The 115,343-nt window shown below is 51.3% G+C and carries 109 protein-coding genes and 1 riboswitch (2 of these 110 running past the window's edge); of the genes, 5 read left to right on the forward strand and 104 right to left on the reverse strand.

What is annotated here, in order from left to right; translation table 11 throughout:
* The 7 genes from ACR9FF_RS16515 to ACR9FF_RS16545 form a co-directional block, all read right to left on the reverse strand.
* Positions 1 to 477, reverse strand: partial view of a nucleotidyltransferase family protein gene (locus tag ACR9FF_RS16515; RefSeq protein ID WP_435163096.1) — the 5' portion only. The gene continues 126 nt to the left of window position 1, outside the view; only the first 477 of its 603 coding nucleotides appear in the window; it begins with the start codon at positions 475 to 477; its stop codon lies off the left edge, out of view.
* On the reverse strand, positions 398 to 1,483 hold the full coding sequence (locus tag ACR9FF_RS16520) for an XdhC family protein (RefSeq protein ID WP_435163098.1): 1,086 nt from the start codon (positions 1,481 to 1,483) through the stop codon (positions 398 to 400). Before ACR9FF_RS16520 ends, ACR9FF_RS16515 begins: the two co-directional genes overlap by 80 nt.
* A gap of 36 nt (positions 1,484 to 1,519) precedes the next feature.
* Positions 1,520 to 2,845, reverse strand: a complete 1,326-nt coding sequence (locus tag ACR9FF_RS16525) for a 5'-deoxyadenosine deaminase (RefSeq protein ID WP_435163100.1) — start codon at positions 2,843 to 2,845, stop codon at positions 1,520 to 1,522.
* Between the two features lie 45 nt (positions 2,846 to 2,890).
* Entirely contained in the window at positions 2,891 to 4,477 is a 1,587-nt protein-coding gene (locus ACR9FF_RS16530) for a PucR family transcriptional regulator (protein ID WP_435163102.1), read from the reverse strand.
* A gap of 256 nt (positions 4,478 to 4,733) precedes the next feature.
* Positions 4,734 to 6,695, reverse strand: coding sequence for a stalk domain-containing protein (locus ACR9FF_RS16535; protein WP_201008953.1), 1,962 nt, complete (start codon positions 6,693 to 6,695; stop codon positions 4,734 to 4,736).
* Positions 6,696 to 6,776: 81 nt separating this feature from the next.
* On the reverse strand, positions 6,777 to 7,751 hold the full coding sequence (locus ACR9FF_RS16540; protein ID WP_435163104.1) for a serine hydrolase domain-containing protein: 975 nt from the start codon (positions 7,749 to 7,751) through the stop codon (positions 6,777 to 6,779).
* A 23-nt stretch (positions 7,752 to 7,774) separates the two neighbouring features.
* The gene (locus ACR9FF_RS16545; RefSeq protein WP_435163106.1) at positions 7,775 to 9,190 is read right to left on the reverse strand and encodes an MDR family MFS transporter; all 1,416 of its coding nucleotides are present in this window, start codon (positions 9,188 to 9,190) and stop codon (positions 7,775 to 7,777) included.
* Between the two features lie 207 nt (positions 9,191 to 9,397).
* Here ACR9FF_RS16545 and ACR9FF_RS16550 point away from each other — a divergent pair, with 207 nt between their 5' ends.
* The gene (locus ACR9FF_RS16550) at positions 9,398 to 10,024 is read left to right on the forward strand and encodes a DedA family protein (protein ID WP_127495155.1); all 627 of its coding nucleotides are present in this window, start codon (positions 9,398 to 9,400) and stop codon (positions 10,022 to 10,024) included.
* Between the two features lie 323 nt (positions 10,025 to 10,347).
* Here the strand turns inward: ACR9FF_RS16550 and ACR9FF_RS16555 are convergent, their stop codons facing one another.
* Entirely contained in the window at positions 10,348 to 10,626 is a 279-nt protein-coding gene (locus ACR9FF_RS16555; RefSeq protein WP_127495156.1) for a hypothetical protein, read from the reverse strand.
* A gap of 218 nt (positions 10,627 to 10,844) precedes the next feature.
* Here ACR9FF_RS16555 and ACR9FF_RS16560 point away from each other — a divergent pair, with 218 nt between their 5' ends.
* Entirely contained in the window at positions 10,845 to 12,257 is a 1,413-nt protein-coding gene (locus ACR9FF_RS16560) for a hypothetical protein (RefSeq protein ID WP_127495157.1), read from the forward strand.
* 57 nt (positions 12,258 to 12,314) lie between these two features.
* On the opposite strand, the gene bacA is transcribed toward ACR9FF_RS16560, so the two are convergent.
* From bacA to corA, 12 genes are all read right to left on the reverse strand, one after another.
* Positions 12,315 to 13,103 (reverse strand): undecaprenyl-diphosphate phosphatase, encoded by a 789-nt coding sequence (bacA, locus tag ACR9FF_RS16565; protein WP_127495158.1) that lies wholly within the window; start codon positions 13,101 to 13,103, stop codon positions 12,315 to 12,317.
* 150 nt (positions 13,104 to 13,253) lie between these two features.
* Entirely contained in the window at positions 13,254 to 14,552 is a 1,299-nt protein-coding gene (locus tag ACR9FF_RS16570) for a hemolysin family protein (protein WP_127495159.1), read from the reverse strand.
* A 127-nt stretch (positions 14,553 to 14,679) separates the two neighbouring features.
* A complete protein-coding gene (locus ACR9FF_RS16575; RefSeq protein ID WP_127495160.1) occupies positions 14,680 to 15,039 on the reverse strand; it encodes a Lin0512 family protein in 360 nt (119 codons plus the stop codon).
* Between the two features lie 14 nt (positions 15,040 to 15,053).
* Positions 15,054 to 16,190 (reverse strand): DUF3900 domain-containing protein, encoded by a 1,137-nt coding sequence (locus ACR9FF_RS16580; RefSeq protein ID WP_236013162.1) that lies wholly within the window; start codon positions 16,188 to 16,190, stop codon positions 15,054 to 15,056.
* Between the two features lie 30 nt (positions 16,191 to 16,220).
* Positions 16,221 to 17,315: a nitric oxide synthase oxygenase gene (locus ACR9FF_RS16585; protein WP_435163111.1), complete on the reverse strand. Its 1,095-nt coding sequence runs from the start codon at positions 17,313 to 17,315 to the stop codon at positions 16,221 to 16,223.
* 242 nt (positions 17,316 to 17,557) lie between these two features.
* Positions 17,558 to 18,004, reverse strand: a complete 447-nt coding sequence (locus ACR9FF_RS16590; protein ID WP_127495163.1) for a disulfide oxidoreductase — start codon at positions 18,002 to 18,004, stop codon at positions 17,558 to 17,560.
* A 5-nt stretch (positions 18,005 to 18,009) separates the two neighbouring features.
* Positions 18,010 to 18,750, reverse strand: a complete 741-nt coding sequence (locus ACR9FF_RS16595) for a DsbA family protein (RefSeq protein ID WP_236013163.1) — start codon at positions 18,748 to 18,750, stop codon at positions 18,010 to 18,012.
* A gap of 176 nt (positions 18,751 to 18,926) precedes the next feature.
* Positions 18,927 to 21,008 (reverse strand): HelD family protein, encoded by a 2,082-nt coding sequence (locus ACR9FF_RS16600; protein WP_435163114.1) that lies wholly within the window; start codon positions 21,006 to 21,008, stop codon positions 18,927 to 18,929.
* Positions 21,009 to 21,148: 140 nt separating this feature from the next.
* On the reverse strand, positions 21,149 to 21,439 hold the full coding sequence (locus ACR9FF_RS16605) for a DUF1294 domain-containing protein (RefSeq protein WP_201000378.1): 291 nt from the start codon (positions 21,437 to 21,439) through the stop codon (positions 21,149 to 21,151).
* Between the two features lie 25 nt (positions 21,440 to 21,464).
* Positions 21,465 to 23,957: an ATP-dependent helicase HrpB gene (gene hrpB, locus ACR9FF_RS16610; RefSeq protein WP_435163116.1), complete on the reverse strand. Its 2,493-nt coding sequence runs from the start codon at positions 23,955 to 23,957 to the stop codon at positions 21,465 to 21,467.
* An 83-nt stretch (positions 23,958 to 24,040) separates the two neighbouring features.
* Positions 24,041 to 24,865: a hypothetical protein gene (locus ACR9FF_RS16615; protein WP_435163118.1), complete on the reverse strand. Its 825-nt coding sequence runs from the start codon at positions 24,863 to 24,865 to the stop codon at positions 24,041 to 24,043.
* 30 nt (positions 24,866 to 24,895) lie between these two features.
* A complete protein-coding gene (corA, locus tag ACR9FF_RS16620; protein ID WP_435163120.1) occupies positions 24,896 to 25,843 on the reverse strand; it encodes a magnesium/cobalt transporter CorA in 948 nt (315 codons plus the stop codon).
* 125 nt (positions 25,844 to 25,968) lie between these two features.
* On the opposite strand from corA, the gene gluQRS reads away from it, so the two are divergent.
* Positions 25,969 to 26,937, forward strand: coding sequence for a tRNA glutamyl-Q(34) synthetase GluQRS (gluQRS, locus tag ACR9FF_RS16625; RefSeq protein WP_435163122.1), 969 nt, complete (start codon positions 25,969 to 25,971; stop codon positions 26,935 to 26,937).
* A gap of 60 nt (positions 26,938 to 26,997) precedes the next feature.
* Here the strand turns inward: gluQRS and ACR9FF_RS16630 are convergent, their stop codons facing one another.
* The 16 genes from ACR9FF_RS16630 to lepB form a co-directional block, all read right to left on the reverse strand.
* A complete protein-coding gene (locus ACR9FF_RS16630; protein WP_435163124.1) occupies positions 26,998 to 27,708 on the reverse strand; it encodes an adenosylcobinamide amidohydrolase in 711 nt (236 codons plus the stop codon).
* Positions 27,705 to 28,796 (reverse strand): threonine-phosphate decarboxylase CobD, encoded by a 1,092-nt coding sequence (gene cobD / locus ACR9FF_RS16635; RefSeq protein ID WP_435163126.1) that lies wholly within the window; start codon positions 28,794 to 28,796, stop codon positions 27,705 to 27,707. The genes ACR9FF_RS16630 and cobD overlap by 4 nt, the downstream gene beginning before the upstream one ends.
* A gap of 22 nt (positions 28,797 to 28,818) precedes the next feature.
* Positions 28,819 to 29,631 (reverse strand): adenosylcobinamide-GDP ribazoletransferase, encoded by an 813-nt coding sequence (gene cobS / locus ACR9FF_RS16640; RefSeq protein ID WP_435163128.1) that lies wholly within the window; start codon positions 29,629 to 29,631, stop codon positions 28,819 to 28,821.
* Positions 29,613 to 30,593, reverse strand: a complete 981-nt coding sequence (gene cbiB, locus ACR9FF_RS16645) for an adenosylcobinamide-phosphate synthase CbiB (protein WP_435163130.1) — start codon at positions 30,591 to 30,593, stop codon at positions 29,613 to 29,615. The genes cobS and cbiB overlap by 19 nt, the downstream gene beginning before the upstream one ends.
* Positions 30,590 to 31,198 (reverse strand): bifunctional adenosylcobinamide kinase/adenosylcobinamide-phosphate guanylyltransferase, encoded by a 609-nt coding sequence (cobU, locus tag ACR9FF_RS16650; RefSeq protein ID WP_435163132.1) that lies wholly within the window; start codon positions 31,196 to 31,198, stop codon positions 30,590 to 30,592. The genes cbiB and cobU overlap by 4 nt, the downstream gene beginning before the upstream one ends.
* 11 nt (positions 31,199 to 31,209) lie before the next feature.
* Positions 31,210 to 32,277: a nicotinate-nucleotide--dimethylbenzimidazole phosphoribosyltransferase gene (gene cobT / locus ACR9FF_RS16655; protein WP_127495175.1), complete on the reverse strand. Its 1,068-nt coding sequence runs from the start codon at positions 32,275 to 32,277 to the stop codon at positions 31,210 to 31,212.
* Between the two features lie 26 nt (positions 32,278 to 32,303).
* Positions 32,304 to 33,110, reverse strand: coding sequence for a heme ABC transporter ATP-binding protein (locus tag ACR9FF_RS16660; RefSeq protein ID WP_127495176.1), 807 nt, complete (start codon positions 33,108 to 33,110; stop codon positions 32,304 to 32,306).
* Positions 33,110 to 34,144: a FecCD family ABC transporter permease gene (locus ACR9FF_RS16665; protein ID WP_435163134.1), complete on the reverse strand. Its 1,035-nt coding sequence runs from the start codon at positions 34,142 to 34,144 to the stop codon at positions 33,110 to 33,112. Before ACR9FF_RS16665 ends, ACR9FF_RS16660 begins: the two co-directional genes overlap by 1 nt.
* 1 nt (position 34,145) lies before the next feature.
* Positions 34,146 to 35,126, reverse strand: coding sequence for an ABC transporter substrate-binding protein (locus tag ACR9FF_RS16670; protein WP_435163136.1), 981 nt, complete (start codon positions 35,124 to 35,126; stop codon positions 34,146 to 34,148).
* A 172-nt stretch (positions 35,127 to 35,298) separates the two neighbouring features.
* Positions 35,299 to 35,513: riboswitch (cobalamin riboswitch) on the reverse strand.
* Positions 35,514 to 35,545: 32 nt separating this feature from the next.
* On the reverse strand, positions 35,546 to 37,780 hold the full coding sequence (locus tag ACR9FF_RS16675) for a heavy metal translocating P-type ATPase (RefSeq protein ID WP_435163138.1): 2,235 nt from the start codon (positions 37,778 to 37,780) through the stop codon (positions 35,546 to 35,548).
* Between the two features lie 145 nt (positions 37,781 to 37,925).
* Positions 37,926 to 38,234, reverse strand: coding sequence for a rhodanese-like domain-containing protein (locus tag ACR9FF_RS16680; RefSeq protein WP_201000397.1), 309 nt, complete (start codon positions 38,232 to 38,234; stop codon positions 37,926 to 37,928).
* Position 38,235: 1 nt separating this feature from the next.
* Positions 38,236 to 38,616 (reverse strand): DnaJ family domain-containing protein, encoded by a 381-nt coding sequence (locus ACR9FF_RS16685; RefSeq protein WP_127495181.1) that lies wholly within the window; start codon positions 38,614 to 38,616, stop codon positions 38,236 to 38,238.
* 106 nt (positions 38,617 to 38,722) lie between these two features.
* Positions 38,723 to 39,034, reverse strand: coding sequence for a YbjQ family protein (locus ACR9FF_RS16690; protein WP_015844937.1), 312 nt, complete (start codon positions 39,032 to 39,034; stop codon positions 38,723 to 38,725).
* A gap of 132 nt (positions 39,035 to 39,166) precedes the next feature.
* Positions 39,167 to 39,493 (reverse strand): YqzG/YhdC family protein, encoded by a 327-nt coding sequence (locus ACR9FF_RS16695; RefSeq protein ID WP_435163141.1) that lies wholly within the window; start codon positions 39,491 to 39,493, stop codon positions 39,167 to 39,169.
* Between the two features lie 81 nt (positions 39,494 to 39,574).
* Positions 39,575 to 40,381 carry a VanW family protein gene (locus tag ACR9FF_RS16700; protein ID WP_435172138.1) on the reverse strand — a complete coding sequence of 269 codons (807 nt, stop codon included), beginning with the start codon at positions 40,379 to 40,381 and terminating at the stop codon, positions 39,575 to 39,577.
* Positions 40,382 to 40,410: 29 nt separating this feature from the next.
* Positions 40,411 to 40,947 (reverse strand): signal peptidase I, encoded by a 537-nt coding sequence (gene lepB, locus ACR9FF_RS16705; RefSeq protein ID WP_201000409.1) that lies wholly within the window; start codon positions 40,945 to 40,947, stop codon positions 40,411 to 40,413.
* A 149-nt stretch (positions 40,948 to 41,096) separates the two neighbouring features.
* Between lepB and ACR9FF_RS16710 the strand changes: the two genes are divergently transcribed.
* On the forward strand, positions 41,097 to 42,284 hold the full coding sequence (locus ACR9FF_RS16710; RefSeq protein WP_435163143.1) for an MFS transporter: 1,188 nt from the start codon (positions 41,097 to 41,099) through the stop codon (positions 42,282 to 42,284).
* A gap of 5 nt (positions 42,285 to 42,289) precedes the next feature.
* Here ACR9FF_RS16710 and ACR9FF_RS16715 read toward each other — a convergent pair whose 3' ends face one another.
* Positions 42,290 to 44,293 (reverse strand): ATP-binding cassette domain-containing protein, encoded by a 2,004-nt coding sequence (locus ACR9FF_RS16715; protein WP_435163145.1) that lies wholly within the window; start codon positions 44,291 to 44,293, stop codon positions 42,290 to 42,292.
* A complete protein-coding gene (locus ACR9FF_RS16720; protein ID WP_435163147.1) occupies positions 44,290 to 45,135 on the reverse strand; it encodes an ATP-binding cassette domain-containing protein in 846 nt (281 codons plus the stop codon). Before ACR9FF_RS16720 ends, ACR9FF_RS16715 begins: the two co-directional genes overlap by 4 nt.
* A gap of 113 nt (positions 45,136 to 45,248) precedes the next feature.
* Between ACR9FF_RS16720 and ACR9FF_RS16725 the strand changes: the two genes are divergently transcribed.
* Positions 45,249 to 45,866, forward strand: a complete 618-nt coding sequence (locus ACR9FF_RS16725) for a biotin transporter BioY (RefSeq protein WP_201000420.1) — start codon at positions 45,249 to 45,251, stop codon at positions 45,864 to 45,866.
* Between the two features lie 78 nt (positions 45,867 to 45,944).
* Here ACR9FF_RS16725 and ACR9FF_RS16730 read toward each other — a convergent pair whose 3' ends face one another.
* The 66 genes from ACR9FF_RS16730 to ACR9FF_RS17055 form a co-directional block, all read right to left on the reverse strand.
* Positions 45,945 to 46,964 (reverse strand): S66 family peptidase, encoded by a 1,020-nt coding sequence (locus ACR9FF_RS16730; protein ID WP_435163149.1) that lies wholly within the window; start codon positions 46,962 to 46,964, stop codon positions 45,945 to 45,947.
* Positions 46,965 to 47,082: 118 nt separating this feature from the next.
* Positions 47,083 to 48,246, reverse strand: a complete 1,164-nt coding sequence (locus ACR9FF_RS16735) for an iron-containing alcohol dehydrogenase (protein WP_127495758.1) — start codon at positions 48,244 to 48,246, stop codon at positions 47,083 to 47,085.
* Between the two features lie 152 nt (positions 48,247 to 48,398).
* Complete coding sequence (locus ACR9FF_RS16740; protein WP_201000424.1) at positions 48,399 to 48,884, reverse strand: RicAFT regulatory complex protein RicA family protein; 486 nt, start codon at positions 48,882 to 48,884, stop codon at positions 48,399 to 48,401.
* A gap of 31 nt (positions 48,885 to 48,915) precedes the next feature.
* Positions 48,916 to 50,493: a tRNA (N6-isopentenyl adenosine(37)-C2)-methylthiotransferase MiaB gene (miaB, locus tag ACR9FF_RS16745; protein ID WP_127495760.1), complete on the reverse strand. Its 1,578-nt coding sequence runs from the start codon at positions 50,491 to 50,493 to the stop codon at positions 48,916 to 48,918.
* A gap of 242 nt (positions 50,494 to 50,735) precedes the next feature.
* A complete protein-coding gene (pduL, locus tag ACR9FF_RS16750) occupies positions 50,736 to 51,311 on the reverse strand; it encodes a phosphate propanoyltransferase (protein ID WP_132305516.1) in 576 nt (191 codons plus the stop codon).
* A gap of 82 nt (positions 51,312 to 51,393) precedes the next feature.
* Positions 51,394 to 52,260 carry a 2-oxoacid:ferredoxin oxidoreductase subunit beta gene (locus ACR9FF_RS16755; RefSeq protein WP_201000428.1) on the reverse strand — a complete coding sequence of 289 codons (867 nt, stop codon included), beginning with the start codon at positions 52,258 to 52,260 and terminating at the stop codon, positions 51,394 to 51,396.
* 2 nt (positions 52,261 to 52,262) lie between these two features.
* Positions 52,263 to 53,996 (reverse strand): 2-oxoacid:acceptor oxidoreductase subunit alpha, encoded by a 1,734-nt coding sequence (locus tag ACR9FF_RS16760; protein WP_127495762.1) that lies wholly within the window; start codon positions 53,994 to 53,996, stop codon positions 52,263 to 52,265.
* Positions 53,997 to 54,194: 198 nt separating this feature from the next.
* Positions 54,195 to 55,139 (reverse strand): dipeptidase, encoded by a 945-nt coding sequence (locus ACR9FF_RS16765; protein ID WP_435163153.1) that lies wholly within the window; start codon positions 55,137 to 55,139, stop codon positions 54,195 to 54,197.
* Between the two features lie 109 nt (positions 55,140 to 55,248).
* Positions 55,249 to 55,509, reverse strand: coding sequence for a stage V sporulation protein S (locus ACR9FF_RS16770; RefSeq protein WP_005550495.1), 261 nt, complete (start codon positions 55,507 to 55,509; stop codon positions 55,249 to 55,251).
* Between the two features lie 139 nt (positions 55,510 to 55,648).
* The gene (locus ACR9FF_RS16775; RefSeq protein WP_127495764.1) at positions 55,649 to 56,446 is read right to left on the reverse strand and encodes a TIGR00282 family metallophosphoesterase; all 798 of its coding nucleotides are present in this window, start codon (positions 56,444 to 56,446) and stop codon (positions 55,649 to 55,651) included.
* A gap of 73 nt (positions 56,447 to 56,519) precedes the next feature.
* On the reverse strand, positions 56,520 to 58,061 hold the full coding sequence (rny, locus tag ACR9FF_RS16780) for a ribonuclease Y (RefSeq protein WP_015844954.1): 1,542 nt from the start codon (positions 58,059 to 58,061) through the stop codon (positions 56,520 to 56,522).
* Positions 58,062 to 58,242: 181 nt separating this feature from the next.
* On the reverse strand, positions 58,243 to 58,923 hold the full coding sequence (locus ACR9FF_RS16785) for a RecX family transcriptional regulator (protein ID WP_435163157.1): 681 nt from the start codon (positions 58,921 to 58,923) through the stop codon (positions 58,243 to 58,245).
* Positions 58,924 to 59,001: 78 nt separating this feature from the next.
* Entirely contained in the window at positions 59,002 to 60,057 is a 1,056-nt protein-coding gene (gene recA, locus ACR9FF_RS16790) for a recombinase RecA (protein WP_127495766.1), read from the reverse strand.
* A 285-nt stretch (positions 60,058 to 60,342) separates the two neighbouring features.
* Positions 60,343 to 61,593 (reverse strand): competence/damage-inducible protein A, encoded by a 1,251-nt coding sequence (locus tag ACR9FF_RS16795; protein ID WP_435163159.1) that lies wholly within the window; start codon positions 61,591 to 61,593, stop codon positions 60,343 to 60,345.
* 92 nt (positions 61,594 to 61,685) lie between these two features.
* Positions 61,686 to 62,264, reverse strand: a complete 579-nt coding sequence (gene pgsA / locus ACR9FF_RS16800) for a CDP-diacylglycerol--glycerol-3-phosphate 3-phosphatidyltransferase (protein ID WP_127495768.1) — start codon at positions 62,262 to 62,264, stop codon at positions 61,686 to 61,688.
* 206 nt (positions 62,265 to 62,470) lie between these two features.
* The gene (locus ACR9FF_RS16805; RefSeq protein ID WP_127495769.1) at positions 62,471 to 62,962 is read right to left on the reverse strand and encodes a YajQ family cyclic di-GMP-binding protein; all 492 of its coding nucleotides are present in this window, start codon (positions 62,960 to 62,962) and stop codon (positions 62,471 to 62,473) included.
* Between the two features lie 36 nt (positions 62,963 to 62,998).
* Complete coding sequence (locus ACR9FF_RS16810) at positions 62,999 to 63,937, reverse strand: RodZ domain-containing protein (RefSeq protein ID WP_435163162.1); 939 nt, start codon at positions 63,935 to 63,937, stop codon at positions 62,999 to 63,001.
* Between the two features lie 18 nt (positions 63,938 to 63,955).
* Positions 63,956 to 64,729: a DUF3388 domain-containing protein gene (locus ACR9FF_RS16815; protein ID WP_127495771.1), complete on the reverse strand. Its 774-nt coding sequence runs from the start codon at positions 64,727 to 64,729 to the stop codon at positions 63,956 to 63,958.
* Between the two features lie 148 nt (positions 64,730 to 64,877).
* The gene (locus ACR9FF_RS16820) at positions 64,878 to 65,129 is read right to left on the reverse strand and encodes a DUF3243 domain-containing protein (RefSeq protein ID WP_127495772.1); all 252 of its coding nucleotides are present in this window, start codon (positions 65,127 to 65,129) and stop codon (positions 64,878 to 64,880) included.
* Positions 65,130 to 65,229: 100 nt separating this feature from the next.
* A complete protein-coding gene (ymfI, locus tag ACR9FF_RS16825; RefSeq protein WP_236013169.1) occupies positions 65,230 to 65,958 on the reverse strand; it encodes an elongation factor P 5-aminopentanone reductase in 729 nt (242 codons plus the stop codon).
* A gap of 17 nt (positions 65,959 to 65,975) precedes the next feature.
* On the reverse strand, positions 65,976 to 67,271 hold the full coding sequence (yfmH, locus tag ACR9FF_RS16830; protein WP_317981866.1) for an EF-P 5-aminopentanol modification-associated protein YfmH: 1,296 nt from the start codon (positions 67,269 to 67,271) through the stop codon (positions 65,976 to 65,978).
* A 5-nt stretch (positions 67,272 to 67,276) separates the two neighbouring features.
* Positions 67,277 to 68,599, reverse strand: a complete 1,323-nt coding sequence (yfmF, locus tag ACR9FF_RS16835) for an EF-P 5-aminopentanol modification-associated protein YfmF (protein ID WP_127495775.1) — start codon at positions 68,597 to 68,599, stop codon at positions 67,277 to 67,279.
* Between the two features lie 87 nt (positions 68,600 to 68,686).
* Positions 68,687 to 69,481 carry a spore cortex-lytic enzyme gene (sleB, locus tag ACR9FF_RS16840; protein WP_435163165.1) on the reverse strand — a complete coding sequence of 265 codons (795 nt, stop codon included), beginning with the start codon at positions 69,479 to 69,481 and terminating at the stop codon, positions 68,687 to 68,689.
* Positions 69,482 to 69,599: 118 nt separating this feature from the next.
* The gene (locus ACR9FF_RS16845) at positions 69,600 to 72,344 is read right to left on the reverse strand and encodes a DNA translocase FtsK 4TM domain-containing protein (protein ID WP_435163167.1); all 2,745 of its coding nucleotides are present in this window, start codon (positions 72,342 to 72,344) and stop codon (positions 69,600 to 69,602) included.
* A 79-nt stretch (positions 72,345 to 72,423) separates the two neighbouring features.
* Positions 72,424 to 72,651 (reverse strand): YlzJ-like family protein, encoded by a 228-nt coding sequence (locus tag ACR9FF_RS16850; protein ID WP_127495778.1) that lies wholly within the window; start codon positions 72,649 to 72,651, stop codon positions 72,424 to 72,426.
* A complete protein-coding gene (locus ACR9FF_RS16855; protein WP_435163169.1) occupies positions 72,651 to 73,397 on the reverse strand; it encodes a ClpP family protease in 747 nt (248 codons plus the stop codon). The genes ACR9FF_RS16850 and ACR9FF_RS16855 overlap by 1 nt, the downstream gene beginning before the upstream one ends.
* A 138-nt stretch (positions 73,398 to 73,535) precedes the next feature.
* Positions 73,536 to 75,215 (reverse strand): ribonuclease J, encoded by a 1,680-nt coding sequence (locus ACR9FF_RS16860; RefSeq protein ID WP_248756779.1) that lies wholly within the window; start codon positions 75,213 to 75,215, stop codon positions 73,536 to 73,538.
* A gap of 202 nt (positions 75,216 to 75,417) precedes the next feature.
* On the reverse strand, positions 75,418 to 76,290 hold the full coding sequence (gene dapA, locus ACR9FF_RS16865; protein WP_127495781.1) for a 4-hydroxy-tetrahydrodipicolinate synthase: 873 nt from the start codon (positions 76,288 to 76,290) through the stop codon (positions 75,418 to 75,420).
* 52 nt (positions 76,291 to 76,342) lie between these two features.
* Positions 76,343 to 77,545, reverse strand: coding sequence for an aspartate kinase (gene dapG, locus ACR9FF_RS16870; protein WP_127495782.1), 1,203 nt, complete (start codon positions 77,543 to 77,545; stop codon positions 76,343 to 76,345).
* 231 nt (positions 77,546 to 77,776) lie between these two features.
* Positions 77,777 to 78,370 carry a dipicolinate synthase subunit B gene (locus tag ACR9FF_RS16875; RefSeq protein ID WP_127495783.1) on the reverse strand — a complete coding sequence of 198 codons (594 nt, stop codon included), beginning with the start codon at positions 78,368 to 78,370 and terminating at the stop codon, positions 77,777 to 77,779.
* Positions 78,370 to 79,266, reverse strand: coding sequence for a dipicolinate synthase subunit DpsA (dpsA, locus tag ACR9FF_RS16880; protein ID WP_435163173.1), 897 nt, complete (start codon positions 79,264 to 79,266; stop codon positions 78,370 to 78,372). The genes ACR9FF_RS16875 and dpsA overlap by 1 nt, the downstream gene beginning before the upstream one ends.
* A gap of 155 nt (positions 79,267 to 79,421) precedes the next feature.
* Entirely contained in the window at positions 79,422 to 79,865 is a 444-nt protein-coding gene (gene dut / locus ACR9FF_RS16885) for a dUTP diphosphatase (RefSeq protein WP_127495785.1), read from the reverse strand.
* Positions 79,846 to 81,111: a M16 family metallopeptidase gene (locus ACR9FF_RS16890; RefSeq protein ID WP_127495786.1), complete on the reverse strand. Its 1,266-nt coding sequence runs from the start codon at positions 81,109 to 81,111 to the stop codon at positions 79,846 to 79,848. The genes dut and ACR9FF_RS16890 overlap by 20 nt, the downstream gene beginning before the upstream one ends.
* A gap of 220 nt (positions 81,112 to 81,331) precedes the next feature.
* Positions 81,332 to 82,330, reverse strand: coding sequence for a polysaccharide deacetylase family protein (locus ACR9FF_RS16895; protein WP_317981861.1), 999 nt, complete (start codon positions 82,328 to 82,330; stop codon positions 81,332 to 81,334).
* Positions 82,331 to 82,557: 227 nt separating this feature from the next.
* Positions 82,558 to 84,639 (reverse strand): polyribonucleotide nucleotidyltransferase, encoded by a 2,082-nt coding sequence (gene pnp, locus ACR9FF_RS16900; protein ID WP_127495847.1) that lies wholly within the window; start codon positions 84,637 to 84,639, stop codon positions 82,558 to 82,560.
* 232 nt (positions 84,640 to 84,871) lie between these two features.
* Positions 84,872 to 85,141, reverse strand: coding sequence for a 30S ribosomal protein S15 (rpsO, locus tag ACR9FF_RS16905; RefSeq protein ID WP_127495788.1), 270 nt, complete (start codon positions 85,139 to 85,141; stop codon positions 84,872 to 84,874).
* A 164-nt stretch (positions 85,142 to 85,305) separates the two neighbouring features.
* The gene (locus ACR9FF_RS16910) at positions 85,306 to 86,253 is read right to left on the reverse strand and encodes a bifunctional riboflavin kinase/FAD synthetase (RefSeq protein ID WP_127495789.1); all 948 of its coding nucleotides are present in this window, start codon (positions 86,251 to 86,253) and stop codon (positions 85,306 to 85,308) included.
* Positions 86,254 to 86,288: 35 nt separating this feature from the next.
* A complete protein-coding gene (truB, locus tag ACR9FF_RS16915; protein WP_201000462.1) occupies positions 86,289 to 87,191 on the reverse strand; it encodes a tRNA pseudouridine(55) synthase TruB in 903 nt (300 codons plus the stop codon).
* Positions 87,192 to 88,184, reverse strand: a complete 993-nt coding sequence (locus ACR9FF_RS16920) for a DHH family phosphoesterase (RefSeq protein ID WP_435163177.1) — start codon at positions 88,182 to 88,184, stop codon at positions 87,192 to 87,194.
* Positions 88,181 to 88,537: a 30S ribosome-binding factor RbfA gene (gene rbfA / locus ACR9FF_RS16925; protein ID WP_015844983.1), complete on the reverse strand. Its 357-nt coding sequence runs from the start codon at positions 88,535 to 88,537 to the stop codon at positions 88,181 to 88,183. The genes ACR9FF_RS16920 and rbfA overlap by 4 nt, the downstream gene beginning before the upstream one ends.
* A gap of 7 nt (positions 88,538 to 88,544) precedes the next feature.
* On the reverse strand, positions 88,545 to 91,382 hold the full coding sequence (gene infB / locus ACR9FF_RS16930) for a translation initiation factor IF-2 (protein WP_435163179.1): 2,838 nt from the start codon (positions 91,380 to 91,382) through the stop codon (positions 88,545 to 88,547).
* On the reverse strand, positions 91,348 to 91,698 hold the full coding sequence (locus ACR9FF_RS16935; RefSeq protein WP_091183487.1) for a L7Ae/L30e/S12e/Gadd45 family ribosomal protein: 351 nt from the start codon (positions 91,696 to 91,698) through the stop codon (positions 91,348 to 91,350). The genes infB and ACR9FF_RS16935 overlap by 35 nt, the downstream gene beginning before the upstream one ends.
* A complete protein-coding gene (rnpM, locus tag ACR9FF_RS16940; protein ID WP_091181683.1) occupies positions 91,691 to 92,005 on the reverse strand; it encodes an RNase P modulator RnpM in 315 nt (104 codons plus the stop codon). The genes ACR9FF_RS16935 and rnpM overlap by 8 nt, the downstream gene beginning before the upstream one ends.
* 49 nt (positions 92,006 to 92,054) lie before the next feature.
* Positions 92,055 to 93,152, reverse strand: coding sequence for a transcription termination factor NusA (nusA, locus tag ACR9FF_RS16945; protein WP_127495793.1), 1,098 nt, complete (start codon positions 93,150 to 93,152; stop codon positions 92,055 to 92,057).
* Between the two features lie 37 nt (positions 93,153 to 93,189).
* Entirely contained in the window at positions 93,190 to 93,651 is a 462-nt protein-coding gene (gene rimP / locus ACR9FF_RS16950) for a ribosome maturation factor RimP (RefSeq protein ID WP_127495794.1), read from the reverse strand.
* Positions 93,652 to 93,837: 186 nt separating this feature from the next.
* Positions 93,838 to 98,151, reverse strand: a complete 4,314-nt coding sequence (locus tag ACR9FF_RS16955; RefSeq protein ID WP_201000466.1) for a PolC-type DNA polymerase III — start codon at positions 98,149 to 98,151, stop codon at positions 93,838 to 93,840.
* A gap of 42 nt (positions 98,152 to 98,193) precedes the next feature.
* Positions 98,194 to 99,642 (reverse strand): proline--tRNA ligase, encoded by a 1,449-nt coding sequence (proS, locus tag ACR9FF_RS16960; protein ID WP_201000467.1) that lies wholly within the window; start codon positions 99,640 to 99,642, stop codon positions 98,194 to 98,196.
* 7 nt (positions 99,643 to 99,649) lie between these two features.
* Positions 99,650 to 100,915, reverse strand: coding sequence for an RIP metalloprotease RseP (gene rseP / locus ACR9FF_RS16965; RefSeq protein WP_127495797.1), 1,266 nt, complete (start codon positions 100,913 to 100,915; stop codon positions 99,650 to 99,652).
* Between the two features lie 86 nt (positions 100,916 to 101,001).
* On the reverse strand, positions 101,002 to 102,141 hold the full coding sequence (locus ACR9FF_RS16970) for a 1-deoxy-D-xylulose-5-phosphate reductoisomerase (protein ID WP_435163183.1): 1,140 nt from the start codon (positions 102,139 to 102,141) through the stop codon (positions 101,002 to 101,004).
* Positions 102,142 to 102,464: 323 nt separating this feature from the next.
* Positions 102,465 to 103,259 carry a phosphatidate cytidylyltransferase gene (locus tag ACR9FF_RS16975; RefSeq protein ID WP_435163185.1) on the reverse strand — a complete coding sequence of 265 codons (795 nt, stop codon included), beginning with the start codon at positions 103,257 to 103,259 and terminating at the stop codon, positions 102,465 to 102,467.
* Positions 103,260 to 103,285: 26 nt separating this feature from the next.
* Positions 103,286 to 104,050 (reverse strand): isoprenyl transferase, encoded by a 765-nt coding sequence (locus tag ACR9FF_RS16980; RefSeq protein WP_201000470.1) that lies wholly within the window; start codon positions 104,048 to 104,050, stop codon positions 103,286 to 103,288.
* A 65-nt stretch (positions 104,051 to 104,115) separates the two neighbouring features.
* Entirely contained in the window at positions 104,116 to 104,670 is a 555-nt protein-coding gene (frr, locus tag ACR9FF_RS16985) for a ribosome recycling factor (RefSeq protein ID WP_127495801.1), read from the reverse strand.
* A complete protein-coding gene (gene pyrH / locus ACR9FF_RS16990; RefSeq protein ID WP_127495802.1) occupies positions 104,670 to 105,398 on the reverse strand; it encodes a UMP kinase in 729 nt (242 codons plus the stop codon). The genes frr and pyrH overlap by 1 nt, the downstream gene beginning before the upstream one ends.
* 98 nt (positions 105,399 to 105,496) lie before the next feature.
* On the reverse strand, positions 105,497 to 106,147 hold the full coding sequence (gene tsf, locus ACR9FF_RS16995; protein ID WP_015844997.1) for a translation elongation factor Ts: 651 nt from the start codon (positions 106,145 to 106,147) through the stop codon (positions 105,497 to 105,499).
* A gap of 104 nt (positions 106,148 to 106,251) precedes the next feature.
* Positions 106,252 to 106,950, reverse strand: coding sequence for a 30S ribosomal protein S2 (gene rpsB, locus ACR9FF_RS17000; protein ID WP_015844998.1), 699 nt, complete (start codon positions 106,948 to 106,950; stop codon positions 106,252 to 106,254).
* Positions 106,951 to 107,137: 187 nt separating this feature from the next.
* On the reverse strand, positions 107,138 to 107,704 hold the full coding sequence (locus tag ACR9FF_RS17005; protein WP_435163189.1) for a hypothetical protein: 567 nt from the start codon (positions 107,702 to 107,704) through the stop codon (positions 107,138 to 107,140).
* Positions 107,697 to 108,251, reverse strand: coding sequence for a DUF6115 domain-containing protein (locus tag ACR9FF_RS17010; RefSeq protein WP_435163191.1), 555 nt, complete (start codon positions 108,249 to 108,251; stop codon positions 107,697 to 107,699). Before ACR9FF_RS17010 ends, ACR9FF_RS17005 begins: the two co-directional genes overlap by 8 nt.
* Positions 108,252 to 108,278: 27 nt before the next feature.
* Positions 108,279 to 108,602 carry a hypothetical protein gene (locus ACR9FF_RS17015; RefSeq protein WP_435163193.1) on the reverse strand — a complete coding sequence of 108 codons (324 nt, stop codon included), beginning with the start codon at positions 108,600 to 108,602 and terminating at the stop codon, positions 108,279 to 108,281.
* Positions 108,603 to 108,616: 14 nt separating this feature from the next.
* On the reverse strand, positions 108,617 to 110,020 hold the full coding sequence (locus ACR9FF_RS17020; protein WP_435163195.1) for a DUF342 domain-containing protein: 1,404 nt from the start codon (positions 110,018 to 110,020) through the stop codon (positions 108,617 to 108,619).
* 15 nt (positions 110,021 to 110,035) lie between these two features.
* Positions 110,036 to 110,806 carry a FliA/WhiG family RNA polymerase sigma factor gene (locus ACR9FF_RS17025; RefSeq protein WP_435163197.1) on the reverse strand — a complete coding sequence of 257 codons (771 nt, stop codon included), beginning with the start codon at positions 110,804 to 110,806 and terminating at the stop codon, positions 110,036 to 110,038.
* A 5-nt stretch (positions 110,807 to 110,811) separates the two neighbouring features.
* Positions 110,812 to 111,243, reverse strand: coding sequence for a hypothetical protein (locus tag ACR9FF_RS17030; RefSeq protein ID WP_435163199.1), 432 nt, complete (start codon positions 111,241 to 111,243; stop codon positions 110,812 to 110,814).
* A 1-nt stretch (position 111,244) separates the two neighbouring features.
* Positions 111,245 to 111,739, reverse strand: coding sequence for a chemotaxis protein CheD (locus ACR9FF_RS17035; protein WP_127495810.1), 495 nt, complete (start codon positions 111,737 to 111,739; stop codon positions 111,245 to 111,247).
* Positions 111,736 to 112,323: a chemotaxis protein CheC gene (locus ACR9FF_RS17040; RefSeq protein WP_435172141.1), complete on the reverse strand. Its 588-nt coding sequence runs from the start codon at positions 112,321 to 112,323 to the stop codon at positions 111,736 to 111,738. The genes ACR9FF_RS17035 and ACR9FF_RS17040 overlap by 4 nt, the downstream gene beginning before the upstream one ends.
* A 35-nt stretch (positions 112,324 to 112,358) precedes the next feature.
* A complete protein-coding gene (locus ACR9FF_RS17045; protein ID WP_127495811.1) occupies positions 112,359 to 112,820 on the reverse strand; it encodes a chemotaxis protein CheW in 462 nt (153 codons plus the stop codon).
* A 13-nt stretch (positions 112,821 to 112,833) separates the two neighbouring features.
* Entirely contained in the window at positions 112,834 to 114,903 is a 2,070-nt protein-coding gene (locus ACR9FF_RS17050; RefSeq protein WP_435163201.1) for a chemotaxis protein CheW, read from the reverse strand.
* 36 nt (positions 114,904 to 114,939) lie between these two features.
* Positions 114,940 to 115,343 carry the 3' end of a protein-glutamate methylesterase/protein-glutamine glutaminase gene (locus ACR9FF_RS17055; RefSeq protein ID WP_435163203.1) on the reverse strand. 919 nt of this gene lie beyond the right edge of the window, so the window shows 404 of its 1,323 coding nt (coding positions 920–1,323); its start codon lies beyond the right edge, outside the window; the stop codon is at positions 114,940 to 114,942.

Below are 115,343 nucleotides of genomic sequence, written 5' to 3' on the forward strand. Positions count from 1 at the left end.
GGACGCAAACAGCTTGCGCGCTCCCATATCCCCTTTCAAACCCCGAAGCGCCTTATACATGGTATAACGGATAACGGCAGGAGGCATAACGACTCCCCGCATAGAGGATGCGGCAAAATCCAGGCCCGGATTATCCTCCATAACAACAAGAAGACGCCGCACCATAGCAGCCGTGACAAAAGGTTGGTCGCCAAGCCCAATGACGACAGCATCGGGAACCGGCAGGCTGGATAGTGCGGCGTCTACACCGGCACGAATGGAATAAGACATGCCGAGACTTGCTTCTTCGCAGACGACGATATTTAATTGAGGTGCGTATAGCGAGCTTTCCCTAATATCCTGCAGCCATGTTAACGGATCATCCGGACGGACCACAAGGTGTATCCGTCCGATTCCGCTAGCCAAGAGAGCACGAAGCGCTAGACTGCCGAGCGCTACGCCCGGCGAAAGCTCGAGCGGCAGCTTCGGCTTGCCCATTCGGCTGCTCTGTCCTGCTGCCAAATATATTGCGGATAGGTTCATGCCGTTCCTCCTTTTGCCGATCGGCCTTTTGCTTATTCCGCCATTGATATCGCAAAGCGATTAATTCCGCGGCAATACTGACCGCAATCTCGTAAGGCCCCTCAGCTCCAATCGATAATCCGATAGGAGCCTTCACGTTAACAGGCGGGGCATCCCCATCAAACAGCAGGCCAATCCGCTTGGTTGAACCCATTACTCCTATATACTTTGAGTTTGACGTTAATGCCCATTCGATCATTTCCCGGTCGTAACGGAGATGATGGCTGCAGACGATAACCGCAGCCTCGGCATCCAGAAGCAGCATTTCTTTGAGCTGCTCCGGCGTGCCGAGATAATTCTCGGCGTCTGGATAAGCAGCCAGCAAACGCGGACGCCAGTCCGCGACAATAACGTGAAAACTGCTTTGCGCCAAGAGCTGATAGATGGGAACGGCATCCGGACCTGCGCCAAACAGAATAACCCGTTGCCTATTCGATAAATGAAGACTAAACTGCCAATCGTAACCGGACTGACCGGAAGGCAGCGGTATAACCTCTTCCGCCGAAAGCTCATAACAGAGCTCTTCTCCCTTCAGCCTGCGCACAAGCTGAACCTCCCTGCCTCTATCGAGCAGATCCAGAGCATCCGTCAGAATGGTCCGGAGCGTTCCTTCTATCGGCTCAAGAAGCACGCGGATAACTCCGCCGCAGCCAACCGCTTCTCCCCAGATGGGATCGTCGTCCGGGTCCATGTTATATTCCGCAATCTCATACCGGTTTGTTTCCCAAATGGAGGGAACCCGCTCCAGGAGATCGGATTCGATACAGCCCGGACTAACCGTTCCGACGGTATCACCGCTTAGCGGGAGAAGCATGGCTGCTCCGGCCTTACGATATGCGTGCCCCTCAACCCCGATAATGGTTGCCAGGACTGCCGGCCGATCAAGCCGCCGGATCGTTCGCAGGATGTTAATCATGTCCATCGGCAACCCCTCCTGATAGCGTATAGTTTTGCAAAATTAGAGTCTTGCCAACAGCTCCTTCAACGTTCGGTCTGCCTCGCGCAACACGAGCGGCTTATCAACCGTCTTCATGATTCTGTTCTCCATTACGAGCTGCCCGTCAATCATCACGGTATCGACATCGCCGCGCGTAGCCGCGTAGACCACTCTGGAATACCAGTCCGCATCAAATGAAGGATAGACATGGAAGTCCTCCAGATCAAGCAGCTGCAGATCAGCAAGCTTGCCAACCTCGATGCTGCCGATTTTCTCCTCCAGCCCGAGAACGTGAGCTCCACCCATGGTCGCCATGCGAAGCACGGTCTTTGCGTTCATGACGGTTGGACCATGCTGTACCTTCTGGATAAAAGCCGTAAGCCGCATCTCCTGGAACATATCCAGATTGTTATTGCAAGGCGCTCCGTCCGCGCCGATGCCGATATCGATCCCTTCCCGCAGCAATTCGGGAACCTGCGCCACACCGGATGCAAGCTTCAGGTTTGAGCCCGGGCAGTGCGTAACCTTTACGCCCCGTTCCTTGATAATCCGCTTTTCCTCTTCATCCAGCCAAATGCTGTGCGCCAGAATAAGATTCGGACGGGCAAGACCGATATGATCCAGATAAATCACGTTTCGCATGCCGCGTTCGGATTCGACGATCGAGATCTCTTCCCTGTTTTCCGACGCATGGGTATGTACCTTTACGCCGTATTGCGCGGATAAATCCCTTACGCCAATAAGAAGCTCTTCCGTACAGGAAACAACGAACCGCGGGCAAAAAGCGTATTCGATCCGTCCGCCGGCAGCTCCGTGCCACTTCTCCAGCAGCTCCACGCTTTCCTTCAGAGACTGCTCCGTCTTCTCCTGGAGCGGAAGCGGAACCTCCGTTCCGTAATCCATCATCACCTTGCCGGAGAAGGCTCGAATCCCACTCTCGAGAATCGCCTGGAACGCGGACTCCGTATGATTAACGGTCTCCATATCAAGAATGGTCGTTGTGCCGCTTCTAATCAGTTCACCAATCCCCAACAGGGCCGAATAATAGACCGATTCTTCATTATGCGCGGCTTCAAGGGGCCAGATCCGCTGTCTCAGCCAGTCAATCAGCTCCAGATCATCCGCTCTTCCGCGGAATAGAGTCTGGCACAGGTGAATGTGCGTTTGAATGAAGCCGGGCAGCAGCACCTTGCCTCCGGCATCGATGACGCGGTCAACCTCATTTTCCTGAATATTCGGACCAATCTGAGCGATCTTGTTGTCTTTTACAAGCACATCGCCAATTAAAATATCATCTGATGCATTCATCGTCATAATGACGGCATTTCGGATCAAAGTCGAACTCATATGTTCCGCTCCTTTGTTGTAGCACAGTGGATTGATAATAGCTGATTATGATTGTTCGTTAATTAACAGCTTGCGGAACAAGAACGCGATTTTGAGCCTGAGAAGATCATTCATTTTCTTGAAGTCCACCCCTAATATTTCGCTCAGCTTCTCGATCCGGTAAGTTGCCGTGTTGCGGTGAATATACAGCTTCTTCGCTGTTTCGTTTAACTGACCATCCTGCTCCAAATAGGTCTCTAGCGTGCGAAGCATTTCACTTGCGTAATCCGGGTCCTTGTTTACAAGTCCGCCCAGCCAGCGGTTGCAGAAGGCCTCCATCCGGTCCTTCGATACATGCTCGAACACGATCGCCAAATCCATTGTATCAAAGGAAGTAATAGATTGCCCGACTCCCCATTCGGTAGCAAGCCTTTGGGTCTGCCTGCACTCGTCAAAAGCTTCGTAAAGCTGATCTGCCCGTTTTTTCCGGCAGCTGACCGCCGCCCGGGGACTCTCGCCGCACTCCCGCTGAATAGATGCAAAGCATGCGTTTAACGCGGACATAAGACTACCTTCCGCTTGCCCATCAGGCTCGGGAAAAACGGATAAAAGCCCTTCTTCCATTACAATATGCATGCCTTTCCATTCTTGAAGTTTCGCGTGGCTTAAAAAATCCGATTTCAGCTTCTCGAGCTTCTCGGACCGTTGCAGCGCGGAAACATGAGCAATATCGCTGAGTACGCAGACATATTGGCTTTGGAAAACCTCGAGCTCCCAGCGATCCGCATATTCGACAACCTTATCGATCGGCAATCCGTTTCTCAGGTAGCGTTTGATCAGTACGCCAAAATCCTTTTGCACGGACAACTCGAAATAATCCTCGTAATTAAAATTCATTTGATAGGATAATAGCTCCGCCGCTTGCAAATAGAGACTTTCTTCAATAGTTGAGAGAAATAGCTGCGGGTTAAAAAACAGAACAAATCCCGTACAGCGGGATTGCTTCATAAGCGGAATTCGGAAAGCCTGCCACTGCTTGCTCTTCATCCATTTCTGCTGCTGCGGCCATGGCCAGCTGCCGGTTAATTCCGTATCAGCCACCTGAGAGCTGTTGTATACGATCTGTCCCCTTGAGCCAACAATCGCCATCGGGAATCCGATAATATCCGCTACCGCATCAAACAATTCGTTAATATGATCCGTCTTGAGAGCCATCCGCATCAGCCGGACCTGCTTGTCGAAAATATCCTGCAGCACGCCGGTATTGCGCCTGAGCTCTTCCTTGAACAAGCCGCTCATCTGATCGGAGAACGTGAATTGATAAGGAAGCTCTATAAGAGGAAACCCCAGTTCATTGGCGAAAGCAATCAACTGTTCGGGGATCGCGTCCCAGAATCGGCCTAGCTTGATCCCAAGGCCCGACGAGCCGCGCTGGTTCAACTTAACTAGCAGCTCCGTCGCATCCTGAGGATGGTCCTTGATCAGGTAGGCGGTCGTAAACAACATTTCCCCTTCCTTGATCCAGTCGGTAATATCCGGAGCATCCATCACATTGACGGATCTCACGATCCGATTGCGCCCTGCCGTTCCGGCAACCAGTTTCCCTTCCGATAAAGGAAAAACGTTCAGCGCCTGTTCCACTGTCAAATGCATAGCGCGCACCTCCGATCACCTTGTAAACACATTTATCGTGTCATTTTATATAACATCATAAATCAGAGATTTCCTTTTATCAATAGTTATGTAAATATAATTAACCATATAAACTCTTAATCTAGTCATTCAAACTCTATATCATCTTATATTCTGGCTTCACTCTTTTAAATCTAACATATATATAACGCATCAGAACGCAAAAAATGCCGATAAAAGCAAATTTGCTCTTATCGGCATTTTTTCTTACTTTCAATTATTGTTTAACTTCCGGCAATGGCAGGAACAGAAGGTTGATCGGCAGGTTGCTGCCGGATGCCGGCGTAAATACGATCGATACCGATTCTTCGGTATCTCCCGTCCGGTAAAGGACGCCTGCTTCGTTCGCATTGCTCAGAATGGTCGTATTTGTTGCGTAGACCAGCTTATTGTTGATCAAGAACGCGCCGCCGTAATGACCGCCGCGCGGATTCAAGGCAATAAGCGTGTGCGGTTTTACATGCCACAGATTCAGAACGTACAATGCTCCGTTGTTGCCGTCATTGGACATCGCGTCCCCTGTCAATACATCGAAACCGGACAAGCGGGTATCCACTACTTTGTCGGCCAGGATCATGCGCGAAGGAACATCGCCAATGGTCTGCAGAACGTTAATGCTGCGGTTCGCTTGTTCGAAAGTACCGCGTACGTGTTTGCCGTCGCGCGGCAGGATCGGAAGCTGCGGAAGCGCCTGCAGCACGTCTTTGCTTGCGTCTACCACGATCACGCTGAATTTGATTGGCGCGGAAGTGGTTACATCCGCATACAGCGTAATGACGCGGCCGTTCACGACTTCTTTGCTGCTTAACGGGCTAAGTACAACACGGCTTTGTCCCGCGGGAATGGTGGTTACCGTTCCAACCGGGTTAACGGTTCTCGACAGCAGGTAGTTCGCCGTAGCGGCTTTGCCTGCCTGGGTTACGTAAGGAGCCGGACCGCCAAGACCGATACGCTCATCGGTTACGGTAGCCGCCGTGGAGTTTTCATTGGTTGCTACGATATAAACCTTAACCGGATTAGGACGGTTATTCTGATTGTGGATCAAGAAACGGACATTGCCGTTTGCGGTATCCTGGTAGTAAATCCCCTCGTCGTTAATCATCTCGGGGCTGTTGCTTCGGATAAACGTTTGCTGACCGTTCGAGACAACGGTGTAAGGCTGCGTAGGAAGCTTAAGTACGCTTGCGCCGTCAATCGTGAATTTCTCGCCTTGATCCGTGTATAGCTGGTCGAACTCCTGCTTCGTATACAGCGTATCATTCGTAATCGTAACCGTCTGGGAGAATTCGCTTGTAAGGCCATGCGCATCCGTTACCTTCAACGTTACCGTCTGTTCGCCTGGTTCGAAGAAAGCCTTAGCGTTATTAACCCACTCGCGTTTAGTAATCTTGTTCTCGTCATCGGTGCTGATATCATTGTATTGAATAAGTTCGCCCATTTTGTAATAGGACTTGTCCGTTGCAAAACGCGCTTCCGGAGGAAGATTCGGCGGAAGTACGTTAATTGTCACCGAATACGGATCGCTCCAGACACCGTTTGCATCTTGAACCCATTTGGTTACCGTATAAGATCCTGCTGCCTCGAATACGGTTTGTTTGCCTTCCCAACGCTCGTTAACGATGGCGGCACCGCTTGGCGAATACGACATATCGCCATAGGTCACTTCGGTTTGGCCGGCATATACAACGCCGGATGCAATGTTAAACTTGGCTACCGGCTTAGTTGTCCAAGTCAAGACAATCTTCTTCTGTGCCGGAATCGTAGACAATGTCATTCCGAACGGCTGAAGCACCGAGCGGAGCGGGATCATCAGGCTTCCGTTTTGTACAAAAGGCGCGCCCGTAAACGTTGCGCGAGTACCATTTACCGTATAGGAGGATTTGCCCGCCGCATAACGGAGTTCGTTTGTTGCGCTGCGAAGGACATATTCCTTCTTGTTCGCATCGTACAGCACGGATCCCCCGAGTCTGCCTGCGATGGCAGTAGCGGAAATATAAGTCGTGCCTTTCAATTCGGTAAGCGGCTGAGCAGCCATGTAAAGCTTGCCGTTATGGTACATTTGCTTTGTTTTCTGAAGAAGAATTAATTGATTCTGACCGTTGGAAGCGCCTTGCGCCGCTATAGGTATAGCAAACAGCATCAATGCGGCAAGGACAACTAAGCTGACTTTCTTAAACATTGGATTCTCCTTTTCTCTTTGGGATGGTTTGAACAGACATAGATTAAACGCATCCCAGAGCAAAAGGTTGCACCAAACCGCCTACTTTTTTAAGGCTCCCGCAATATGTTCAAAGATAAGATTGCGAGATTTGACCGCTTCGTTTCGTCCCGCCAGTGCTTTTCGCAGCACAATAACCAGTCGTTCTTCAGGCGCAACAAGCAAATATTGACCGCCGTGCCCAAACGCGAAATAGCAGTCAAACACTCCGTTATGCTCGGCTGGCGACTGCCACCAGTGGTACCCGTAAGCCCCGTAAATCGGCGGTTCATAGTGAAGAAGTCCTCTATGGTGCCGTTTTGTCGACTCCTGTACCCATGAAGCTGGAATCAGCCGCTCGCCGAACCAATCGCCTTCTCTTAAATGCAAAAGTCCCAGCTTTGCCAAGTCTCTTCCGAATAATTGAAGACCGGTGCCTCCTTCATTAATCCCTTTATGCGAGGTCCATTTCGCTTGGAGGAAGCCCATTGGCCGGAAGAGCCGGCTTGTGGCGTAGTCAAGCGCGCTTTGTCCCGTAGCTGCCGTCAGAATAGCGGATAAAAGATGGGAGCCGCCCGAATTGTAGAGATAGGCGTTACCCGGTTCGCTTATCATGGGTCTCTCAAGTACAAACCGGATAGGGTCAGGAGCTTTTTTCATCGCTTTATAAGGCTTATCGAAGTCCGGCCAGTCCCAACCGGAGGTCATGGTCAGCAAATGCTTGATTCGAATGGAGGAGTCTGCCGCTCCTTCGAAATAATCCGAAACAGGCTGGTCTACGCTATGGATATGACCATCCTCGATGGCAACTCCGATAAGCGCGGACAACACGCTTTTGGTACAGGATAAGAGCGGCCCAACCGAATCTTCGCCCTTCGCATGCCACTCCCAGGCTATCGCGTCATCTCGCATAATAATGACGGAAGTCATTTTCCATGGCTCCAGCCATTCCTTCATCCGTTCCAGCTTCGATTCATCCAGACCTGCAACGGATGGCTCAACGATACGTAAATAAGGATCATCGATTAAAGTTGTCATGCCATTCATCAGCCTTTCTGGTTCTAGGAGGATGCATCCGCAGCATCCGGTGCGGCATGGCTGTCTTCTGTGCCGGCTTTTGGCAGCATAAACATAGACAGCAGCGCCACGACCGACATGACGCCCAGGATCATAAAGATCCGGTGAAGGCTATGCTCCAGCTTAAGCGCATCAATCGCTTCCGTATTCCCGGTGTTAAGGAGCAGTCCAAACATGGCTATCCCCACCGTCTGTCCAAGCGTGCGGATGAAGTTGTTGCTCCCCACCGCCGCTCCGCGCAGCTCCCAGCTGACAGCCGAGGTTACCGCAACGGTAAAGCTTGTTAACGATAAGCCGAATGACAAGCCGGATAAGCATGTATAAACCATAAACAGCACGATGGAGGTGTGGGCGTTCATAAGCATGAAGCCGGCGCTTCCGGCTATGAGAAAGAGCGAGCCCGTTACCGCGATGCGGCGCATGCCATACTTGGCAATAAAATTACCGGCTAGAATAGCTCCAAGCGGCCAACCTATGGACAGCGGGATCATAGCCATGCCGGAGTATGTCGCGCTTTCGCCAAGTACGCCTTGAATCCACAGCGGAAGATAAAAGATCGCAACCACGTTGATTACGCATATTAAAAAGCTGATTGCGTTCACCGCGCTTATCGTCCGGATTTTAAAAATCTGCAGCGGAATGATCGGCTCGCGCGACCGCTTTTCAATATAGTAGAACAATGTCAGCAGGATCACCGCGGATGCCAGAAGCAGGATGATTTCGGTTACGGATTGAGAGGCATCCGGCTCACGGAGAATCGTCAGTGCGTACAGGAAAGCGAACATCCCTGCCGCAAAAGAAGCGATACCGGGATAATCAATATGCCGATTCTGCTTCACGGACACTTCTTTCATCGACACCATCAGAAGCACAAGCGCGACGATGCCGAACGGAAGATTCATATAAAAGATGGCCCGCCAGGACACGTAGTCAACAAGCAAGCCGCCGGCTAGAGGTCCCGTGATGCCGGCGATGCCCCAAATGCTCGACATCCAGCCCTGGACTTTAGCCCGTTGCTCGAAAGGGTATAAGTCGCCGATAATGGTGTAAGGAATCGTGGTCAACGCCCCCGCTCCAAGCCCTTGAACCGCCCGGAAAGCAATCAGCTGCGGCATGGAGGCGGCAAGTCCGGACAGCATGGAGCCCAGAAGGAAAATACCCGCTCCGGCGATAAACATTTTTTTGCGACCGAAGAGATCGGATAGTTTGCCGTATATCGGAGTCGTGATCACCGTGGCAAGCAGATAAATCGAGATAATCCAGCTGTATTGCTGGATCCCGTGCAATTCACTGGTAATGCTCGGCATAGCCGTACTTACGATGGTTCCTTCTATGGCCGCAAGGAAGGTCGCAACATACAAGGCAACGGTTACGGTACGTCTATTGGTTGTCGTACTCATTATTTCTCCTTTCCGTACGTCTTATGACTTGGTAAAAATGCGAAACACTCTATTATGATACTTGTTCATGGAAAAGAGCAATGCTTTTTGCGGTTTTTGGCAAAGAACACAACCATTTCGACCTATCGGAAAGCCTTGTTTTATGTTAGCTTTATAAAAGCGCCTTTTTAATCAAATACGTTGATGATGTAAGGGATGAATAAACAAATGGGATATGATTATTTAGTATCCGTCATTGATCAGTTCGGCTACGTCTCGCTTTTTCTGGTACTGTGCCTTGGCTTAATCGGGCTTCCCGTTCCGAACGAAGTTGTCGTTATGACGGGCGGCGCGTTTGTTGCTTCGGGTCTGTTAAGTCCCGTGCCGGCTTATCTGATGGTATTCCTTGGAATATGCTCGGCGATGACTTTTAATTACTCGATCGGCCGGTTTGCGGGCAGTAAAGTGTTCGACTGGTTCATGAGAAAAAAGAACATGGATAAATTCATACATCAAGCTCAAAACATGAGCGAAAAGTACGGCGGCTTTGCGCTAAGCATCGGCCTTATTCTTCCCGTGCTGCGGCATGTGATGCCGTTTGTCGGGGGAACCAACAAGATGACTTTTAGACGTTTTGCGTTATTTGCCTATCCAAGCGCGTTTGTATGGACGCTTATCTATTTTATCCTTGGTACGTTCGTCGGCGACCGGGTGCAAGCAATTGGCGACTCGATTGCCGATAACGGCATGATTGTCGTCTACGCCCTGATTGCCGTTGCGGCAGGCGCGGCAGCCTGGCTTTACATTCGCAATCGCACGGCGAAGAAGAACGATAAGGCCGAGCGGCCGATGTGAGAATACCTTTAATCGAAGCAATTCGATGATGAAGGACCGCTTTTAGAGGTTCGTATTATCGCCAAATAAAATTTCTAGTTCCAACTATGATGGAACATATAAATTTTATTGTGGAGTTGAAATCTTTATCGAAGTAATTCGAAGATGAGCGACCGCGGTTAGCGGTAGATTTAATCGCCAATTAGAATTTATGTTTCCTAAAAGATTGGAAGCGAGAAATTCTAATGTGGAGAAAATCTTTATCGAATTCATTCGATGATGAGCGACCGCAATAAATGCGAAAAACCTCCGGAACCCTATATTTAGGGAAGCCGGAGGTTTTTTTATTTGAACTTCGGATCCAATTTTTCTTCCGCCGCGTTCACCAGGTAATCAAACAGCTCGTCATCCTCCTCGAGCATATCCTCTACCGCCAGCAGTTGGTCCTCGTCGCCCGATTCGTGAAGGAAAAATAGGCCGTACCCCCACTCCGTTCTTTTCCGGCTGTGAATGGTCATTTCGTATTGATTGGGCTGGCCGGTCATTTCGAATTGTATGCGGCCAACATAGCCTTCTTCCTTCGTATAAGTCATCGACGCATCCAAAATTTTAACGTTATCCATCTGTTCTATACTTCCTTCCGATCATTCAAGTTTGCGATTGAAATGGTTAAAAAAGCCTGTCCTCTAATTGTATACGGTTTGCCGCATTCGTCAACAAATGTTCACGGCGTTTAAGCACATTCTCATGGATGCCGTGATGAACGCCTATGGGCAGCCCTGCATACTGTACATTACGGCAGCGGTTACCGAAGCCGTGTATCCCATGAGAGGGTGATTTTATGGCCATTGATTTAGTGGCGCTGCATTGGGTGTATCTCGTCTTTATCGTCGCCATTATCGGCTTTATGGTGATGCGCAGAGATACGTCGCTCATTTGCATCGTTGGCATCTTTGTGCTTGGCCTACTGGCAACCGAATCGTTGAGCGACTCGGTCAGCGGTGTATTTAACAGCTTTATTTATGCCATTAAAGAACTAATGGGCACTATCCTCATTATATCCATAATTGTCGCAATGAGCCGGGTATTGATCCGGACTGGCATAAATGAAGTGATGATCTCCCCATTCGCCCGCTTCCTGCGGACGCCTACCCTTGCCTTTTGGGGAATCGGCTTAATCATGATGGTCACTTCGTGGTTTTTCTGGCCATCCCCTGCCGTAGCTTTGATCGGTGCCGTGCTGCTGCCTGTTGCGCTAAGAGTGGGTCTTCCCGCATTAGGGGCCGCGATGGCAATGAACTTGTTCGGCCACGGCATTGCGTTGTCCGGCGACTACATCATTCAAGGCGCCCCAAAACTGACGGCCGACGCGGCCGGCTTGCCGGTTAGCGATGTTATGGAGGCAAGTATTCCGCTTGTTATCGTAATGGGGCTCGTTACGACGGTTACGGCTTTCTGGATGATGCGCCGCGATATGAAGACCGGGAAATGGAACGATGGCATCATCTCCAAAGTGGAGGGCGATAAAGAGCTAACCGGCGAAGATGATCTTGCTTTCAAAAACGTGCTGTCCCACGGTACCAAGCTGACGCTTGCCATTCTGATTCCGTTGCTGTTTGCCGCAGACGTAGTGGCCATGTTTATGCTGGACCTGCAAGGCGGCGATGCGACCGCGCTTGTCGGCGGTACCGCGATCTTTATCCTGCTCATCATCACTATGCTCGCTCATAAGAACAAAGGCTTGGAGAAAACGACGAATTATCTGATTGAAGGCTTCTTGTTCGGCTTTAAAGTGTTCGGCCCCGTCATTCCGATCGCGGCCTTCTTCTATCTGGGGGATTCCGGCTTTACCGCCATCTTCGGAGATACGCTTCCTGCCGGCTCTCAAGGCATCGTCAACGACCTTGGCGTTGCCCTAGCGAACAATGTACCCGTGAATGGCGAGGTAGGCTCCGTTACGTTGACGCTGGTAGGCGCCGTTACCGGCCTTGACGGATCCGGCTTCTCGGGTATATCGCTGGCGGGTTCCATTGCCCATCTGTTCGGAGGAGCAATCGGCTCCGGCGTAGCCACCTTGACCGCTCTGGGTCAGGTCGCAGCGATCTGGGTAGGCGGCGGTACCCTTGTACCGTGGGCGCTTATCCCCGCTGCAGCCATTTGCGGCGTAAGCCCATTCGAGCTGGCACGACGTAATCTAAAGCCCGTTATTATCGGACTTTGCGTGACTACGGTTGTAGCCATGTTTCTGGTCTAACACTAAAAAAGGATGATCCCGTTGGCTTAATAGCCATGAGGATCATCCTTTTGTTGTTTACAGAATAATAAATGCAAATACGATTGCAAGAGCAAAGCGGTAGTACGCGAACCACGACAAGCTAAGGCGCTTGATCAGGTTCAGGAACGTCACAATCGCGATCATCGCAACGATAAACGCAGCAACGAAACCGATAATAAACAGCGGGGCGTCCGATGCCGTTAAGAACTCGCGGCTTTTGATCAAGTCAATGCCGCTGGCACCCGCCATAATCGGCACCGATACCATAAACGTAAATTCGGCTGCCGCCTTTTGGCTTGCGCCAAAGAACATGCCGCCGGAGATCGTCGAGCCGGAACGCGAGAAGCCTGGCCACAAGGCGAGAACCTGGAACATACCAATTGCGAAAGCTTGCTTGTATGTAATGTCATCCAGTTCTTCCGCAGTAACTTTCTTTTTCAATCGGTCTGCTACGATCATCAGGATACCGCCTGCTACGAGACCGACAAGCACCGTTGCGGAGCTGAATAAATAATCTTTGATAACATCATGAAACAATACTCCAATTACTCCGGCGGGAATCATGGCAAGCACAAAGTGAATGGCGTTAACGCCCGATCCTTTTCTGAAATCGAATTTCAGCAAGCCCAAAAACTTTCTCCAGTACAACACGAGGACGGCAAGTACGGCGCCTAATTGGATAACAACCTCAAAGACCTTTGCCCGGTCATCCTGAAAGTTTAACAACTCTGCTGTCAGAATCAAGTGGCCTGTTGAAGAGACAGGCAAAAATTCCGTAAGCCCTTCAATGATGCCCATAATAATGGCATTAAATAAATCTCCCAAATGTAGTCCTCCATCTCCTAAATTTTCTTTCGCTTATTTTTCTGAGTTAACCAACCTTATTATCATAGCACAAGGTGGAGACAAGCGAAAGCAACCAACGTTTTAGGAGAAAAGCCGCATTCCTGCTATTCGAATACGGCTCGTTAGTCCTTATTCATTAACGAGGTTAACGATATTGACGATGATTTCAATCTTGCGGATGCGATGCCGTTCTTTCTCGCGGATAATAAAAGTCAGCTCTTCGTAATCCTGAGGCACCCCGACCTGCAAATCAGGATATTGATTAAACAACCAGCCTCCGATCGAGTCCACGTCATGGCTTTCCAGATGGGATCCAAGCGCTTCATTAACTTCGCTGATTAATGCTTTGCCGTCTATTATAAAACGATTCGGCTCGATGGCATCGATTTCCTTCACCTCGTCGGCGTCAAATTCGTCGCGGATCTCGCCGACAATTTCCTCGAGAATATCCTCAATGGTGATCAATCCCGAGGTCCCGCCGTATTCGTCAAGCAGAATAGCGATATGCACCCGCTCCTGCTGCATTTTTCGGAGAAGCTTCTTGATTGGCATCACTTCCGGAACCGACATAACCGGCTGCAGAAGCGAGGCAACATCGGTCTCGTCGTTGCCGAAGTACTGCATGAAGAACTGCTTCGTATTAATGATGCCTATAATATTGTCCTTGCTTCCTTTCGCAACCGGGAACCGTGTATATTGCTCGCGCCGGATAATCGAGATATTATCCACTTTGGAGTTCTCGATAAACAAACAAACCATATCGGTACGCGGCACCATGATTTCCCTTGCCAGACGTTCGTCGAATTCAAATATCCGGTTCACATAGCTGAGCTCGCTTTGATTAATTTTGCCGTTCTCGAAGCTCTCCGACATGATGCTTTTGATCTCTTCCTCCGAATGAGCTTCATGCTCGCCCGTCGGCTTGAAGCCCATCAATCGGACGATACTGTTGGCAGAGCCGTTAAGCAGCCAGATAAAAGGGAACATCACTTTATAAAAAACGATGATAATCGGAGCAGCGGTTAAGCTGATTTGCTCCGGCTTAATGATTGCAACCGTCTTTGGCGCAAGCTCGCCAAGCACGACGTGAAGATAGGTCACCACTGCGAAGGATATAATAAAGGACAGCACGTTAACCAGATTTCCGCCGATATGCAAGCTGTGAAACAGCGGATCCAGCAGATCATGAACGGTAGGTTCGCCAAGCCAGCCCAAACCCAGCGCAGTAATCGTGATGCCCAGCTGACAGGCGGACAAATAACTGTCCAAATGCGTAATTACATTTTGCACCGCGGTCCCATTTCGGACACCTTCCGCGACCATTTGGTTCACCCTGCTGGGGCGGAGACGGACAACTGCGAATTCTGTTGCTACGAAGAATGCAGAACAAAACAGCAGCACCGCAAACAAGATCAGTTTCAGAAGCATAAGCGTCTCTCCTCGGCACTGTTCGTAATTATATGTATTTTACCCTCCTTGGCCGCTCATGAATCCTGAAAAAATAAACCGTATCCGGATCAGCGAGATCCGAATACGGTTTAACTAGCGCTTCTTATTAATATCCAACTTCCACCGACGCGTTAACGATGTAGATCAGATCGTTTTTGTCATCCTTGTCCGGCAGTACAACTCCGCTTGTCGTCATCATTCCGCCATCCATAATTTCCACCGTAACCTGGCCGTATGGCAATACAGCCTTCACTTGCTCTACGTCAAGAAGCTCCTTGTCGCAAGGCACAGCCAGCTTGACATGAACCTTCATGTTGTCCAGCGTCCCGCCTGGCAGGACCGAGCGCAGTCCGGGCATCGAATTATGATGGATCGCGTTCTGGACCGCTCTAACCGCAGCTTTCGTTACGTTCTGGCCGTGCAGATCGCAGCCCATTCCGATCTCGATAAAAAATAATTTGTCCATTGAATTCCCCTCCGTTACCAAGGTACGTCGTCATCCTGCGCGGATGACTCCTCTGCATACGGCTGTATAGCCGGTTCTTCTTCCTTGACATTAGTCCCGATAATCGGCAGGAGCTGTTCCAGATCCGGAGGCAGGAGCAATTCGACAGGCGAGACCCCTTTCTCGAACTGGAAGGCATCTCCTTCAATAACGGCAACATAACGTCCATTATGCTTAGCAAAATGCAGCGTGATTCCAAAGTCGGCCAGCAGCCCCTTAACGGTTACGCCGCCAAGCTTGAACGAAAATGGCAGATCCGGCTTTTGCTCGACAAGCGCTGCCGAAGCGGTGCTCACCTGCTCATGGGTCCAATATTCTTGAAGCTCGCGCTTCTCGCTGGCGGCCCACACCTCGATCGCATTCTCTTCCTCGCGTCTTTCCGTGCTTTCCGGCTCAGCCTGCCACTTATCCTCCATGTACTGCTGGACCATGCCCAGCACTTGTTCGCCCATAACCTCGGGAAGCGGCTTTTCGTAAGACACGAACTTCAGGAAATCCTCGAAATAACGGGCATGCGAAGCCTGATGGATTTTGAGCTCCCAATGGTCAAGCGATCCTTCCTCCGGCATATGCGGATATTGAATCGACTTCATCCCCCGTGCGCTGATTGCCATTTCGACATGCGAAATCAAGCTCCGTTCATCGGAAATCCGTGCAATCTTTGGTTCGAAATCGCATTTAAGCAGGAAGAGGAAAGGTTCGTCGAAATACGTATTCAGCTTAGCCCGCGCAATGATAAAAGCCCCGCCCCGAACGGCCGTCGTATCCATGTAAATATGGACCAGCTCGTCGGCGATTCCGATGAAGCGCTCTTTCGAGTCCGCCTCCCGCAAGCGTTGGAACAGGTTGTAGTTCTGGTTGCTCCCCAGCTCATAACCCGGCTCAACCATGAAGCGGCCGATTTTCGTTGGCGCATTTTCGGTATTGGGGTTGCGTTCTACTTTTCTTTTGACAATCCGCGTAAATTCCCCGTCGAGAAAGCGTTTGATCTCGCTGTCTTCATAATCGTCTTCCTCCAGCGTTTGAAAATGCTTATACCGCTTCGAGGAAGAGCTGTCCTCGCCATCCGTTACAATAACGAAGAAAGAGAGATATTCCATTCTGAAATCCACTTTTTAGTTTTCCCCCATGACCTTGGCTTATTAATTATTCCGGGTATAAGGAGCCTTCTGATAGCCGTAAGCCGGCTTTAGCTCCGTATTGTCAAACCCGCGATGCCATACCGGCGTCGTAGAAGGCGACATCGGCGGGATGAGCCAGGACCATCGGCCGGTTAGCGGCCTGTCGTTATTTCGCTCCTGCTGGGCGAACCGCATGAACTGCTCCGAGGCCGTATGATGGTCCACAATGCTCACGCCGTGCTTTTTGAAGGAGTGAATAACCGCGACATTCAGCTCGACGAGCGCACGATCCTTCCATAACGATGTATTGGTCGACATATCCAGCCCCATCAGCCGGGCAACCTCAGGAAGCTTGTTGTAGCGGTTGAAGTCGGCCAGATTGCGCGCCCCGATCTCCGTCCCCATATACCAGCCGTTGAACGGTGCGGCGGTGTATGTGATACCGCCGATCTCCAGCTTCATATCCGAAATGAAAGGAACCGCATACCATTGCAGAGCCAGCTCTTCAAACCGTTCAATTTCCGGATGAGACAACGGTACTTCCTTCACCAGTCCTTCCGGATGCTCGTACCATCTTGGAGGATCGTCATTCACCTGAATGACAAGCGGCAGCACGTCATACGCGGTTCCCGCCCCTTTCCAGCCCAAATCCGTGCACACCCGGGTAAATTCCAAAGATGCCGGATCCCCCAGTATTCCGCTTCCCGTATCGTAACCTGCATATCGTACAAGCTGATGGTTCCAAATCCTTATCTGCCGATCCTCGAATTGCGGCGCGAATACCGTAATAGCGGGACGGATACGTCCTTCGTTTGTCGCATATTTAATATGGTTAAATACCTGTTCCGCTATTTGATCGGCATCCTCTAAGGAACGCGCATCGATCACCTCAAGCGATTGCCAGAATAACCGGCCTATACAACGGTTGCTGTTCCGCCAAGCCATCCTCGCTCCATGCCGAAGCTCCTCCAACGTATGTACATAGTAGCCCTTGTTCTCAATCGATTGCTCGATTTCCTTCAGACGGTCCAATGCTTCCGATTCCGTCTTGCCCAGCTCACTGTAACAATTCGCGATAAACGGCTCCGCCTCTTTATATAATTCTGTTGCAATCATGCTCGCACCTGCTCTCTATCCAACAACTTTCTTCTTACGATAACGTATTTTGAAGGAGCATGCCACTTTGCCGCTAGCGAAAAAGAGGCGTTCACTTATTGTTCATGGTTTTATTTAACCGGCTTGTCACAATTGCGTTAGAAAGCATCATCTCAAAAGAAAATCGCCCTCTCCCTTTAAGCAAGAAGAAGCTGTTGAAAGCTTTCCTGCCTCTAAGGGAAATAGGCGATTTCATTTTTTCATTACTCGCTTTTTTGGCGGCCAAGCACCAGAAGAACGGTAATTAAAATAAATGCGGTCAAGGCCATTAGCGGGATGGTGATGAAGCCCAGCCAGTTCAGATAATCATAGTTGCACGGAATACCCGAGCGGCATGGCATCATATCGCCCACCTTCGGAAACCAGATTTCGAAATTGTGATAGATCGAGATCAGCATTCCGATGATGCTCAGCGGCAGTACATACCCGATGATGCGGCGGTCGCCGCGATAAGCCGCGATTCCAAGCAGAATGACCTGCGGGTACATGAAAATTCGCTGGTACCAGCACAGATCGCAAGGTATAAAGCCGCGGATTTCGCTAAAATACAAGGACCCGCCGGTAGCGACTAGAGCGACAAGCCAAGCCAAATATAAACCATATCGCTGAAACCAGCTTTCATAGATTTCGGATTCGGTTGTCGTTGTCAAGTTCCCTACCCCTTATTCACAGCTTCGTCGATTGCCGCTTTGATACTCGCGTAATCAAGGTTGCCGGCATATTGGACGCCGTTAATAAAGAGCGTTGGCGTACCCGTTACATTAAGCGGGCCTACTTTTGCGTTGTCTTTGTTCACTTCGCTTTGATACGTTTTATCGTCGATATCCTTCTTCAGCTTGTCGAAGTCAAGCGTAAGCTTCGCGTCCTTCGCGAGCTGAACAAGGTAGTCCGAGGTTGCCCATTTGGTCTTCTCGTCCTTCTGATTATTATAGATCGTTTTGTAATACGTCCAGAACGCTTCGTCGCCGGCTTGCTGCTGCACTGCTTCGGCAGCCAATGCCGCTGTTGTTGAGTCGGGACCGATAAAGGTATAGTTCGCGAAATACAAAGCCGCTTTGCCCGTATCGATAAAGTCTTTCTCCAGCTGCGGTTCTACGTTTTGCGCAAAATACTGGCAAACCGGGCATTTGTAGTCGCCGAACTCGACGATTTTGACCGGAGCCTCCGCATTCCCCTTAACCGGCAATCCCGTATAATCGATATCGTATACCTTGTTTGCAAGATCAGCCTGCTGCTTGGATTGATGATTAATACCTAAAATGATAACTACGATTACGGCTACGATCGCCAGCGTCAAAACAATAAGCGATTTATTGGATTGCTTCTTTACCGGCTGCTTGTAAGTGCCTTGTCTTGGCCGCTGCTGCTTGGCCTTTGCTTTTGCTTGAGTGCCCAAACTTGTCCATTCCTCCCCGGCATTTGAATAATGTCGCTTGGCCGTATCCAGCGCCAGGCACAATTTCCAGTGCCTGGCGCCGATGATGGGCCTGTACTTGTGACCAGTGTAGTTACAACGGGCTTTAATGTCAATAACTAGCTGTGACATGACGAAATACTGTCATATTTATTCGGCTATTCTTCGTTAATTAATGTCGTTAAAGAATTACGGTGCAGCAGCTTCAGCTTATGAAGAGCACGCGTGCAGCCTACATACAAAAGCTTAGCGTCATCCTGCGTATACATATCGGCTCCGGCGTCCGCAATGAGTACCGCGTCGAACTCCAGCCCCTTCGACAAATAGACCGGCACGACCGATAGCCCGCCACCGTATTCCGGCTGCTTGCTCTGTACCAGCGACGCCTCGAGCCCTTCGCTAACCAGATAATCATGCAGCTCCGCGCATTGCTCCGCGGTACGGCCGATAACCGAAATCGTCTGGAACTGGCCGTCAGCCTGCCACTCACGGACGGACTGCGCAATCTGCTTCTGCCATGCGGCTTGGTCCGCCTGCACAACCTCAACCGGGTCTCCGCTCCGGAACACCGGCACCGCCGGTTTTACGCCGCCGCCCATCGCGCCTAGAATTCGGTTCGCGAATTCGATGATTTCCATGGTCGAACGATAGCTGCGGTTCAGCTCGAAAAAGCCGGTCTGTTCCTCGTTAAAGAGCTGGATCAGCTCCGTCCAGCTGTTAATTCCTGCGTATGCGTGAATGCCTTGCTGAAGATCGCCGAGTACCGTCATCGACGGCGTTCGTTGGCAAAGCTTCAGGGCTTCCAGCTGGAATGGCGAGTAATCCTGCGCCTCGTCAATAACGATATGATCGTAAGCCGGGATCTTTAATCCATACAGCCGCAAATGGATATAGACTAACGGTGCCAGATCCTCCGCTTCAACTACCCCATCCTTCAACGCGGCGGCGGTAGCTGCCGCGATATCCTTCGGAATGACGGACACGGCTTGCTTTCCTTGGAATAAAGCCGTATATAGCTGCGGTGCCGTGTAAGATGGGATCTTTTTCGCAAAGGCGGTAAGCTTGGTCTGCGCTTTGGCGCGCAGCTTCTTATCCACAACCTTGCGAAGCTTAAGCTCCGATTCATACCAGCGGCGGATGCGGTTTACGAGCCGTTCGCGCTTTTGCATCAAAGTCTCGTCGCCGTAATCCGTCTCGTACCATTCCTTCATTTGCTCCGGCTGCAGCACAAGACCTGGCAGCGGTTCAAACGGAACAACCGGAACGATCCGCTGCGCCAGCTCTTCTATCCGGGAATCGATCGCTTCTTTGAAGGCAAGCGACCCTTTGATCCGGCCTGGCGCATTTGCCATCTCAACCGCCGAACGATGCTGCTCGAACCAGTAAGCCAAGGCATCCGATGCGCTTCTCAGCTTCACCTCATGCCCTAACAGCTCAAGCGACCAGTCCGCAAACGTCGTCTGCAAAATATCGCCTACGCCAAGCTCGGGAAGAACGCCGGAAATGTAATCCAGGAACATTCGGTTGGGAGCGAATATAATCATCCGTTCCGCTTTTACCCGATCCGCGTATTGATAAAGAAGAAACGCTAGTCTATGAAGGGCCACTGTCGTTTTACCGCTTCCCGCTACCCCTTGTATGAACAACGCTTTGCTCCGTTCGGAACGGATAATCCGGTCCTGTTCATGCTGGATCGTTGAGACGATATCCCGCAATTTGTTATCTTTGTTCTCGCCCAGGCGGTATAAGAGGAATTCATCCGTTACGGACTCTTCTTCCTTCCCGCGCACGTAACTGTCAACCATGCGGACAAGCTCGCCCTGCCGCACCATAAAATTGCGCTTCAGATGCACATAGCCTTCGATATCGCCTTCCGGCGCCGTGTATGTAGCCGCATCCTCCCCGCCCGTAAAAGAATAGAACAAGCTGGCGACCGGCGCGCGCCAATCGATGACAAGCAGCTCGTTGCTGCCTTGCTTGGCAACGCCTGCCTTGCCGATATACAGCGGCTTCTTCTCGCCTTCCGGCAGCTCCTCGAAATCAATCCGCCCGAAATAAGGCTCTCGGAATGCAACCTCCAGACGCTGTTTGCGCTCCTCGCGCTGCAGATCGAGCATCTGCTCCGTAAAATCGTCGCCCGTATAACGGGGACCAATGCCTGCCAGCTGACTCTTGATATCGTCGAGCGACCGAGCCAGCCTTTCTTGTTCTTCTTGATAGGCACTTTGAACCGTGGTCATGTCAGTTACCTCCTAAAAAGAATGTCTGCACAGTTGACTTCCATATAGTCAACTGCTGTGATTCTTAGCCCGTAAGCATGGACTAAGAATAATGTTGGTTTGCAAAAAACGAATAACCAATATACCACAGGACAAATGCCTTAAGCAACGAAATTGAAATTCATCCCGATCAATCCCGCCAAATAATAAATCACGACAAGGTTAAAAATGAACAACAAAGGAATTCCGACCCGGAAAGAGGCATGCTTCGTTTTGTGCCGCCATATCTGCATGCCTATCCAGGCCCCTAAAGCTCCGCCGATTGCGCTTACTCCAAACAGCCTTTTTTCCGGAATGCGCCTCTTCTTGCGTCTAGCATAGTTTTTATCCATTCCCATCATCGCAAACGCGATTATATTAACGACAAGCAAATAAATAATCAACAGGATCATGCTCGTATCCCCTTCCTGCAATCGATTACGTACGCGGCTTTGCCCGGTTCGTTGGTTGCGCCGCATACGGATCATCCGGCCAATAATGCTTCGGATACCGTCCTTTCAAGTCTTTTTTCACTTCGAAATAGGCTTCGTTCCAGAAGCTTCTTAAATCTCTGGTCACCTGCACCGGCCTTTGGGAAGGCGATAATAGATGAAGCGTCAATGGCAGCCTTCCCCCAGCGAGGCGAGGCGTCTCCCGCAGCCCGAACAGCTCCTGAAGCCTTACGGCTATGAAAGGCGCGTCCGGATCGCTGTAATCAATCGGAATCCGCGAGCCGCTGGGCACCGTCATATGCGTAGGCACCTGCTCGTCAAGCTCCTGCCGCTGCCCCCAAGTCAGCAGCCCTTCCAGCAGCTGCACCATGTTAAGACGCTGCAAGTCCGACTTGTTCTTCATGCCGTACAGATGCGGTAGCAGCCAATCGTGAACGGTAGCAAGCAGCGCAGCTTCGGATACATCCGGCCATCCGCTGTTATGATGCGCCATCAGCTGCATTCTCGCCTGCAATTGCCTTGCGGCCTTCGACATCGAGAGCAGACCAAGACCAGCGCTTGCAATGCCGTCAGCCAGCGCTGCCGCAATCAACTCCGGCGCTGGCTGCTGAATTGGCGTTTCCTTTAATATAATCGAGCCAAGCTGTATGCGTCTTCGTGCGCGCACCGCTTGCGCTCCGGGATCCCATTCCACGCTCTCTTCCGCTTGGAACTGTTCACCGGCTGCCTGCTCGAGCATATCTAGATCCAGCTCGGCTGCAAGGCGTATGCGGCTTTCGCTGCCCGCATCGTCAAGCTCCGCTGCAGCCAAGAAGGCGGAACGCGACAAGGGCTGAAGCTCCGGCAGCGCGGCACCGCGGCCATTCGCGAGCAAATAACGGCCATCCGCCCGTTTTTGCGCGATCCGGTCCGGGTAAGCGAAAGCAATCAGCAGACCCGCATAGGAGGTATTCTTCCAATCCCGTTTGCCTTGATCCTCCTGCTCCTTAGCTTTCACCATCTGCCGCCACTGCTTGGCTTGTGCTTTAATCCGCTGCACGGCTCCGCGGTCAGCCTCCAGTCTACCGCCTGCTCCGTGCAGAGCTTCAAGCCGAAGCGATACATCGACATTCCGCTCCTGCGGCAATAAATCACGCTCGCTAAGTAATCCGGCCAGCTCGCATGCTTCATCTAACAGATTCAGCTCTTCTGCCTTAAGCAGCATAAAACCCAGCCTTGGATGAAGGCCAAGCTTCGCCATTCTCGCCCCCCGGCTTGTTATTCGGCCATCCGCATCAAGAGCCTGGAGCAGCTTCAAGAGCTCAAGCGCTTGACGGTAGGCTGCCTGCGGGGGAGCGTCCAGCCACATCAATTCGCCCGGATCGTCGGTTCCCCATGCAGACAGCTCCAGAGCAAGCGGAGCTAAATCCGCTTCAAGCAGCTCAGGCGTGTTATGCGGCGGTAAATAAGGATGCTCCTGCTCCGTCCACAGCCGGTAGCAGACGCCTGGCGCAAGCCGTCCTGCCCGGCCTCTGCGTTGGTCGGCCGAGGCTTGCGAGACAGGCACTGTCTCCAGGCGTGTCATCCCGGTGCGGGGAGAAAACTTCGGAACCCTCATCAGTCCGCAATCCACAACGATACGAATCCCTTCGACGGTTAAGCTGGATTCCGCAATGGAGGTCGCCAATACCACCTTGCGTTCTCCGGGTTTGCAGGGAGCAACAGCCGCATCCTGGGCTTCAAGCGGAAGATTGCCATGAAGCTCAGCGATTCGGATCGATGAAGCTAGTCCGGATTGCGCAAGAAGGCCTGCCGTTCGCCTGATCTCTCCTGCGCCGGGCAGGAACACTAGGATGTCGCCCTCATGTTCCCGAATAGCTTCCACTATAGTGGAAGCAACTAGCGTTTCGATCCTGCCTTCTACCCTCGTACTACGGTAGATGGTCTCAACCGGAAAGACGCGCCCGCTGCTTTGGATCACAGGTGCCCCGCCAAGCAATTCTGCGACAGGCTCCGCATCAAGCGTGGCTGACATAACGAGAAGGCGAAGCTCCTCCCTCAGCAGCGACTGGGACTGCAGGGTTAACGCCAGGCCAAGATCCCCATGAAGGTGGCGTTCGTGGAATTCGTCGAACAGAACCGCCCCAACCTGTTCAAGCGCCTGATCCTCCTGCAGCATGCGGGTCAGTACGCCTTCCGTGACCACTTCGATTCTCGTTTTTGCGCTTACCTTCGTATCCAGCCTTACACGGTAGCCGACAGTCTCTCCGACTTGTTCCCCCAATGAGGTTGCCATAAATTTGGCAGCGGATCGCGCGGCAAGCCGGCGCGGTTCCAGCATCACGATTTTCCGGCCGTTCAGCCATTTTTCTTGAAGAAGCGCCAGCGGAACCCGGGTTGTCTTGCCGGCTCCGGGCTCTGCGACAAGCACCGCGTTTGTTCCGTCCCGCAAGGTTTGCAGCAGCTCCGGCAGTACGGCGTCAATAGGCAGTTGCTTCATAAGTTATACATTCCCTCGCTTTATTTAACCTCATTAAATACCACTTATTTAATGCCGTTAATTATGATAGTTAATGGCACGAATTATTTGACCAGCCTCATCATTTGAACCACCGGCCGGTTATCCCCGGTTAATGTTTTTTCCGCGGAACGAAGCTGGGACGAACCGTCCCCGTCAAGAAAAATCCCGTCCACCAGCATGCCTCTGCCAACCTTTTCTATTATCGCATCGCGAAAAGCCTGCAGCGACCCTTTCGAGCTGCTAACAACCAGAAAGAGCAATCCTTCCCGGTTATAGACGGCGGCCGATCGCAAACGGGCATCTTCCGGATATGGCGCTTGTTCCGTCTCGATCTGCTCAAGCCAGTTCTGATTCTGCCCCAGACTCATGCTTATGCCGCCCTGCGCCCAAAACCTGGTGTGGTCCATAACCTTCAAATCGGCGGCTTCGCTTACCACCTGCACGGACAGCTTGTCCGAAGCTCCGTCCCAGACTAATGTTCCGCGGGCATACTTGACATTCTCCGCACCGGATCCGTAATCATCAGGAGCCCCATTGACCGGCAGTCCGTCTACCACGGCGATGCTTAGCAGGGAATTCTCATAAAAAAACCCGCCGTTTACTCCGTAATAAGGCGTTAAAGAGATGTTGTTCCGAATAGAGGCCAGAGTAATATTCGAAGGCCTTGTCTCCAGCACGTGAAGCTTCATGCCGTTGGATGCTTCGAATTCTTCATAAATATAAGCAGAAGGAGCATTGGCGTCCCGCTTCACCCCTTCGCTTTTCGCCTGCATAGCGTAGATCATCACGGCAAACAGCAGCCCCAGCAATAAAAAGATGCCCGCCATGATGCCGGCGATTTGCAGCTTTCTTTTCCTATCCAAGCCCGCAACTGATGGATTCTCCATGAAAAACCTCAATCCCTGGAAATTGTTTTTCTAATCAAACCAGCCTTTTCTGCGGAACCAGATGTACATGGCTATACCAATCATGACCATAAATCCGATTAGGCCAAAATATCCCCAATGCCATTTCAACTCCGGCATATTCTCGAAGTTCATGCCGTAAATGCCGGCCAGAAACGTCAGCGGCATAAAGATCGTCGTAATGACCGTTAACGTCTTCATGATGGCATTCATCCGGTTCGCGTTGTACGACATAAAGCTGTCGCGCAAATCCGATGTCATTTCGCGCGAGGCGTCGGTCATTTCAGTCAGCTTCAGAAGATGGTCGTACACGTCGTGATAGAACGCCAGATAACCTTTTAACCCTTCAATCCGTTCCGTATTCAGTGTTCGATAGAGCAGGTCCCGCATTGGCAGGATCGTCTTGCGGAGACGCAGCAGCCTTGAACGAATGTTGAAGATTTCGTCCATCGTCATTTGATTCGCGCTTTCGCTGCCGATCTCCATATCAAGCACCTGCTCCTCCAGTTCCTGTACGGCAGGGAAATACTCGTCAACCAGCTGGTCGATAACCATATAAGCCGCAAACAAATAGCCGTCGTTTCCCAGCTTGGAAGCAGCTTGTATTTTGGCCCACGCTTCGTTAATCTCTTCCGAATTTTTTACGTGATAGGTCACGATAAACCTGGGGCCAATAAATAAATTGACCTCCTCCACATCCAGGCTGCGCGAGTTAACCGAATGCAGCACGAAGAAATGCGTATCGTCGTAATGGTCCAGCTTAGGCCGCTGCAGCAGATGACAGCAGTCCTCAATCGCCAGCGGATGAAAATGAAAGTATGTATCGAGAAGCTTCGTCTCCGAGACTTCCGGCTCGCTGAAATCGACCCAATACCAGTCAAGATCGAGCTTTTTGAGATCCTCCAACGCGATGTCGTTGACCCATGTTTTTTGTTTCGTATAACCTTTTATCCGAATCATAGCCGAATCCTCCATCGTGATAACCGATTCTCTTATTTTAACGCGTAACCGCCATTCTGTAAAAAAGTTGCGTCGTTCAAAATAGTCGTGCTATCATCGGTGTCAATAAAGGAGAGTCGATCGATATGTCGAATATACGCGGACGCTTCGCTCCTACTCCGTCCGGACTGATGCATGTAGGCAATGCCTGGGCAGCGCTGCTCGCCTGGCTGCAGATCCGCAGCCAAAACGGGCAATTCGTGCTGCGGATGGAAGACATCGACGGTCCGAGATGCCGCCCGGAGCTTGCTGGACAAGCACTTGCCGATCTTCGCTGGCTGGGACTTGATTGGGATGAGGGACCCGATGTCGGAGGACCCCATTCCCCGTATACGCAAAGCGAGCGTATCCCGCTCTATGAAGAGGCGCTGGACAAGCTGCTTGCAAGCGATAAGCTATATCCATGCTTCTGCAGCCGGGCGGAGCTGCTTGCGGTTGCCAGCGCCCCTCACGGGTTATCCTCCGAGGGTCCCGCTTATGCCGGAACATGCCGGCATTTGACGCTGGAGCAGCAGCGGGAACGGCGCGAAGCCAAGACCCCATCTCTTCGGTTTAAGGTTGACGAAACCAGAGCGATTACTTACGAAGACGGTATTGCGGGAACGCTGCGATTCCCTCCGGGGGTTGGCGGCGACTTTGTGGTCCGCCGCGCGGATGGCATTATCAGCTACCAGCTAGCGGTCGTTATCGATGACGCTGCCATGAACATGACCGATGTTCTGCGCGGAGCGGATCTGATGGATTCCACCCCGCGCCAGCTCCTCTTGTACGAAGCGCTGGGGCTTCCCGCTCCCCGCTTCGCCCATGTTCCTCTGTTGATGGGCGAGGATGGAAAAAGGCTGGCTAAACGGCATGGCGATACCTCGATTGCCGGTTTAAAGGAAGCTGGCGTAGGACCCGAGCGTATTATAGGCTGGCTAGCTTTTCTTGCCGGGCAAACGGACAGATTCGAGCCCATTGCCGCGACCGAGCTCATCGGGTATTTCGATCAAAGCCGGATTCCGAATGAACCGATTACGATCAGCGAGACTTTAATGAAGCAGCTGTTCAACTGAATGGATCGGCAAAAAAACGAGAGCCGGTTCCAGCCCTTACGTAAGACGTGGAGGGCGGAATCAGCTCTCGTGTTGTGTCCGGCAAGCTTCATGCACGGTCTCGTAAACAAGACGGCCTATCGCATTGCCTATGGTTGTGGCTGCTCCCGCATAAGCATGCACAGCCTGATAGGCAGGATTGCCGCTAACCCCAACCACGACGGCATCCGTCGTGGTACCGGTTGCAATCCGGCTTGTTTCCGGATCCATTATCCGCAGATCGGCAAGAGCCGCAGCTTTCGCTTCGGCGTACGTAATAATGGCGTTTGTCATTGCCGAATCGGTCATTTGACCATCCACAAGCAGCACCGTATTAATAGTGCCCGCGGAATACGCGGAGAACGTTTCCCGCGGCAAGCCCGCTCTGGCCGCATTACGGGTCCCTGCCGTCGTCAGGCACAGCAGCTTAAAGCAATCCCCTTCCAGCTCCGCTACGGAAGCATGCGTCAGCTTCGCCGCGGTCAGCAGGCCTATCGTATGTTCCGGCTTATAGCCCCATTGCCTCAATTGATCGGACGTATCGCGTGCAGGGTCTGTACCGCCGTAATGCAGAGGCACCTTCCAGTTCACGATAACATCCGCCTCGGCCAGACCACCGGTATGAATCGCATTGCTTAACGTCCTTAACTTTCCGGGACAACCTATTTCCAGCCGTTCTTCCCGAAGGGTAATGCTTACCCCGTCCCATAACCTCGAACAATAATGCTGGCCTTGCCTAAAGGGCTGGCTCATCGAATGGCCGCCTCACGGAACTTGGACAAAGAACGGTCCAGCGCTTCCAGTAGCCATTCATTCTGATGGCGGAGCTTAACCGCAAAACGGCAATACGACTCATCCAGACCGATAAAATGCGAGGCATCGCGGATGAGAATTCCCATTCTTCCCATTTCGTGCTGCAGACCCGCGGCCGTTAATCCCGGAATATCCGGCAGACGGACAAGCAAATAATTCACCTTCCCCGGAATAACCCGGAAGCCAAGCGCTTCTAGCTTGCCGATCAGCCACGGACGCTCCTCCAGCAGCCAATTCATCGTGCGGGAGGCATACTCCTTCTCTTCCAGCACCGCTTCTCCAATCTGCTGGGCCAAGGAATTTACGCTCCATGGTACCTGAAGTCTGCGCAATTCCGAGATTTTATGAGGCGCTCCTACCATATAGCCTAGACGAATACCCGGTACGGCATAAAATTTGGTCATCGACCGGATGACGAATAACCTCTCATGCGACGCCGCTTCCCTCAGAAGGGTATAGCTCTCTTCCTCCGGCACAAAATCCATAAAGGCTTCGTCCACCACAACCGTTGCGCCGTTATACAGCAGCTTCATGATCAGTGCCGGATCCACAAGTTGTCCGGTTGGATTGTTAGGCGACCCAATCATATAAAAGGCTGCTTCCGAATCTTCTATCATCGATGAATTCAAGACAAAATCATTGTCGGCAGACAACATAATCGGTGTAATTGAACCGCCGGTCTTCATCACCGCGTCACCGTATTCCGTAAAGCATGGATAAGCTAATGCCGTAACGGCCGGGCGAAGCGCTCTCACAACCAAATCGATCAACTCGGCGGCGCCGTTGCCGATTAGAATGGATTGCTCGTCTACGCGGTGAAGCTGCGCCAGCTTGTTCCTAAGCCCGCGTACAGCCGGATCCGGATAGCGGTCAATCTGCTCCGCATAATGCACCAAGGCGCGTCTAACTCCATCCGGCGGGCCAAACGGATTCATATTCGAGCTGAAATCGATAAACTGTCTTGCCGGGAAGCCGAAGGTTTCTTCCGCCGTCCGTAAATCTCCCCCATGTCCATAGCGTTCAAGCATGGATATTCCCCTCTTCCCCTTGCTAAATGACGTGAATGGCCAATACTCCTGCAAATAATAATACGGCCTCTACGGCTTCGTTCAGCGCACCGTAGTTATCCCCTGTCAAACCGCCAAGCTTGCGGCTGAGCCATACGGCGAACAGTAATCCCGTAAGTATCGTTAAAACAATGCACCCGGCAAGAATCAACAGTGTTTCCTGCCAAGCCAATCCGTCAAGGGACAAGCACAGCACCGTTACGAAGACAGCTGCGATAAAGCCTGCCGCAACTTGTCGACCCGATGCCAGATGGAATAAAGCGCCGATCCCTTCCCCATGCCGGGCATTTGGCCAGCCCGCGATGGCGGCTCCCATCCACCATCTGCTCCAGACCGGTATGATCACTAGAAGGGATAAACCACGGCCGCCGTCCTGCTGACCGAACCATTCGGCAAGCAAGGAGAATTTGAAGAGCAGCAGCAGCACCGCAGCAATGACGCCCATTGCCCCAACGCGGCTGTCCTTCATGATCTCCAGCATCCGCTCCCGGGACCGGTGGCTGAGCACGCCGTCTGCCGTATCCATCCATCCGTCGAGGTGCAGGCCTCCGCTAAGCGCTGTCCAAATAGCCAGCAGCAATACTGCAGACGGCCTGGCGGGCGAGAACAACTCCAACACGGCAAATCCTCCAGCCAATATCGCCCCAATAAGCACGCCAGCCGCTGGAAAATAAATAACCGTCCGCGCCAACGTCACCGGTTCAAACGGTACCGTTACCGGTACAGGAATCCGCGTAAGAAATTGCAGAGCCGCGGCGGCTGCCAACGCATGGCGTTTTAACGCAGCAATAACCATAACCCCAACACTCCAGCCATTATAAGAATACTAACCGTGTACAAGAGACGGACGGAACGGACGATATCATAAGGCTCCATCGCTCTGGTCGGCCACCCCATCCTGGCCCGTTCGCTTGGCTGTCCGAAATAATAATTCAGTCCGCCAAGCTCAATGCCAAGCGCTCCGGCCACGGCAGATTCCGGAATACCGCTGTTTGGACTTGGATGATAACGGGCGAACCGGCGAACGGAAGCCCAGGACCTTGCAGCCGACATTCCCCTGTTCAGAAATGCGGCAAGCGTGAGCAGCAGCCCTGTCAGACGTGCCGGAATATAATTGAGCACATCGTCCGTTCGGGCGGAACACCAACCGAAGTTTACATAACTATCATTACGGTAACCAACCATGGAATCCAGCGTATTTGTTGCCCGGTACAGCATGGCAAGCGGCGCACCGCCAAGGATGGCGAACAGGATAGGCGATACAAACGCATCTACCGTATTTTCCGCAACCGTCTCTACAGCTGCCCGTGAAGCTTCGGGTGGCGTAAGATTTCCCGTATCCCGTCCTACAATATATCCCACGAATTTGCGCGCGTCCTCCAATTGACCGGCGGCAAGCGGACGGTAGACAAGCATGGCCGCATCCTTCAGCCCTTTTACCGCTATCGTGGTGGAGATAAACCAGGCGCTTGCCGCATACCCCAGCCAAGGATGGATCCATTCTGCCGCAGCCGTTACTCCCCACATGATGCCATAGGATACGGCTAAAGTAATTATCGTCAAAATAATGCCCATGCCCTTAATGCGCCTTGCGTTCCGTCCTTCTTCGTTCCTGCGCAGAAGTTTCTCGAGTACGCGAATAAGCCGACCGATCCAGATAACGGGATGGGTCGGCCACTTCGGATCGCCGATAATCCAGTCTATAACGATAGCTGCCGCAACAAGCAGCAGCGTTTCCTGCAAAGAATAAAAGATCATAAGCTCTCCCACCGAAATTGCAAGGCTTTCAGCTCGACCGGAATTCCCGCCGTAACAAGGAAAACCTTGTCCGACAAGGCAGCCATTCGTTGATTCAGCCGTCCGGCTTCATCGCGGAATCTTCTGCCCAGCGGATAAGCCGGTACAATTCCGTCCCCGACTTCATTGGTCACGAGGATTAGCGGATAGTTATACTCCTGAACGGCAGCTGCCAGTTCATTAACCTGTTCATTCAACCAATCCCGGGCTTTGTCCGCGGATTCGGATTTTTCCCGTTCCTCCGCTTCCATTAGCACATTTGTCAGCCATAACGTCAGACAATCAACCAATATCACCGGCGGCTTCCCTTCCATCCGCTCCAGCTCATAGGCTTCCTTCGCCAGCTGTCTCAGCCGGTCCGGAAGCTCAATCGGCTCCTCCATGGTGGTCCAATGAAAGCCTCCTTGGTCCCGGTTCTGCCGGTGCAAAGCGATCCGTTCCGCCATTTCCTCATCCCAGACCCGGCTGGTCGCAATGTAGATCCCTTGCTCCCCAAGGCGGGCTGCAAGCTTCTCGGCGAAGGAGCTTTTGCCGCTTCTTGCTCCGCCGGTCACCAACATAACCATGTCCGATGCACCTACTCCCTGGAAACTCCGGCACTTGAGAAGGTCGCCATTTCCTGCATCAGCTTTAACGCGGCATCAACGAAATGGAAGCACAAGACGGCGCCCGTTCCTTCTCCAAGCCGCATATCGAGCTGAATCATCGGAGACAGCCCCATCGACTCAAGCACAACCGCATGCCCTTGTTCCTGGGACAAATGAGAGGCGAACAAATAAGGCTTCGCCTGTTCCGCCAGCCGAACCGCTACCAGAGCGGCAACCGAGGAAATAAACCCATCAACGACAACGGGACAGCCGTTTGCTGCCGCGCCGATGATAAATCCGGCCAATCCCGCTATCTCCGCGCCGCCTACCTTGGCGAGAACATCAAGCGGATCCGAGGCATCGGGGTTATTAACGGCAATCGCGCGTTTCACGACTTCAATCTTGTGCCGCCAGCTTTCATCGTTAATGCCGGTTCCTCTGCCAACGGACAGTTCGGGCGATAATCCCGTCAATACGGTTGTCAGAGCGGCGCTTGGGGTCGTATTGCCGATGCCCATCTCTCCCGTTGCGAACAGCCGGTAGCCTTTTTCAGCCAACTCATTGGCTACTTGTACGCCTGCCATAACCGCCTGAAGCGCTTCTTCCCTGCTCATCGCAGGCTGCTTGGCCATATTGGCTGTACCTCGAACCACCTTCCGGCTGATCAGCCCCGGATGCTCGAGCTCGGCATTAACGCCAATATCCACGCAATAAACATCCGCTCCCGCCTGTCGTGCGAGGACATTTACCGCCGCTCCGCCGCTTAAGAAATTAAGGACCATTTGAGGGGTCACTTCTTGCGGATACGCGCTGACTCCTTCCTCGCATACGCCGTGGTCTCCAGCCATCACGACTACCGCTTTGCGGCTCAAATCCGGCCACAGGCTTCCTGAAATCCCGGCTAAGCGAAAAGCAATCTCTTCAAGCTTCCCGAGACTGCCGGTTGGCTTTGTCAGCTGGTCGGAATGCGCCTTGGCTTCAATTACAGCCTGTTCTTGGAAAGGTCTGATTCGTTCGATCACCTGTTTTAACTCGGCACCTAATTCATTTGCCACAATATTTTCTCCTCTCCGTATGTAGAACTCTATGTCATTTCAATTAATCTGCCGGCATCCTGTTGCTTCGGCTGCAATAGAATCTGGGGCGTACCGGTTAAAGGATGCTTCACGATCGTTGCTTCCGTCTGATAAACCTCACGGATCAGTTCAACGCTAAGCACCTCCGCTGGAGCGCCCATTGCCGCTACTCCGCCCTTATGCAGGACGAGTATCCGATCACAATAAAGGGAAGCCAAATTCAGATCGTGCAGAACGGCTACAACCGTCAAATTGCGCTCCTGCTGCCACTTCCGCACGGTATCCAGCAGCTGTACCTGATAACCGATATCCAGATAAGTCGTTGGCTCATCCAGCAAAATAATTTCCGGTTCCTGCACCATCACCTTCGCTAGAGCTACCCGCTGACGCTCCCCGCCGCTTAGCTGATCAAGCGGCCGGTTAGACAAAGGCGTCAGCCCCATCGACTCCAGCGTATAATCGATCAGCGCCGAATGATCCTCCCGTTCATCGCCAAACCAATTCTGATAGGGAAAACGCCCCATTTCAACCACTTGGCGGACGGTAAAGCCAGCTGGGGGTAACCCGCCTTGCTGCAGAACCGCCAAACGTCTCGCGAGCGCTTTGCGGGAAAAATTCGACAGATTCACGCCGGATAAGCTGACATCGCCCGAAGAAGGCTTTGTCACGCCGGATAATAGCTGCAGCAGCGTTGACTTTCCTACGCCGTTTGGCCCGATAATGCCATGAATCCGGCCGGGCTCAAGTTTAAACGAGAGGTTCTCCAGGACAGAACGGCCGTTAACTTTCTTGCTCACTTGTTGAACCGAGATCATTAATAGCCCTCCTGTCCTTTTTTGCGCCGATATAGCAGATACGCGAAGAATGGCGCGCCTAGCAAAGCGGTTACGACCCCAAGCGGTATTTCTTTCGGGGCAAGGGCTATTCTTGCAAGCGTATCGGACCATAACACGAATATGCCTCCGCCAATCGCCGAGAGCGGAATCAGCAGCCGGTAATCGGGACCAACCATTAACCGGATGAGATGCGGCACCACCAAGCCTACAAAGCCGATAACTCCGCTGACCGACACCGCCGCCGCGGTAAGCAGCGTCGAGCCGATCAGGACGATCAGCTTTGTCCGTTCAACCCGGATTCCCAGATGCGCCGCATGCCTCTCGCCAAGCACAAAAAGATTCAGCGCTTGTCCGTATGCAATCAAAATCGGCAGGCCAATCACCAGGCACGGAAGCACAATATAGACGTCCGCCCAGTTTTTCATCGCCAGAGACCCCATCAGCCAGAACAGAATCTGATTAATGACTTCGTCGGACATCGATACCATAAACGATACAAACGCGCCTAAGAAGGATTGAATGATGACACCGGACAGGATCAATGTCTCAATCTGCATGACGCCCCTGCTGCGCGCCAGGAAAAAGACGCCGAGCAGCGTCAGCGTTCCCGTCATAAAAGCAACAACCGGAATCGTCCATTCGCCCAGCACGGCCTGATAACCAAACAAAATAAGAAAAGCCGCCCCTACCGAGCTGCCGGATGATACCCCTAACGTATACGGATCGGCAAGCGGATTGCGAAGCACGCCTTGAAAGCCCGCTCCGGCAAGCCCGAGGCAAGCGCCAACAAGCACGCCTAGCAGCACGCGTGACAATCTGACCTGCGTCACAATCGCGATCTCTCCGGTACTCCAATGAGTGCTCGCATCATCCGTCCAAGGAAGCTGATGCCAGAGGATTCCCCATACATCGGCAAACGGAATCATGGAGGACCCAATCGACAAACTTAGAACGATAGAAACAGCAAGAAGGAGCAAAGCTGCTCCTCCATAGACCGCTAGTTTTCTTTTCATCTTACTTCACAAGATCCGGGTGAAGAGCTTTCGCAACCTGCAGCAGGGCATCCGCAAGACGCGGACCTACGCGCGAAGTCTCGTCATTGCCAACTTCGAACATCTGCTTGTTCTTCACCGCATCAATCGCATCCCAGCCCGGACGGCTGTTAATTCCGGTAACGATTGGATTCGGATCCTCTCCCAGATCAGGATAAAGGATAATTTCAGGGTTTTGCTTCACGACTTCTTCCGCGCTAACTTCATACCAGCCTGCTTGCGAAGCGCCCACGTTCGTTCCGCCGGCAATCGTAAGCAGTTCATCCAGGAACGTGCCGGAACCAACCGTCCAGCCTGGCGAGAATTCCAGGTAAACCAGCTTTTTCGGAGCGTCCTTCACGGCATCCGTCACCTGCTGCTTCACATCGCGCATATGCGTTGCGACTTGCGCGGCTTCCGTGTTCTTATTCATTATTTTACCGATTGTCTCGATTTTGGCAATTGTTTCATCGTAAGTTTTAGGATCCGTGGCAAGAACCGTAATGTTCAGCTTGCGAAGCTGCTCGACCGCATCGGTATTCATCGTAGAGGAAGCCACTACAAGATCGGGATTAAGAGCCGCGACTGCTTCGATATTGGTCGTCATGTCGCCTACTTTAGGCTTGGACGCCGCTTCTTCCGGATAATTGCTGTAGCTGTCAACGCCGGCTACTTCTTCGCCTGCGCCAACCGCATAAAGAACTTCCGTCTCGCTTGGCGCGAGAGATACGACCTTCGCTGGAGCTTTCTCAAACGTCAATTCCGTTCCCGTAGCATCCGTCACCTTGAACGGATATACCGTCTCCGCTGCGGCTGCCGGACTTTCGGCCGGCTGCTCGCTTTGAATCGGCGATGCCGACGCGCCCGCATTCCCCGCATCGTTCGTGTTCGCTTTGTTAGCGCCGCATGCCGCCATAAAGACCAGAATTGCGGCCATCAGCATGGCCAGCATTAATTTCGACAATCTTTTGTTTCTCCCAACCATTGTTTCCAAGCACCCCTTCTATTTATCTTGAATCGAAAACAAAAAAAGGCATTCCCGGCAAAGGTGCCGGAAATGCCGGAAGTCTTTTTTTGCATGCGCGCAAAGAAAGACGGGTTCCCTCATTCCAACACTTCCCTAATTCCGCGTAGGTACAGCGTTATGCAAACAGGCAGGTCTCCTGACTCGAAGCAGTAGCGCCAGCGTCTTCCCGAATATTGCATTCAGTGACGTAAGCTGGCACACGGGTCTAATTAAAATTAGACCGCTTCTTACAGTGGCGGGTCCGTGCCGGATTTTAACCGGACTTCCCTATTAAGCTTGCAACAGCCTGTCGGCTCCTGCAGCACCTGTTCCATGATTTATTCGTTTTCGACCAACGTAACTATACCACCCATATTCTAGAATTGTCCAGCAGCTCTTCTTAATCTTGCTCCAAGACGGATGGCGTTGCCCACCACCGACACCGAACTGAACGCCATTGCCGTACCGGCCATCCATGGCTGAAGCATGCCGCAAGCGGCGAACGGAATGATAAGCGCGTTATAGATAAAAGCAAACGTCAGATTTTGCCGGACATTGCGAACCGTTAGGCGGCTGATCAGCAAAGCCTCCGGAATAGCGGTCATCCGGGGCTGGAGAAGCGTAATATGCCCGGCCGTTAACGCCGCATCCGTACCGTCTCCCATCGCGAGGCCTACATCCGCCGCGGCAAGTGCCGGAGCGTCATTCCAGCCGTCGCCAGCCATCCCAACCTTGTAGTCCTGCTCCTTCAGGCGGTCAACCAGCTCCAATTTATCTTCAGGCAGCATATTGGCATAGACCTTCGAAGGATCGATTCCCGCCGTTTGGGCCGCGCTCAAGGCAGGCGCAGGATGATCTCCCGTTGCCAGAACCACGGTTACTCCTGCTTTCCGAAGCTGCGTCACGGCCGGCTTGGCAAAAGCCTTTACCGCATCGATGAAGGATATAGCTCCGATTACCCGGTTATTATCCGCTACGTATAACACCGTTTCCCCAAGCTTCTGGCGTTCTTCCGCGAATCTTTGAATAGCTGGACTGCCGATGCCCCACTTTTTCAGTGCGGCAAACCCGGCATTGCCGATTCCGATTCTTCTCTGCTCCACCAATGCTTCTACCCCTTTGCCTGTCGTATAGGAGAAATCGGTTGCGGCAGGAGGAACGAGGCCGGTCTGCACGGCCTCCGCCCGAATGGCGACGGCAAGCGGATGAGTCGAATTGGCTTCAACGGCGGCTGCAAGCCTCAAAAGCCCTTGCTTGCTTCCTTGCGTAACGTGCATGCTGCCAATCTTCGGTTTTCCTTCGGTTAACGTTCCCGTTTTGTCTAGCACGAGCATATCAAGCTGTGCCAGGCGTTCAAGCGCACCCGCTTCCTTCACCACAATCCCTCTTTTGGCGAGACGCCCCGAGGCTACGACAAGGGAAATCGGAGTTGCGAGTCCAAGCGCGCATGGGCAAGCCGCCAACACTACCGCGACGGCGCAACGGAAGGCTGTCGTCCAATTGCCCGGATCCACAGCCGTAACCCAAATAACAAAAGTGCCTAACGAGAGAAGCAGCATCGCCGGTACAAACCAAGCCGATACCGCATCGACCTGCCGCTGAATCAGCGACTTCGAACGCTGCGCCTGCCTGACGAGATCAACAATACGGCTTAACATGGTAGCATAACCGGCAGCGGTGGTGCGGATTCGGAGGCTGCTGCTTTCATTCCGGGTTCCCGCCCATACCTGGTCGCCGGGACGCTTGGCAAGCGGAACGCTCTCGCCCGTCAACAAGGATTCATTAATTTCCGACTCTCCGTTCGTTATAACGCCGTCAACGGGAATAATCTGTCCGGCAGGCACAAGCACATAATCGTTCTCCCGGACAAATTCCGTTTTGATCTCCATTTCAACGCCGGCTCGCTCCACTTTTACTACCGTGTTCAGCAGCTTGCTGTATCCCGAGGCATCCTGCTGCGCGCGCGAAGTAACCGAGGCTTCAATAAACTTGCCAAGCAGCACGGCCGTTATAACGACTGCGGATGTCTCGAAATAGAGAGGAACCTCATGGGCATACAAAGCGGTTCGATCCGCATTAAATACGAGAAAATGGCTGTACAAATAAGCAGCCGAGGTTCCGGTTGCCACCAGGACATCCATATTGGTCGCCCGCGACCGGATGGCGTGATAGGCCCCGATATAGAACGGCAGACCTATGACGAACTGGATAACGGTCGCAAGAACCAGTTGAAGCCACGGATTGGTCAGGAGCTCGGGAAGCTCTATCCTGGCAAACGGAGCCAGATGCTGTACCATCGCCGAGAGCAAAGGCGCAGTAAGAAACATGGAGATGATCAATCTCAGCCGAAGCCGGCTTCGTTCCTTCTCGAAGCCTTCCTTCGCATTTTCGGGCAGATCCGCTTTAAAGCCAAGCTTGGCGATCTGCTGCATGATGGCTGACGGTTCAATCATTCCAGGCTTATATTGCACCCAGGCCGTACGTGCCGAATAGCTGACCGCTACGGCTTCAACGCCTGGCATTTTTCCGACATTCTTCTCTATTCTGGCCGCGCAAGCGGTGCAGCTCATCCCTTGCACGGATAAATCGATCGTAATTCCCTTATCGTCCATACGGCTCACCCGCCTTCCGCTTGTCCATTCTACTGCCGTAATCGAACAAGCTCCTGCGTTAATCTATATGATTCGAATGGGGGATGTAGAATTAAAAAAGCGTGCTTGCGGAGGCAATTGCCGCCAGACAAGCACGCTTTGATTTTTATTTGCCGTATGCGACATCGCCATTCCAGGCCAGCATGCCGCCGGTCATGTTGGTTACGTTATAGCCTTGGGCATGAAGGAAATCGCAAGCTCTTCCGCTGCGTCCGCCGCTGCGGCAAACCATGATCAGAGCCTGATCCTTTGGCAGCTCTTCGTAGCGTTCGCCGAATTGCGAGAGCGGAACGCTGACCGCTTCCGCGATATGTCCCGCTTCCCACTCGTCATCCTCGCGCACGTCAATCAGATTCAGCTTCTCGCCGTTTTTCAGGCGCTCTTCAACTTCTGCTGGCGTAATTTCTGGATACACTTCATTCCACTCCTTCATATTTCTTCAATATCTTTGTTTCATATTGCTGAAAAACCGGCGATTGCCGCAGTCCGCGCGCTTCCATGAGCATCTTGAACCTCAGCTCTTTCTCCGTCAGCTTCTTCTTGAGAACGGCTTGTTCATCCGGATTCCGGCATAGGCGGATCATATCGCGGAGGCTCACGATTTCCTTCTTCACAACCATCTCTTCGGGAATCATTCCGGCGTTGCTCAGAAGCTTGTAGGCAACCCGGAGCTCCTCCGGCACATGGGAGTTATCCTCCAGTTCCAGCGGTTTGCCTTTCCCTTTCAGGTTGTCAAATTCGCCCTTCGCCATCGATTCCTTAATCCGCTGCTCTACTAGCGAGGACATAAAATCCATGCCATGTCCGCCTCCTGTCATTGCCCGTCATCCCTAGCGCTTTCTTTATGCATTGTAACGAAAAAGAAGCCTCCCGGCAATGAGAAGCTTCTTTCTCAACCTTATATTAGATACGAACGGCCGTGCCGCTGACAGCGACCATCAGCATGCCATCGCGCACGACCTCGTAGTCGATATCGATGCCAACGATCGCATTCGCTCCCAAGCGGAAAGCCTGGTTTTTCATTTCTTCAAACGCAACATCCCTTGCTTCCTTCAGCTTGCTCTCGTAAGCCCCGGAGCGTCCGCCCACAATATCCGTAATGGAAGCGAAAAAGTCGCGGACAACGTTGGCCCCCATAATCGCTTCGCCGGTTACAATGCCGGAATATTCGATAATCGGACGTCCTTCAATAGCTGCGGTTGTTGTTACTAACATAAAATGACCCCTCCCGATAATAGTTAAGCCGATATTAAGAAGGAATACGTTCCGTGGGAAAAAACGTTTCATTTAACACTAAGAAAAGGGCAATTTCCCCAAGGGCTTTTGGATACCAACTTGCGTTCGACTTCAGCTCCTTAGCTCCTCGATCCGAACATCTCTTACTTGGCCGGTATCGGCTGCCACAAAAATATGGACGCGTACGCCGAATTCGGCACCGTTGCCTCTAAGCCATAACTTAAACCGCTCTTCCGTCCTCGAACCGTCGGCGGTAAAATGCCCCTCGTATTTGTAATCGATAATATCGGCATCCGGATATTTGTTTGCGGTTTCCTGCATCGCGATTTTTCCGTATTTGGCATATGAAGGCTCAGCATGCGCGGCTGAAGGCACCGCAATCGCAAATAAAGCGGCAATCAGCATATAAATCAATAGTCTGCCTTTTTTGAATCCCATACTGCCACCTCCCTGACCACATTTTTTGGTACTCCGCTTAGTGTGGCTGTTCGTGAAGGCAGGCATACATGCTATTCTCTTTTACACCGGTTCAAGCATAGGGGCATACATCATGACGGCTTCATTCTCCGTGACGAACTCTTCACCCAGCAGCTCCCCTTCATCCAACGCGTATTTCCTGCGGTAGATCGAATTGCTTCTGACGTAACCGCCCCATGGCTTCAGCTCGATCCGGTGATCCTTCTCCACGACTTCGTACCGGTAATTCACCGGAAGAGACGAGCGCCACTCGCCAACCAGCTTATCCTCCGTAAGACCTACGATCAGCTGAAAAGGCTGCCGCGTCGGATTATGGATCTGCAGATCCAGATAATTGTACGCGCAGGTTGCCCCGCTTCCGAACGGCTGCGTCCGCCCGGCGTCCGGGAATACATCGTAGCTGTGCCTGTGCCGTTCAATGACCTGCAACGGGGTATGCAGCGTCATCCAATAGATGAGATTGGACATTTGGCATAATCCGCCGCCTACTCCATGTTTATATCCGCCGTAAAATAAAATCATGCCGTCTACATACCCCTTTCTTCTAGTCGGTTTGCCTATGGCCCGCCAGTAGGAGAAGGTTTCGCCGGGCATTAATACGATGCCGTTCAACTTCTCAGCCGCCAGCCGCAAATTAATGACCTTGTTGGTCTGCAGCCACATGTCTACATTTCGAAGCTGCCTCATAAGAGGAGTTGCATGGGTAAAAACCACATACGGCAGGGACAGCTTATGGATTCTGGCAAGCTTTCCGGCGCTGAACAGCCATTTTACCCGCCTTTTATTCGTATACCACCATTTACCCGCCTGCAGTCGCAAAAACGAACGTTTGACGGGCCGGTGCTGCATCAGATTATTCAACTTCCCTCTTCTCTCCTTTACAGAAGTCCAATTTTGTTGAGCGGCCATATCCGGTATACGGCCTTCCCTTCAATGCTGGAAAAGGCAATCGGCCCGATTGACCGGCTGTCCACGCTATGCTCGCGGTTGTCGCCAAGAACAAAAAGCTCCTTCCGGGCAACCGTGTAGGGGAATTTCATCCCGCCAGGCTCCGTCATCCCTACGGCGTAATTCTCCGTTAGCTGCTGCCCGTTCAAGACAACCATTCCGTCCCGGACATCAATAACGTCGCCTGGCACGCCTATGACTCTCTTCACCAAGCGCAAGGAGCTTTCCGGCCCATGGATAATAACGATATCTCCGCGTTCCGGCGGCTTGAAACGGTAGGACCATTTGTTTTCGATCAGGCGCTGGCCTTCCACAAGCGTTTTTTGCATCGAGATATTATGTACCTCTGCCTGCGCGTAAACATAGTTTTGGAACAGCAAAGCGATGATGATGGCGGCCGTAATCGAAATCAGCCACTCTCTTAGCTCACGCAGCAGCTTGCGATTCCCGGTTAGTTGATCATCCATTCCCTAGCACTCCTTGAAGAAATAGGAATTCAACATAACCATCACCTATAACGTTTTCGCCCGGCAAAAAGTTACCTGAGGACTAAAAATACCGTGACAGGTGCGTGGCATGTCTTATAAAGTAGATTTATATGAGGGAGGTAGCCAGAATGGAACCATCAACACGATCGCAGCGACTACTTTTTATGACGGTAACGTTAATGTTCTGGATTGCAATGTATACATACGTGCCGACGTTGTCGCCTTATTTGAGCTCGAGAGGGCTTTCGCTTGATTTAATCGGGGTTGTGCTTGGCAGCTACGGCTTTGTCCAGCTGTTAATCCGTTTTCCGCTGGGGATGCTGTCGGACCGTTACGGTAAAAGGAAGCCTTTTATCCTGCTTGGCATGCTTGCCGCCAGTGTCAGCTGTCTTCTGTTCATCATTCCGGGAAGCTGGCTGTGGCCGCTTGCGGGGCGCGCGATGGCGGGGTTATGCGCATCGACCTGGGTTGCTTTTACGGTGATGTACGCGAATTATTTCGCGGCGGAGGATGCCACGAAGGCGATGGGAAATATCAGCGTGATGACCGTGTCCGGCCAAATGATCGGGATGCTGTTAAGCGGCTGGATGTCCGAGGGATTCGGAGCGGATGCTCCTTTCGTGCTTGGGGCGGTTATCGGTGGAATCGGGCTGTTGCTGGCGCTCGTGATTCACGAGCCGGCCAAACCGCTTCATGAGCGGAGCGGAATATCGTTCTCGAAGATTCAAAGCGTAATCCGGACGAAGCTGCTGCTGCAGGTGGCCCTGCTCTCTTTGCTCGCGCATTGCGTGCTGTTCATTACGATGTTCGGGTTTACGCCGTTAAAAGCGGAGGACATGGGCGGCAGCGGACTCGAGCTTACGTTGCTCGTATTCGCCTTTATGGCGCCGCATGCTCTCGCTTCCATGTTTACGGCCAGGTGGTTTGCGCCGCGCTTCGGGAATTGGACGACGATCGGCGCCGGATTTATCCTAAGCGCCGTCTGCACCGTCTCGATCTGCTATGTGCATTCCATCTGGATTCTTATGCTAACGCAGGTGATTAACGGATTTGCGCAAGGCTTGCATATCCCTCTTCTGCTTGGTCTTGCGATCCGGGACGTGGATCCTCCCGGCCGGGCTACCGCCATGGGTCTGTATCAGGCGGTCTACGCGGCAGGCATGTTCGCCGGGCCATTCCTTGCGGGCTGGCTGAACGAAAGCTGGGGGTTAAACAGCGGCTTTGCGCTAGGCGGTATGTTTGGATTGATCGCCGCCGCGCTATGCCTGGTCTATTACCGTTCAGATCGTAAATTAATTAAGTCCATTAATGATTAATGCTATTATCTAATTAAGAAAAGAATGATTGCAGCGGCAGCCGCAGTAATTACGATGACGATATCCTCCTTGCTGAACTTCAATCTCAGCCCTTGCGTTGGCTTCGCAAGCGGATGACCGATCCCGCGGGCTTCAAGCGCATCCGCCATTTGCTCGGCCATACGCAGCAAGGAACGGATGTAGGGCACCATGGCAGGCAGCAGCATCCGGAACGGAAGCGACCCTGCGGCGGTCGTGACCTTGCCCCGCGCATGCGCGATCTTCACGTAACGCTCCCATTCCCCCGCAAGCAGCGGTATAAAGCGGAAAATCAAGGTTACCGTAAGCGCGATGGACATCACGGGAACGTCGAACCGGCTCAGCCAGCCAAACGTCTGCTCCAGGCTGCGCTGGACTCGCAGCGGCGTCACGAGCCCCATTAGAGGCAGCCCCAGCATCATCACAAGCAGCAAACCGCTGAAGCGCTGGATGGTCTGGAGGGCGGCCTCCCAATCGAAGCTAAATGGCGAAAAATGCACGCCCGAAATAATGGCGATCACCGCCGTCATGATCACGTAGGCCCGGATGGCTTTCATCCAGGGCCTTATTTGTGCCCGCAGCGGAATAAGCACCGCAAGGGAGAGCGCCGCGGCGACAGCCAGCCCTGCCCAGCTGTGCTGGAGCAGGATGGTTGTCGCGAGCAAGAGGTACGCGGCGATTAACGCCCGCGGATCGAACCGCGCAGCGAGCCCTTGGTTTGGCGCCTCAGCGGGCGCAGCCACGGCGGGCGCAGCCACGGCGGGCGATGCCGGCGTAGGCGGAGCCATGGACGGAGCAGCAGCGGGCGGAGCGAGTGCAGGCGATGCAGGCGTAGGCTGAGCTGCAGCAGGCTGAGCAAGTGCAGGCGATGCCGTAATAGGTAGAGTCTCAGCGGGCGATGCCGTAGTAGGCTGAGCTGCAGCGGGCGGAGCAAATGCAGGCGATGCCGGCGTAGGCTGAGCTGCAGCAGGCTGAGCTGCAGCAGGCTGAGCAAGTGCGCGCGATGCTTCTGTGAGCGAAGCCGTAATAGGCAGAGCCTGCGGCTCCGCCGCCAGTGCTGCTGCTGATTTCGGTGCAGCAGCACTGGCGGCAGCGGCTTGCAAGGACGGGCGCTCCGCCGTCCTTGCGCCGTGGGCGGCGCGCTGCGCCGCCAGCAGCGCCGCGAGCTCGCGCGGCGCCGGCCACGGCGCGCCGCCTAGCGCAGCCGGCGGCGCAAAACCGGCCGCGCGCAGCTGCGCCAGCGCGCGCTGCGCCTGCGGCGCGGCTGCGTCGTGGGCGCGGTTCTCCGCCCACGACGCCGCCGAAGCCGCTTCGCGGACGGAGCCGCCGGCAAGCACGGCGACCTCGTCCGCGAGCGGCAGCAGCGCGTCGAGGTCGTGCGTGGCTACGACCGCTCCGCGCCCCGCCGCCCTATGCGCGTCTAGCATCGCGCACAAGCGGCGGATACCGTCGGCGTCTAACCCCGCCGTCGGCTCGTCGAGCAGCAGCCATTCCGGCTCGCATGCCATCAGACAGGCTATGGCAAGCCTCCGCTGCTGCCCGCCGCTTAACGTCCAAGGATCGCGCTCCAGCAGCTCCCTCGGCAGTCCCGCTTGCTCCATCGCTTTTTCTATTCGGCTTTCCTTCTCTTCCGCATGCAGTCCGTAAGGCTTCAAGGAATAATCGAATTCCTCCCGTACCGTCGATGCAAACCATTGCGATTCGGATTGCTGAAGAGCAATGCCCGTTCTCATCACAATCGTCTTATTCAACCGCTGCTTTTTTCCTCTGTTGTTCCAAAGCGATTCGTTGCCCTGATCAATTTGTCCGCCGGTTAAACGCCGCAAACCCGCCATTGTCTCCAGTAGCGTTGATTTGCCCGAGCCGTTGTGACCAACAAGCAAAGTAATCGCTTCTTTACGAAAGGTCAGGTTGATTCCGTTTAACAGCAGCTTGTCCGGATTATGGGCCGCGGCAACCGATACCTGCTTAAGCTTCCAATCGTCCTTCATTCCGCAGTCACCGCCTTAGCAAGCATTTCGGGCGTCATAGGCAGCGGCTGCAGCTTTATCCCAAGCCTCTCCAGCTCCCAAGCCGTCTGAATGACGTAAGGAGCGGAAAAGCCCAGCTCCTCGCATGGACTGCCTCCCCCGGAAGAACGACGTTCAAACAGCCGTTCTGCTTTTCCGTCGAACCGGAGCTCTCCTTGCTCCAGCGCCAGGACGCGGTCGCCGGAAGCAAGCTCCTCCAGCTTTTGCGTAATCCAGATGACCGTTACCCCTCGGTTGTTCAGCTCTCTAACCTTTTCCATCACATAGATACAAGCTTCCGGATCCAGCATCGCCGTTACTTCATCCAGAATCAGCATCGGCGTCTGCACGGCTAGGCAGCCCGCAATCGCCGTCAGCTGCTTCTGTCCGCCGGACAACGTTTCCACCGGTTGATGCATGCGGGCATGAAGACCGGTCTGACGCAGGGCATTCTCAGAAAGACCCGCTATCCTTTTTCCTTCTACGCCATGCTGCTCTAGCATCATCACAACATCTTCCCAGGGAGTCGACCCCACCATGGAAGCATCCGGCTGCTGCAGCACCATAGGAATCTGACCCGTCATGAACCGCGATTGATCCTTTTCAACCCTGCCTTCCACTTGAAAAGCGCCAAAACCGGCGATAAGCCTCGCCAGCGTGCTTTTCCCGCTTCCGTTTCTGCCAATCAGGTTAATCCATTCTCCTGCAGCAATCGTTACCGTTACATTGCGCAACAGAAATGGCTGGGCCTTCATTTGCTCCCCGTATGTAAGCGGCTTGACCGACACATTGGTCAGCTCAACCAAATTTTTTTCCGAAAACATTCCTTCAACCTCTTCCCCAAATGAAAAAGCTGTGCTAAAATCCGATTTGTTAACCTCCATCAACTATAAACGGTTAACATTCAAAACGCAATCACTAAAGGAGTCGATCCGCCATGCGCAACAGCAGTAATATTCGAAGCACCGTATTTATCGCCTTATTCGCCGCTCTCTTTATCGTAATGAGCGCCATTCAGATCAAAGTGGGTTCCTATGTGCCCATTACCCTTCAGACGCTTGCAGTCACGCTTGCCGGCGCCATTCTGGGCCCTCGCAAAAGCTTTATTTCGCTTTGGATCGTCATAGCCCTTACGGCAACCGGCCTTCCTCTATTAAGCGGCAGAGGTGGCCTTGAGACTCTAACAGGAGCAACTGGCGGATTTATCTTTGCTTTCCCTTTCTGCGCTCTGCTGATCGGTTTTGCAACGCAAGCTCTCTTCCGCAGCGAAGCTCTTATGCGTAACCGCATAGTCGGATTTATCACTTTATTTATCGTGTTTGAGCTGTTTGGCTCTTTCCTTACTTACGTACCCGGCGTACCATGGCTGATGCATGTAACGGGTCTGAATTGGGGCAAAGCGATGACAGCTGGCTGTTATCCTTACTTGCCCGGTGACGCGATCAAATCCTTTGTTGCGGCCGTTATCGTGCTGTCTCTCAAACCATACATTCTGAGAATTCAATCGTCAATCCGTTCCGGGCATAACGAGAGCCAGCTTCATACAACGATATAATAAAATACTTAAATCAAAAGCGGCTGCGCCAGGTACAATCCTGCACAGCCGCTTTTGCATGATCACTATTTAACCCCGTTAAGGAACGAAAACCTGACTTACCTTTCCTTTTCCGTTACCCGCTTCAATCTCCGCGTAGGCTCCGTTAACAAAGGTAATTTGTGGAGGAACATGGCCGCAATCTATGTCGTACACGATGGGCAGCTTCAGCTCCTCGTATAGCTCCGAGAACAAATCCTCCTCGGTGTAATGATCAACGGGAAGATGAACCGCGCTCCTGCCGAATAAAAGTCCGGCGCAGTTGTCGAACCAGCCTGCCAGCTTCATCTGGACTAACGATCTGCGCATATCCACCGTATTCAGTTCGCAATTCTCCAAATACCAGATAATTGGTTCGCCGTTAATATAACGGTTCTGGAAATCCTTCACTTGCCCGTAAGGAGTACCGATTAAATGCCGGATAACATCGATGCATCCCCCTAACAAGCGCCCGTTGATCTGTACAGTTTCATTTTTGGCTATTAATTTCCAGCTGGTTGGTTCCGTCAAATGAAAAATACACGGGCTGGGATGATCATGATCCCATTCCTTCTGATAATACGGCGATGAATATTGCGTTATGGATTCTCCGGCTTTTAAGGAGAGCACCTCTTCCCACATTCCCGTCGTCTGGTCGGCATATTCACCCCGCTGGTCAATGAGATTGGCTCCATGAGCGGTAGCAAGCCCCGTTGTTAACGTTACGGCCAGCAGCAGCACGCTAATATCGGAATAACCCATGATCCATTTTGCAGGGAGCTGTTCCCATTGCAAATGCTCCAATATCTCAATCAATAACTCTCCGCCCCACGGCGGAAAAATCATGCCGATCGAATCATCCCGCATCATTCGGTTAAATTCGGCTGCCCTTGCGGGAGCCGGCGCCGACTTTGCTTTATGCTGCGTCCACACCGTATCCCCGTGTACCATCCGATAGCCTTTGTCCTCCATCCGACCGATGGCAAGCTTCAACATCGGGTGAAGCTCCGTTCCAATTCCCGATGATGGCGCAGTTATCCCTATTACGGCTCCTTTTTGAAGCTGCGGATATCGAATCATGCCACTTCCCCTTTCGATCTGCACTATGGATACGGAATACGACAGCCATTTAGGAAATTCCTCCATCCCGCGGAAAATAAAAAAGCAGACCAGGCTCTCGCCTGATCTGCCTATATTCTTAAAGAGACAAGCGATAAATCGCCACGACATCTTCCTTCGTCAGCTTGCGGAAGTTGCCGCGGGTACCGCTTCCGGTTGTTTTCTCCGCCATCTCTTCCAGCCTGCTGTCGTCGATCTCGTAATCCGCGAGGCGCGACGGAGCGCCAATCGAATTCCAGAACTCGCGCAGCTTCGCAATCCCTTCACGGGCTACTTCAAGATCGCCCTTGCCTTCGGCGTTAACGCCGAATACGTTTACCGCGAACTGCTTGAAGCGTCCAACGTTATCTTCCACCACATAGTTCATCCAGTTCGGGAACAAAATGGCGAGGCCGCCGCCGTGAGGAATATCGTACACCGCGGACACCGCATGCTCCATGTCATGGTTCGCCCAGTCTCCGATAACGCCCATCGACAACGTTCCGTTCAGCGCCATCGTACCGCAATACAGAATCGTCTCGCGGAGCTTCACGTTCGTCAAATCATTCACAAGACCAGGAGCTGTCGCAATGACGGTGCGCAGAATCGTTTCGCAGAAGCCGTCTTGCACCGGAGTATTCGCATCATGATGGAAATATTGCTCCAATACGTGAGCCATCATATCCACCATGCCATATACCGTATGGTCTTTTGGCGCGCTAGCCGTAAATGCCGGATCAAGGATGGAGAACGTCGGATAAGCCAGTACGTTGCCCCAGCCATGCTTCTCAAGCGTATCTTGATTGGTAATAACCGAACCGGAGTTCATCTCGGAGCCCGTTGCCGCAAGCGTAAGCACGGTGCCAAGCGGAAGTGCTGCCTCCGGCTTCGCTTTGCGCGTTACGACATCCCAGAAGCTGCCCTCGTATTTCGCCGAAATAATAATGGCTTTCGCACAGTCAATCGTGCTGCCGCCGCCGACGGCCAGTACCCAGTCAATCGACTCGGAGCGGCATAGCTCGGCGCCGCGGTGCACGGTCGACAGGCGAGGATTAGGTTCAACCCCGCTTAATTCGGTAACCGTACAACCCGCTTCATCCAGCTTAGCCAGTACCTGCTCGTATAGACCGTTTCGCTTAATGCTTCCTCCGCCGTAAACAAGCAGAACGCGTTTGCCCAGCTTTGCCGCTTCGGCGGGTAGCTGCTTCAATTGTCCTTCACCAAAGTGAAGGCGGGTCGGATTATAGTATGTAAATGGATTCATGTCGTAGTTCTCCTCTTCTAATTGGTTTGTAGGCTTAAATGTTCCGACAATTCATTTTGGCACAATCCCGTCTATATTATGAGCGTCTCCGCCAAAAACAATAGGGAAAAATAAAGAGAAGCGTTCTGATTCAGACCGCCTCTCTCTTTATTCTAGTCGCATTCAGCCGGCGCTTCTACCGTAGCGTCCTCGACATTGATTTTCTCGGATACCGTATCGCGCACGATCGAAATAACAAGCTGCAGCAAATAGTTGATGTCCGATTGGCTTTGCTGGAACTCCGATACGATCGGAATGCCGTCCAGCTCGTCCTGAAGAGTCTCCATTTCGCCTTCGATCTTCTTCACCATTTGCTCGTTTTTGAACGTTGTTTCGAATGCAACGACTTCTTTTTGCTTCTTCTTAATAAGGGCGATCAGCGATTGAACGCGATCATTGCCTTGAATCTGCTTCTCGGCACGCCGGTACTGCTGGACTTCCTCGGATGTAAAGATGAGATCCGCCAGTTCCTTCGCCTTGTGCATAATATCTTCACGGACCAGGTAATCGCGGGTATTGAATTTCGGAACATTGCAACCATGTTCATGGTCATGGTCATGATGGTGGTGCGAATTAACTGCAGTCTGTTGTTCGGACATCTATCATCTCTCCCACTAATTTGAGTCGCTTCTAGGATACGTTGCTGGCGGAGTTCGCCAAAGGTTCTGCTTTAATATACCATGTTTTTGCTTCCGTTACACGAACATGTATAAATTGTCCGATCCATTCTATTGGACCCTCCAGGTGCACCAGCTTATTCGTGCGCGTCCGGCCGGCCAGAATATTCGGATTGTTCTTGCTCTCGCCTTCCACGAGCACTTCGACAATCTCGCCTTCCATCCGCTCATTGCTTCTGCGGCCAAGCTCGGCCATCAGCTCATTCAGCCGCTTCAGGCGATTCTTCTTCACTTCCATCGGCACGTTATCTTCCATACCTGCGGCAGGCGTGCCTTCGCGCGGCGAATAGATGAAGGTATAGGCAAAATCAAAGCCAACCTGGCGGACCAAGGTCATCGTATCCTCGAACTGTTCGTCCGTCTCGCCCGGGAACCCTACGATAATGTCCGTTGAGAGAGACACATTCGGAATCGCCCGTTTAATTTTCGCTGCAAGCTCAAAAATTTGCTCCCTGGAATATTTCCGGCTCATCCGCTTCAGCACTTCCGTGCTGCCCGATTGAATCGGCAGATGAATATGCTCAACCAGATTGCCGCCTTGCGCCAGCACCTCGATCAGATGATCGTCGAAATCCCGAGGATGGCTTGTCGTAAAGCGGATACGCGGAATATCGATCTTTGAAATGTCATGCATCAAATCGCCAAAGCGATAAGTGACGTCTTCAAAATCCTTCCCGTAGGCGTTAACATTTTGACCTAGCAAAGTAATCTCTTTAAAGCCCTGGCGTGCCAGCTCGCGCACTTCCGCAATGACATCCTCCGGCCTTCGGCTTCTCTCTTTGCCGCGCGTGTAAGGTACGATGCAGTACGTACAGAACTTGTCGCAGCCGTACATAATGTTCACCCACGCACGCATGCCGTCCCGTTTCTTCGGCATATTCTCGATAATGTCGCCTTCCTTGGACCATACCTCAACAACCATTTCTTTGCTGAAATACGCGTTTTGCAGCAGATGCGGCAGACGGTGAATGTTGTGCGTGCCGAAGATCATATCCACAAAAGCATGCTTCTGAAGAATTTTGCCCACCACCGACTCTTCCTGCGACATGCAGCCGCATACGCCTAGCAGAAGGTCCGGCTTTTGCAGCTTCAAGGTTTTGAGATGCCCGAGCTCACCGAACACCTTATCCTCGGCATTCTCGCGGATCGCGCAAGTATTCAGAAGAATGACGTCCGCCTGCATGCGGTCTTCCGTTCCGGTATAACCCATCTCTTCGAACATGCCCTTCATCACTTCCGTGTCATGTTCGTTCATTTGGCAGCCGTACGTTTGTATCAAGTAGAATTTCCCTTTGCCGATGCTTTGCAGCTCCTCCGGAATCGAGAAATCGTAATGAACCTCTATATCTTCTTTACCGCGTTTCTTTTCGTCTTTATAGTTCGGAGTGGAGTTAATTTGTACGTTCCTGCCCTTAATGCGGTAGGTCGTTACCCCGTCTTCCTCGCTTAGCACTTTAGCATCCGAGAAGTCAAAGTATTTGGAATAGTCTTTAACCTTGTCGGATTGAGCTGCCGTGTTCCCCTTTGACATGGTTGTTCACACTTCCCTCTACATGAAATATTGCGGATTTCCTTTTTATTCAAACATACCTTTGCCCATTAAAAAATTATAGCACAACTATAGCAAGGATATCCATTTCATGCAGGCAACGTATGGTGAACGGCTGTCGCCGCCCTAAGGCAGGGGTGCGTTTCAGTCCTTAGAATTCAAAAAAAGGCCGACAACGGTACGGGACCGCTTGTCAGCCTTTTATATCCGCCTATGACAGGCTCCTATTCGATGATTTCAGCCGTATCGCCGTTTTTGATGCCAGCTGCATTCGCTTCATCCGTATCGATATGCATATCCAGCGCGAAATCCGGGGATACGCGGGCAATAACCTGCTCGAATACAACTCCGCGCTCGCCTTGGAAGCGGACCTTCAGGTGCTGCTTATCTGCAATTCCCCATTTTTCCGCATCGCTTGTATGGAAATGAATGTGGCGCGCCGCCACGATAACGCCTTCTTCGATAGTGACTTCGCCGGCTGGACCTTTGAGCGTGATGCCTGCGGATCCTTGGATATTGCCGGATTCTCTGACAGGCGGATTAATGCCCAGGGCAAAAGCATCCGTGCGCGATACTTCCAGCTGGGTAGCTTTGCGTACGGGACCCAAAATTCTTACTTTCGGAAAAGAGCCCTTTGGACCGATCACCGCAACCGTCTCGTTTGCCGCGTATTGCCCCGGCTGGGACAATGGTTTTGCTTCCGTAAGTTCGCTGCCTTCTCCAAATAATATAGCGACATGCTCCGCAGAGAGGTGAATATGTCTTGCCGATACGCCTACGGGCACCATTTTTTGTTCCATATGTTTCTACTCCTTTGTATCTATGTATGGTAAAAAAAAGACATACGGCAGTTGATAAAAATGCCGTATGCCCATCATACACTTATTTAAATTCGGCTACAAGTTTATTGAACTGTTCTTCCGACAGGGAAAGTTCCTGCTTCGCAAGCGCGTCAGCGCCAAAACCGCTGATCATGTCCTCGTACGATTTGCGTTGCGTGTTCTGATAGATCAGACCCGTCAGCATGCCCTCGGTTTCCATGATCTTGTTCATCGCCATAATGCGGTTCGAAGGATCGTAATCCGGGAACTGCTCCAGGTTCACGATGTTTTGTTTGAACCAGTCGTAGGTGTTGATTTTGTTAAACGTCACGCATGGGCTGAACACGTTGATCAGAGAGAAGCCCTCATGCTTGATGCCCGCTTCGATCAGAGCCGTCAGCTGCTTCAAATCGCTCGAAAACGATTGGGCAACAAACGTAGCGCCGGCCGACAATGCAATCTCAAGCGGCGACAACGTTGACTCGATCGATCCTTCAGGCGTCGACTTCGTTTTGAAGCCTTCCGCGCTGCGGGGCGATGTCTGGCCTTTAGTCAGACCATAGATCTGGTTATCCATTACGATATACGTAATATTGAGGTTGCGGCGAATGGCATGAACGGTATGGCCCATCCCGATCGCGAACCCGTCTCCGTCGCCGCCCGATGCGATAACGGTCAGCTCGCGGTTGGCAAGCTTAACGCCTTGCGCGATAGGCAATGCGCGGCCGTGAATCCCGTGAAGGCCGTAAGCATTGATATAACCGGAAATACGGCCGGAACAGCCGATACCCGAAATCACCGCAAGCTCTTCCGGCTCAAGGCCCACGTTTGCCGCAGCGCGCTGAATAGCGGCTTGGATGGAGAAGTCTCCGCAGCCCGGGCACCAGTTCGGCTTCACATTATTTCGAAACTCTTTAAATGTTGCCATGATTAGTCCAACTCCTTGCACGCTTTATAAACTTCGGATGGCAGGAACGGATTACCGTCATATTTCAGCAGGCTGCGGATCTTCTCCGCGAAGCCTGCATGCATCTTAATTTGGCCGGCGAGCTGCGCGGTTGCGTTATTCTCGATTACAACCACCTTCTTCGCTTGCTGCAGGTGAGGAATCAGCTGCTCCGTCGGGAACGGATGAATTTGACGGATCGTAATATGATTCGACGTAATTCCGTCTTTAGCGAGCCATTCGCGGGCTTGATCGATCGTTCCGCCCGTAGAACCCATGCCGATAATCAGAAGATCCGGCGTTTCGTTAGCCGCATCGATGCGAAGGCCGTCGCGAATTTGCAAGCCGTTCAGCTTGTTGAGACGTTTATCCATCATATTCTGGCGGTTAACCGCACTCTCGGAAGGACGGCCCGTTTCGTCATGCTCCACCCCGGTAACGTGGTGGATACCGTGCTTAGCGCCAGGCAGTACGCGCGGCGATACGCCGTCTTCCGTCAATTCGTAACGCTTGAACAGCTGCTGGGCTTCCAGTTCCGGCGCTTCCTCAATAAGCTTGCCGCGATTGATTTGAATCGATTGGAAATCAAACGGCTCGCAGGATTGCTTGCCAAGCGACAGCTGAAGGTCGGTCATCACGATAACCGGCACTTGATATTGCTCCGAAAGGTTGAAGGCTTCAATCATATCATAGAAGCAGTCTTCGATAGACGCGGGAGCGATAACGATCTTCGGGATCTCTCCGTGCGTACCGTATACCATTGCGTTAAGGTCGGATTGCTCCTGCTTGGTGGGCAGACCCGTCGATGGGCCGCCGCGCTGCGTATCCACGATAACAAGCGGAGTTTCCGTCATGCCGGCAAGACCGATAGCCTCCATCATCAAAGACAAACCGGGACCCGCGGAAGCCGTCATTGTACGCACGCCCGCATAGTTGGCGCCAATCGCCATCGTTACCGCCGCGATTTCGTCCTCCGTCTGAACGACGGTACCGCCAAGCGCCGGCAGCTTCTTAATGAGGTATTCCATAATTTCGGATGCCGGCGTGATTGGATAAGCGGACATCAGACGGCAGCCTGCAGCCAGAGAGCCGAGGCCAATCGCTTCGTTGCCGATCATAAACAGCTTCTGACGGCCGTCCGCTTCATCCAGCTTGAACTCGTTAAGCGGTCCGCCCGCTTGCTCCAACACGAACTCGGCGCCGCGTTTTACCGCCTCGATATTTTTCTCGACGACAGCCGCGCCTTTGCGTCCGAACTCTTCTTCTACCGCTTTATTAAATACCTCAAGAGGCAAACCGAGCAAAGCCCAGGATGCGCCTGAAGCAACCATGTTCTTCATCAGGGAAGTACCAAGCTCTTCCGCCATTGCCGTAATCGGAACAGCGAACAGTCGCGCGTCTATACCTTCCGGTACAACGGGATTAAACTTCGCATCTGCCACGATAACGCCGCCGCTGCGAAGCTCCTTTGCATTCAAATCTATGCTTTCTTGGTCGAACGCCACGAGGATGTCCAGATCATCGGAGATCGCCCGGATCGGGTATGTGCTGATTCGAATTTTATTATTTGTATGTCCGCCTTTGATCCGAGACGAGAAATGACGATATCCGTAAAGATAATACCCAAGCCGGTTAAGCGCCGTGGAAAAAATACGGTCCGTACTTTCGACGCCTTCCCCTTGTTGCCCTCCGATCTTCCAAGACAATTGACTAATCAAAACGCCCATCTCCTCTTTTTGATGGCTTAAGCCGCGTACATTACTAAGGGCAATATCCAACAATAATTTATATAATGAATGAACAGTCAAACCAAGTGTAAAGGTGCGGTTTGAAAAATGCAAGATGTAAACGTTTAATGAATGATAATCATTTTCGATTGTTTATATACCGTATTCAGATCTGTTGCGAGTCGCTTGCTATTCCGGCAGATTTTCGTTCAAAAATGAAAGCGCATTACCCGACAGAAACCGCTTGGTCTGCTCCTCCGTGTAGTTTTTGAGCAGCGCTTCGCGCAGCCTGTACACTTCTCCGGGATGGGTCAGTCCGTTCACATATTTGTCGATTCCGTCAAAGTCGGAGCCAAGCATGATATGATGCTCCCCGCCTAGTCCGCCGACATGATCGACGTGCCGTAACACATGGTCAACCGATACCTGCTCCCCTTCCGCCACAAACCATGGCACGTAGGTTATGCCGATGAGTCCCTGCAGCGCGATAATAGCCTTTATCTGGTCATCCGTCAGATTCCGGGGATGATTGAGAATCGCTTTCGCATTGGAATGGGAGGCAATAATTGTTCTCTCGGCCAAATCCGCGACATCCCAGAATGCTCGTTCCGACAGGTGGGATACATCCACCAGTATGCCCAGTTTGTCGCATTCGGCGACAAACGCCTTCCCCTTGGCTGTCAGACCGCCTCCACGCGGCTCCATAACGCCGTCTGCGGCCCAGTTCGCATGGTTCCAAGTCAATCCTGCCGCACGAACGCCAAGGCGGTGCAGGAGCCTTAGAATCGGTATGCTGCCCTGAAGACCGTCAACGCCTTCCAGCGAGAGCAAAGCGCCTATTTTGCCGGAAGCGAGGCTTGCTGTCAGATCGGATTGATTGCGGATCAGCATCATATCCGGACAAGTCAGGACCTTCTGGTAGAAATGGTCGATGCACTCTAATATAGGCTCGATAGAGCCGTTCAGCTTCTCCGGTATGTACACCGCAAAGGTTTGAAGGACGGCACCCGATTCCTTTAACCGTTCATACGTTACGTCCAGCATACCCGGTTCACTTTTTTGAAAAGTCAGATGGGGATGCACAAGCAGCTTGCTCAATACATCGCAATGAAAATCCGCAACGCCAAAGGACACCTTCGATCACCTCTCCGCTTACTCCGCCAGCTTCAACAAAGCAAAAAACCTGTCTACTTCGTAAACAGGTTTCAATACCCGGTAAAATCCAGCCTTGCTTGGTTAGATGTTACCTAGGTTCAACAATCAGTTTTATCGCTGTTCGGTCTTCTCCATCAATAACAATGTCAGTAAATGCCGGTACACAAATCAAATCCACCCCGCTCGGAGCTACGAATCCGCGAGCAATCGCTACTGCCTTGATCGCTTGATTGAGTGCACCCGCCCCGATGGCTTGCAATTCAGCGGCGCCGCGTTCACGCAAAACTCCGGCCAGCGCACCTGCAACGGAATTTGGATTGGACTTTGCTGAAACTTTTAATACTTCCATGAAAAAGGACCTCCTCGGGAATGATGGATGGATTCCACTATTTAGATAGTATTCGAGAGAGGTTAAAAAATTCCTGCTACGCCCGCAATAACTTTCATATCAATTCTGAATTGGCTAAACTTTTAGAATATTCATATAACTACTGCATGAGCAGCCAGTCGTCTTCGGTAAGGCGAATTTTCTGGATTTTGGTCGCTTGCCCCGTTGCGTCGTCAATCTGAACCGACACCGCATGCAAATGCCAATCCCCTTCATCCACCACAAAGCGTGTTGGCAGCTGAGTCAAGAATTTGTGCAGTACAGCGTTTCGTTCCATGCCCAGAACGCCATCGCGAGGCCCTGTCATGCCTACATCCGTTAAATAAGCGGTGCCGCCCGGCAGAATCCGGTCATCGTTCGTTTGCACATGCGTATGCGTTCCCACGACGATTGACGCCTGACCGGCCAAATGCCAGCCCATTGCAATTTTCTCGGAGGTCGCTTCAGCATGGAAATCCACCAGTATGTTTTTCGTTTTCTCTTTTGCCAGCGCAACCAGCTCTTCCGCTTTCCGGAACGGGCAGTCAATCGGAGGCAGGAATGTCCGGCCTTGCAAATTAATAATCGCCAGTTGCTTGCCATTGGCTTTAATAAGCGCGTGTCCTTGGCCTGGAGTGCCTTCCGGGAAGTTGGCCGGACGCACAATGCGCGGCTCATCGTCAATCCATTCGAAGATATCTTTATTGTCCCAAGTATGATTGCCCATCGTAATGCCGTGAACGCCCCATTCGAAAAACTCGCGCGCAATCGCAGCCGTAATGCCGCGGCCGGCTGCGGCGTTCTCGCCGTTCACGATAATAATATGCGGGTTGTATTTGCTTCTGAGTGCCGGAAGCACCTGCTTTAGTGCTTTGCGTCCAACGCTTCCTACGATATCTCCAATAAATAATACGTTCACTCTGCCACTCCTTTAGTATGCAAAAAAGTGGCTGACAAGCAGCCACTTTTCGTTCTTGCTATTTGCTTGCGATCTACTTCGCGTATTCAACTGCACGGGTCTCACGAATAACCGTAACTTTAATATGTCCCGGATAATCGAGTTCACTCTCGATTTTCTTCGTAATATCGCGTGCAAGCCGGAATGCTTCCGTATCGTCAATCTTCTCAGGTTGAACCATAACACGGACTTCGCGCCCCGCTTGAATGGCGAAAGACTTCTCTACGCCGTCGAACGACTCCGAGATATCTTCCAGCTTCTCCAGGCGTTTGATGTACGTTTCAAGCGTCTCGCGCCGTGCGCCTGGACGTGCGGCAGACAAGGCGTCTGCTGCTCCCACCAGCATTGCGATAACGGAAGTCGCTTCAACATCGCCATGGTGGGAAGCGATACTGTTGATGACAACAGGATGCTCCTTGTACTTCTTCGCCAGCTCTACGCCGATCTCAACGTGCGAGCCCTCAACCTCGTGGTCAAGCGCCTTGCCGATATCGTGCAGAAGACCTGCGCGCTTAGCAAGCGTGATATCCTCGCCAAGCTCTGCAGCCATAAGGCCGGTCAAATAAGCAACCTCCATCGAGTGCTTCAGTACGTTCTGACCGTAGCTTGTCCGGTACTTGAGACGTCCCAGAATTTTAATCAAATCAGGGTGCAAACCATGAACCCCAACTTCGAAAGTAGCTTGCTCGCCGTATTCGCGAATCCGCTCGTCCACTTCCTTACGGGACTTCTCGACCATCTCTTCAATGCGTGCCGGATGTATACGACCATCTGCAACAAGCTTCTCAAGTGAAGTCCGAGCAATTTCGCGTCTAATCGGGTCAAAGCCAGACAGAATGACCGCTTCCGGTGTATCGTCGATAATCAAATCGATACCAGTCAATGTTTCGAGTGCACGGATATTACGGCCCTCACGTCCAATAATACGGCCTTTCATTTCTTCGTTAGGCAGAGTAACGACCGATACAGTCGTCTCTGCTACGTGATCCGCCGCACATCGTTGAATAGCGAGTGAAATAATGTCCCGCGCCTTTCGATCGGCTTCTTCTTTCGCTTGCTGCTCGATCTCTTTGATCATCTGTGCTGTTTCGTGACGCACTTCCTGCTCCACATTCGACAAAATAATCGATTTCGCATCCTCCATGGTCAAGCTGGAGATGCGTTCCAATTCACTAAGCTGCTGCTTGTAAATGGATTCAATTTGTTCTTGTGTTTCATCGATCCGTTTCTCTTTGTTGGCCACTAATTCTTCTTTGCGTTCAAGCGCTTCTATCTTTTTATCCAGCGACTCCTCTTTCTGGAGCAAGCGTCTTTCTTGACGCAAGGACTCATTACGCCGCTCACGGATGTCTTTTTCAGCCTCCGTACGGAGTTTGTGGATTTCATCTTTTGCTTCGAGCACCGTTTCTTTCTTCTGGGCTTCTGCTTCCTTCTTCGCATTCTCTACGATTTGTACAGCAGCTTGCTCAGCGCTGGAAATCTTGGCCTCGGCAATCGACTTACGAATAAAATAACCAATCCCAAAGAAAATAACGCCAACAACGAGACAGATCAACACCGTCCAAATAGGGTCCATCTTGTTCACCTCCTCGTTGCATTCACCAAGGCAAGCTTGGGATGATATTAGGTTTTTAGCCGGTTTCCATACCGATTGATTCTCTAACTTATTGACGAAAATAATCGTTTCAAATCAACTTTTGGAAGGAAAATTGATTTGATATAAAAGGAATACAATTTTATTTTATCTTTTGGCAAAATCAATTGTCAAGCAAAAGCCCTTCATCCTCATCCGCCTGCTCGATTTCCGCTTCATCTATAGCCGCTTTTGCCGCTTGTTTAACGACATCCGAAGGAAAGCCCCTACGCATTAAAAAGGCCATCAGCTTCTGCCGTTTCTCTCTGTTCTCTCCTTTGAGAGAGCGCCATTTCTTCTTCGCCGCATGCACGGCGGATGCGAGTTCGTCTTCCTTATCGATGGAATCAAGCGCGTCGGAAGCCGCCTGCTTCGATACTCCGCGCTGGTGCAGCTCCTGCTTAATCCAGCGGCGACCCTTCTGACTGTAACGGATACGCTGCAGCGCGAAATGCCGCGCATACTCTCCATCATCAACAATATGTTCCGATTCTAAACGTTCAAGCGCGTAAGCAATTGGTTCGGGTTCAAATTCCTTGCGGAGCAAATATTGTTCGATCTGTTTGCGGGTTCTTGCTTTTACGCCTAGATAGGTGACGGCAAGTGAATAAGCCCGGTATCTTTCGTCCTCTTCGGCAATCTCGGCAATAGCTTCCCTTGTAAGCTCTTTCCCTTTAAACAGCGTATATTTTATAAGAAGATCTTCGTGGACGGATAACAACGGCTCTTCCACGCCGTTTGCATAGACATGGTATCGTTTACGATCCTTGCGGTCCTGCTCCACCGCAGAAATCTCGATTGACATCCTGGTTACACCCCGTTCATTGCAAAGAAGCAGCGCCGCCCTCGAAAGGACGGCGCTGCTTCTTCCTTAATTATTCCATTAATCGTCAAGTTCCGACTCATCAAAGTCATCGTCATCATCCTGCGAGAAGTTCGCAGGCTGCGCGGAAGCGGACAAATTGCTTTGCTCGCGGATTTGTCTCTCGATTACAGCAGCCACTTCCGGATGATCTTTCAGGAACTGCTTGGCATTCTCGCGGCCTTGGCCAAGACGGTCGCCATTGTAGGAGAACCAAGCGCCGCTCTTCTGAACGATATCCATCTCTACGCCGATATCTACAAGGCTGCCTTCTCTCGAAATGCCTTCGCCGTACATGATATCAATCTCCGCTTGCTTGAACGGAGGAGCTACTTTGTTCTTCACGACTTTAATCCGCGTACGGTTACCAACCATATCGTTGCCTTGCTTGATTGTCTCAATCCGGCGTACTTCCAGACGCACGCTGGAATAGAACTTCAGTGCACGGCCGCCAGGCGTAGTTTCCGGGTTACCGAACATAACGCCGACTTTCTCGCGCAACTGGTTAATAAAGATGGCGATTGTCTTCGACTTGCTGATCGCGCCACCCAATTTACGCAGAGCCTGCGACATCAGACGTGCCTGCAGACCGACATGGGAATCCCCCATATCGCCTTCAATCTCTGCTTTCGGTACAAGTGCTGCTACGGAGTCGATAACGATAATGTCGACCGCGCCGCTTCGTACAAGCGCTTCTGCGATCTCAAGCGCCTGTTCGCCCGTATCCGGCTGCGACAACAGCAGTTCGTCGATATTTACGCCCAGCTTGCTCGCGTACAATGGATCAAGCGCATGCTCCGCATCGATAAACGCAGCTTGTCCGCCGATCCGTTGTACTTCCGCAATAGCGTGAAGCGCAACGGTTGTTTTACCGGAAGATTCCGGTCCGTAGCATTCGATAATACGGCCTCTTGGCATACCGCCGATTCCAAGAGCAATATCTAAAGCAATTGAACCGCTTGGTACGGTTTCAACTTGCATATGTGTGGATTCCCCTAATTTCATGATGGAGCCTTTACCAAATTGCTTCTCAATTTGACGTAAAGCCATCTCCAAAGCAGCACGACGATCCGACAAGCTACTCACATCCTTCGTTATTTATAATTGTATGATACCTTGTTTCCGCTCAAATGCCAAGCTTTTTTTCGAACATACATTCGTCTTTTTATTTCCACGTCCTTTCCAGGCGCATGGCGAAACGGCTTTTGCCCTGTTGGGCAACTATGCGCGATTCGTCATGCTTCTAAAAATAGACATAAAAAAACCGCAGCAAAGTAATCTTCGCCACGGTTCTTCCGCATGAGACCAATTATAGCGGAAATGGTACAAACAGGCAAGTATTATTCGAGCTAATCCGACAATTTATTGTTCGCGCAGTCTCAGCCACAATTGATATAAGGCCGCCTTTACCGCACGGATGCGGATGATGGCGCGGGTACCGGAGAAATGACCGGTGAATACGGCTGTCGGCTTGCCCCTCTCGGCAACCGCGTAATAGACCAGGCCAACGGGCTTGCCTTCCGCCTGAGCCGGGCCGGCTACCCCCGTGAGCGATACGCCAAAATCGGAATCTCCGATCTGTCTGACGCGTTCGGCCATCATTGCTGCCGTGGATTCGCTGATCGCTCCCGGCGCCCCGTCTCCTTCAAGCTGCGCCATCGGGATGCCAAGCAGCTTATGCTTCATCTCGTTCGTATAAGTAACAACGCCGCCGGAATATTCCCCGCTGCTGCCGGGAATGCCGGTAATAAGCTCGGCAAGCAAGCCTCCGCTGATGCTTTCTGCTGTCGAAAGCTTTCTTCTCGATGTCCGAAGCAGCTGCACGACCTGCTCTTCCAGCGTAATCTCGTCCTGCGCGAATAAGTACTCGCCCACCCGCTGCTTGATCGCATCGACGGTTTGATCCAGCTTGACTGCAGCATCGGATTCGTTCGCCGCTTTCGTAGATACCCGAATGGCGACCTCGCCTTCCTTCGCATACGGCGCGATAGTAGGGTCCGATTGGGCTTCGATCAGATCAATCAGCTTTGCTTCCAGCGTCGATTCCCCGATCCCTGCAAACATAAGCAATCTGGAATAAAGCGGCTCTTCTGCCCCCAGAATAGACCGGAGCCAATCCGACGCCGGCCCCTCCATCATCGGCTTCATCTCGCGAGGAGGCCCGGGTAGAAGCAAATAATGAGTCCCGTCTTCGGACAGGCCGTTGCCGACGGCAAGCCCGGCTTCATTATCAATCGGGGTGCTACCGTCAATCATCAGCGCCTGTCTGCGGTTGCTCTCTACCATGTGGATGCCGCGAGAGGCGAACATTTGCTCGATTTTATCCATGGAAGGCTGATGAAGGGACAGACCGCGGTTCAGATAGGCCGCAAGAACGTCCTTCGTCAGATCATCCTGCGTAGGACCAAGCCCGCCGGTAAACACAAGCAGGTCGGCACGCTGGCGGGCAATCTCGATCGCTTGGCGGATCCGGTTCGGGTTATCGCCTACGACCGTCTGGAAGTAAACATCAATGCCAAGCGATGCGAGTTTTCTGGACAAGAATTGCGCGTTCGTATTGACGATTTGACCGAGTAAAAGCTCGGTGCCCACTGCGATAATTTCAGCTTTCATGCGATTTCCCCCTTCGAATCCTGCAGCATTAGGAAGCAAAAGCATCTCTCCACGTGTGGAAAGATGCTTTATTGTTGCTTATATGATCCTGATTATTGCACAGGTATCAAATGTTTGTTCTTGAAGAAATAGTCGAATCCGGAATATACCGTAATAATAACGGCAATCCAGCTTACGATATCGTCAAACGGAAAATCGATAAACGTAAACGGGAAGTTGTTAAGCAGAAGCGAAATGATCATCGTAATTTGCACGGCTGTTTTCCATTTGCCCCATTTGCTCGCCGCCATTACGCTGCCTTCCAGCAAGGCAATCTGACGCAGACCCGTTACCGCGAATTCGCGGCTGATAATAATGATAGCCATCCATGCCGCCAGCTTATCCATTTGGACGAGCGAGATCAGTACAGCCGCCACAAGCAGCTTGTCCGCCAGTGGATCAAGAAGCTTGCCGAGGTTGGTTACGATCTTGTTCTTCCTGGCGATATAACCATCGAGACCGTCGGTGCTTGCCGCTATGATAAAGATTATAGCCGCTATAATCTGATTGTATGTAATGGAGTAATCATCGCCGAAAGCAAGAGGCTTGATATCGATATTGACGAGCAGAAATACCATAATGATCGGCACTAAAATAATTCTGGCCAGCGTAATCCTATTTGCCAGGTTCATTCATTCACACCCCCGGACCGTCTAGCCGTGTTCCTGCATTGATGCATGATTGCTTGTACTGTCATATGTATGTCCCCCGGATCGTTTCCAAAACTATCTAACCAAGTATAATACATGCCATTTCCTATGTCAAAATATCGAACGTCATAGAGCGAAAGCCCTTCTTGCCCGAATTGACGAGGCAGCGAAGGGCCGGAAAAGGCTTATTAACGGTAATTCGTGAACTGCAGTTCGACGGTCAAATCCGCTGCGCGGAGAAGAGCCATAACCGCCTGCAAATCATCGCGGCTTTTACCGGTTACGCGGATTTGGTCGCCTTGAATCTGGCTTTTCACCTTAATCTTCGAATCCCGGATCAGAATATTAATTTTTTTGGAATTATCTTGGTCGATTCCCGATTTTAGCTTAATACGCTGACGGACGGTGCTCGCTGAAGCCGATTCCACCTTGCCGTATTCCAGGTTTTTAATCGGTACGCCGCGCTTGACCATCTTCGATTTCAAAATATCAAGAACGCTTTCCAGCTTGAAGTCATCATCGGAAACGACAACGAGCTCTTCTTTCTCCAGCTTAATGCTGCTTTTGCTTCCCTTGAAGTCGAAGCGTGTTTCAATCTCCCGCTCCGCCTGCTGAATCGCATTGTTCAACTCTTGCATATCCATCTTCGAAACGATATCAAATGAACTTTCAGAACTCATTGTTTGACAACTCTCCCTTTGTATCTAATTCAATCCTTACTGATTCTCCGTACCTGCCGTGTCCCCAGGCGTGGAAGAATTGTCCGGACTTTGAGTCGATGTCCCGTCAGTCCCTCCGGTACCCTGCACGGGGTTCAGCTGAATTTTCTTCGAGCCTGCACGGTCTCCGTCGTTAATCTGCACGCCGTCGACTGTAATGGTACTCAGATCGGCACGCCCGACATTAATGTATAGCGGTTGATCCAGGTCGTACGTAAAGGCTGAGCCGTCGGGAGCCGTCTCCGAAATAATCGCTTTGCCGGAAGAACTGCCCGAGCGCACTTCCGTCCAGCTTGGCCCGCCGGAGATCTTGATTTCCACTTTATGCACCACGCCAGCAGGCGAGACATCATAGTGATCAACCTTGCCTACCTTGGACGAGAACGTCACGGTAGTCGGCGATTGACTTGGAGTTGGCGTAGGCGTTGCCGTAGGCGTCGTTGTTCCGCCGGCGTTCGACGAATCTGGCGATTGGCTTGGCGGAGCCGGCGAAGCCTGATCCGTAATATTCGTATTATCGATTTCCTTTGGATTATCGGCTTTCTGATTAACGAAATAAACCCAGACAACAACAACGATGAGGATCAGGAACGACCACATCATGATGTTGAAGCCAAGCTTGCTGATCCGTTCCGAAGAACGGGTTCTAACACGCTTTGGCTGTCTCGCCGGGACTGCTTCTACAACCTGATCCGTAACGGAAGCAGGAATCTCATGCTGATACAGCCGAAGAACTTCATCCGAATCCAGTCCAACGGCATCACAGTAGTTTTTCACGAATGCGCGTAAATAGAACGTTCCCGGCAACACGCTATGGTCACCGCTCTCGATTGCTTCTAAGTAGCGCTTCCGTATTTTGGTTATTTCCTGAACATCATCAAGCGTTAATCCGCGCTCTTCCCTTGCTTTACGCAGCAACGCTCCTAAATCCGACATGGTGTCTACTCCTCTCTGCTAGAATTCATTATCCGAATAATTGGCCGTAAACGATTCGTATGTAATCTCTTCGTCCGGTGTATTACGCAGCTCGATAATCATATCAAAATGGCTGTAATCGTATTGCGACTCCTTGATAAAGATATCCGGATGCTCAATGACCTTCGTCGAAGGCATGGCCATAATTTCCTGCAGCAGCGAATAGTGCTTTTCGTTGGAACGGATTGTGCTTACGATACCGTCAATGATAAAGATGTTGTTATCATTCATTTCATCCTCGGACAGCTGGCTGCGAACGGTTTGTCTCAGCAACGTCGACGAAACAAAGGTCCAACGCTTGTTCGAGCATACGCTTCCCGCAATAATGGACTCCGTCTTGCCGACACGCGGCATGCCACGCAAACCAATAACCTGATTGCCGTCCCGTTTAAACACTTCCCCGAGAAAATCGACCAAAATGCCCAGCTCGTCTCTTGTAAAACGGAAGGTTTTGCGGTCATCCGAGTCACGTTCGATATAACGTCCGTGACGGACGGCCAATATGTCAACGATCGTAGGCGTACGAAGCTTGTTTACCGTAATGTTGTCAACCTTCTGAAGCATTTTGCCCAGCAGAACGATTTTTTCTTCGTCATCCGTCTGAAGCAGCATGCCGCGCGTACGGTCCTCTACGCCATTAATCGTCATAATGTTCACTTCAAGCATACCGAGCAGCGATGCAATATCGCCAAGTAGACCCGGTCGGTTCTTATGTATTTTGTATTCCATGTAGTATTGCTGCTTTGATCCCATTTCACACCGTCCCTTGTTGTCACCAATCCCATTTGATTGACTCGCTTATAAAAATTTATTCTACAATTTTCGTCACATTCCTGCAACCTATTCGCAGACATTGCAGAAAAGCCTCCAAATTGGGAGGCTTTTCTGCAGATGCGAGCAATTAAGTTTGTTCGACCAGCTTGACCATAAGACCGGCTACCGTTTTACGCTCATGCTCGTCGCCCGCATCCCATAGCTGCTTCAGTACACGCTGTTGCTCATTTTTAGGATCAACCTTCTCATCGAGGAAGGAACCAATTTCGTAAGCCAAATTATGAATGGTTTCCTCAGACATCCCGTTGCTTTTAGCTTGTGCTACGCGGTCCGACAAAAATTCTTTCCAATTGTCGAAACTTGAAAGAACGTTAGACATTTTATTTCGCCTCCTGGATAAGTACATTTTAAGAAGAGTGTAGCACTCAACAAATGTTATTCTGCGTAGAGACGAAACAAATTATACGAAAGCAAGGGTGTTAAGTATGCCAGCCGCCGTTCGGACTGATAATTTGCCCGGTTATATACGATGATTCCGGCAAGGACAAGAAATACACCAGCGAAGCGACTTCATCAGGTTGTCCAAAACGGCCCAGCGGAATTTCCTGCTCGAGAGCCGCCTTCTCTTCATCGTTAAAACCGCTCATCATTTTTGTATCGACAGCTCCGGGCGCTACCGCGTTAACGGTAACTCCGGAAGGAGCAAGTTCCTTGGCAAGCGCCTTCGTGAAGGCATTCATGCCTCCTTTGGTCGTGGAGTACAGCACTTCGCAGGAAGCGCCGGACATCCCCCAAATGGACGACACGTTAATAATCCGGCCGAACCGGTTCGAGATCATATTCGGCATAAAAAGCTGACTGGACAAAAACATGCCCTTCAGATTGACGGCCATTACATCATCCCATTCCTGCTCCGTCACATCGATCAGCATGCCATAATGGGAGATTCCTCCGTTATTGACGAGGATATCGGGCAGCATGCCATGAGCCTCCAGCTTCTCTTTCATCCTCGTGAGCTGCTCCTTCGAACGAAGGTCGGCCGAGATGGTCATGACATTGGCGCCCAGGCGCATGCAAGCTCTGGCTGTTTCGTTAGCCGCTTCATGCGATTCCCTGTAATGAATGACGATGTTAAGTCCCTCCGCGGCAAAGCGCTGCGCGATAGCAGCGCCGATGCCGCGGCTTCCCCCGGTTATTAACACCGTCATTTGTTTAAAAGGCTTCATTAAACCGGCTGTCCGTCAGGCTTCTCGACAATGGAAATCGCTAACTGCTGGAAGTCGAAATGCTCGCGGATCCGTTCATTCACTTGCTCCAGCGTGCAATTCTCGTACAGGGACAAGAGATCAAACATGTCGCTGTCGCGGAACCGGTAACGCGTAAATTCGCCGGCAATCGCTTCAGGGGAGTTCAGCATCCGCAAATATCCGCCGATTTTCTTCCGCTTCGACCGTTCGAACGCGGCAGGTTCAATGCCCGTGCGCAGCGCTTCTTCAACAGCCGTGCGGATCCGGCTAAGCAGTTCATCCGGATTTGGCGAGTCGCCGCCAATAACCGAAAAAGCATAATCCGTGCTTACGTTAAATTCCGTTCCGAAGGAATCGGAGATTAAATTTTGCTCATACAAATCCTGATACAAAGCCGAACTTGCGCCAAACAAAGCGTCAAGCATCAGCTTGGAAGTCACTTCGTGGCTTAGCAGCGCCTCGCCCGTAAGCCCTATTTTCTTCTCCTTGAAGCCAAACATGACTTTCGGAAGCGATACCGGAAGCTTCGTAACTTTCCTCGGCACCTTAACGCTCTCCGGCTCATTCTCGAAGAAACGTTTGATTTCCCCCTGCGGTTTGAACGTCTTGCGGGCTTGATTGCTGCGGACAAGCTCGAACACTTCCTCCGCCTTCACCCCGCCCACCACAAACAGCAGCATATTGGATGGATGGTAAAACGTTTCATAACAGCGGTACAGCGTTTCCTTATCGATCTGATAGATCGACTCCACGGTACCGGCAATATCAATGTGAATCGGATGCGTGTGATACATGGCGTCTATCAGGCCGAAATATACGCGCCAATCCGGATTGTCTTTATACATATTGATCTCTTGAGCGATGATGCCTTTTTCCTTATCCACGTTCTGATCGGTGAAATAAGGATGCTGGACAAAATCGATCAAGGTTTCGAGATTGGCCGGGATCTGCTCCGTTGCCGAGAACAAATACACCGTACGGTCGAAGCTTGTGAACGCGTTCGCCGATGCCCCTTGCGAAGCAAAGGTTGCGAAGATGTCGCCGGTTGGCTCTTCGAACATTTTATGCTCCAGAAAATGGGCAATCCCGTCCGGCACGCGTACCGGCTCCTGATCGCCTACGGCAAACTTGTTATCGACGGAGCCGTACTTGGTCGCAAAGGTAGCGTAAGTCTTCTGGAAGCCTTCCTTCGGCAAGACGATCACTTCGAGGCCGTTATCCAGCACTTCGCGGTATAGCGTTTCCTGAACGCCTTTATAGTCGAGTGTCTCCATTGCCGTTACGCCTCCTTCTGGTCGCGCAAGAAGTAAATCGTATCAAGCTGCGCCAATGCCGCAACCCGCACGATGTCCTCTGCCGTTACCGCTTCAATCTGGTCAAGCAGCTGCTGTGCCGTTCGTTCTTTGCCCGATAGCACGGCATTAAAGTCATAAGCGATCATCTCGTAAGCGGAATCCTGCAGCTCCCGTAAATGATTCGCTATCATCGCTTTCGTCTGATTCATCTCGAGGTCGGAGAGATTGCCTTGACGCATGCTCTCCAGCTGCTCCTTGATAATGGTGACGGCCTTCTCATAGTTGGCAATCTCGATGCCCGATTGAATCGTGAGCAAGCCTTTATGTCCATCCAATCTGGATGCAGCGTAATAAGCAAGGCTTTCTTTTTCCCGGACGTTCAAAAACAGCTTGGAATGCGGATAACCGCCCAGAATGCCGTTATACATTAAGGAAGCGGCATAGTCCTCGTCGCCATAGCCGACATTCGTGCGCAGTCCCATATTCAGCTTGCCCTGGTTGACGTCCATGCGTTCCACAACGGTTTTGACGTTGCGTACTTCATGGGCAATAGAAGGAGTTGAATAGCTTGCAGGACTGCCATCCTCAATGCGGAAAGCTTCTTTTGCAAGCGCGGCGACCTCCTCCATCGTTGTATCGCCAACGACGTATAAATCAAATGCGGCTTCGCTTAGCCACGTTTTGTATTGACTATATAAAGATTCCGGCGTAATGGAGCCGATTTCCTCCAGCTTGCCGAGCGGATGAAGACGGTAAGGCTCACCGGCACACATCTCTTCCATGCAGCGCTCAGCTGCATATCGGATTTTATCGTTCACAATGGACTCCAGCCGTTTAGTCAACGTCTGCTTCTCCGCATCTACATACTTGCGGCGGAACACGCCGTCTTCCGTTACCGGCTCCGTTACCACTTCGCCAAGGAATCGCAAGGACGAACTTAATAACGGCACATCGGACGATACGAAATGATCGTTGATAACGTCCATGCGGAATTGAACGATTTGAGAATCGCCTCTTTTATATACATCAAAGCCGAATCCGGCGCCGTACAAATCATCCAGCCTTTCGCGGAAAGCCTTGGTCTCGGGCGTGGATACCGTGCCTCGACGCAAAACAAACGGGGCTAGCGCGGTTTTGGTTACAGCGTTTTCAGATAATGGCAGTCCTGCGAACAGCGATATCGCAAACGTCTTGAAACGTTTTGTTGGCATTACATGCAGCCTGATCCGGCCTATTTGCCCTCTTTCGAATAATGTCACTTCCGTTTGCTCCTTCCGAGTAAAATGGAATATAGTAATGTATTCCATTTCCTTGCTTCCTATACCATTCTAACCGATACGAAATGGAAGAAGCAACCTGCCTGCCCAAGGCAGAAAGGCTGCTTCTGATAATCGTTACATACAGAATATATGCTTGCCGATGGTCTTGACTTGAGGTCTGGACCAGATCCATTTGGACGTTGCCGTCTCAGGATTGAAATAGTACGTGCAGCCGCCTGTCGGATCCCATCCGTTGATGGCGTCCTGCACGGCTTTGCGTGCCGTTTCATTTGGCGTAAGCCAGATCTGACCGTCCGCAACGGCTGTAAACGCAAGAGGCTGGAAAATGACTCCCGAGATCGTGTTCGGGAAGCTTGGCGACTTCAAACGATTCAGGATAACCGCAGCTACCGCTACCTGACCTTCGTACGGTTCACCGCGTGATTCCCCGTATACCGCATTCGCCATAATCTTCAAGTCGCTTTCCGAAAGCCCGAGATTATTGGATTTCGATGGCGTGCTGCCACCCGACGATCCGGAATTCGAGCCGCTGTTATTGCTATTGTCGGAGCCGCCGCTCGCATTGCCTGTATCCGCTGCTGATGGTTGCCAATTCTTCGTAGCTTCCCATAGCTTGAGCTTCGTTTTTGCCCCGACTACTCCGTCGGATTTCATTCCGAACTTCCATTGGAACCAGGTCACCGCATTTTTGGTTTTGGTACCGAAGCTTCCGTCGATTGCGCCATTGTAATAGCCCAAATATTTAAGCCTACCCTGCAGCTCGTATACATCCGAACCGGAGGAACCTACCGTTAAAGTAGCATTGCTGAACGTTGCTTTCGCATCATCCTGCGTATATCGCTGGAAGGAATGCATTCCGAACAATACCGACACAATGATGATAGTCACGACAAGTAATCGATTTTTCATGTAGGATTCTGCCTTTCTCTTGCAAGTTAGTCCGCGATTAGCTGCGTTACCTAACTCTAGTATGAGAAGGGAATCCTGCTTCTATTCATCATTGCCAATTGCGTAAGGCTTACGCGGATTAGGAAGGAATGCGGCTGGCCTGGTATTGCTCCATCGACATCAAGACCTCCCGCGGTTTGCTGCCCTCGTAAGGGCCAACGATCCCCCGCGCTTCCATCTGGTCCACAAGCCTCGCCGCGCGGGTATAACCAACCCGCATCCGCCGCTGCAGAAGCGACACGGATGCCTGCTTCGCTTCAAGAACGATCTGCACGGCTTGATCGTACAGCTCGTCCAGGATTTCCTCCGGATCCGCCGAATCTTCCTCTACTTCAGGCACAAGGTCCTCCTTATACTCCGCTTCAGCCTGGCCTCTTGCGTAGTCGACAAGGGCCTCGACCTCCTGGTCGGACAAGAAGGCGCCCTGGACGCGAATCGGCTTCGACATGCCGACCGGCAGATACAGCATATCTCCTCTGCCAAGCAGCTTCTCTGCGCCAACCATATCCAGAATGGTACGGGAGTCGACCTGCGATGATACGCCAAAGGCAATCCTAGACGGAATATTCGCTTTAATAACCCCGGTAATAACATCTACCGACGGCCGCTGCGTAGCGATAATGAGATGAATACCCGCAGCGCGGGCCATCTGTGCAAGCCTTGCAATGGAATCCTCGACGTCGTTAGAGGCGACCATCATCAAATCCGCAAGCTCGTCGACAATAACGACGATGTAAGGGAGTACGGCTTTGGGATTCTCCGCCATTAGGGCATTGTAGCCTTCGATATTTCGCGTGCTTGATTTGGAGAACAGCTCGTAACGCTTCTCCATCTCCACAACAATCTTTTTCAGGGCAAGCGCCGCGCGTCTCGGATCCGTTACAACCGGTGCAAGCAAATGCGGAATGCCGTTATAGACATTTAATTCGACCATCTTGGGGTCAACCATTAGAAACTTTACTTCATCCGGAGCAGCCTTGTACAAAATACTTGTGATGATGCCGTTAATGCATACCGATTTCCCCGAACCCGTAGCTCCCGCTACCAGCAGATGGGGCATTCTCGCCAGATTGCCGATTATCGGCTGACCGGAAATATCCCGGCCGAAAGCGATAGACAGCTTAGACGGAGCATTTTGGAAGGTGGCGGTTTCCATGACTTCCCGCATGGTCACCATCGATACTTCCATATTAGGAACTTCGATACCGATAGCCGACTTGCCCGGGATAGGCGCCTCCATCCGTATATCCTTTGCCGCTAAAGCCAATGCGATATCGTCTGTAAGGCTTACAATTCGGCTTACCTTCACGCCGGAAGCCGGCTGTACCTCATAGCGGGTAACCGCAGGACCGCGTACGACATCAAGCACCTTGGCCTTAACGCCAAAGCTCTCCAATGTGGCTTCCAGCTTGCGCTTCGAATCCATGGCATCCGCTCCGTCTCCGCCTCTTGCCATCAAGCTGGGCTTGGCAAGCAGGGAAAAAGGAGGCAGCAAGTAAGGCTTCTTAATTGGCGCATCCGATGCCGGTTGATGGATACCCGTTGTTGCGGAATTATCCGTTTCCGCTATATCTTCCTGTACTACTTGGCCGTCGTATGCTTCGTTCCGGGCAGAAGGTTCGATTTCGTCTTGATCCTCATCTTCCGTATATCGCTCCGAATCCGCATTCAACGTTGCAGCAGGTGCAGGGTACTCCTCTTGTTCATTATCCTCGTCATATGTATCTGCACGCGGAACGATTCTCGTAATAATGGCCGGTTCCTCGTCTTCCTCAAACTCGCTATATGCAGGAGAAGCAGAAGTCGGATTCGCACGGACTGGCTGCTCTTCCCAAGGAGGAAGCCCGTCCTCCTGCTGTTTATGACCGGGACCGGAATCATCCTCGCCGTTTCGGTCCCACTTCTCGTCATCATCCCAAGCCTGGGTATTGGCCCAATGCGGCTTCGCGCCGTTATCATGTCCACTGTTGTAATGCTCTTCGTTCATCGACCAATCATCGGCGGCATTCTGCGCTTCCTGCGGATTGTTCTGCTCTTGATGTCTCCAGGAGAAGAACAGGGACTTCTTGCGCCGCGGCGGCATTACTGCCGCGTAATCATCATCGTCTTCATCGTCGTCAATCGCATCGGATTGCGCGAATACAGGCGGTTTAACGGCTTTGTTCGATTTGGCAGCGCTCCGGAGCGCCGCCCCTTTCGACCATTTGGCAGCAAGCAGCTTAAACAGCCGGATACTCTTATCCCGGCCGATTCGGGCAAGCTCAACATAAGATTTGCCCGTTAACAGCATAATCGCTATGGCGTACATGACGCCTGCAATCAGCTTGGAGCCGAAATAGCCAAACAGCGTAAACAGCATCGAATATTCAATAGCTCCAATATAGCCGCCGCTTATCGCCCGCTGGCTTATTGGCCTGTCGTCGGTACCGTCAAATGCCAGCAGCTCGTCCTTCATATCCTGACCCAGCTGGTGAAGAATAGCTCCACCCGTAAGATCGGAAGTCGGAAGCAGCTTGCGGTCGATTTCGGCTATGCTGCTGGATAACGTTAGAGCCAGAACAAACACAAGAAGGCCTGTCCGACGATTGGTCCAACCGCGCGGCCAAGCCCTTTTGACCATGACGACCAGTCCGACGTAGATGCCGACCAGTGCCAATACAAAATAAAACTTGCCCAGGAACAAGCCAAACAGCTTGGATAAAGAGCGTCCGACCGTAGCCTCCCCTGATAAAGCAATAACCGATACCGTAATAAGCAAAATACCGTATACTTCATATTTTAATTGCGTTGTAATCGATTTTTTCTTTCGTCTTTTCTTAGCCAATGTTCCGTCACCTCTGCCTAGCATTATACCATATCCAGGCAAAGGTTCCTATTGGACATAAGAACCTTTGTGCGTATTTTTACGATACGGGAGGTTGTCCGAACATGACGAAACTACCCGGAGCCAGCTCCGGCTTCAAGTAATCATCGAGGCCGCAGTGAATGAGACGCACGATCTTCCCCATTCCCGGCGCTACGGGCAAAACCTGCATAAACACGCCGTTAACCCATACTTCCTGGGAAGGTTCCTGTTCCCCGTTCAGGCCGTCGAGGACGTTCTCGAGCGGCATAATCGTATAGAGCGTCATTAGTTATACACCCCAGTCTGCGCTACTGCCGGCTTACGCTCGGCTATCCGGTTGTTAAGCTCCCTGAGCGCATCCCCTAACCCGCCTACGGCGTCAATCAGCCCATACTTTACAGCGTCCGAACCGATAACGGTTGTTCCGATATCTCTGGTCAACTCGCCGGTCTTGAACATCAGCTCTTTGAATTTTTCTTCCGTCACATTGGAGTGCATGGTTACAAACTTCAAGATGCGCTCCTGCATTTTATCCAAATATTCGAACGTTTGAGGCACGCCGATAACAAGCCCGTTCAGACGGATCGGATGAATCGTCATGGTGGCCGTCGCGGCAATAAAAGACATGTTGCCCGCCACCGCAATCGGAACGCCGATGGAATGGCCTCCTCCAAGCACCAGCGTAACCGTCGGCTTGGACAAGGATGAAATCATTTCGGCAATGGCAAGTCCCGCTTCCACATCCCCGCCAACCGTATTGAGTACGATCAGAATACCTTCGATCTTCGGATTTTGCTCCGCGGCCACAAGCTGAGGAATGAGATGCTCATACTTGGTTGTTTTATTTTGCGGCGGCAGGACGATATGGCCTTCCACCTGCCCGATAATCGTCATACAGAAAATATTGGATTCGGAAGCCGGGGTAGTCGTCTGCCCTAATTGCTGTATCGTTTCCACGATTGAATTCTGCTTCTTCTTCTCGCTCTCTGCCGGATCCGGCTGCTGAGGCTGATCTTCATTCATGTAATTCATGTTTGCTCCCCCTCATAAACGTAAACGCTCGTCATAGTATGAGGTGGAATGGCGAATTTATACGGTTTCGCCAGCAAAAAAGAACGTCCCTCGAGGAGCTCAACCCCTCCTTATCGGAACGTTCTTTCAATTGCGATATTATACTTCCATGATAATCGGCAGAATCATTGGCCGTCGTCTCGTCTGTTCATATAAGAAGCGCCCGAGGGCGTCTTTTACGTTCGTTTTGAGTGAAGCCCATTCGTTTACTTTGTCATGCATCAATTTATTGAGCGTTGAAGTAACAATCTTGGTTGCCTCATCCAGAAGCCCTTCTGATTCACGCACATATACAAAGCCTCGGGAGATAATATCCGGACCGGAAACAATCGATCCTCCATCCTGCTTGCTCAAAGTAACAACCACAACAAGTATGCCGTCCTGGGACAGAAGCTTGCGGTCCCTCAGCACAATATTGCCGACATCCCCCACGCCAAGCCCGTCAATCAGTATATTGCCGGCTGGCACCTTGGATCCTTTACGGGCAAGACCGCCTTGGAACTCAACGGTTTCCCCGTTTTCAACGACAAAAATACGGCTCCGCTCAATCCCTACGGCTTCTCCAAGCTGAGCGTGCTGCCTTAGCATCCGGTACTCCCCATGGATCGGTATAAAATATTTCGGTTTGATTAGGTTGAGCATCAGCTTTAATTCTTCCTGGCTTCCGTGACCCGACACATGAACTCCCGATATGGAACCGGGACCGTATATGACGTGGGCGCCCAAACGGAACAGCTCATCTACCGTTCTGCCGACATAACGCTCATTCCCCGGTATTGGCGTAGCGGCAATGATAACGGTATCCCCCGGCAAAATATCAACCTTGCGATGAGTCGACCGCGCCATTCTCGTTAAGGCTGACATTGGCTCGCCTTGACTGCCGGTGCACAGGATTACAACACGATCGGCAGCCAGCTTGTTTACTTCCTCGGGCTCAATGATCATACCGTCCGGGATGTGCAGATAACCAAGATCCGATGCAATCGTAACAACGTTAACCATACTGCGCCCAACAACGGCCACAAACCGCTTAGTTGCGATTGCGGCGTTGATTACCTGTTGAATCCGATGAACGTTTGAAGCAAAGGTTGCCACAACCACGCGTTGAGACGATTTATGAAAAATATCTTCAAGCTCTTCCCCGACGTTTTTCTCCGACGGCGTAAATCCGGGTCTTTCCGCATTCGTGCTGTCCGACAGGAGGGCCAGCACGCCTTTTTTTCCGATCTCCGCCATCCGCTTTAAATCCGCGTATTGCCCATTCACAGGCGTATAGTCAAATTTGAAGTCGCCGGTATGAACGATAGTCCCTTCCGGTGTATCAAGCGCAACGCCGATAGAGTCCGGAATACTATGATTCGTCTTAAAAAAGCTTGCCCGGATCGTCCCGAGCTGCACCTCGGAATCCGCATCGATGACGATCCGCTTCGTCTCGCCAAGAAGACCGGCTTCCTTCAGCTTCCCTTCAATCAGGCCTAATGTCAGCTTAGTTCCGTAAACGGGTACATTTAGCTGCTTCAATACATAGGACAGACCGCCGATATGGTCTTCGTGACCGTGAGTTATCAAAATGGCTTTGACCTTATCCCGGTTTTCCGTTAAATAAGAAATATCCGGAATAACAATATCGATCCCCAGCATATCTTCTTCGGGGAACTTAAGTCCCGCATCCACGACAACAATATCGTTCGAATACTGAACGACATACATATTCTTGCCAATCTCGCCAACCCCGCCAAGGGCAAATACGAGCAGCTTCTCCTGCATTTTCTTCGACAAGTGCTTACCTCCTTCGAATGAAGCCATTCTCCGTTCCAGCCAATTGTATGAATTTTCCGTCCATTTCACTTGACCTCATTATACATGATGAAAAAGACGGAAAACAAGGTGAAACAACCGCCTGCTTGTCTACTCTTGAACGCAAATAAGCAGGCCGGAGAACACACTCCGCCCTGCTTATCGGGGTCAAACTAGAATGAGATTAGACCAGCTTGCTAATAAAAGCCGCTTCGGCTTCGCTGGCTGCCACAAGCGGAAGTCTAACACCGCCTACGGGCATGCCGCGCAGTTCAAGCGCGTATTTGACAGCAACCGGATTAGGAACCGGATGAGGACATTCGAACAAGCCTTTGAACACAGGGTAGCATTCCGCGTGCAGCTTGGCTGCCTGCTTCACGTCGCCGCTCAGGTATGCTTCGATAAGCTGCTTCATTTTTGCGCCGATAATGTGGCTGGCCACACTTACGATACCGTAACCGCCGATCGCAAGAGTAGGCAGCGTAGCGCTGTCATCTCCGCTGTATACCCGGAAGTTATCCGGAGCTGCGGCAATAATCTGCGACAATTGATCGGAGGACGCGCAATCTTTTGTTGCTACCACGTTATCCAGTTCCGCAAGGCGGAGAGTAGTTTCTACGGAGATATTAATACCTGTACGGCCCGGAACGTTATAGAGCATGACTGGTAATTTGGTAGATTCAGCGATTGCTTTGAAATGTTGATACAAACCTTCTTGATTCGGCTTGTTATAGTACGGAGCAACCAAAAGCACCCCGTCTACACCGGCATCTTCCGCAACCTTTGTCAGATGAATCGAATGCGCCGTATTGTTGCTGCCCGTACCGGCAATAATTTTGCATCGGCCGGCAGCATGCTTTACGGCATAACGGAACAATTCCGCTTTCTCTTCTTCCGTCAATGTTGGGGACTCACCCGTAGTGCCGGATACAACAAGCGTGTCGCTTTGCTGTTCTTCAATTAAATAATCGATCAAGCGACCGGTCGTGTCCCAGTCAATTTGACCGTTTTCATCAAAAGGCGTGACCATTGCAGTAATTAATCTACCAAAATCCATTGTTATGACCTCCTGAAAAGTACTTCACTTCGTAAGCGCATCAAATACTCTACTAGATATGAAGTTCAAACTTCGCATGAAGCGCCCTGACGGCCTTCACCATATCCTCAGCCTTCACCAATACCCAGATCGTTGTATTGGAATCGGCGGATTGCATGATTGTAATACCTTCCTCGGTTAAGGCTTCCACGATGCGGGCCATAACGCCCGGCACGCCATTCATACCGCCGCCGATGACTGACACTTTCGCGCAGCCGCGAACAGCTATAGGATCATATCCGCATTCCTGAAGAACCGATACGGCCCTGTCCGCGTCCTGGTCGAATACGGTATACACCGCTCCGCTTGGCGTCACGTTGATAAAATCAACGCTGATATGATGCTTTGCCATCGTCTGGAATACTTGAAGCTGAACGTCGCTTCTTCCCTCGATTGCTTTAACCGTAATCTGCGTTACTCCCGATACATGCGCAATCCCCGTTGCCTGGCGGTCCGTTACCGGGGTGAATGCCGCATCGGAGACGAGAGTCCCTTCTTCCATGGAGAAGGTCGATCTTACCCGCACGGGAATTCTAGCCTGCTGAGCAATTTCCACGGCGCGAGGATGAATGACCTTGGCTCCTTGGCGGGCCATATTGCAGATCTCCGCATAGCTAACAACTTGAAGCGGCTTTGCATTTTCCACGATGCGGGGATCCGCCGTCAATATTCCGTTAACGTCCGTATAAATATCGACCATTTCCGCACGAAGCGCGGCACCAAGCGCCGTCGCCGAAGTGTCGCTTCCGCCTCGGCCCAGCGTCGTCATATCGCCGCTTTCGGTGCTTCCTTGAAAACCGGTTACAATTACGACCTTCGAATCCCGCAATTGCTGCAATATCCTTTCGGGACGCAGCTCTTTAATCCGGGCGTGGCCGTATTGATCATCCGTAATAATTCCTGCTTGACCGCCGTTTAAAACGACGGATGGTATACCTTCAGAGCAAAGCAAGCTGCATAACGCCGCGGCCGAAATAATCTCTCCGCAGCCCAGCAGCATATCCCGCTCCCGCGCCGGCAGCTTGTCGCCGTTGTTGCGGATGAGCTGAAGCAAAGTATCCGTGGCGTACGGATCCCCTGATCGCCCCATCGCCGAGACAACGACTACTACGCTATAGCCATTTGCGAGCTCTCTTGCAATATGTTGAAGACAATAGCTTCTAGCATGATCGGTCGAAAGTGAAGTGCCCCCGAATTTTTGTACCAGGATGCGCATTGCTGTCTTTCCTCCGTAACCGATACAAAGATGCCTGAACGGATAAAACTAACCGAAGGCAGACATCTTCCCGATCGTAGTTGTTTTTGTGGCACTAGTCGAACCATTTCAATTTGAACGAATGAAGGCAAAACAAGCGGCGTAATCGAATCCAAGCTTGCCGGCTGAATCGCCAGCATCCCGAATACGTCGCCGCCTGCTTGTAATAGATGATACACCTATAAGAGCATTTTAATAGTTAAACCGCTCAATCAGTAACGGCTGCAGTTGTTTCCCCTGCAAAGCTGCTTCGCATGCTTCCAAAGCCAGATCCATTCTCGCGACAAGCGAGTTTGGCTTTTGTACCGGGTTATCCTGGCCAAACGGTACGAAATAAATATTTTTAGCCACTAACAGCTTTGCGATATTAGCAGCGTTTAACCCGAGACCATCATTTGTCGAGATTGCGAGCACCAGAGGCCTTAAATTGCGCATTTGAGCCTTCGCCGCCATGAGCACGGCACTATCGGTAATCGCGTTAGCGAGTCTGCTGGTTGTGCTGCCCGTGCATGGCGCGATCAGAAGCACATCGAAAAGCTTCGCCGGACCAAGCGGTTCAGCCTGCACAATCGTCGAAATAATTTCGTTGCCGGTTATCGCCTTCAGCTGCGTCTGCCATTCCTCAGACGATCCGAATCGCGTGTCTGTTGTCATAATGGTCTGCGATACGATCGGCACCACATTTGCGCCAGCATCCACAAACCGTTTAATTTGAGGCATTATTTCAGCCAAAGTACAGTGCGAGCCAGACAGCGCATACCCGACTGTTTTCCCTGTCCAATCCATTACCCATTCCCCCGCTTTATCGAATCGTCCGTAATCAACTGAGTCAAGCAATCCGCTATGATTCGTCCAGCTGTTTTAGGTGCGACGATACCGGGAAGTCCGGGCGCGAGAATCGCTTTAATGCCTCTCTTCTCGGCGAAGCGGAAATCAGTTCCGCCAGGCTTTGAAGCAAGGTCAATAATAACGGTTCTCGAAGGCAAATTTGCTATAATTTGCGCTGTGACTATCATAGTCGGAATTGTATTAAAAAGCAAGTCAATATTACCCGTATTTTGGAGTAGTTGACTTGTGTAAAACGGCGTAAAACCCATCTCGGCGGCCCTTGCGAAATGCTCGCTCCGCCTTACGCCAATCAGCACTTTCGCGCCTAAGCTCTGCAAGGTCCGAGCCATGGTAAACCCGGTTCTGCCAAATCCCAATACCATGCTTGTTGATCCATGTATCGTAATATCCGTATTCTGAATGGCCATCATGATGGCCCCTTCCGCCGTCGGAATGGAGTTGTAGATCGCAACATCATCCCGGTCAAACAGCTCGATAAGACCAATCTGATGCTTCTCGCATAACTCCCTTAGATAAGGCCTAGCCATGCCGGCATACACCTTGCAATGCTTAGGAAGCCTAGCGATATGTCCATCCTCCAACTGCATCTGGCGGTCACTGAATACAGCATGAATAAAGCCGTTGTCGTCCGTGCCTACTGCAGGCAGCAACAGTGCATCAATATCATCAAACAAGCTCTCGTCGAATTCGGCTTGCACTGCGCCGTCCAAGGAAGAATGCAGTCCGTCAAAGCCGGACACTGTTACCGTCGCATCCAGCTCGGTAAACTTGCGAATAACTTCAAGCTGTCTCGCATCGCCTCCTAGCAGCAGTATTTGAACGCCTGTTAGCATGTAGGCTTCACTCCTTTCTGCGCACTAGTTATAGACCATCTTATGCCCTGCGCCCAGAATGGTGAAAGCCAATATTTCGGAACGCAAAAAAGCACCAAAACCTAGGTTAGCCTGGTTTTGGTGCTAGTATGGTTCTATTGCGTGCAGACCGGATTTTACACGCCGGTATGTCCGAAGCCGCCTGTTCCGCGGACAGTGTCGGGAAGCTCATCCGCTTCGGCGATCGCAATTTCCGGCAGCTGCTGGATAACCATTTGGGCGATACGCTCGCCGCGGTTGATCGTGAATGGTTCTTGGCCGAGGTTAATGAGCAATACCTTAACTTCACCGCGGTAATCCGCATCAATGGTACCCGGCGAATTCAAGCAGGTAATGCCATGTTTGAATGCGAGTCCGCTTCTAGGACGGACTTGAGCTTCCACTTGCGGCGGCATCGCCATGGCAAGACCTGTCGGTACCAGCTTGCGCTCCCCTGGCGCCAGCACGACAGGCTCGGTTACCGCAGCCTGCAGGTCAAAGCCTGCAGCCCATTCCGACATTTTGCTAGGCAGCGCGATATCTTCATTGCCCGGCAGCCGTTTAAACAGAATTTGAAACAAAACGATCCCTCCCGATTTGAGCTGCAGCTTTATCGTTTGTTCCAACCATGGCAACGGCAAACGGCACGGACAGCATGCGCTCCGTTACTTCCCGTACATCCTTCATCGTAACGTTGTCGATGCGTTGCAGCATTTCGTCCAGCGTAAAGTGTCTTCCGATCATTAACTCGTTTTTGCCCAGTCGGTTCATCCGGCTGCTTGTGCTCTCAAGGCTTAGGATCAAACTGCCTTTCAGCTGCTCTTTCCCGCGATGAAGCTCTTCGTCGCTAAGTCCTTTCACCGAAAGCTCTTCCATCTGCTCTAGGGTCAGATCAAGCACTTCCTTCGTCTGCTTAGGTGCTGTTCCCGCATAGACCGTGAACAATCCGCTGTCTGCATAAGACGTATGATACGAATAGACCGAATAAGCCAAGCCCCGCTTCTCGCGGATTTCCTGGAACAGTCTCGAGCTCATTCCCCCGCCAAGCGCATTATTCAACAGAATCATGGCATAGAGCTGCGGGTCTGAATTAGAACAGCCGGGGAATGTAAGGCAGAGATGGTTCTGCTCCGTCTTCTTCTTGTAATAAACGTATTCGCCGTGGAAGGTTGGGGCCGTTACAATGCCACTCTTCCCTTTGTTCTGGAAGCGGCCGAAGTATTGCTCGAGGAGTGCCAGAAGCTTGGTTTCCTCCACGTTGCCGGCAACGCTGATCACCGTATTTTCAATCGTATATGTATCATTCATATAACCGCGCAGCGATTCGGAATTCATGGCTGCTAGGCGTTCTTCCAGACCAAGAATCGAGTATGCAAGCGGATGATCGCCATAGGCTGCACGGGAAGCCTCATCATGAACCTTGTCATCCGGCGTATCTTCGTACATGGAAATTTCTTCAAGGATTACGTTTTTCTCTTTCGCCAGTTCTTCCGCATCCAGCTTGGATTCGAAGAACATATCCGAAAGCGCGTCTACCGCAAGCGGCAGATGCTCGTCCAATACCTTCGCGAAATAGCAAGTGTATTCTTTGGACGTAAAAGCATTTACGTTGCCGCCAATCCCGTCAAACAGATCGGCAATGTCTTTTGCTGTACGGCCGTTGGTGCCTTTGAACAGCATGTGCTCGACAAAATGGGAAACCCCGTTGTTCTCGGGAGTTTCATTCCGCGAACCGGTCTTTACCCAAATGCCGAAAGAAACCGACCGAAATGTCGGCAAATATTCCACAACGACGCGGAGGCCATTGCTGAGCGTATATTTATTCACTTGGTATCCTCCTAAAATGAATTGCCATACAGAGGTTGGTTAACAACCGTATGCGGTGATTCATGCTTCGTAAGCATTGAATTGCCATACAAAGGTTGGTTAACAACCGTATGCGGTGATTCATGCTTCGTAAGCATTAGCTTAATGAATTGCCGCATGATTCATGCTTCGTAAGCATGAGCCGAAGATGAATGATTTCACTATAACAAATTTAGGGAATCTACTCAACCGCAGAAGGCAACCGGTTTGGCGACAGCGTTTCGCTGACCGTACCCAAAGCGTATCCTTGACGCTTCGCTTCTCGTATCATGCCTGTCAGCGCATCTCTAGAAGAGGCGGTCGGATGCATAAGAATCAATGCTCCGGGCTCCAGCTTGGAGGAAATTTTCTGAATGATCCAATCCGGGGACGGCTTGCGCCAATCCACCGTATCAATCGTCCACATAACCGTCATTAAACCTTGTTCGCTGGCAACCTGAACGGTGGTCTGATTGTACGAACCGGAAGGCGGAGCGAACCATTTGTTCTGCGCGCCTAGCGTTCCCTTTATCAAATCCTCGGTACGGGAAATTTGCGTATACTGGGATTGTCTATTTAACGTTTTCATGTCGGGGTGCGAATACGCATGATTCGAAATTTCATGTCCCCGTTCCTGAATCTGCTTCGCAACATCCGGATATTTCTTTAGCCAGGAGCCGTCAAGGAAAAAGGTTGCCTTCACGTTTTCTTTATCGAAGGTGTTCAAAATAGCCGGGAGATATTCGTTCCCCCAAGCGACGTTAACCATGATCGCAATCATTTTCTTGTTCGGATTCCCCTTATAGATCGGCCATGGCCCCAAATCCTTCAAAGAAATTTTCGGGGGAATCTCTTTGTATACATACTGAATAGGCGTCGTTTTACCGCTTGCAAGCGTTTGTTGATACGTTTTTTCGACATCGACTTCCAGCCCGTTATAACCGGGAATCGCTTTCCACACCCGGTCAATCCGCGCATCAATGGGTTCAACATAGCGCTGCTGGGCCTCTGCTTCTATTGTTTCCCGCAGCTTCGCCTTTTCCTCATCGGAAATAGCGGATTCTGTCCCCGTAACAATAGCTTCCTGCCCTTTTACTGCTTGAATATAATCCATGACACCCCCGACATTCAGCCGGATAAAAACAAACAGTACGATAAAGGAAGCGCAAAGCCCGATGATTTTATTCCGCATACGCATCATTCCAGCTCCTACCTATCGATATAGGCCACCTATTATGGCTAATGCAGGCATAGCTTATCCATACGCCTGCGCTTGTCTAATAGGTATGTGGAGTTGGACGAGATTATGCGCATAAAAGGCAAAACAAAAAGAAGACAGTCACGGATCTGTCTCTTTGTGCTAACAAAACAAAAAGAGACAGATCAAATCTGGCTCTTTGCTGCCTTGCTTATAGAAGCGCAGTAGAATTACTGCGCCGGAACTTGTGGAGTCAGAACAGCTTTGCGGGACAGATTGATACGGCCCTGCTGATCGATTTCCGTAACTTTAACCGTAATTTGGTCGCCAATCGCAACAACGTCTTCTACCTTCGCTACGCGCTCAGTGGACAGCTGCGAGATATGAACGAGACCGTCTTTGTTCGGCAGAATTTCAACAAACGCACCGAATTTCTCAATACGTTTAACTGTTCCGAGATAGACCTCGCCAATAACGACTTCTTTTACGATACCCTCGATGATGGCCTTCGCTTTTTGATTCATCTCTTCGTTCGAAGAAGCGATAAAGACCATACCATCCTGCTCGATATCGATTTTTACGCCGGTTTCTTCAATAATTTTATTGATGATTTTACCGCCGGAGCCGATAACGTCACGGATCTTATCAGGGTTGATACGAAGGGTAAGGATCTTCGGAGCGTATTGCGACAGGCTCGAACGCGACTCGGACATAACAGCCGTCATTTTACCGAGAATGTGCATACGGCCAATACGGGCTTGTTCCAGTGCCTGCGACAAGATCGCACGGTCGATTCCGTTAATTTTAATATCCATTTGGATAGCTGTAACACCTTGGGCTGTACCTGCAACTTTAAAGTCCATGTCGCCAAGATGATCTTCCATCCCTTGAATATCGGACAGGATCGAGAAATGATCTCCGTCTTTAATCAGACCCATTGCAATACCGGCTACCGGGGCTTTAATTGGTACGCCTGCATCCATCATAGCGAGCGTACTCGCGCAAATACTTGCCTGGGAAGTCGAACCGTTCGATTCGAGAACTTCGGAAACCAGACGGATGGTGTAAGGGAATTCCGTTTCGGATGGAATAACCTTCGAGAGCGCGCGTTCGCCAAGTGCGCCGTGACCAATCTCGCGGCGGCCAGGAGGACGCAGAGGACGGGCTTCGCCCACGCTGAATGGCGGGAAGTTGTAATGATGCATGAAGCGTTTCGTCTCTTCCGGGCTAATGCCGTCCAGGATTTGAACATCGCCAAGCGCACCAAGCGTACAGATACTGAGCGCCTGTGTTTGTCCACGTGTAAACAAGCCGGAGCCGTGCGTACGCGGCAGCAGAGCAACATCACACTCAATTGGACGGATCTCTTCGAGAGCGCGGCCGTCAGGACGTACTTTATCATGCGTAATCAATCGGCGTACTTCTTCTTTGACGATGTCATACAGTACTTCCTTCACATCGGCAAGAAGTTCTGGAGTTTCGGCATACACTTCTTCAAAATGAGCAACGGTGTCACCGTTAACAGCGTCGATCGCATCTTGACGTGCATGCTTCTCCGGAATACGGATCGCTTCAACCAGCCTGTCCGAAGCAAAGGCACGAACGGCGGCATTCACTTCAGCGTTAACCGCGTGAAGTTTTACTTCCATTTTTGGTTTGCCCGCAGCGGCTTGCAATTCTTCGATCGTAGCGACGATTTTCTTGATCTCGTCATGCCCGAACATGATCGCTTCCAGCATCACGTCTTCCGCAACTTCATTACCTTCTGCTTCGACCATCATGATTGCGTCTTTTGTGCCGGCAACCGTTACGAAGATTTCAGTCTCCGCTTCTTGCTCCACCGTCGGGTTAATGATGAATTGACCATTGATTCGACCTACATTTACACCGCCGATTGGACCGTTAAATGGTACGTCGGAAATGCTCAATGCCGCTGAAGTACCAATCATTGCCGCGATTTCCGGCGTGCAGTTCTGGTCTACGCTCATTACGATATTAGCTACTTGTACATCGTTACGGAAGCCTTCCGGAAACAGCGGACGAATCGGACGGTCAGTCAAACGGCTGCTCAGGATCGCTTTCTCGCTAGGACGTCCTTCGCGCTTGATAAATCCGCCAGGGATTTTGCCAACCGCATATAAACGTTCTTCATAGTTAACAGTAAGCGGGAAGAAATCGAGGTCTTTCGGTTCAGCCGAAGCCGTTACCGTACAAAGAACAACGGTATCCCCGTAGCGTACCGTTACTGCTGCATTAGCTTGCTTCGCCAAACGGCCTGTTTCCAGAACAAGCGGTCTGCCGCCTAATAACATCTCTACTCGTTGCAAACGTATTCCCTCCTAAAAAAAGTAATGAAGCCACACTTGCTTCATGCGCAAGCATGTGCTTATAGTCGTAGTTATGTAACCATTGGTTTTCATTACATTCGAGAACAGGGCTGATATATCCTGCTGAATGTTGTGATATTACAAAAAGCAACCCGATTCTGCCGGTTCCGGTAGCCCGGACGGCAAGACAACCAGGTTGCTTTTCATGAAACATGTTCTAGCGGCGAAGGCCGAGTTTTTCGATCAATGCGCTGTAACGTTTAACATCTTTGTTTTTCAGGTATGCCAACAGCTTACGGCGTTGACCTACCATCTTGAGCAGACCACGGCGGGAATGATGATCTTTCTTGTGCTCCCGCAAGTGTTGCGTCAAGTTCACGATGTTTTCCGTCAGGATAGCCACTTGAACTTCCGGGGAACCCGTGTCGCTCGCGTGTGTTTTGTGAGTCTCGATCAGTTGTGTTTTACGATCTTGTGTAATTGCCATCCTTGTTCACCTCCTATTTCAGTTAATCGCCATTAGCCTCGAAACCGCCGGTGAGAGCTGATTTCCAAGCTAAGGTTCAAATGCGGTACGATAACGGACAAGCCGCTCTCGCCCACAACGTTACTTAGTATAGCACAATGAAGAAGGCAAGTAAATGCCGCCGCTTAGGACAAACCAAAGAATTGCTTGGTTTGCTTCGCGTCTTCCCCAATCTGCTCGATTAATTCATGCACGGAACCAAACCGTTTCTCCGCACGGATAAAGGAATGGAACTCCAGAGTGATTGGTTCTCCGTAAATCTCTTGATGGAAATCGAACAGATGCGCCTCTAATACGGGACGGATCTCTTCTTTGTTAAACGTCGGCTTCATTCCGTGATTAAGCACGCCGTAATAAGTTTTTCCTGCCACCTTGGCCTTGATGGCGAATACCCCTAGACAAGGCGTTACGTAAGGCTTGGACAAACCTACATTGGCTGTCGGGAAACCGATCGTTCTACCGCGGGCATCGCCGTGCACAACAATGCCTTCCACTTCATAAGGACGGCCAAGAAGAGTTGTTGCCAGCGCAATGTCGCCCTTCTCCAGTGCGGCACGGATATACGTGCTGCTTACCTTCTCGCCATTCTCGTAAAGAGGCTCAACAATATCGACGGTAATATCGGGACTGCCCAGCGTCCTCATAAGTTCCGGATTGCCCATGCCTTTAGCGCCAAAGGTAAAATCAAATCCGACAATAACATGCGCGGCATGCAGAGGACGCAGCACTTCATCCACAAACTGCTGCGGACTGATTGCCGCAAAGGTCAGATCGAAATTCACGACAAGCATGATATCGACGCCAAGCTCGGCAAATAAAGCCCTCTTCTCTTCAGGCGGCGTCAAGCAGCTGAAGTATTGATCGCCTTGTCCGAGAACCTCTTTCGGATGCGGCAGGAAGGTCATAACGGCAGACAAAGCCCCTGTATCCTTCGCTATTTGTACCGCCTGGGTAATTACGTTCCGATGGCCGCGGTGAACACCGTCAAAATGTCCGATTGCCACGGCAAGCTTCTTGTTCTGAAGCAAAGCCGGGCATTCGGATAAAGGATAATTAAGGGTTATAATTTCCATGCTGATACACCTGCAATTCCTCTATATAATCCCGGTTAGGAAAATACTTTCACCGGCTTAAGCGCCAATGCTTGATCATCGGCCTCAAAAATTCCGATAAAAGCATCATTCTCGCCATAAAGGCGTACGAGACTGCTGGAATCGAAGGAAGCGGCCATCCGATTGTACGGTATTTTCTGCCCTCGAAGCGCCATCTCGGTAACCGCTGCATTTGCTTGAACCCGCTGAAGATGATCAATCGCGATATCAGCCGGAAGCAATTTCTCCTCCAGCTTCCCTGCAGCCTGCAGCTCCTCCAGCTCTTCAATCGTGACGCATTGCTCTCTCGTAATGCCTCCGGACATCGTCCGGGTAAGCTCAGCCATCGCAGCCGGAACGCCCAGCGCACGGCCGATATCTACGCATAACGTACGGATATACGTACCTTTGGAGCAGATAACGGAAAAGGTGAATCGGGGCTTATCCGCGTCAAGAACCGCGTCAAGAAGATCAATCTGATGGATTGTCACTTTGCGTGATTTCCGTTCAACGGTCTTGCCTTCCCTTGCGAGCTCATAGAGCCGTTTCCCGTCTACCTTCACGGCGGAGAACATCGGCGGAACCTGATCGATCTCTCCAACAAAGCTTTGCAGCACCTGCAGCACCTGTTCTCTCGTAACCTTAATACCAGTCTGCTCTTCAAGGACTGTCCCCGTCAAGTCTTCCGTATCCGTAGCCGTACCTAGCTGAATAACGGCTTCGTAGGCTTTAGGCCTCTCTTGCAAATATTCAACCACCCTTGTGGATCTTCCGAGGCATAGCGGCAATACTCCGGTAACCATCGGATCAAGAGTTCCCGCATGCCCGATACGCTTCATGCGAACGATTCGCCGTACTTTCGCCACTACATCATGCGAAGTCCAACCGGCAGGCTTCCATACGGCAATAATTCCGTCCATCTATTCATTCAACGCCTTTCTAACCGCTTCAACAAGTTCCTGCATCGCTTCCGTAAGCGTTCCTTGCATCCGGCAACCGGCTGCGCGGACATGTCCGCCGCCGCCCAACGCTTGAGCAATGGCCGCTACATTCGCTTTTCCCGCAGATCGAAGGCTTGCCTTAACTCCGCCATCTTCGGTTTCCTTGAAAAGAATCCCGACTTCCACACCGTCAATATTAAGCGCGTAATTGACGATCCCTTCCAGATCATCCGGCACAGCGCCTACCTCTTTCATATCATCCTTGCCGACATACAGCCAGCCGATTTGTTGATCATCCGTAAAGGTTAGTCTCGCCAAGCAGCGCTGAAGAAGCTTCAGCTTAGCCATCGTCATTTTCTCAAGCAAATGATCGGCAAGCTGATGCCCCGGCGCACCATAAGAGAGCATGCGGGAAGCAACATCCATTACTTTTGGACTCGTATTGGAATACCGGAAACCTCCGGTATCCGTAAGCAATCCGGTATAGATGGCCGTCGCGCACTCCACATCGATGTTCAAACCGGACAAATCGATCAGATCGAACAGGATCTCGACCGTGGCCGCAGCGTGAGGACGAATGACATTAACCGCGCCAAACCCGTCGTTGGTCGGGTGATGGTCGATATTAAGTATTTTCGCATCCTGCGCAAACAAGGCTGAAACCTCGCCAATACGCCGAAAATCGGCGCAATCGACCGCAATGACATGCGTGTACGTTTGCCCCGGCTTATCTTTGCGATAGTTGACGATTTGATCAAAGCCTCTTAAGTAGTTAAGCCGTGAAGGAGATTCTCCTTCATTGATCAGCGTTTTTGTTTTCCCCAATTGATCAAGCATCCAGCCTATAACCGATGTAGAGCTGATCGCATCTCCATCGGGCTGCACGTGGGAGACGACCAAGAAGTCGTCTCCTTCCCGCATAAATGCAAGTGCAGCTTCAAGCTGTTGCCCGTAGTCAACGCCGGCCGTCATTGGCCTTTGTTCCCACGGTTGATTTCTTCAAGCAGCCCTTCGATACGGCTGCCATACTCGATGCTGCTGTCGAACTTGAACAGCAGCTCCGGCGTATGACGGAGACGCATCCGCTTGCCAAGCTCGGAACGGAGATATCCGTTTGCTTTGCCAAGCGCTTTAAGGGTTTCTTCCTTCTGTTCTTCGCTGCCGAGCACGCTGAGGTAGACACGCGCCTGGGAAAGGTCGCTTGTCGCCTCAACACCCGTTACCGTAATAAATCCGATACGAGGATCCTTCAACTCGGTCTGGATAATTTGGCTCAGCTCTTTTTTAATCTGTTCGCCGACCCGTCCTACACGAATTTTAGCCATGCGTTAATCACCTCTCTACGGACTCCATTACGAAGGCTTCAATAATATCCCCTTCTTTGAAGTCGCTAAACCGCTCGATCGTAATACCGCACTCGTAGCCTTGAGCAACTTCTTTCACATCATCCTTGAAGCGTTTAACGGTATCCAATTTGCCTTCGAATACAACGATGCCGCCGCGGATGACGCGAACTTCGGAGTTACGCGTAATTTTGCCGCTGATAACCATACAACCGGCAATAGCGCCAACCTTGCTGAGTTTGAAGATGTTGCGGACTTCCGCTTGGCCTTGAACAACTTCTTTGAAGATTGGATCCAGCATGCCTTTCATGGCTTGCTCGATTTCTTCGATGACATTGTAAATAACGCGGTGGAGACGAACATCTACTTTCTCCTGTTGAGCAGCAAGATCAGCTTGCGGCTCTGGACGAACGTTAAATCCGATTACGATAGCGTTGGATGCCGCAGCCAAGTTGATATCGGATTCCGTGATCGCGCCTACGCCGCTGTGAATAATCTTGATGCGAACGCCTTCGATATCAATTTTCGCAAGGGAGCCTTTGAGGGCCTCTGTCGAACCTTGAACGTCAGACTTGATGATGATGTTGAGATCTTTGATCTCGCCTTCTTGAATATGCTTGAACAAATCGTCAAGCGTAACGCGGGAATTCGCGCCAAGCTCCGACTGACGTTGCTTGATCGAACGGCGGTCGGCAATTGCTCTTGCTTTGCGCTCGTCTTCAAATACCATAAACGGATCGCCTGCAAGCGGTACTTCTGTCAAGCCGGTAATCTCAACCGGAGTAGAAGGACCGGCTTCTTTGATACGGCGGCCTTTATCGTTGACCATTGCGCGGACACGACCGAAGCAGTTGCCGGCAACGAAAGCATCACCAATTTTAAGCGAGCCGTGTTGTACGAGAACGCGTGCTACCGGACCTTTACCTTTATCCAGCTCGGCTTCAATAACCGTACCGCGTGCGCGTTTGTCGGAATTCGCTTTGTAATCATTAACTTCAGCCACGAGCAGAATCATCTCGAGCAGCTCTTCCAGACCAAGGCGTTGCTTAGCCGATACGTTAACGAAGATGGTATCGCCGCCCCACTCTTCCGGAACGAGTTCGTATTCCGTAAGCGCCTGTTTGATTTTGTCGGGATCCGCTTCCGGTTTATCGATTTTGTTAACCGCTACGATAATAGGCACGCCAGCCGCTTTCGCATGGTTGACTGCTTCAACCGTCTGAGGCATAACGCCGTCATCGGCTGCAACAACGATGATCGTAATATCCGTTACTTGAGCACCGCGTGCGCGCATAAGCGTAAACGCTTCGTGACCCGGTGTATCGAGGAACGTGATTTTCTTGTGATTGATCTCAACTTGGTAAGCACCGATATGCTGAGTGATACCGCCTGCTTCGCCGCCCGTTACGTTTGTATGACGGATAGCGTCGAGAAGGGTTGTTTTACCATGGTCAACGTGACCCATAATCGTTACAACCGGTGGACGAGTCGTCAAATCCGCTTCGTCATCCACTTCTTCCACGGTTTCGAAGGTATCTTCTTCAACCGGAATTTTCACTTCAACCTCTACGCCAAATTCTTGAGCGATCAAAAGAATGGTATCCATGTCAAGTTCTTGGTTGATAGTAGCCATTACGCCAAGAGAAATAAGCTTCTTGATAACTTCGGACGCATCCTTATGAAGCAGCTTAGCCAAATCGCCTACTGTCATCGTACCGCGCACAATGATTTTCTTAGGCGTATTGTCGATTTTCTCGCGTGGTGGCTGCTGCGAATGGTTACGGTTGTTTCTGCCGCCTTTGCCGCGACCGTTAGGATTCGTTCTAAAGTTCGGCTTGCCGTCGTCGAAACGCTTTTGGCTTCCGTTGTTGCCACCCGTTCTGTTTTTGTTTACCGCATTGTTGCCTTTACGGTTGTTGGTTTCGCCTGCCGCAGTACCACGCGAAGTTGGTGCCGGACGGGACGAATCGAACGAACGGTTTTGTCCGCCGCCTTGACCTTGCGGACGGTTACCGCCCGGTGCGCCGCCGCCTTGCGGACGGTTGCCGCCCGGTGCGCCGCCTTGACCTTGCGGACGGTTAAATCCGCCGCCACCTTGACCTTGCGGACGATTGCCGCCTTGGCCGCCTTGACCTTGCGGACGGTTGTATCCGCCGCCGCCTTGCGGACGATTGCCGCCTTGACCGCCTTGGCCTTGCGGACGGTTATAACCGCCGCCGCCTTGCGGACGATTGCCGCCTTGACCGCCTTGACCTTGCGGACGGTTATAACCACCGCCGCCTTGCGGACGATTGCCGCCTTGACCGCCTTGGCCTTGATAAGAACCTTGACGGTTGCCGCTGTTCTGCGGTCTGTTATTGCTGCTTGCGCTATTGTCGCTAGTGCCGGCGTTAGCCTGGCTAGCGTTCGTTTGACTTTCGTTTCCTTGCTGACTTTGCGGACGTTGTTCTTGTTGCGATTGGTTGGTTTCAGATGTCGTTTTAATAGAATTCATAGGCCCCTGTCTGTCCTGAGATAGATTTTTTTGTACCGTTTGATTCTGCTGCTTGCTTGCGGTCTGTGCCTGTGGCTGAGGTGCCGCCGATACGGTAGCACTGCCCGATTCCTGGGCACGCTTCGCAGCCGCATTTTGCTTGATATCGCGGAAGAAGCCTTCCACTTTTTGAACCATTTCGTTTTCCATGACACTCATATGATTATTAACGGGCAGATTAAGCCGTTTAAGAATCGTTATAATTTCTTTACTGCTCATGTTTAGCGATTTCGCGTATTCGTATACGCGTGTTTTATCTTTATTGTCCTTGCTGTTGTCCTGTTGTTTGCTCAATATTATCCACCTCCGAATTTTGACTCAGATGACCTGCAATCATTTTTCCGAACTTTGCGTCAGTTACCGCCAGTACGACTCGTTCCGGCTTTCCAATGGCCTTTCCAAGCTGATCGCGGTCAAATGCTTCGGCGAGCTGTACCCCGTAGGTGTTGCATTTGTCGCGAAACTTCTTCTTCGTGTTTGGAGAAGCGTCGCCCGCTATGATCACGAGCTGCGCTTCACCTTTACGAACCGCCTTGAGCACAATTTCATCTCCGGTAATAAGCTTTCCGGCTCTCATGGCCATTCCGAGCGAAGACAAGCCTTTATTCATCTTCATCGCTTTCCCGCTCCTTGCCTGCCAGAAACTCGTCCTCAACCGCTATGAAATCCTGTTCAAGCTGGTCGTAAATCGATGCGTCGACTGCCTGCTTCAATGCCCGGTCAAGCGCCTTGGATTTCTTAGCCAGCTTGAAACAGCTGACCTGTCCACATAAATAGGCGCCGCGACCGGCTTTTTTCCCCGTCAGGTCTATAAGCACTTCTTCGTTTGGTGTCCGAACAACCCGGATGAGTTCTCTTTTTGGCTTCATTTCTTGGCATGCCACGCACTTGCGAAGCGGCACTTTTCTCGGTCTCACCGCACACCCCTCCTTTGCCCGTTAATGGACCCAAGATGTAAGCCTGCTGTTAATCGATAGAAACGGAATCCTGGTGCATGGTGCCTGCCGTTGTTTTCGGACGGCCGTATTCCTGCTCCGCTTGCGTTTCGCTCTTAATATCGATTTTCCAGCCCGTCAGCTTCGCGGCAAGGCGCGCATTCTGACCTTTAATGCCAATCGCGAGAGACAGCTGATAATCGGGTACGATTACGCGGGCCATTTTCTCTTGCTCGAATACGATAACCTCCAGCACTTTCGAAGGGCTAAGCGCATTCGCCACATATTCCTCTACGCTTTCCGACCAGCGGACGATATCGATCTTCTCGCCGGTAAGCTCGTTGACGATGGTCTGCACGCGCATTCCTTTAGGGCCTACGCAGGATCCAACCGGATCAACCTCTTCGTTACGCGAATAAACGGCAATCTTCGAGCGGAAGCCTGCCTCGCGGGCAACGGAACGAATCTCGACTACGCCGTCGTAAATTTCCGGAACTTCAAGCTCGAAGAGACGCTTCAAAAGGCCGGGATGAGTACGGGACAAAATAATTTGGGGCCCTTTGGTCGTATTCTCTACTTTTGTGATATACGACTTTACGCGGTCGCCATGCTTGAATTTGTCCGTAGGCATCAGCTCGGTAAGAGGAAGAACGGCTTCAACCTTGCCAAGGTCAACAAACAAGTTGCGAGTATCCTGGCGCTGAACGATACCGTTAACGATATCCTCTTCCTTATCGATAAACGCGTTGTAGATCAAACCGCGTTCCGCTTCGCGAATACGCTGCGTAACGACCTGCTTGGCTGTTTGGGCGGCAATACGGCCGAAGTCGCGAGGCGTAACTTCGATATCCGCGATGTCGTCCAGCGTATAGTGAGGGTTAATCTCACGCGCTGCGTCAACTGTAATTTCTAGACGAGGGTCGAGCACTTCGTCTACAACCGTCTTGCGAGCGTATACTTTAATAACGCCGCTATGGCGGTTAATGTCCACGCGTACATTTTGCGCTGTGTTGAAGTTGCGCTTGTAGCTCGATATCAAAGCCGCTTCAATCGCTTCTAACAGCACTTCCTTCGCAATCCCTTTATCCCTCTCGATTTCCGACAATGCTTCAATAAAATCCATGCTCATTGGAATGGAGTTCCCCCTTTCAAAAATAAACCGCTATTTAGAACACAATCGCAAGACGGGCGCTCGCGACCTTGGCGTAAGGAATGACATGCTCTTTTTTGCCGATTTTCACGGTAGCCTGTTCGCCGTCAAACGCGGTAAGCTGCCCTTCAAATTCCTTGGAACCGTCAATCGGCTCGTAAGTCGTTATGTAGACATGCTTGCCGACTGCCTTGCGAACATCTTCCGGCTTCTTAAGCGGCCGTTCCGCACCCGGGGATGACACTTCCAGGAAGTAAGCATCGGAGACCGGATCGTTCTTATCCAGTTCTTCGCTCAAAAATTCGCTGATTCTGCCGCATTCGTCAATATCGATGCCGCCTTCCTTGTCCACGAACACCCGAAGGAAGAAGTTGCTGCCTTCCTTGACGTACTCAATATCAACAAGTTCAAATCCATTGCTGTTGAGGAAAGGAGTAACCATAGCCTCAACGACGGTTTTGATTTTGGATGTGCTCAATCGGTGTAACCTCCTGTTTCTTCGTACGTCTGCAAACGGCCGATTCGTATGCGAAAAAAGCCGTTTACAAAACGTAAAGAGTGGGTTTCCCCACTCTCTGCTTCAAGTCTCTATCCACATCATTGCCACAAAAATTATATCATAACCGCATAGGGGTGACAAGAAATGTTTTCTAACACGCAGCGCCTAGAACAAGGACAACTGGTTGGATTCCGGCAATCCGCGGAAGCATCCCATGCCCGTCAATACCTCGATAATCGTCTTACTTGCCTTGGATCTCTGCTGGAAATCTTCGATGGACAGGAACTCTCCGTCATCCTTGGCAGCCGCGATGTTGCGCGCCGCATTGTCCCCGATACCGCCAATGGCCGAGAACGGAGGAATGAGCGATTCGCCGTCAACGATAAACTTCGTTGCATCCGAACGATATAAATCGATCGGTTTGAAGGAAAAGCCGCGGGCTGTCATCTCTAGGGCCATTTCCAACAAGGAAATACTGTTCTTCTCTTTGGTCGTGGCGTTAAAGCCCTTGTCCTCGATTTCGATGATCTTCTTCTGAATGGCATCATAGCCTTGACAGAGCAGCTCGAGGTCGAAATCTTCCGCGCGAACCGAGAAATACGTTGCATAGTATTGAATCGGGTAATACAGCTTGAAGTAGGCGGTTCGAACCGCGGAAATAACGTAAGCGGCGGCATGCGCCTTAGGGAACATGTATTCAATCCGCAGACAAGAATCAATGTACCACGCCGGCACCTTGCAGCGCTTCATCTCTTCGATCCATTCCGGCGTAAGACCCCTGCCTTTACGCACGCTTTCCGTGATCTTGAAGGCAAGTCCGGCATCCATACCCGCTTTATAGATGAGATACAGCATGATATCGTCACGGCAGCCGATTACGGTCTTGATGTTGCAAGTGCCTTTCTTGATCAGTTCCTGCGCATTGCCGAGCCAAACCCCGGTACCATGCGATAGTCCCGAAATCTGAAGCAAATCGGCAAACGACGACGGCTGCGTCTCCTGAAGCATCTGGCGTACGAACTTCGTCCCCATCTCCGGCACGCCGTACGTTGCAACCGGTGTTCGGATTTGCTCCGGTGTTACGCCTAATGCTTTGGTCGAGTTGAACATGCTCATGACTTTAGGGTCATTCATCGGAATCGTTGTTGGATCAACGCCCGTCAAATCCTGCAGCATCCGCATCATGGTCGGATCATCGTGACCGAGGATATCAAGCTTCAGCAAGTTGGCTTCGAAGGCGTGATAATCGAAATGAGTCGTCTTCCATTCGGCGTTCACGTCGTCCGCCGGATATTGCACGGGAGTAATATCTTCGACTTCCATATAATTCGGAACAACAACGATACCGCCCGGATGCTGGCCCGTACTCCGCTTTACGCCGGTTACGCCTGATGCAAGGCGGGACAATTCCGCGCTGCGCCAAGTTTTACTATGATCCTCGGCATACTTGCGGGCAAATCCATAACCGGTTTTTTCGGCTACCGTACCGATTGTGCCGGCACGGAACACGCATTTGTCGCCGAACATGATCTTCGTAAAGTTATGCGCCGTCGGTTGGTATTCACCGGAGAAGTTAAGGTCGATATCGGGAACTTTATCGCCCTTGAAGCCAAGGAAGGTTTCGAACGGGATATCCTGTCCTTCTCCCTTCATTGGCAAATTGCAATTCGGACAGTTCTTGTCCGGCAAATCAAATCCGCTTGGGACGCTGCCGTCCAGGAACCATTCGCTATGCCGGCATTCCGGATTTTTGCACAAATAATGCGCCGGCAGCGGATTAACCTCGGAAATGCCAAGGAACGTCGCAACGACGGAAGAACCTACCGAACCCCTCGAGCCCACGAGATAACCATCGGCATTGGACTTCTTAACGAGCTTCTCCGAAATCAAGTAGTTGGCGGAGAAACCGAATTTGATAATCGGTACTAGCTCCTTCTCGAGCCGGTCGATAACAACCTGCGGGAGATCTTCGCCGTACATTGATTTCGCTGTGTTATAGCATGTACTCCGGATTTCTTCTTCCGCGCCCTCAATAATCGGGGTAAACAGCTGGTCCGGGAACATCTCGAACGGCTCGAACCGGTCAGCAAGTTCAATCGTGTTCTTGACTACGACTTCGTAGGCACGCGCTTCTCCGAGGAAAGCAAACTCGCGAAGCATCTCGTCGGTCGTCCGCAAATGGGCATCCGGCTTTCGGATGTCCTTCAGCGGGCTGAATCCGGTAATGCCATGAATGGCGATATCGCGATACAGCTTGTCCCTTGGATTCAGATAATGGACGTTGCCCGTTGCGATAACAGGCTTGCCAAGTTCATCGCCGATCTCGCAAATGCGGCGCATGGCCTGCTCAATCTCGGCGCGGCTGCCTACAAGTCCTTTATCAACAAGATGCATGTAGAAGTCAATCGGCTGGATCTCGAGCACATCGTAGAACCGGGCAACCTCAAGAGCTTCTTCATAAGATTTATTGAGCACCGTCTCGAAAAATTCACCCTTCTCGCAGCCGGAAATGACAAGAATGCCTTCACGCATGTCGACAAGCTTACTCTTCGGTATGCAAGCAACCCGTTTAAAATGCTCGGTATGAGAAATCGACACCATCTTGAACAGATTTTTTTTGCCAACCGCGTTTAACGCGTAAATATTGCAATGGAACGGCCGGGAATTGGAAATGTCCAGACCGACATAATCGTTTAATTGATGAAGTCCCGTAATATTGCGTTCTGCCGCGTCATTAATGAGGCCATACATTACACCGCCGAGAGCAACGGAGTCGTCTACGGCACGGTGATGATTCTCAAGAGAAACTTTGTATTTCGCCGATAACGTATTAAGTCGATGGTTCTTAAGCGTCGGATGAAGGAATCTTGCGAGCTCCAGCGTATCAAGCACCGGATTCGTTAATTCCGGCAAGCCGATAGACTTGAGATTGGCTTGAATAAATCCGATATCAAACCTTGCATTATGGGCGACCAGAATGCAATCCCCTATAAAATCGATAAATTCGCGAAGCTTCGGCTCAAGCTCCGGCGCATCCTTGACCATATCATCATTGATATTCGTCAACTGCTGAATATGGTAAGGGATTTTCTCATGCGGGTTTATAAAGGTGGAGAACCGGTCAATCTCTTTGCCGTTTTGCATTTTTACGCCAGCAAGCTCAATGATTTTATTATTAATAATGGATAAGCCCGTGGTCTCAATATCAAATACGACATAGACGGCAGAAGCAAGCTGGTCTTCTCTTGGGTTCAGAACCATCGGTACCGCGTCATTTACAACATTGGCTTCAAGGCCGAATAAAACTTGGATATTATTTTTCTTTGCAGCCTTGAATGCTTCCGGGTAACAATGAATATTGCTGTGATCCGTAATCGCAATCGCCTTATGTCCCCACTTGGCGGCCATCTTCACGTACTCGCCAATCGGAGTAACCGCGTCCATCGCGCTCATGGTGGAATGAAGATGGAATTCAACGCGTTTTTCCTCCGCATTGTCTTTGCGGTCCGGGGGCGAAGAGATTTCCTGAAGATCATTAGGGATCATCACAAGTTCAGGCTCCTGCATGAAGCGGTCGTAATCGACCTTGCCGCGTGCCTTCACCCATTTGCCATTCGACAGCAGACTCAGGATTTTTACGTCTTCCTTATTCTTGGCAAACATCTTCATTGCCATGGAATCCGTAAAGTCCGTTACGTTAAAGGTGAACAAGGTCATTCCGTTGCGGAGCTCCTTCACCTCTAGGCCAAATACAGCCCCCTGAACCGTAACCTTCTTCTCTTCTTCACGGATATTCATAAGCGGGGTAGGTTCATCGCGAATGTCATAACCCATTGCCAGTTTGACAGGCTCTTCATCGCCTTCTGCCTCATTCGACTCGGCAACGCTCTCCATAATCTGAATGACGGCTTCCCTCTCCGCTTGATCCCGCTTCTGCTGGAACTCCTCGTAAGCATCTTGTCTGACCTGCTCGCCAACCTCCAGCTTAACCCGGTAATTCCGACTGAAGGTACGTTCGTAAAAGCTGCTGATCGCTTCGTCGATCTTCTTCTTCTTGGCCAGCTCCAGCCCCATGCCATCCAGCATCGATACGGCAATCATCTCGTCTGTCGGCTCCATGCCGGCTTTGCTTAACCAGCCGTTAACCGAAGCGTTTTCCTGCTGTACCCATTCCAGGAACAAAGGCCAATATTCCCGGGCGATGTCTGCCGATGGAACGGCATCATCATAAAGAAGCTTAAAAGAAGTTTCGGCTATATGAGAGAACTTCATGTTTACGGCTTGGGTTAAAGCCATAAACGCTTTATAAGGAACTAAAGACGTTTTGCGAATGCAAAACGTCCATTTTCTGTTGCTTTTCCCTACAATGACTTGCTCGATGTAACCGTCTTTGTAATAGGAATTTATAATTTCGAGCGGCAGCCCCGCTTGCTGCATAAGCAGCTCAAAGCGCTGCCGGTTGTCTCCGGTTTGGCTCATGGCAATCAATCACTCCTGTACGATCCAATCCGATCGATGCTTTTAGTAGGCACGTGCAAATACGACCGTGTGCTCCGCATGATCACCGCATACGAGACATTTGCTTTTCTTCTTCTCCGGTTCAAACGGAATGTTGCGGCTTGTTGCTCCAGTCTCTTCCTTCACTTGCTTCTCGCAAGCAGCGGAACCGCACCAACCAGCCAGTACAAATCCACGTTTTTCTTCCATCGAAGCTTTCATCTCGTCAAGCGTCTCTACGTCGTAGAAATTATCTTCACGGAATTTTTTCGCTTTTTCAAACATATCGCGTTGAATATCGGCAAGCATCGTTTCCACTTCCGCGATCAGGTTATCCTGGCGGACGATCCGTTTCTCGCCGCTAATGCGCGATACAAGAACAACTTGCCCATTTTCCATATCGCGAGGACCAAGCTCAAGACGAAGCGGAACACCACGCATCTCGTATTCGTTGAACTTCCAGCCCGGACTTACGTCGGAACGGTCGTCAACTTTTACGCGTACGCCAGCTTTTTTAAGCTCCGCATAAAGTTCGTCTACCCGGCCAACCACTTGATCGCGGGTTTTAGCCGGACCAATTGGGATCATAATCACTTGAGTTGGCGCAACCTTCGGAGGCAATGCCAGACCGCGGTCGTCGCCATGAACCATAATCATAGCACCAATCAAACGCGTACTCACGCCCCAAGATGTGGTATGCGCGAATTGAAGAGTATTCTCGCGGTCGAGATATTTGATGTCAAACGCAACGGCAAATTTTGTGCCCAGATAATGAGACGTACCGGCTTGCACCGCTTTGCCGTCTTTCATCATCGCTTCGATGGAATACGTGTTAACCGCACCGGCAAAACGCTCGGACGGCGTCTTCTCCCCTTCAATAACCGGGATTGCCAGGAACTCTTCCACGAATTCGCGGTAGACCGTCAGCATTCTCATCGTTTCTTCGCGAGCTTCATCTTCGGTCTCGTGAGCCGTATGGCCTTCCTGCCACAGGAATTCGCTTGTGCGTAGGAACGGCAGAGTACGCTTCTCCCAGCGCACAACGTTTGCCCATTGGTTAATAAGGAGCGGCAGATCGCGGTACGATTGAATCCATTTCGCATACATATGGCCGAACATCGTTTCCGAGGTTGGACGAATAGCCAGACGCTCTTCCAGCTTCTCGCCCGCTGCTTCCGTTACCCATGGCAGCTCCGGATTAAAGCCTTCGACATGCTCCTTCTCCTTTTGGAAGAAGCTCTCCGGAATAAAGAGCGGGAAGTATGCGTTGCGGTGGCCCGTTTCCTTGAACCGGCGGTCCAGGTCGCGCTGAATATTTTCCCAGAGCTCATAGCCTTCCGGACGGAAAACGATACAGCCGCGTACCGGCGAATAATCCATGAGCTCCGCTTTCTTAATTACATCGATATACCATCTAGAAAAATCCTCGCCTTGTGGCGTAATTTCGGTAACAAACTGTTTATCCTTGGACATAACCGACTTATGGCTCCCCTCGTACCAATCGCAAAATATCATTGTAAGTCACCACAAGCATCAGCAGCATAATTAAGGCAAAACCGATGAAGTGGACCATGCTTTCCCGGCTAGGATTAACCGGACGCCCGCGAACTGCCTCGAGACCGAGGAAGATGAGCCTGCTGCCATCAAGCGCGGGAATCGGCAGCAAGTTGAATATACCCAGATACAGGCTTAACAAAGCCGTCCATGACGTCAGATCCGTAATGCCTTTGCGGGCAATTTCACTGGTCATTTCCGCTGTACGCACCGGTCCGCCCAGGTCATCCAGCTTAAAGTCTCCAATAATAATCTTCTTGAAGCCTTCGAAAATACTGATTGTCATCGTCTTCATCAGCTTCGCTGCACCCGTGATCGTCTCGCCCACTGTGGCGCTGCGGAACTGATAAGCCGCTCTGAGGCCAACCTTGCCAACGCCTTGATCATCCGCAACCGGAGTTAGCTTAATCGGCTCGAGCGCTCCATTGCGGATAACGTTCAATTGAATCGGCTTGCCTGCGGAAGCGCCGATAATATCAATCATTTTGTCATAATCGGTGCCGATCTTGACGCCGTTTACGGTATCGATCAAATCACCTTTTTGCAGTTGTGCCTGCTCGGCCGGCATTCCTTTGGTTACTTCATCGACCAGCAAGCCTTGCGGCGTACCGGCGAGTTGTATGTATGCCATAAACAAAACAAACGCAAGCACAAAGTTCATAAGAGGGCCTGCAAAGATGGACATGGCGCGAGCGCCAACCGACTTGCTTCCGAATTGACGGTCAATTGGAGCAATCTGCGTCTCTTTCCCTCTAGAAATGAGAAGCGCCGTAGGATGAACGGAGAAACGGTCGTTCTCCCCTTCAACGTCGAGGGTAACGAACAAATCCTTCTCCAAGTCGATACCGGTCACTTCCCCGCGAATAACACCGCTCCGCTCATCCAGGCGATCGAGATAAATCCGGGTAACCTGGTTATTCTTCACCCGAACGGCTACCGTTTGGCCGACAGTAACCTCTACAATCTCCGGATCCTCGCCTGCCATGCGGACAAAACCGCCTGCGGGCACAAGCCTAAGCGTAAAGCGAGTTTCACCGCGTTTGATCGAGAATAACTTCGGCCCGAAGCCGATAGCGAATTCCCGGACCAAAATCCCGGCGCGTTTCGCGAAAAAATAGTGTCCCCATTCATGGATGGTGACAATGACAAAAAATACGAGCACGGTCATAAATATGACCCGAATCATCTCCATAGCGAGCCTCCTGTTCGTAACGGCCTGTACATAGATTATCATTATTCTCCCGTACGATACAAGAGAACCGCAGGTTAAGGCAAAAGCTAGATGACCGCAGCCTCTCCGCGAGCCCAAGCATCAATCTCCGCAATAGCCTGCAAATCATTTACTGCTGTTACCGAGTGGCGCTCGAGAACGCGCTCCAGCACTCGCTCAATCCCCAAGAAATCAATCTCCCCGTTCAAGAAACGGGCTACCGCAACTTCATTGGCTGCATTAAACACCGTTGGCGCCGAATCTCCGGCACGGCCGCAGTCAAAGGCAAGCTTGAGACAGGGGTATCGGGCAAAATCCATTTCGCGGAAATGCAGCTTCCCGATAGCCGCCAGATCAAGCCGGCCTGTCGGAGTTGGACGGCGGTCCGGATAAGTCAGCGCATACTGGATGGGAACCCGCATATCGGGCAAGCCCAGCTGAGCGATTACGCTGTTGTCGCTGAATTCCACAAAAGAATGGATGATGCTCTCCGGATGGATCAATACCTTGATCTGATCATAGGTCACGTCAAACAGCCATCTTGCTTCGATGACCTCCAGCCCTTTGTTCACCATCGTGGCGGAATCGATCGTAATCTTCGCTCCCATGGACCAGTTCGGATGGTTCAATGCTTCGGCTACCGATACGCCTTGCAGCTGTTCACGAGTACGATCGCGGAACGAACCGCCCGATGCCGTCAAGGTGAGCTGCTGCAAAGCCTTAAGATCTTCGCCGTTCAAACATTGGAAAATCGCCGAGTGCTCGCTGTCCACCGGAATGATCGAGACGCCTTTTTGTCTGGCGCGCTCCATTACGATATGACCGGCGGTCACAAGGGTTTCTTTGTTCGCCAGCGCAATCGTCTTGCCCGCGTCAATAGCGGCAAGAGTTGCAGGAAGTCCACGGCTGCCAACAATCGCCGTAACGACAACATCGGCATCATTATTCGCCGCGATTTCTACAAGCCCCTCTTCGCCATACAGGACCCGCGTGCCCGCAGGCAATTCAGGCCTTGCTTGCTCCGCTAGCTCCTTGTTAGCCAAGCAAACTGCCGAAGGCCGGAACTGCTTGGCCTGCTCAATCAGCAGCTGAAGGTTATTGCCCGCCGATAAGCCGACAACCTGATAGCGGTCCGGATCATTGGCAATGACGTCTAACGTCTGGGTGCCGATGGAGCCGGTGGAGCCTAAAATGGTGATTTTTTTCATGGATTCCTCCTGGAACACGTTTGATGCATCGTGCTCTAGTGCTATTCGCTGCGCAAAAGTGTCATGGCTTCGATCGCTGTTGTCCGAGAATTTCTTGATCTCAATCCGCTTAGCGGTTGAAATTCACGGACAAAGGCGAGCGCTATCGCTTCTCTTCCATAACACTTTTGCTCCGCTCACTCTAGAGCAAACACTGACTGGCACTCCTCCCAAGTCGGAATGCCAAAGAAAAAAGATGGAGAACAGGGAAAAGCGTTATTAACATGTCGGAATTTCCATGTTAAGAGTTATCCATAAGTGGATAACTCCGCTCTCACTTTGTTTTATGTAGGGATCAAATCTGTCAAGATCAACAAAGGGAACACGATAATCCAACTGTCGAAACGGTCGAGAACACCACCGTGGCCCGGCAAAATAGAGCCGGAATCCTTGATGTTGCGAACGCGTTTGTAAGCCGATTGAATGAGATCGCCTAGTTGACCGGCTACCGCAACGATAAGGCCGATCAGCAAGGATGTCCCGATGTCGATAACATGAGGAGCGCATATCGCGAATATAAGCGCTGCGATCACCGCAAGGACAACTCCGCCGACAGAACCTTCAATTGTCTTGTTAGGGCTTATAGACGGCCACAGCTTATGCTTACCCATCGCCCGCCCGACGAAATAAGCGCCTGCATCGGACGCAACGTTGCATGTAATAATAAGAAACGACCAGAAAATGCCGTGGTGATCAAGATCGCGAACGGCATTCATCGAGCTAAAGCCGTAACCTACATATAAAGCGCCTAACAACATAAGCGAGGCGCCGTCGATGGTTATTTTGTTTTTGGTGAATACCGTCACCGCCAGCAGCAAGAAAGCCAGCACCCATAGTACGGTAATCGACGAAGGCGAATCCACGCCCATAAGCTTCCATGGCAAAACGAACATAAGCACGCCTGCATAACCAAGCAGGGACGCCGGTTCATTCCACGAGTGCCCATTCATCTTCGTATATTCGTTAAATCCAAGCAAAGCAAGCAAGACTAGCGCAGCTGCATAAAACCATCCGCCGGCTAATAGCAGAGCAACAAATGCTGCGCCGGCAAGCAGTCCCCAAATGATTCTCTGTTTCAAGTGATGGTCACTCTCCGTTATCGATGCTATAATCCGCCGTATCGCCGTGCACGCCGCTGATATTCTTGAATGGCTTCCTGCAGATGAGCCTCAGTAAACTCCGGCCAATAAACGTTCGTAAACCACATCTCGCTATAAGCTAACTGCCACAGCATGAAGTTGCTCAGCCGGAGTTCACCACTCGTACGGATCAACAAATCGGGATCAGGAATGTCTCCGCTTAACAATCGGCTGGAGAGCAGCTGTTCGTCAATCTGCTCGGTCGATAAACGTCCGTCCTGTACATCGGCAGCAATTTCTTTGATCGCTTCAAGCATTTCCCTGCGACCGCCGTAATTAAGAGCAAAATTGAGTACGAGTCCAGTATTATGAGCCGTTTTCGTAATAGCTTCCTCAACGGCGCTGAGCGTAAACGACGGCAGGTTTTCCTTATGCCCCATCATCCGAACTTGAACGTTTTTTTCAATGAGCTCTGCCAGCTCAATTTCCAAAAATTGCTGGGGAAGCTTCATCAGGAACTCAACTTCGTCTTTGGGCCGCTTCCAGTTTTCCGTGGAAAAAGCGTACAATGTCAAATATTTGACACCAAGACGATCTGCCTCCATCACGATCCGCTTCACCGTTTTCATACCGGTATGATGGCCGGCGATTCGTGGAAGTCCACGTTTCTTCGCCCAACGTCCGTTGCCATCCATAATAATGGCGATATGCTTCGGGACATTGTCAGCTGCCAACGGTTCAGCCGCATTCGAGGACGATTTGCCAAGTTTAGCCCAAAGTCGACTGATCATGTTTGTTCCTCCCACCCGGAATTCAAAAAACCAAACCCCACCTGTCGGAGGGGCTGTAGGCGCAATTATACTTCCATAATCTCTTTCTCTTTAGCTACCAAAACTTTATCAACTTCTGCGATGAAACGGTCCGTTGCTTTTTGGATGTCTTCTTGATGACGACGGGACTCGTCTTCGGAAATCGTTGTTTTCTCAAGCTTCTTAATGTCGTCGTTAGCGTCGCGGCGGATGTTGCGGATTGCAACTTTCGCTTCTTCGCCAAACTTCTTCGTTGTTTTAACAAGCTCGGTACGACGCTCTTCCGTAAGCGGCGGCAAAGTGATGCGGATCGCCGAACCATCGTTGGATGGAGTAAGGCCAAGATCGGATTTCATAATCGCTTTCTCGATCGCTGCGATCGACGATTTGTCCCAAGGCTGAATAAACAGCGTGCGGGAATCCGGAACATTAATATTCGCTAATTGCGCAACGGGCGTAGGCGCCCCGTAATATTCAACTTGAACACGGTCGAGCAAAGCAGGCGTCGCCCGTCCTGCACGAAGTGTAGCCAGATCACGTTTCAAAGCACCGATTGCTTTCTCCATACGCTCTTCTGCATTTTTCTTAATTGCTTGCGGCATTATTTCGCACTTCCTCTCACAATAGTACCAATCTTCTCACCAAGCACGACTTTCTTAATATTCCCTTTTTCGGTAATCGCGAACACGACGAGCGGAATATTGTTATCCATGCAAAGCGACGATGCCGTCGAATCCATAACACCAAGGTTCTTGTTCAGTACTTCCATGTATGTCAATTCTTCGTATTTCTCTGCTGTAGCATCTTTGAACGGATCGGCGGAATATACGCCGTCTACTTTGTTCTTAGCCATCAGGATGACTTCCGCTTCAATCTCGGCTGCGCGAAGAGCTGCAGTCGTATCCGTCGAGAAGAACGGATTGCCCGTACCGGCTGCGAAAATCACAACGCGGCCTTTCTCCAGATGACGGATTGCGCGGCGTCTAATGTAAGGCTCCGCGATTTGTTGCATGGCGATCGAAGTTTGAACGCGAGTAGGCACTTCAATTTGCTCCAACGCATCTTGCAAGGCCAGAGAGTTCATTACGGTTGCCAGCATGCCCATATAGTCTGCTGTCGCACGGTCGATGCCTTTGGCCGTACCCGCGATACCGCGCCAGATGTTGCCGCCGCCTACAACGATAGCGACTTCAACACCAAGTGCTACTACTTCTTTAACTTGTTCAGCGATTTCCGAAATGACCGAAGCTTCAATGCCGTAGCCTTGATCTCCCGACAAAGATTCACCGCTAACTTTCAGAACAATTCTTTTGAAAACAGGCTGTCCCATCGTCCCTACCTCCATCTTGTACCTCGCGGGCGAGGTAACATCCTATTATTTAGAAAAAAAGAGCGGGGCGAACGCCCCGCCCCGCCTGTGCGTTCGGTTTACAGTTTTGCTTGAGCCATAACTTCTTCAACGAAGTTATCCACTTTTTTCTCCAAGCCTTCGCCCAGTTCGTAACGAACGAAACGACGGATCGAGATGTTTTCACCGATAGCGCTGATTTTCTCGTTCAGAAGAGCCGAGATTGTTTTGTCCGGATCTTTAACGAAGGATTGCTCCATCAAGCAGTATTCTTCGTAGTATTTCGAGATACGGCCGTCAACCATTTTCTCAACGATTTTTTCCGGTTTGCCTTCGTTCAGAGCTTGAGCTTTCAGAATCTCGCGCTCTTTTTCGATTTCTTCAGCCGGAACTTCTTCGCGTTTTACGAACTTAGGGTTCGCTGCGGCAATGTGCATTGCGATGTCGCGAGCGAAAGTACGGAATTGATCCGTTTTAGCTACGAAGTCAGTTTCGCAGTTGATTTCAACCAGAACGCCGATACGGCCGCCTGCATGGATATACGATTCAACTACGCCTTCAGTTGCAACACGGCCAGCTTTGTTAGCTGCCGCGGACAGACCTTTTTCACGAAGCAATTCAATTGCTTTTGTGATGTCGCCGTTTGTTTCGTCCAATGCTTTCTTGCAATCGAGCATACCTGCTCCAGTTCTTTCACGAAGTTCTTTTACTGCGCTTGCGGATACCGCCATGATTAGCCCTCCTGGAAATTCCATTTTTAGTTTTTACGTTCAAAAAAAGGGCGGTGAGAGGCTTTCACCTTCTGACCACCCTTTGTTGTAGCAATTATATCGGATTAAGCAGTTGTTTGCTCGCCTTGGTTAGCTTCCACGATAGCGTCAGCCATTTTGGACGTCAGCAATTTAACTGCGCGAATCGCGTCGTCATTGCCTGGAATTACATAGTCGATTTCGTCCGGATCGCAGTTTGTATCAACGATACCTACGATTGGGATACCGAGCTTGCGTGCTTCAGCAACAGCGATACGCTCTTTGCGAGGATCGATGATGAACAGCGCGCTAGGCAGGCCTTTCATGCCTTTGATGCCGCCGAGGAATTTTTCCAGACGGTCTTTTTCTTTGTTAAGAATGATAACTTCTTTTTTAGGCAGTACTTCGAAAGTACCGTCTTCCGACCATTTTTCGAGTTGACGCAGACGGTCAATACGTTTTTGGATCGTTTGGAAGTTAGTCAGCGTACCACCCAACCAACGTTGGTTGATGTAGAAGTTGCCGCAACGTTCAGCTTCTTCTTTAACCGAGTCTTGAGCTTGTTTTTTCGTACCTACGAACAGCATAGTGCCGCCCTCAGCAGCTACAGAACGTACGAAGTTGTAAGCCTCTTCGACTTTCTTAACTGTTTTTTGCAGGTCGATAATGTAAATTCCGTTTCTTTCTGTGAAGATATAACGATCCATCTTAGGGTTCCAACGACGAGTTTGGTGACCGAAGTGTACCCCAGCTTCGAGAAGCTGTTTCATGGAAATAACCGCCATATTCAACACACCTCCTGTTATGGTTTTTAGTGATTACCTCCGCCCATCGCATCTTCCGCTAAAACTTCCGGCGACCGGAAGCACCATTATCGGAATTAATAGGCGTGTGTTTTTAACACCGTCAATTAATATAACATATCTGCCTAGACGGTGCAACAGATGATTGTCGAAATTTTGCAGTTTGTCTCTAACCCTTCATTTGCTGCTCAAATTCGGATTTGGTAAGCGGTTGGCTTGTCAGAATGCGAATGATGTCTGCAACCGTCGGATTCCCTTCAAAAATGAAATAGCCGGCGCGGACAGGTTTATTTTTCATCGTTTTGATAAAAGCATCCTTGTCCGAGATCAGCTTCTGCTCGGACAGTAGCTCCGCAGTGTCCGTTAGGTTCATCCCGCCTGTAATGCGAACCTGCCGCTTAACCGCTGCTTCGGTTGGCTTGTCGGCAGACCCTTCCTTCTTATCGTCACTCTTACTGCTTTCAACAGGTGGTTCCGATGCCTTTACAGCAGGTGATTCCTCCGGCTTCTCCGCGGCCGGCTTGGCCGTTTCAGCCGCATTCCGGCTAGCTTTATCCCGCTCCTCCGCAAGCTTCTCATCCAGCTCCGCCTGCGTGTACAGCTTGGGCTCTCCATCGTTAAATCCGTTCGAAAGCTTCTGCTGGCTTTCGTCCCCGATCTGCATCAGCTGCAGCAAAATAGCGCCGGCAATAATGCCGACACCTAATCCTGCGACAAAGGAGCGGTTCTTAAACATAAGCCTTCTCCTCCTGCTTGGCCAGCTGTAAGATAAGCTGAACTTCGCCTTTGTTCATGCTCAGCTTTTTTGCGATGGCTTCGATAGACTTGCCTTGATTATATAAATCAAATAGATCAGGATAACGTAACTGAATGCCCGATGCTGGCTGCTCGGGCTCTTGCACAACGGGCGGCAGCTCCTCTGCCAGTGGTGCTGTCTTAGCCGTTCCGGTGTCTACCTTCGTTTGCGCTGCCATCAATAGATCGTTTTGACGCTGCTGTTGAAGGAAAGCAAGCTGCTGCTCAAGCAGCAGACATTTGTTTTCAAGCTCCGCCAACCGCTGTTTGCCTGCTTCCGTCTGCTGTTTTCCCTCTTCCCGCAATGCGGAAACAAGCTTTACCAATTCTTGATGGTCCAGCTCCGTATTCTCCATAAATTGCTCAAGCGCGATTTCCATATTGCGCGTGTCCTTAGCTTCTCGTCCCTGCTGCTTTCTTGGCAGAAATAACGAAGCTACGGCGACAACCGCTCCCAGCAGTACAATATAAGTCCAGTTTGACATCATTCACACCCTCTACAAACATTGCTGTTCCTATAGCGAAATATCCACGTGATGCCCTTTATAGGGATGTTCGGCCTTATCCTCCGCATTCCCGGTCTCCTCCTGTTCCCGCTTCTGCTTTCGCTTTGCGAGATAAGGATTGCCGCTCTGACGGTCCCGATTATTGCGAACGTTCGTTCCGCCCGTCTGTTCAACGCCGGTATTCTTGCTGCGCAATTGTTCGGTTTGCTTGGATGCCAGTTCAGCCAAGCGGGAAAGCTCTGCATTCGCCTTATGATTCGACTGACTTTGCATTCCGCCCGCTTCCGGAGTACGCGGGATTGACCATTGCAAATCAATTGGCTTAAACGGCATTTACGAGCTCCTCCCTACGAGAAAGGTAATTGTACGATATCCCCGTCCGTATACCGGAAAGAAACACGCTGCACCGGATCTTTGATAAAGCGCGTGTAACGTCCGATTACAATTTTTATACCGCCGTAAACCGTATGGCTGATATCCACCTTTGCCTTATCGGTGCCCTCAAGCGTTCTCTCAATCTCCAGAATACGTTCTCTGATCTGGTCGATCTCCGCAGTTGTCTGGCGCCGTGTTGCTCCCAGCTTGATCCGCATGGCCATCTTCTGATCGTTTAACTGATCCATTGCAGCTTGCTGGTCAAGAATCGCTAATGCTTTTACCGTCTTGTCCATCGCGTCCATATGCTTGCGAAGCGTGAGGCGCAGCTCCTGCAGCTCGGAACGGGACTCTGGCTGTACCCCCACTTCAATAGAGGTCGCTGTTGACATCGTATTGCCTATCACGCGTGCCGACACTTGCTCTACCGCCTGTATGGAACCGCCTACAATTAACCCTTTTGATCCTTGGCAAATAACATTCCGGCCGGCGCGAACATGAGAATGCATAATGCTCTGAGACACCAAAACATCCTCGCCGGCAATAACATTGCTGTCTTGGATGAAGGAGCTTTTTACGTTTTTTTGAGCTTTGACATAGCCTTTATTGCCTGCCATGATTCCGCCTGTGATTTCTATCGACCCCTCGGACTCCAGCTCGGCACCCTCCACGCCGCCTATAACGCGGATATCGCCGGAAGCCTTTACCCGGAACCCGCTGAGGATATTGCCGCGAATGACAACCGTTCCGACAAAATCGATGTTGCCGACTCTATAATCAACGTCTCCGTTAACTTCATACACCGGAAAAACGTTTACTTTCTCTTTGTCAGTAATCGTAATAAGACCGTCAATCAAGGCATACATGGCCGTTTGAGTCTCGTTGACCACAACGTTTTTCCCTATTTTGAATCTAGCCTGTTTGCCTTGCTTGGCAGGAATCTCGTCGCCGGTTACCATCATACCGGGCGATCCAAAAAGTGCATCGACCCGTTCTGCGATTAATTGACCGCGCTTTACGTTTTTTAACCGGGAAACTTCTTTGAAATCCACTTTGCCGTCTTCCAGCTCTGCAGGACGCTGGTTCTGATCCTGCATGTCATAAGCAAAACGGATAGATCCGTCCTTACCTGGCGAAGCCGGATTACCAACAGCGATTAAGGTTTGCTCTTTGCAATACGCAAGCGTATTGGTGCAAATTTCATTTAACAGACTTGTTCGTATCCCATATACAACGCCCTTGCTGCGTACAAATCGTTCCAATTGACCGGGAGTACAGTCGAAATCCTCGGTGATCCGGTTAAAGGTCAGTAAAGCAGACAGCTTGTCAGCTGATATCTGGATACGCAAGTAAGACTCCAATAAATGGTCTTCCACCTTGCCTACTCCCTTCTAATGCTGCAGTAATTGATCTTTATGCTTCGCTAATGCTCCGCGCAGCCGTAATATAGCTTTCGAATGTAGCTGGGAAATCCTCGATGGGGATAAAGACATTACTTCCGCGATCTCGCTTAACGATAATTCTTCATAATAAAAGAGCGAGATAACGGTGCGTTCCTTCTCCGTTAATTTTTCAATGCCGTTAACAAGAGAGTCCTTGAGGAAAAACTCATGCGCTTTGTGATCGGGATTTTTGGCCCGTTCGTCAATAAGCAGCGAAAGTCTTGTCTCCGACTCTTCTTCACGGATCGGATCTTCCAGCGAGCATACCGTGGTAATCGCAATCTCGTGAAGCATTGTGGTAAATTCCTTCTCGCTGACATTTAAATATTCACTGATCTCCGCGTCGGATACGGAACGCAAGTATTTCTGCTCCAGGCTTTGATAAGCTTCTTCAATGCGCTTCGCCTTCTCGCGTACCGAACGCGGCACCCAATCACCCTGGCGAAGCCCGTCGATAATCGAACCGCGGATTCTCCAGGATGCATAGGTTTCAAATTGTAAGCCGCGACAGTAGTCGAATTTCTCGATTGCATCGATAAGCCCCATGACTCCGTTGCTGGCGAGATCATCCTTAAGAACATTTTTGGGCAATCCAATCGCCATACGGTTCGTTACATAATCGACCAAAGGCAAGAATTGCTCGATGAGACGCTTCTTGGCTTCAAGATCGCCTTCCTCTTTCCACGCTCGCCACAAATCCAAATTCGCAGTCGAGATCATGTCACTCACCCTCCAGTCAGATGACGAATGGCCTTAGCCAATTCCTCAGGCTCTTTATTCTGTGTTGATACCAGCTTTGGCGGCGTTAACGGCTTAAACTGACTTTGTTGTTCCTGATGCTGTACGTCCTGAGTCTTATGGCCGTCCATCTGTGATTTGAGCAGTTGATTCAAGTCTTCGCTCTCATCAGGGGTTTGGAGATCCAGCTGTGTTCCTTTTCCTTCTTCTCCGACAGTCTCAGCTTGATGCATCACTGGCGGACGAAGAATAAAGGCAAGTAGAAACCGCATTGCAAATGCAATCGCAACAAAGGCGATGAAAGCATACATGCTGCGCATCAGCATGACAGACAGCGGGTTTTTACCAATCGAAAATAATAAGGTTAATACCGCGCCAATAATCCCGAGGCCCACATTCCATCGCCAATTTCCAACCATTTCAAATCTCCTTTATTCCAAACTGCACGCTTCTAATAGTCAATACACCGCTGCTGCTGTCGATTTCAATCGTGCGGCCGTAATTCCCGCCTGTATCTTGTCCCATCAAGGGAATGGAATAATTCGCGAGAATCTCCAAACAGGATTCAACATTCCGGGGTCCGATCCGCATCGAATCCGATTGGCCCGAGAAGGCGAACATTTGCGCTCCACCGGCCATTTTTGCTGCTAGACGTCCGATAACGGCGCCTTCTGCTTTCATCTGCCCAATAAGCTCGGGAATTGCCGTATCCGCATATTTGGCAATATTCATGGTCGACTCTCTGGCAATTTCCGAGGATGGCAGCATAACATGCGCCATACCCGCAATTCGTGCAACAGGATCGTATAACGTCAGTCCGACACAAGAGCCTAGTCCTGTTGTCCTCAGATGTGCTCCGTCCGCAGCCCATTTTAAATCTGCCATGCCGACCTTGATCACATCTTGTTGGATCATTCGGTCAGTACTCCCAAGGATTGAAATATTTTAGTGAAGGAATCCGGGTCCGGAATAAGGAAGAAATGCCCCTCCAGCTCTTCCCTGTCTTCTAGGAACGTAGTTTCGATAAGCAGGGCGGAATCCCCCATCTCGCCGTATTGCATGAGTCCGTAGGTTAAGATTGGACCTGCCATATCCCTGGCAACGGAAGGCACGGAAGGCGCCATGGATAAATGCGTGAAGTCGGCAAGGGACGACAAATACGATCCCGCCAAAATGTTGCCGATCTCGCAAAGGGCGGACATTTCCATCTCCGAGTAGCTGCCTGTTGATTCGCAATCCAGGGACAGGAGCTGTCCCAACAAACGCTTCGCGGCATCCTCCTGGATAATGAAAAACATATTGCCGGGCGCTTCCCCTTCTACCCGAAGATATACGGCAATGACAACCTGCTCCGAACCGCCGACTCGATCCGCTACTTCTTCAAAGGGCAGCAGACTGACCTTCGGAACCGCCATGTCTACAGGCTTGTCCAGAAGGCGGGATAATGCGGTTGCCGCATTACCCGCCCCGATATTGCCTACTTCCTTCAGAACGTCCATTTCAAACGCTTTGAACCTGTTAAAGGCGTCCACACCTACACCTCTAACTGCTCAAGCTGAATGATCTCGCTTTTGTTCAGCACTTCGGATAGATTCAGCATAATAAGCAGCCGGTTATCTCCGAACTTCGCAATGCCTCTCAAATATTTCGCTTTAATGCCGCCGACAATTTCAGGCGGCGAATCGATCGTGTCCGCGTCGATATCCACGACGTCATTGGCGGAATCAACGATAAAGCCAACTTCCATTTCGTTTACCGCAACGACAATGATCCGGCTGTTCTCCGTTGTTGCCGACTCCTCCAAGCCAAAACGGCCGCGAAGGTCGATTACAGGAACAACGATACCGCGCAGATTAATAACTCCTTTAATGAAGGAAGGCGTTTTCGGCACGCGCGTAATTGGGGATAAACGTTCGATTGTACGGACTTTATCCACCTCAATGCCATATTCCTCATGCGCCAGCGAAAATACGATAACTTTTAATTCTTCTCCCATCGTTAAGCCCTCCCTATTTGATAAGTGCGTTAGGATCAATGATGAGCGCCACCTGGCCATCGCCAAGAATGGTCGCACCGGATATAGCTTCAATATTGGTTAAATATTTGCCTAGCGATTTCAACACAATCTCGCTTTGTCCAATAAACTCGTCAACGGTAATCGCCGCCCATTTATCGCCTTTACGGATAACGACAATTTCGGTCTCCGACTCGCTTTGCTCGTTAAAGTCGGGCGAATCGAGTACTTTGCTTAAAGAAACCAAAGGAATAACGGCGTTTCTGAAATGAATCATCCGGTTACCGTGTACGTTCAGGATCTGATCCTTCTGGATAATGCCGGTTTCCACGATAGACGTAAGCGGAATCGCGTATTTCTCGGAACCTAGCTTGATAAGCATCGCGGAAATAATAGATAGAGTCAGAGGCAATTGAACGGCAAATTTCGTTCCGCGCCCAAGGGCGGAATCTACCGTCACATTGCCGCCAAGGGAAGTGATCTTGGATCTAACGACATCAAGGCCAACTCCGCGGCCGGAAATGTCGGAGATTTTATCGGCCGTGCTGAACCCTGGAGCAAATATCAACATGTTGATATCTTCGTCAGACAGCTGCTTCGCCTGATCCTCGGTGACAACGCCGTTCTTGATCGCCGTTTTTAGAACTTTCTCGCGGTTTATGCCTCTTCCGTCTTCTTCAACCTCGATAAAGACATGATTGCCGCTATGATAAGCGCGCAGGTTAATCGTTCCTGTCTCCGGCTTGCCCGCTGCGATACGTTCCTGGGTGGTTTCAATGCCATGGTCCACCGAGTTACGGAGCAAGTGAACAAGCGGGTCGCCAATCTCGTCAATGACTGTGCGGTCAAGCTCTGTATCTGCGCCAGTAATAACCAGATCAATTTTCTTGTCGAGCGATTTAGCCAAGTCGCGGATCATGCGCGGGAACCGGTTAAATACCGAATCTACCGGAACCATCCTCAGCTTCAGGACGATATTTTGCAGATCGGAGCTGACTCGTGTCATATGCTCGACGGTTTCCGTCAGATCGTTGCGGCGGATCTCGCTGGACAGCTGCTCCAGCCTTACACGGTCGATCAGCAGCTCGCTGAACAGGTTCATCAGAGCATCCAGACGATCGATATCGACGCGGATCGTTCTGGATACGGCGGCAGGCGCAGAGGATGCTGCCGCCTGCGTGCGTGCTGCGCTAACCTGCTTGCGCGCTTCTTCCTTCGCGGCTTCCGATTGAGGCTCGGCTTGCGCAGGTGCCGCTGCCGGAGCCTGCTCCTTGGCCGCCGCATTATTCAGCATGGCGAGCGACTCAAGATCCAGCAACGCTACAGTGACTTTCTCGATCTCGGAGATTGCCGCGATTTGAGCTTCCAGCTCTTGCTGGGACAGGGTTGAGATCGTAAACACGGAGAAGGAACGGTCGAATTTCTCCTGCTCCAAATCGGTTACGGAAGGCTCGGATTTTACGATGTCGCCATTCTTGCCCAGCAGATCGAATACCATATAGGCACGCACGCCTTTTAAGACGCAATCTTCCCGGATTTCTACCTCGATGTAATAGACGTTATGCCCGCTATCGATAGATTGCTGGATCACCGAGGTCTGGAACTCATCCAGAATTCCGCCGGTTTGCTGCACGGATGCGGACGGAGCAGACGATGCAGCCGTGGAAGCTACCACCGTTTTGTAGTCTCCTTTGACAATGGACTGCAGCGAAGCCACAATCGCGGTTACATCCGCTTTGCCCGTCCCGCCTCCTACGATATCCTGAACCATGGACTCGAGAGCATCCAGCCCCTTGAACAAGGTATCGAAAATAAATTCATCCATCTTCAGCTTGCTGTTTCGTACAAGATCAAGCACGTTTTCCATCTCATGCGTCAGCGAGGCAAGATCTTCATACCCCATCGTTGCGGACATCCCTTTTAGGGTGTGGGCAGAGCGGAAAATTGACTGGACGATCGATAGATCCTCCGGCTCACTCTCCAGGCGAAGCAAATTTTCGTTCAAAGCTTGCAGGTGATCATTGGATTCGTCGATAAACATCGATAAGTAGGCGTTCATATCCATTTTGTCGCACCTCCTGATAGGACTTTATATCATCTATTATCCTTTCAAAACCGCATGCTGCAGCTCGGCGGCAATCTGCTGCAGCGGCAGTACCGTCTTCACGCAGCCGGTCTCTATCGCGCTGCGCGGCATACCGTAAACGACGCAGGTCTGTTCGGATTCGGCAATCGCCGATTCCGCGCCGCTGTCGACGAGAGCCTTCATTCCTTTTGCTCCGTCGCTTCCCATTCCCGTCATGATGACGGCGTGACGTTTCAGCTCGTCGAATGGGGTCAATGACTCGAATAGAACGTCAACCGAAGGACGATGTCCGTTGCGCGGCGGCTTCTGCGTAAGCTGAACGTAATAGCCGCTCTCGTCCTTCGCTAGTTCCATGTGATGACCGCCAGGGGCGATATAGACAACCCCGGCCTTCAACCGGTCACCTTGAGAAGCCTCCA

Origin of the sequence: Paenibacillus glycanilyticus (assembly GCF_051200795.1) — a bacterium.
Lineage (GTDB): Bacteria > Bacillota > Bacilli > Paenibacillales > Paenibacillaceae > Pristimantibacillus > Pristimantibacillus glycanilyticus.

Excerpts from the sequence above, each read along its gene's own strand:
- ACR9FF_RS16600 (WP_435163114.1), bottom strand. The coding sequence starts at position 21,008 with ATGACCACGGTTCAAAGTGCCTATCAAGAAGAACAAGAAAGGCTGGCT.
- miaB (WP_127495760.1), bottom strand. The coding sequence starts at position 50,493 with ATGTCAAAGGGGAACACGGCAGCTCAATCCGACAAGGTTAAAGACTAT.
- cbiB (WP_435163130.1), bottom strand. The coding sequence starts at position 30,593 with ATGATCTTTTATTCTTTGCAGGAAACGCTGCTGCTTGTTGCGGCAGCT.
- ACR9FF_RS16690 (WP_015844937.1), bottom strand. The coding sequence starts at position 39,034 with ATGTTAGTAACAACAACCGCAGCTATTGAAGGACGTCCGATTATCGAA.
- cobS (WP_435163128.1), bottom strand. The coding sequence starts at position 29,631 with ATGGTTATTGCTGCGTTAAAACGCCATGCGTTGGCAGCCGCCGCGGCT.
- ACR9FF_RS16535 (WP_201008953.1), bottom strand. The coding sequence starts at position 6,695 with ATGTTTAAGAAAGTCAGCTTAGTTGTCCTTGCCGCATTGATGCTGTTT.
- ACR9FF_RS16735 (WP_127495758.1), bottom strand. The coding sequence starts at position 48,246 with ATGAATCCATTTACATACTATAATCCGACCCGCCTTCACTTTGGTGAA.
- ACR9FF_RS16895 (WP_317981861.1), bottom strand. The coding sequence starts at position 82,330 with ATGATGCGTATGCGGAATAAAATCATCGGGCTTTGCGCTTCCTTTATC.
- ACR9FF_RS16585 (WP_435163111.1), bottom strand. The coding sequence starts at position 17,315 with ATGATTGCAACAGAATTATATAAAGAGGCGGAGCCGTTTATCGCGAAT.
- ACR9FF_RS16820 (WP_127495772.1), bottom strand. The coding sequence starts at position 65,129 with ATGTCTAACGTTCTTTCAAGTTTCGACAATTGGAAAGAATTTTTGTCG.
- ACR9FF_RS17015 (WP_435163193.1), bottom strand. The coding sequence starts at position 108,602 with ATGCCGTTTAAGCCAATTGATTTGCAATGGTCAATCCCGCGTACTCCG.
- proS (WP_201000467.1), bottom strand. The coding sequence starts at position 99,642 with ATGTCCAAGGATAAACAGTTTGTTACCGAAATTACGCCACAAGGCGAG.
- ACR9FF_RS17040 (WP_435172141.1), bottom strand. The coding sequence starts at position 112,323 with ATGGACGTTCTGAAGGAAGTAGGCAATATCGGGGCGGGTAATGCGGCA.
- hrpB (WP_435163116.1), bottom strand. The coding sequence starts at position 23,957 with ATGAAGCAACTGCCTATTGACGCCGTACTGCCGGAGCTGCTGCAAACC.
- ACR9FF_RS16700 (WP_435172138.1), bottom strand. The coding sequence starts at position 40,381 with ATGCAGCACCGGCCCGTCAAACGTTCGTTTTTGCGACTGCAGGCGGGT.
- ACR9FF_RS16755 (WP_201000428.1), bottom strand. The coding sequence starts at position 52,260 with ATGGCAACATTTAAAGAGTTTCGAAATAATGTGAAGCCGAACTGGTGC.
- ACR9FF_RS16770 (WP_005550495.1), bottom strand. The coding sequence starts at position 55,509 with ATGGAAGTATTAAAAGTTTCAGCAAAGTCCAATCCAAATTCCGTTGCA.
- cobU (WP_435163132.1), bottom strand. The coding sequence starts at position 31,198 with ATGGTTATGTTGGTGACCGGCGGAGCAAGAAGCGGCAAAAGCTCCTTC.
- cobD (WP_435163126.1), bottom strand. The coding sequence starts at position 28,796 with ATGCTTGAACGCTATGGACATGGGGGAGATTTACGGACGGCGGAAGAA.
- ACR9FF_RS16730 (WP_435163149.1), bottom strand. The coding sequence starts at position 46,964 with ATGATTCGATATCCGCAGCTTCAAAAAGGAGCCGTAATAGGGATAACT.
- ACR9FF_RS16605 (WP_201000378.1), bottom strand. The coding sequence starts at position 21,439 with ATGATCCTGTTGATTATTTATTTGCTTGTCGTTAATATAATCGCGTTT.
- dapA (WP_127495781.1), bottom strand. The coding sequence starts at position 76,290 with ATGGATTTTGGTAGATTAATTACTGCAATGGTCACGCCTTTTGATGAA.
- yfmF (WP_127495775.1), bottom strand. The coding sequence starts at position 68,599 with ATGGAATACATTACTATATTCCATTTTACTCGGAAGGAGCAAACGGAA.
- ACR9FF_RS16540 (WP_435163104.1), bottom strand. The coding sequence starts at position 7,751 with ATGACAACTTTAATCGATGATCCTTATTTACGTATCGTTGAGCCATCC.
- ACR9FF_RS16530 (WP_435163102.1), bottom strand. The coding sequence starts at position 4,477 with ATGCATTTGACAGTGGAACAGGCGCTGAACGTTTTTCCTTTATCGGAA.
- ACR9FF_RS16570 (WP_127495159.1), bottom strand. The coding sequence starts at position 14,552 with ATGCTTCTGAAACTGATCTTGTTTGCGGTGCTGCTGTTTTGTTCTGCA.
- ACR9FF_RS16550 (WP_127495155.1), top strand. The coding sequence starts at position 9,398 with ATGGGATATGATTATTTAGTATCCGTCATTGATCAGTTCGGCTACGTC.
- ACR9FF_RS17010 (WP_435163191.1), bottom strand. The coding sequence starts at position 108,251 with ATGATGTCAAACTGGACTTATATTGTACTGCTGGGAGCGGTTGTCGCC.
- ACR9FF_RS16695 (WP_435163141.1), bottom strand. The coding sequence starts at position 39,493 with ATGGGATTCAAAAAAGGCAGACTATTGATTTATATGCTGATTGCCGCT.
- yfmH (WP_317981866.1), bottom strand. The coding sequence starts at position 67,271 with ATGGAGACACTCGACTATAAAGGCGTTCAGGAAACGCTATACCGCGAA.
- ACR9FF_RS17030 (WP_435163199.1), bottom strand. The coding sequence starts at position 111,243 with ATGGTTGGAAATTGGCGATGGAATGTGGGCCTCGGGATTATTGGCGCG.
- corA (WP_435163120.1), bottom strand. The coding sequence starts at position 25,843 with ATGATTCGGATAAAAGGTTATACGAAACAAAAAACATGGGTCAACGAC.
- ACR9FF_RS16685 (WP_127495181.1), bottom strand. The coding sequence starts at position 38,616 with ATGGATTTTATGTCCTCGCTAGTAGAGCAGCGGATTAAGGAATCGATG.
- ACR9FF_RS16955 (WP_201000466.1), bottom strand. The coding sequence starts at position 98,151 with ATGAGCCAAACCGGAGACAACCGGCAGCGCTTTGAGCTGCTTATGCAG.
- ACR9FF_RS16520 (WP_435163098.1), bottom strand. The coding sequence starts at position 1,483 with ATGGACATGATTAACATCCTGCGAACGATCCGGCGGCTTGATCGGCCG.
- ACR9FF_RS16615 (WP_435163118.1), bottom strand. The coding sequence starts at position 24,865 with ATGGAGAATCCATCAGTTGCGGGCTTGGATAGGAAAAGAAAGCTGCAA.
- ACR9FF_RS16935 (WP_091183487.1), bottom strand. The coding sequence starts at position 91,698 with ATGAATAAAGGCTTGTCTTCGCTCGGAATGGCCATGAGAGCCGGAAAG.
- nusA (WP_127495793.1), bottom strand. The coding sequence starts at position 93,152 with ATGAGCATGGATTTTATTGAAGCATTGTCGGAAATCGAGAGGGATAAA.
- dpsA (WP_435163173.1), bottom strand. The coding sequence starts at position 79,266 with ATGCTAACAGGCGTTCAAATACTGCTGCTAGGAGGCGATGCGAGACAG.
- ACR9FF_RS16910 (WP_127495789.1), bottom strand. The coding sequence starts at position 86,253 with ATGGAAATTATAACCCTTAATTATCCTTTATCCGAATGCCCGGCTTTG.
- rny (WP_015844954.1), bottom strand. The coding sequence starts at position 58,061 with ATGGACCCTATTTGGACGGTGTTGATCTGTCTCGTTGTTGGCGTTATT.
- rpsO (WP_127495788.1), bottom strand. The coding sequence starts at position 85,141 with ATGGCAATTACACAAGATCGTAAAACACAACTGATCGAGACTCACAAA.
- ACR9FF_RS16660 (WP_127495176.1), bottom strand. The coding sequence starts at position 33,110 with ATGATCTCGGTTCAACAAGTGAGCAAGAAAGTTAACGGCCGTTCTGTC.
- ACR9FF_RS16920 (WP_435163177.1), bottom strand. The coding sequence starts at position 88,184 with ATGACGGCCGGCGTTGACTACGGGCAACAGCTTGAAGCTGCACTTGCA.
- pgsA (WP_127495768.1), bottom strand. The coding sequence starts at position 62,264 with ATGAACCTGGCAAATAGGATTACGCTGGCCAGAATTATTTTAGTGCCG.
- ACR9FF_RS16720 (WP_435163147.1), bottom strand. The coding sequence starts at position 45,135 with ATGTTTTCGGAAAAAAATTTGGTTGAGCTGACCAATGTGTCGGTCAAG.
- ACR9FF_RS16525 (WP_435163100.1), bottom strand. The coding sequence starts at position 2,845 with ATGAGTTCGACTTTGATCCGAAATGCCGTCATTATGACGATGAATGCA.
- sleB (WP_435163165.1), bottom strand. The coding sequence starts at position 69,481 with ATGAAAAATCGATTACTTGTCGTGACTATCATCATTGTGTCGGTATTG.
- pduL (WP_132305516.1), bottom strand. The coding sequence starts at position 51,311 with ATGGAACAAAAAATGGTGCCCGTAGGCGTATCGGCAAGACATATTCAC.
- pnp (WP_127495847.1), bottom strand. The coding sequence starts at position 84,639 with ATGTTATTAGGCGGCAGACCGCTTGTTCTGGAAACAGGCCGTTTGGCG.
- ACR9FF_RS16725 (WP_201000420.1), top strand. The coding sequence starts at position 45,249 with ATGCGCAACAGCAGTAATATTCGAAGCACCGTATTTATCGCCTTATTC.
- ACR9FF_RS16850 (WP_127495778.1), bottom strand. The coding sequence starts at position 72,651 with ATGACGCTCTATACGATTATGCCGCTCGAGAACGTCCTCGACGGCCTG.
- tsf (WP_015844997.1), bottom strand. The coding sequence starts at position 106,147 with ATGGCGGTATCCGCAAGCGCAGTAAAAGAACTTCGTGAAAGAACTGGA.
- ACR9FF_RS17035 (WP_127495810.1), bottom strand. The coding sequence starts at position 111,739 with ATGATCCAACAAGATGTGATCAAGGTCGGCATGGCAGATTTAAAATGG.
- pyrH (WP_127495802.1), bottom strand. The coding sequence starts at position 105,398 with ATGGGACAGCCTGTTTTCAAAAGAATTGTTCTGAAAGTTAGCGGTGAA.
- gluQRS (WP_435163122.1), top strand. The coding sequence starts at position 25,969 with ATGTCGAATATACGCGGACGCTTCGCTCCTACTCCGTCCGGACTGATG.
- ACR9FF_RS16560 (WP_127495157.1), top strand. The coding sequence starts at position 10,845 with ATGGCCATTGATTTAGTGGCGCTGCATTGGGTGTATCTCGTCTTTATC.
- ACR9FF_RS16875 (WP_127495783.1), bottom strand. The coding sequence starts at position 78,370 with ATGGATTGGACAGGGAAAACAGTCGGGTATGCGCTGTCTGGCTCGCAC.
- ACR9FF_RS17050 (WP_435163201.1), bottom strand. The coding sequence starts at position 114,903 with ATGGATATGAACGCCTACTTATCGATGTTTATCGACGAATCCAATGAT.
- ACR9FF_RS16665 (WP_435163134.1), bottom strand. The coding sequence starts at position 34,144 with ATGAAAAGAAAACTAGCGGTCTATGGAGGAGCAGCTTTGCTCCTTCTT.
- truB (WP_201000462.1), bottom strand. The coding sequence starts at position 87,191 with ATGGACGGAATTATTGCCGTATGGAAGCCTGCCGGTTGGACTTCGCAT.
- ACR9FF_RS16675 (WP_435163138.1), bottom strand. The coding sequence starts at position 37,780 with ATGGACGATAAGGGAATTACGATCGATTTATCCGTGCAAGGGATGAGC.
- ACR9FF_RS16980 (WP_201000470.1), bottom strand. The coding sequence starts at position 104,050 with ATGATCAGTCGACTTTGGGCTAAACTTGGCAAATCGTCCTCGAATGCG.
- ACR9FF_RS17025 (WP_435163197.1), bottom strand. The coding sequence starts at position 110,806 with ATGATCTCGACTGCGAATTTGGATTTGTGGCGAGCGTGGAAAGAGGAA.
- ACR9FF_RS16545 (WP_435163106.1), bottom strand. The coding sequence starts at position 9,190 with ATGAGTACGACAACCAATAGACGTACCGTAACCGTTGCCTTGTATGTT.
- dapG (WP_127495782.1), bottom strand. The coding sequence starts at position 77,545 with ATGCGCATCCTGGTACAAAAATTCGGGGGCACTTCACTTTCGACCGAT.
- lepB (WP_201000409.1), bottom strand. The coding sequence starts at position 40,947 with ATGGATGATCAACTAACCGGGAATCGCAAGCTGCTGCGTGAGCTAAGA.
- rpsB (WP_015844998.1), bottom strand. The coding sequence starts at position 106,950 with ATGGCGGTTATTTCCATGAAACAGCTTCTCGAAGCTGGGGTACACTTC.
- ACR9FF_RS16630 (WP_435163124.1), bottom strand. The coding sequence starts at position 27,708 with ATGAGCCAGCCCTTTAGGCAAGGCCAGCATTATTGTTCGAGGTTATGG.
- rbfA (WP_015844983.1), bottom strand. The coding sequence starts at position 88,537 with ATGGCTAAAATTCGTGTAGGACGGGTCGGCGAACAGATTAAAAAAGAG.
- ACR9FF_RS16805 (WP_127495769.1), bottom strand. The coding sequence starts at position 62,962 with ATGAGTTCTGAAAGTTCATTTGATATCGTTTCGAAGATGGATATGCAA.
- ACR9FF_RS16785 (WP_435163157.1), bottom strand. The coding sequence starts at position 58,923 with ATGTCAATCGAGATTTCTGCGGTGGAGCAGGACCGCAAGGATCGTAAA.
- ACR9FF_RS16815 (WP_127495771.1), bottom strand. The coding sequence starts at position 64,729 with ATGGGATCAAAGCAGCAATACTACATGGAATACAAAATACATAAGAAC.
- rseP (WP_127495797.1), bottom strand. The coding sequence starts at position 100,915 with ATGGAGATGATTCGGGTCATATTTATGACCGTGCTCGTATTTTTTGTC.
- ACR9FF_RS16795 (WP_435163159.1), bottom strand. The coding sequence starts at position 61,593 with ATGAAAGCTGAAATTATCGCAGTGGGCACCGAGCTTTTACTCGGTCAA.
- ACR9FF_RS16855 (WP_435163169.1), bottom strand. The coding sequence starts at position 73,397 with ATGAATTACATGAATGAAGATCAGCCTCAGCAGCCGGATCCGGCAGAG.
- ACR9FF_RS16740 (WP_201000424.1), bottom strand. The coding sequence starts at position 48,884 with ATGTCCGAACAACAGACTGCAGTTAATTCGCACCACCATCATGACCAT.
- frr (WP_127495801.1), bottom strand. The coding sequence starts at position 104,670 with ATGCCGCAAGCAATTAAGAAAAATGCAGAAGAGCGTATGGAGAAAGCA.
- ACR9FF_RS16555 (WP_127495156.1), bottom strand. The coding sequence starts at position 10,626 with ATGGATAACGTTAAAATTTTGGATGCGTCGATGACTTATACGAAGGAA.
- ACR9FF_RS16715 (WP_435163145.1), bottom strand. The coding sequence starts at position 44,293 with ATGAAGGACGATTGGAAGCTTAAGCAGGTATCGGTTGCCGCGGCCCAT.
- ACR9FF_RS16970 (WP_435163183.1), bottom strand. The coding sequence starts at position 102,141 with ATGAAAAAAATCACCATTTTAGGCTCCACCGGCTCCATCGGCACCCAG.
- ACR9FF_RS16710 (WP_435163143.1), top strand. The coding sequence starts at position 41,097 with ATGGAACCATCAACACGATCGCAGCGACTACTTTTTATGACGGTAACG.
- ACR9FF_RS17045 (WP_127495811.1), bottom strand. The coding sequence starts at position 112,820 with ATGGGAGAAGAATTAAAAGTTATCGTATTTTCGCTGGCGCATGAGGAA.
- ACR9FF_RS16575 (WP_127495160.1), bottom strand. The coding sequence starts at position 15,039 with ATGGACAAATTATTTTTTATCGAGATCGGAATGGGCTGCGATCTGCAC.
- ACR9FF_RS17005 (WP_435163189.1), bottom strand. The coding sequence starts at position 107,704 with ATGTTTAAGAACCGCTCCTTTGTCGCAGGATTAGGTGTCGGCATTATT.
- ymfI (WP_236013169.1), bottom strand. The coding sequence starts at position 65,958 with ATGACGGTGTTAATAACCGGGGGAAGCCGCGGCATCGGCGCTGCTATC.
- ACR9FF_RS16810 (WP_435163162.1), bottom strand. The coding sequence starts at position 63,937 with ATGTCGGATTTAGGAGCGTTGCTGCGTAAAGCAAGGGAAGAGCGCGGA.